The sequence below is a fragment of the Jejuia pallidilutea genome, from assembly GCF_002973595.1.
Classification (GTDB): domain Bacteria; phylum Bacteroidota; class Bacteroidia; order Flavobacteriales; family Flavobacteriaceae; genus Jejuia; species Jejuia pallidilutea.
Window position 1 is genome coordinate 1 of the sequence record NZ_PVEO01000008.1, and the last position, 115,343, is coordinate 115,343.

The following is a 115,343-nucleotide window of genomic DNA, read 5'->3' on the forward strand; positions in this document are numbered from 1 at the left end:
AGGATGATTAGTAGGGACTAAATCATCATAACTTGGTGGCAATAGACTTAGCTGGTCTTGATGGTAGGTCTTAAAAACTACTTTTTTGCTCATCCCTAAAGTTAAAAACTAACTCTATCAATCGCAAAAAAAAAGCTGCCTTTTCAGACAGCCTCTTTTATTTTTTCTAAATGGCTTTGTTTGATGGCGTTACGTTTTGCAGTTTCGTTAACGTTTATGTGTAAGAATAGTTGCGGGATTGTATGCGAGGATTTTCCGAAGGAAAATCAGAAGCTAGCAAAGGAGCAACTAACTTTGGTTTAGCTAAAACTAGCAATTTTTTTATACGGTGTTGCCATTTCGTTGTTTTTTATTATTTAGAAATTAAGTCCGAATTCTGAGCTTTTTATTCTTCTAAATATTCCTTCAGTTCTTCTTTTAACTTATGATATGTTTTCAGTTTACGGGTTATAATGTCTTTTTCAGATAAAGCACTTCTCATTGAAATAGGACTGTCAAAATTATCAGATATTATTTCTATTGAGATTTTATCCTTTTCGTTTAATTTACTTTGAAACCAATTAGCCCTTTCTTTAGTATCAGAATTTAAACCTGCAATCGAGATATTCAATTCTTCTGATTCGTCATTTTCTCGTCTAATTGAATCTAAAATACAAGTCAATACTGAATTTTTATTTTCAAATCCCGCTCGACAGATTTTTTTGTCATTAATAGTAATTTGAAATCCAAATATTTTTTTCATTTTTTTTTTAGGTTGTGAGTGCGTTCCACCAATGAATGGCAACTTTCGCGGATATCTGTCGTTTTAATGACTTATATCCGACGTTAACGAAGATAGTTGAAAATTTCTACAAAGTCAAGTTGTTTTTTCTTTAAGAGCAGTCAATTCCGCAATTTTACAAATCACTTCAGTAGCTTTTATCATACTTTCTACAGGAACATATTCATAACGCCCATGAAAGTTATGGCCGCCAGCAAAAATATTAGGACATGGCAACCCCATATAACTTAATTGCGAGCCGTCTGTACCACCTCTAATAGCCTTAATTAGTGGCTCAATGTTTAGTTGTTTCATAGCTTCTTCTGCAATATCAACTATATGCATAACAGGCTCTATTTTTTCGCGCATGTTATAGTACTGATCTTTAATTTCAGTAGTAATTACTTCGCGTTCATATTGTGAATTCAGCTCGTTAGTTAGTTTTTGCATTACCTCTTTTCGGGCTTCAAAATGGCCTTTATCATGGTCTCTAATTATGTATTGTAGTTTGGTTTGTTCTACATCACCATTAATAGTATGTAAATGAAAAAAACCTTGATACTCTTCAGTATGCTCTGGAGTTTCAATTCTTGGTAAGGAATTAATAAATTCTGTAGCGATATACATAGAGTTTATCATTTTTCCTTTGGCATACCCAGGATGTACAATTTTGCCTTTTATTGTTACAACAGCACTAGCGGCATTAAAATTTTCATATTCTAATTCGCCTATTTGGCTTCCGTCCATAGTATAAGCCCAATCTGCTGCAAATTTCTCAACATCAAATTTATGAGCGCCCCTACCAATTTCTTCATCGGGCGTAAAGCCCACCCTTATTTTTCCGTGTTTAATTTCTGGGTGATTTATTAAATATTCCATAGCAGAAATAATCTCGCAAATACCAGCTTTATCATCGGCTCCAAGTAGCGTTGTACCATCTGTGGTAATTAAGGTTTGGCCTATATACTGTTTTAAATCCTCAAAATAGTCAGGTGATAAAATAATATTTTCTTCTTTATTTAAAACGATATCACCTCCATGATAATTTTCAATAATTTGAGGCTTTACGTTAGCTCCTGTAAAATCTGGTGAGGTATCAAAATGCGAAATAAAACCAATAGTTGGAACATTATACGATACATTGCTAGGTAGGGTTGCCATAATATAAGCATTATCATCTATTGTAACATCCTGCATGCCAATTGCCTTTAACTCTTCTGCTAGTTTATTGGCTAAATCCCATTGCTTTTTAGTACTTGGGGTGGTATCTGAATTTGGATCAGATTGAGTATCAATAGTAACGTAGCTAGTAAATCGTTTTATGATGTGTTCTTTTGAAATCATTTGGGAAATTTTTGTAATTCAGTAAGATAAATTAGTGCTATTTAGTGCCTCTAATTTACAATTATTAATCGAGAATATAGATGATAAGATGTTCCTCGATCTCAATTTTTTATTTACAACTTTTCCACCTATTTTTGCAAAAATAAAACTGATGTACAAAGCGCTCCTTCGCCCCCTTTTTTTTGCCTTCGACCCCGAAAAAATCCATCATTTTACTTTCGATTTAATAAAATTAACCTCTAAAATACCGGGTATCCCTGCACTTTACAGAAGTTTATATACAATTGAGGATAAACGCTTAGAGCGTGAAATTTTAGGACTTAAGTTTAAAAATCCTGTAGGTTTAGCAGCTGGTTTCGATAAAAATGCAGTATTGTATAATGAATTAGCAAATTTTGGCTTTGGCTTTATTGAAATAGGTACTGTTACTCCCAAAGGGCAGGAGGGAAATCCTAAAAAACGTTTATTTCGTTTAAAAGACGATAAAGGTATTATTAACCGAATGGGTTTTAATAATAAGGGATTAGAAGCTGCTATAGTTAAGCTTAAAAAGAATAAAGGCAGATTAATTATTGGTGGAAATATTGGTAAGAATACAACAACTAAGCCCGAAGATTACACTAAAGATTATTTAGAGTGTTTTAATGTATTACACCCGTTTGTAGATTATTTTGTATTGAACGTGAGTTGTCCAAATGTTGGAAGTCATGCTAAGTTAAATGATAAAGATTATTTAGAAGAATTAATTGGCGAAGTACAAACAGCAAATAAAACGTTTGATAAACAAAAGCCAATACTTTTAAAAATTGCACCAGATTTAAATAAAGGACAATTAGACGAAATTATAGCACTTGTAAAATCTACACATCTAGATGGCGTTATTGCTAGTAACACATCTATAGACAGAGCAGGTTTAAAGGCAACTCCAGAGCAATTAAAGGCTATAGGTAATGGAGGTTTAAGTGGGCAACCTATAAAAAATAAAAGTACTGAGGTTATAAAATACCTTTCTAGAAAAAGTAATAAAGCATTTCCAATAATTGGTGTGGGAGGCATACATTCTGCCGAAGATGCACTAGAAAAACTAAATGCGGGAGCAGATTTAATACAAATTTACACTGGATTTATCTATGAAGGGCCTAGTTTAATAAAACGTATTAATAAAGCGATTTTAAAAGCATAATCTTACTTTATAAACTGTTTTACTTTCACATTTTTACCATTTACTATGGTAACTAAATAAGAGCCGTGTGGTAATTTAGAAACATCAATTTGCTGGTTTTCTATCAAACTACCAGTTAAGAAAACTTGCCCTACAAGATTTGAGACCGTGAAATAATCGGTAGAATTTTTCTTTTTTGATGTTGCAACAATGTTTAAAATACCATTGGTAACCGGATTAGGGTATAATTTTAGTGTAGTAGCGTCTTCACTTTTTTGAGTAGCGGTATTTTCTTTTATACTAATGCCATCTATGGCAATATCGCCAGCCCAACCATCGCCACGAATGGCTCTAAAATGTATATTTATGGTTTGCCCATAAAACCGTGATAAGTTTACTAATTGCGGTATAAAATCATCAGTTTGTTCAGTTTGTTGTTCGCCAACTAATGCAGGAATAACATCGTAATAATAATTGTTGTCTGTCTCAATATCTACATGTAACTCTCCAATATTGTCACCAAACATATGGTAGTAAAATTCCAATTCGGCGTTTGTTGCATTGATATTGATACAAGGCGATACAAACTCAGCAATATCACCTGCTTTAGAACCAGAAGCTTCTGTATATATATATTTTCCAGAGCTTTTGTTACTAGTTTTGTCTAACATGGGACCGGTACTGTTAGAAACAGTTTCGCCAGAATTAACCAACCAATTAAACCCGTTGCCCGAAACATCTATAGCAGACCAACCGTTAGAACTAGCAAAATCAAATGTATCGAAATCTACGTTAAGGGATGCGTCTTCTTGTGTGCCTACTTTTATAATTTGCGAAAACGTTTTGCTTATGGTAGTAGCCAAACTTTCTTGGTGTTCTTCATTGTTTTTGTAACCGATACTTACCGTGGAAATAGTTAATGTTACATCGTAAATTCCTTCCGTGTAGGTATGTGTGGGATTTTGTTCGGTATAATCTATAATATTATCACCATCAACATCCCATTGCCATGATGTGGCGCCAACACTTAAATCCTTAAAGTTAACGGTTAATGTATTACCACACTCTTGAAAACTATCTGCAGTAAAATTAACATGTGCAGAAGGGCAGGATAAGTACTGTCTTGCAGATTTGTAAAACGCATAAATTCTTGCCAATTGCTGTTCGGAAAAATGAGATTTACAGCTAGAGCGAGAATAAGACATAATGTTTTTTGTGTCTGGCGCATAAAAATCGCCATTGGCATCTTTTAATTTGCCTGTATACTCACAGTCGTTATTTACGCAATTTGTGCTTAGGCCTGGGTCTGCAGGTGTATCACAAATCATATCGCCGTCTGTATCACAGTTAGAGCCATCAACCAATTCAGTAGTTAATTGGTGGTTGTCAGGACCATGGGTATGCATCAATGAGAAAAAATGACCAACTTCATGAGCCAGCGAACTCCCATTGGTGCCGCAGCTGTTATTCATAACAATAACATCAGAGCCTCCAAAAGTATTGGAGTAACCACATAAACTAACACCAGGTTTAACTTCAACATATTCAGTAAAATAAATATTTATAACACCAGGTATGTAGTTATGCTCTGTTAAATTGGGTTCATCAGATCTATTAAAACCATGATAATAATCGTCGTTGTTAATATAATTTACACCATCACAAAGAAAAAACTCTAGGAAAGCATCGGCATAAATTTCATTTAAATCATTAATGGCTTTATAAAGTTCGTTTAAGCTTAACCCTCCTTGTCCTGAGGAAGAACGAATAATATGTGCTTTTACAGGTATAGAATTTAAAGGCGTAGGTATAGTGTTTTTGTGAGTTCCCGTTTTTTTTGATTTTTCAGAAAGCGACATAAACTCGTTTTCATATAATTTGATGTCGTCTTGAAAACTTTGAAAATAAGATATTGATTCGTTAGTGATTTCAGTGCCGCAAAAATTGGAAGTATTTTGAGCATAAAAAGTAGTAGCCAACACAGTAAACAGCGCTGATACAAGCATTCTCAAATTTTGGCAAAACTTCATGGGGCATTTAGTTTAAATCAAATGTACCCCATGGTATTCGTTTTAGGTAATAAAAACGTTGTGTGTAAATTTTTTATCGATAATGTGTGGTTATCGCACTATTAGCTTTTGGGTTTTACTACTATCTTCTTCATTTTTAAGTTTTAAGAGGTAAATACCTGAAGTTAAATTTGATACATCAACCTCTAGATTGTTCGTAGTGTTGTTAACTATTATAGTTTTACTTAATTTGCCTAAAAGCGAGTAGATTTCTACACGTTTTAAATTGGTGTTTCTAATATTAGATATGGTAAATTTATCTGTTGTTGGATTTGGGAAAACTTCAATATTTTCAAATACATTCCTAACATCATTACTTAAAGTAGAAGAATTGTAAGTAAAGGTTACAGTGGCCATTCTGTTGCCATTTATTGGAGAACCGGTAACCATTGTAATTGGGGTTCTGGGGTTGGTTATCAAATTTCCAGATGTATAATCTGCACCAGAATCTGTACCAGCATCATATACAAAAACATCCATGGTAAATGTGTCTCTCCAACCATTATTTACAGCTGGATTTCCAGACCTTAAGTTTTCGCTATTAACAGCTATAAACCAATCGGGGCTAGGAGCTACCATAGATACTAAGGTAATTAGCGGGAAGTCTTCGTTAACAGAAACGCCGCTAATTGTTGCGGTACTGTTGTTGCCCGCAAACGGCGAAAAGCTTTGTTGTAAATATTTATCTGCATTTCCAGAAGTAATCATTGTGTTTACTTCGCTCATAAAATTAGAGGTGTTTCCAGTTTCAGCAATATTTTTTATACCGTTAGTTAAAGGAGCAGTAACGCCAAACTCCAAAATATCGTTTGGGTTTTTATGTGTAGCACCAGCTAAAGGAGACCAATGTGCATTTCCGGGAACTGAGGTGTGCTCGGTAGCATTCCAAATGGTTGTAATAGAAATATCGTAGTTAGCTTCACTTTGTGCAAAACCATAAGCACTAAAAAGCATAAGGGTAAGCATTGTAATTTTTTTCATGGTAGTGTTTTTTTTGATGGATTAATAGTTAATGTGTATGTCGATATTAAACAAGTGAACTTACAATCAGAAAAATAATAGTATTTTTAGCACTCTAAATTTTTTTAAAGTTATATGCTAAAACCTGTTAAAATAATTGAATGTCCGCGTGATGCAATGCAAGGCATAAAAACATTTATTCCTACTGAAAAAAAGGTGCAGTATATACAGTCGTTGTTAAGAGTAGGTTTCGATACTATAGATTTTGGAAGTTTTGTGTCGCCCAAGGCTATTCCTCAAATGGTAGATACATCAGCCGTTTTAGAGCAACTAGACTTAAGTAAGACAACGAGTAAGCTTTTGGCAATTATAGCAAACACAAGAGGCGCAAACGATGCAGCACAACATAAAACTATAAATTATTTGGGCTATCCGTTTTCAATTTCAGAAAATTTTCAGATGCGTAATACGCACAAAACCATAGCGCAATCTGTCGATATTCTTAAGGAAATATTAGAAATAGCAAATGGTGTAAACAAAGAAGTTGTGGTTTATATTTCCATGGGATTTGGTAATCCTTATGGAGATCCATGGAATGTAGATATAGTAGGCGAGTGGACCGAAAAATTGGCTAATATGGGCGTGAACATTTTATCGCTTAGCGATACCGTTGGAACCTCAGATCCAGAGAGTATAGATTATTTGTTTTCTAATTTAATCCCTAAGTATCCTAATATTGAATTTGGAGCCCATTTGCACACTACACCAACTACTTGGTTTGAAAAGGTTGATGCTGCATACAATGCAGGCTGCCATAGGTTTGATGGTGCCATACAAGGTTTTGGTGGTTGCCCAATGGCTAAAGATGAGTTAACAGGAAATATGCCAACCGAAAAATTACTATCCTATTTTACTTCAAAAGGAAATAATACCCTAAATGCATTAAGTTTTGAAAGTGCACATAACGAAGCCTCTAAGATTTTTAAATACTATCACTAACAAAAAAAGTACTGAGATTTCAGTACTTTTTCGTTAGGAAATTAAATTTGGAGGTTTTTTAAAATCTAAATTCTAAACCAGCATAAGCTCCAAATGGATGGCCAGGGCGTAAACCGGCTGGAACTCTAGAAACTGCGTAAGTTTCATCTAATAAGTTTATAACATTTCCAGTAAGGCTTACGTGTTTATTAAAGTGGTATTTTCCTGAAAAATCTAAGATAAAGTTTGAAACAACGCCGTTTTCATTAGTAATGTCTTCGGTACCTGCTAGAGTTCTAAATGCACCATTAAAACGTCCGTTTACAAATAATTCAAAAGATTTATGCTCTAACCCAATTGAGGTGTTAAATTGGTGTTTTGCAATGTATGGCAACTCATCGCCTTCGGTAACTTCTCCCCACAAGCCATCATCACTACCAAAACTATTTAAAAACTCTGTATCGGTGTAAGTGTACCCAAATGTAAGCGGTAAATTAAACCTGATATTTTTTTCTAATAAATTGTAATTTAAAAGTAACTCTATACCTTTTACAGCAACTTCACCAGCATTAAATTGGTCTAGCGAACCAGTACCGCCAGTAGCAGCTAAATCGCTTCCTAATAGGTTGCTGTAATCGTTGTAAAATGCAACTACATCACCTCTTATGCCCTTAAAGTTGAAACGAGAACCTAATTCGTAGTTAATACTTTCTTCAGATTCTTGGTCGGGTGAATTACCTGGGGGCGAGAAGCCTTTATGTACGCCACCATATAGAGAGGTGTAAGCGTTAAATTTATAGTTAAAACCTATTCCTGGAATAAAAATGTCTACTTTGTTCTCTCGCTCTGATATGTTTCTTCCTGTTCTATTTGGGTCGTCATTTCCGAAATCCTCTCTGTTTAAAACAATATTTTCATATCGAATACCAGGTGTTAGTGTTAATTTATTATATTTTAATTTATAAAGTATAGAACCAGCAAAAGCATTAGCGCTACTAATTCTATTGGCATCGCTTCCTGGGGCTCCATTTGAGGTAAGGTTCATTTCACCATTTACAATGTTATAACCATCTTTCCATTGATAGCGGTCTTCTTCATCATAATGGTAGCGCAAGCCAATTTCTAAATCATGAAATACATTAGTGCCAGACCAATGAAAATCTAGCTTTGTTTGAATGCCTTGCGCCTTGTACCTTCTATTATTAGCTTTTAAGATAAGTGCATCTGCATTAGAGTTTACACTGCCATTAACTACAGAAAAATGATTTGGATAAGTTTCAGGACTATCAACAACTGATGAAATACCAACTTTGTCACCATTAAAAACAACATCATTTAATTTATACCAATTTCTCGAAAATCCATTATAATACGCATCAGTGGTAATTCTAAAACGTTTTGAAAATTCAAGCTCATGGCTTACTGTAAATTGAATATGATCGTTGGTCATTTTATCATCTTGTGAAGAAGCATAACGACTAAATGGATTTGATGCAAAATCATCTTGTGACAATCCTAAATAGGTTTCGTTTGATACTTCATCGGAATATTGAAATTTAAAATTTACAGCTTGTTTTATTGTTGCATCTGGATTAGAATTCAATCTAAATTTAGCAACCACATCATTTTTATCAAAGCCAGTATTGCTGCCATCGGGTAAGTTTTTAAATCCGTCTGAATTGAAATTTAAAAACTCTATAGAATACCCTAAGTTTGTTCTGCTATCACCTATTTTAGCGTGTATCTGGCCAGTATTAAAACTTCCATAACTAGCTTTTAAAGCACCTTGAAATGTGTTTGGTATTTGGGTACTTACCAAATTTATTGCACCACCAGTAGTAAAAGGACCGTATTGTATTTGGCTACTACCTTTTAAAATTTCAACAGCTTGCATTCTCGCTACCGAAGGAAAGTAATAGGCCGCTGGAGCACTGTATGGTGCAGGTGCAATTAAGATACCATCTTCCATAATTGATATTTTTGCACTACGCTCTGGAGAGGTGCCTCTTAAACTTATATTTGGTCTTAAACCAAAACCATCTTCCTCGTATATATTTACCCCTGGCACTGATCTTAGTACACGATTAATATCTGTGTAATTAAATTTAGCTAGTTCTTCTGGAGAAATGTAGTAAGATGAACCTGTTCTGTTTTTTGCTTCGTATTTATTTCCAAAAATAACTTTGGTGCTAATAAGTACTTGGTCTAACTTTTGAATTGAATCTTTAGGTTTGTTTGCTTTTTCCTGAGCAAAGGTAATGCTGGCAAATAATAAAGCTAATAGTGTAGTTTTGATATTCATTTTATTTAGACTGATTAAAAATAATATTTCAATTTCGACTGCAAAAATAGAAATGAATTTTACTTTCACAAAGCTTATTTAGAATAAATAAAAATAAATTTCTTAATATGTTGAATCATAGTTTTTTACTAAAGTTAAATTTTACTGGTCTGGACATAATAATAGTGTATTTAGCGCCTCGTATATAAAAAAAGCGTAAATTTGCACGCAATTATAATCGTAATTGCAACATGACTGCACATCAAGACAAGATTTTAGGAGAAGGTTTAACATACGACGACGTTTTACTGGTTCCAGCCTTTTCAGAAGTTCTTCCAAGAGAAGTTAGTATACAATCTAAATTTACTCGTAATATAACCATTAATGTGCCTATTATTTCGGCAGCTATGGATACGGTTACTGAAAGTAAAATGGCCATAGCCATGGCGCAAGAAGGCGGTATTGGTGTACTACACAAAAACATGACGATTGAAGCACAGGCAATGAAAGTACGCCGTGTAAAACGTGCAGAAAGCGGAATGATTATAGATCCTGTAACCCTTCCGTTAACCGCTACTGTAGCCGATGCTAAACTCAATATGGCAGAGCATAGTATTGGCGGCATACCTATCGTTACAGAAGACGGCACTTTAAAAGGTATTGTAACTAATCGCGATTTACGTTTTGAACACGAAAACAAAAAGTCTATTGCAGAAGTAATGACTGGCGAAAAGCTAGTAACAGCACCAGTTGGTACTTCCTTAAAAGACGCCGAACTTATTCTTCAAGAACACAAAATTGAAAAATTATTAATTGTTGATGATAATTATAAGTTATCTGGATTAATAACATTTAGGGATATTACAAAGCTAAGTCAAAAACCAAATGCAAATAAAGATGAATACGGACGTTTACGTGTAGCTGCCGCCATAGGAGTAACTGGAGACGCTGTAGATAGAGCAGAGGCCTTAGTGAATGCTGGGGTAGATGCAGTGGTAATTGATACCGCACATGGGCATACCAAAGGCGTGGTTAGTGTTTTAAAAGATATAAAAAATAAATTTCCACAACTAGATGTTATTGTTGGTAATATAGCAACAGGTGCAGCAGCAAAATATTTGGTAGAAGCAGGTGCAGATGCTGTTAAGGTTGGTATTGGTCCTGGTTCAATTTGTACAACACGAGTTGTTGCAGGTGTAGGTTTTCCTCAATTTTCGGCAGTATTAGAAGTAGCAGCAGCTATTAAAGGTAGTGGTGTTCCTGTTATTGCAGATGGTGGTATTCGTTATACAGGCGACATACCTAAGGCCATAGCTGCAGGAGCAGATACGGTAATGTTGGGTTCGCTTTTGGCAGGAACCAAAGAATCTCCAGGTGAAACTATTATTTACGAAGGGCGTAAGTTTAAGTCTTACCGTGGTATGGGCTCGGTAGAAGCAATGAAACAAGGTAGTAAAGATCGTTACTTTCAAGATGTGGAAGACGATATTAAAAAACTAGTACCGGAAGGTATCGTTGGGCGTGTGCCTTACAAAGGGGAGTTGAACGAAAGCATTCACCAATTTATTGGAGGTTTACGAGCAGGAATGGGCTATTGTGGCGCTAAAGATATTGCTGCACTTCAACAAAGAGGTCAGTTTGTAAAAATAACATCAAGCGGTATTAACGAAAGTCATCCGCACGATGTTACCATTACAAAGGAATCTCCAAATTATTCAAGGTAATATGTTGTATTGGTAATTACAGTTCTAATGTTGTAATTATAGCGTATTATTTTTTAAGGTATATGCTATAAAATCTTCCTTAAACGCACGACCAATAGGCAATTTATGTTTGTTGGATAAGCTTACGGTGTTTCTCGTAAATTTTTCTATTTTTCTGGTATTTACAATATAAGATTTATGAATTCTTATAAATTGATTTTTAGGTAAAACTTCTAACCAGTGCCTTAAGGGTTCGCTAGATAGGTATTTCTTTTTTTCGGTTATTATCTCAGTATAATCTGCATCAGATTTTATAAATGAAATACTATTGATAATTATTTTAATATGTTCAAAGCCAGATTTTATAAACAACTCCTTGGGTGGTTTATTTAAAGTCTTGTTCGGTAAAACTTTATGTACTGCTTTTAAAAAGCGCTCATAAGAAAAGGGTTTTAATAAATAATCTGTAACATTTAATTCATAACTTTCAATGGCATATTCCGAAAATGCTGTTGTTAAAATAATATGAGGTGCATTGGGCAATGCTTTTAAAAAGTCTATACCAGATATTTTGGGTAAGTTTATATCTAGAAATATAAGATTTACAGGTTCAGATTTTAAAAAAATCATAGCTTCTAAAGCATCAGGAAAAATAGCTACCAAGCTTAAGGTATCTGTATTTTCTATATATTTTTTTAAAATACGCTGCGCAGGTGGTTGGTCCTCAATTACAATACAAACCATAATTAGGGGGTTTTGTGTAGGGTTAGCGTTAAACTCACTTCGTAATCTACGTCAGATTGTTTTATATCCAATCTGTAATTGTTTTTGTATAATAAATCCAGCCGTTTCTTTACGTTTTTCAATCCAATGCCATGTGTTAAATCGTCTTGTGTACTACCTGTAGGTTTGTAATTATTCTTGCAATTAAAAATTAAAATATTGTCCCGCATATTAATATTAACATCAATTTTAATGTTTTTAGATTGTGATGTTTGGCTATGTTTAAAAGCATTTTCTATAAAAACTACCAAAATAAGTGGGGCAATTTTATACTCTGGATTTATATGTTTTGATGAAAACTCAATAACCCCACGATTTTCAATCTGTAACTTGTTCAACTCAGTAAAGTTCTTTAGGTGTTCAATTTCTTTTGTAAGGGGAACATACTTTGCTTTACATTCATAAAGCATATATCGTAATACAGAACTCAACTCTAATATTATAGAGGGCGTTTTTGGAGATTGCTCTATGGCATAAGAGTATAGGTTATTTAAATTATTGAATAAAAAATGAGGGTTTATTTGAGATTTTAAAAACTGAAGCTCGCTTTCTTTAACAAGGGTAGACAGCTTTTCAACTTGTTTCTTGTTTTTTATAGCGTCCCACGTAAATTTAAAACCAGATAAAACAGCTACTGTAGGTAGAATTTCTACTAACGTAAAAAACACACCAGGAAAGGATTTAGAGCGCCTGCTATCTGCAAAAAATATTTGTTCCAGTACAAATTCTTCATTTATAATGGCTAAGGCCAAAACTAAAAATAGCATTAAGAAGAATATGGAATATTTCTCTTTGTAAAAAAACTTTGGAAACAAAAAATAATTAATAATACCAGCGGTTACGGCACTATTTAAAAAGAAAACAAAACGATTTAATTCTAGTGCATTATCGTTTCTATTATATGCATAAAATAAAAACACCAGAATATGTAGGACAATTTGAAACGCAATTTCCTGCCATGTAGTTAACAATGTTTTGTTACGTAGTGTCATTTTTTATAAATGTACAATATAAAGCATAATCACTAAAAAAGATTACCGTAAACAACATAAACAGCACTGTAAACGTACATTTTTAATTATAATTTGTCGATTAGTGGGCACCTTTTGTTGTTTACAGAATTTTGTTTAAGGTTAAACAAATAAACACTTACTTAGCAAAAAAAATATGTGCTAAAATGAAAGTGTTCAGAACTATTAATTTCAGTCTTTTATGTTTTTTGTGTTTCGTTAGTTTAAAGGGATTATCGCAGGAAGTTACAATAAGTGGTACAGTTGTAGAAGAGGTTTCTGGTCAGCCATTGGCCTACGCAACCGTGGTAATTGCAGATAAAGCAACAAAACAATCTATTACTGGAGCAATGACTTTAGAAGACGGTACTTTTAAGGTAACTACCGAAGCTTCAAATTTTTTCATAGAAGTTAGCTTTATTGGCTTTCAAACCAAGACAATTACAACGTATAGTATTAATAACGAAAATGTAGATTTAGGTATAATTACACTTACTGAAGATGCAGAACAGTTAGGAGAGGTTTTGGTAGAGGCCGAAGTGTCATCATCTCAATTTAAGCTAGATAAACGTGTATTTAATATAGGTAAAGACTTGAGTAGTACGGGTGCTAGTGCTTTAGAGGTTTTAAATAATGTGCCGTCTGTAAATGTAGATATTGAAGGTGCTATAAGTTTACGGGGAAGTACGGGGGTACAGGTTTTAATTAATGGCAAACCGTCTATTTTAACTGAAGACGGTGGTGCTTTGGGCAGTATTACTGCCGATATGATAGATAGAATTGAAGTAATTACAAACCCTTCTGCTAAATATGATGCTGAAGGTACATCTGGAATTATAAACATAGTGATAAAAAAAGACGAACGTAAAGGCATTAACGGTGCATTTAGCTTAAATACCGGTATACCAGACAATAATAGTTTTGGTTTAAGTTTAAATAAACGCTCTGAAAAGTTTAATTTATTTACCCAACTTGGTTTTGGAAGAAGGGTGTATCCCCGAGATTCTGAAAATATAAATGAAGACTTAGATACAGGTACATCTATTGTGAGCGTAGGTGAGGATTTAAGAGTTGAAAAATTCTATAATATTACCTTAGGTACAGACTATTATATAAATCCTACAAGCGTAATAACATTATCTGGAAATTTTGCTTACGAAATAGAAGATCAACCATCAGATATTAATTTTAAAGCTATTGATGCGAGTAATAATGTAACGTCTGAGTGGAACCGTTCTGAAACTACAGAAGCAACAAACCCAAAATGGCAATACGAATTAGTTTATAAGAAGGATTTTGCGGATCATGAAGACCATGATTTATTGTTAAGTGCTACAGGAAACTCTTTTGGGAAAGACTTAGAATCGTTATTTCAAGATACTACAATCTCTGGAACAGATAGAGATAATACCCAAAACACTAGAACAGATTACTCTGATAATACCTATACCTTTAAGCTAGATTATACTAAACCGTTTTCTGAGATTTGGACTATGGAAACAGGCGCGCAATACGTAATTAACGATATTGGTAATGATTTTGAAGTTCAAAATTTAGTAGATGGCGTTTTTGAAACAGATTTGGGATTAACCAATAATTTTGAGTTCGACCAAAAAGTATTGGGCGCTTATTTAATTGGAGGATACGAATATGAAAAATGGGGCGTAAAAGGTGGATTACGATTAGAACAAACCGATTTAACTACCACACTTGTAACCACAAACGAATCTAACAACCAAAACTATACTAATTTGTTTCCTAGTATTCATACGTCCTACAAGTTATCTAACGCTATATCGTTACAAGCAGGCTATTCAGCACGAATAAACAGGCCAGGGATGCGCGAGTTGAATCCGTTTTTTAATATTCGTAACAATTTTAATATTCGCCAAGGTAACCCAAACCTTAAGCCAGAGTTTACAGATTCTTATGAGCTTACCAGCATCTTTGATATTGGAAAAACCGATTTAAATTTTGGTATTTTTCACCGCTTTACTACAGATGTTATAGAACGTATTTCGGTATTTGAGGATAACGTTAATATTAGTATGCCAGAAAATATAGGAACTAATAGCACTATAGGTGTTGAGTTTAATACAAAGTATAGTCCTGCCAAATGGTTAACATTTAATGTTGATTTTAATTATAATCAATTTAATAGAAAGGGAACGTTTGAGGCTACTATTTTTGACTTTAATGGTGATGAATGGAGTTCTAAACTTATGGCAAAATTTAAGCTGCCAGCAGATATAGATTTAGAAGCGGTAGGAAATCACAGATCAAGAGTTAAAACCGTACAAGGTATAAGAAGTGCTAATACCTTTTTAGATATTGGTGTTCGTAAAAAAATCCTTAAAGATAAAGGCGTTATTAATTTGAGCATACGAGATGTATTTAAATCTAGGTTTTTTGAGAATTTTATTGCACAAGGCAACTCAGAAGCTTACAGTTGGAGCAGGCGTGGACGTTTTGTAGCTATTGGATTTAGTTATGGCTTTGGTAAGGGAGAAGCCATGGAGTATTCTGGAGGAAAACGCCGATAATGCTTTACATTTTATGAAAAGAAATAGAATCGTTTACCAAAAGGTGCCATGTATCTACCATTCCCGCATTAACTTCAAGTACGTATTTGGCAGGCCCACCAGAAGGTAGTGATGTTTCATCAAAAGGTTTTGCGTTTTTTTGAAAACTAATAACGGTTTTATTTGCATTTATATAAACAAGATCTAAAGGAATTCTTGTATTCTTCATAAAGAAAAAGCGTTCGCGTTCATCTTCAAAAATAAAGAGCATGCCTTGGGAGTTTTTCATGCCATTGCGATACATTAGTCCTGTTTCTATATCATAATCGGTATCTGCAATTTCAATATCTAATTTTACTTTAAGCGAATCGGTTTCAGCATTAAAAATTAATAATTCCCCTTCTTTTGTAAAGTTAACCTCGGTTTGTTTTACTTGCTGCTTTTCTTCTTTACAAGATATTAAAACGGTTTGCAATACAACAACTACTAAAAAAAGAAAATTTCTAAACCCTCTCATTTTTAACGCACAGGAGTTTTGGGTTTGTATTTAAACATAAAATACAGCCCTAATATTACAAAAGGAATGCTTAACCATTGGCCAGTGTTTAAGGCCCAGGTTGCTCTATCGTCTACTTGAGCTTCTTTAACAAATTCTACAAAGAACCTAACCGTCCATAGCAATGCTAAAAACAACCCAAAAATAAATCCTGTTTGGTCTCTTTTTGGGGTTTTAGAGTAGAAATACCACAATATTAAGAATACAAAAATATAGCAGAACGACTCGTATAACTGTGCTGGATGCCTGTATGGTACTGCTTCCAATAATCCTGTATTATTGGCAATGGCAGCATAGGCAGCTTGTACATCTTTAATTCCTGTTATTCTTACGGCTTCATATTTATTGTAATAGTCTTGAATAAAACGTACGCCTAAAGGAAAATCACCAGAGGCTTTTCCAATAATTTCAGAATTTATAAAATTACCTATACGTACAAAAACAGCACCAGAAGCTACTGGAATAACCAATCGGTCTAAAATCCAAAGTAAGGATTTATAGTTATATTTTTTTCGGTACAAATACATGCCGATAATAATACCTATGGCAGCGCCATGACTTGCCAATCCTTGAAATCCGGTAAATTCTATACCATCTTTAAAGCTAAAGGGAAGAAATATGCTGAAAAAATCTTGTTTTATTAGTTCTGATTGATAAAAAAGTACGTGTCCTAATCGCGCACCTAACATAGTTGATAATACTACGTAAATAAACATGGGGTCTAGATATTCTAGCTTAACTTTTTCTTTGGTATAAATACGTTTCATGATATACCAACCCAAAATAAAAGCAATAACCCACATAAGACTGTAAAAGTGGAGTTTAAAATTACCAACGATATCTATTCCTGTAATGGGGTTCCAATCAAATTTTAATGCGTACATAACTATTATTTTACAGCGTAAATATAAAGGTTTAACTACACTTATGTGTTAAAGTTTTGTTTAGCTATTTAGCCAAACTCAAGATTTCAACCTCAAAAATGAGATTGGTTTTAGGTGGTATGCCACGGTTACCTGCTTCTCCATACCCTAAGTGATAAGGAATAAATAGAGTAGCCTTATCGCCAACGTTTAGTTGTTGCAACCCTTCTTTAAATCCCGCAATCATAGCGGCATCAGGACTTAAGTCGGCTTTTATAGGTTTATAAGCATTAGCTGCTTTTTTTCTATCGTTAACAGCACCTAAAGTTTCGGCTAGTTTTAAGTTGCTAGTGTCTAGTAAGGTGCCATCTTCTAAAAATAAAGCATAATGCGTCATTGCTTTAGAGAATACTTTAAGTGGCTCGCCATTCCCTTTTTTTGATATAAAATATTTTAAACCAGATTCTAATTCTATAGCTTTTTCTTTTTGCTTAACGTGTTTGTTCTTGGTTTCTGTTTTAATTTTTTCTTTTTTCGCCTTTACGGCTTTTTCTCGCTTTTCTCTTTCAGCAAAATGATTTTCAAACACCTTGGGTGCATCAAATTTTTTAGCCTCACTACCTTTTCTAATAATATGTAATTGTTGAAGTACAATGCTATCTAATGGTTTGTCTTCTGCATTGGTTTTAACGTTCGAAATAGAATCTTGTACATCTAGACCTATTACCAATTCGCCAAAAACAGTATATCTGTTATCCAAGTCTGGTCGCGGTACTTCGGTAATGTAAAACTGACTTCCATTAGAGTTTGCTCCTGGATTTGCCATTGCTAAAATGCCAGGTTTATTGTGCTTTAAATCGGGATGAAATTCATCCATAAACCTATACCCAGGGTTGCCATTACCTGTTCCTAATGGATCTCCACCTTGAATCATAAACCCATTAATTACCCTATGGAAAATAGTGCCATCATAGAGTTTTTTGCCTTTGTAATTTTCGTCTACAAGCGTATTGGTGCCTTCTGCCAACGAAATAAAATTTGCTGAGGTTACTGGAGCTTTTTTGTAGTGTAATTTTGCAACCATTTTACCTTTTGTGGTATTAAATTCTGCATAAATACCATCCTCCAGTTCTGGGTACTGCGATTTACAACCAAACAGCAATAGCACGACAATCATAGGCAAGCTAAAAGATACAATTCTCAATCGCCACATGTTAGTTATCTTGTGTTTTGGTAATTGAGTTTACTGTAACTTCGGCAATTAAAGGTACATTGGTGCCAATTTTATTCTCATCGCCATAGTAGCCATAAGCTATTTGCGACGGAAACAAAAATGTTACGGTTTCACCGGGTCTCATTAATTTTAAACCTTCGCGTAACCCTGTAAAAAGTTCCTGTTTGTCCATGGCATAATCCAAATCTTTAAAGGCGTCTTCGGGGTAAATTAAATTGCCCTTTAAGTCTTTTAAATTATAAGAATAGTTTACAATGTCTCCATAATTTGGTGTAGTAGCAGTATCTTCTGTTGTTTTGGTATTGTAAAAGTACCAAAATCCATTTTCAGAGGCTATATATGCATTATTTTTATTTGCATCCATAATCTCTTGTATTAATGCTTGTTCTTTGGCATTAAGTTTTTTGTTACGAGCTACAGATTCATCTATAAAAGAACCTGTTTTTACCGAAATTGGTTTGCGAGCTTCTGGTGTTTTACAAGAAAAACAGAGCAGCAGCATAATAATTAAAAACAAAGGCTTATTCATAATTTAGGGCATCTTTATATTGAGGCAATATACTAAGAAATTTTTCAACAGTGGTGTTAAGCGAGGTTTCACTGCGCCCACCTGCCGCATTATTGTGACCACCACCGTTAAAATGCGCCCTAGAAAATTCGTTTACGGAAAACGCCCCTTTGGAACGTAATGAAATTTTTATAATACCTTCTTGTTTGTCTTCAATAAAAATAGCTGCAAAAATAATATTGTCTAAAGAAAGTGCGTAGTTTACAATCCCTTCGGTATCTCCTTTTTTATAATCGAATTTTCTAAGCTCGTTTTGAGATAGTGTTATGTAAGCTGTTCTTAACTCTGGTAATACTTTTAAATTTGTTAACGCGCAACCCAATAATTGTAAACGGTTATAGCTATTGGTGTCGTATACATTATTGTGCACATCGTCATTTTTAGCGCCTTTGTCAATTAAATTTGCAACAATACGGTGGGTGGTGCTGGTTGTAGACGAAAATCTAAACGAACCAGTATCTGTCATAATCCCCAAATACAAGCAGGTTGCAATATGGGCATCAATCTTATCGGTATCTTCTAGCATATCTATGAAATGATATATCATTTCGCAGGTAGAACTCATGCTAACATCGCTGTAACAATAGGTGGCATAATCATCGGGTTCTTGGTGGTGGTCTATTAAAATTTTTATGGCTTTAGAGTTTTCAAGAACAGATTCCATTTGCCCAGTACGATGAAAGGCATTAAAATCTAATGTAAAGATAATGTCGGCATTATCAATAGCTTTATTGCTGTCTTCGGTATTAGCATCGTATTTAATAATAGTATCTTCCCCAGGCACCCATTTTAAAAAATCTGGATAATCATTTGGGGTAATTACTTGTGCGTTATGGCTGTACTTTTTAAGATAATGGTACAGCCCTAAGGTAGAACCAATTGCATCGCCATCTGGATTTTTATGAGGAACGATAACTATGTTTTTGGGTGTGCTTAATAATTGCTTAATTGCAGAAATGTTGTCTTTATTCATAGGGCACGAAGATACAATTTTTTAAAATTGATTAAACTTGCTTTTTATTGAAAATGCGTTACTTTTGCGGCAAATAAAAAATGAAATGGCAACAAACAGAACATTTACAATGCTTAAACCAGATGCAGTTGAAAAAGGGCATATTGGTGCAATATTAGAAAAAATTACAGCTTCAGGGTTTAGAATTGTAGCTATGAAGTTAACGCAGATGACAAAGGCAGATGCCGAAACGTTTTATGCAATACACAACGAGCGTCCGTTTTTTCCAGAATTAGTAGCGTATATGACTCGCGGCCCAATAGTGGCAGCAATTTTGGAAAAAGACAATGCAGTTGAAGATTTTAGAACATTAATAGGCGCTACAAATCCTGCTGATGCAGCCGAAGGCACCATTAGAAAAATGTACGCTGCTTCTATAAGCGAAAACGCAGTACATGGAAGTGATAGTAATGATAATGCAGCTATTGAAGGTGCATTTCATTTCTCAGGAAGAGAGCAATTTTAATTAGTAAGTATAGTTCTTCTGAAAGTATATGTGTAGCCTTGTGGTTATGCTGTTAATAAACAAAAAACCCGAGACATCGTCTCGGGTTTTTACGTTTAAAAAAGTGAAATAATATATATTAAATTACTTTTACGTTTACTGCGTTTAAACCTTTTCTACCTTCCTGAAGATCAAACTCAACGTTATCGCCTTCGCGAATCTCATCAATTAATCCAGAAATGTGAACAAAATGTTCTTTGTTTGAACCTTCTTCGATAATGAATCCAAATCCTTTTGAATCGTTGAAGAACTTTACTGTTCCTGTACTCATGTTAAAAATATTAAAATTAATTATTATGTGTTGTGCAAACTTAGTGCCAAATAATTTTTAAAAATCGAGCATTAAGAAATTTGCACCCAAAAGATAAGAAATAAAAAAAGTCTGCCAAATAAATTAGCAGACTTTCCATTTTGTAATTGTTAAAGTATATATCTTTTAGATTACTTTTACGTTTACGGCGTTTAATCCTTTTCTACCTTCTTGTAGATCGAATTCAACTGCATCACCTTCACGAATTTCATCGATAAGTCCTGAAATGTGTACGAAATGTTCTTTGTTGTTGTCATCTTCAACGATAAATCCAAAACCTTTAGAGTCGTTGAAAAATTTTACGGTACCTTTACTCATTGTAATATGTATTAAATATAATTAAGCAGCAAAGGTAGGTTAAATAACAATAGGTTGTTGGTTTTAAACGATTTATTTATAATAAATTAATATTTGTAACTATCTCAAAACCAATTTTTTAATAATTTCTTTCCCTAATTCCTCATTTAGCATGTCTATTATTTTTTGTTTGCCGTAGCTTAATTCCTCCCTTAAAACGCTAGAATTAAGTTGTATATACAATGTCTCGCGTTCTAACTTAACAGAAGTAGTATAATTGTTAACACCATTACCCATAAGTTTTGCCCATGCTTCGGCTGCATTAACTTTGTTAAGGCCTTTTTCTAGTCTGTTGGTTTCCACAAACTCCTTTAGTGCGTCCTTAATACTTAAATGTTCGTTATTGCGTTTGGGCATGGTAGTAAAATTATTAAAGATGTAAAAGTATTAAAATATTTGGGCGTTACCACAAGGGTTGGGTTTTATTCATGCATTTCTATTTTAAATTATTGAATTCATGAACATAAATGTTTCGCTATATTTTTTTAATAAGTTATTGCGCTATTGTTATTGCGAACGCAGTGAAGCAATCTCCTTATTAGAAGTAGATTACTTCGTGGTACCTCCTTGTAATGACGCCGAATTTGTAAGAAACTATTAAAAAGAATGCCGCTACAATCCCTAACCTTTAGTTTGCATTTAATATAAAAGTTATCTTTCTTCAAAAGAAAACAGAGGTGAACTATATCCCTAGCTAAGTATAGGCTTAGTTACGTTTTTTAAACACTAATTATAGCAAATAAATCACAGATAGAAAGTCTGTGAGGATTTTCAGTAGTAGACGGGAACAAGCAACTACTTATATTCATTGTTGGCGGTAGTAATTATAATTTTTCAAATTCTAATCTCATAATTTTCATTGAAATAATCTTTCCGTTCTTATTTCGTATGAATTGAATTGGGTAGTTGGGAATACTAAATAAATTTTTAGATAATGCTTCCAATTCAACGTTATATGCTCCTTTTCCGTAATGAAAGTGCAATTTACCATCTTCAAATTTAATTTCTTTAGTTACTTGTAAGCTCTTATTTAAATAAATGCCTGCAAGTTCTTTTAATTCTAATTCTGTATGCTTGTAAGGTTCAAGTTCTTTGAACAACCAAGGTTTTTCATTTTCGTTTGCATAAAACTTGTATTGTTTGTTATTGGTTTTAACATCAAATTCCATAATTATTCCGTCCATCAAAAACTTTTGATTACCAATTGGCTCTAATTTCCCTATTTCTTCTCCATTTGCCGTTGTTAGTACTAATATTTTTTTCTTTAGTTTTATTATTCCAGTTTTTATATCTTCATATTCATTACCAAGAAAGATGTAATTCCCCTCATATTTTTTAAGGGCATCATTAGTCAGTTTAATAATTACATTTTCTTTCTTTTGATTATTGTTAACTTGCTTGTTATTTGGAATATATAAATCTACTAGTTGAAAAAAGCGTTCTTCGAAATCTTCTTCAAAAGTGTTTTGTGTAGTAAAAAAGGCCATATCTAAATCTGGAAAATATAAGTATTTTGAAACGAACCCGCCCATAATCATACCATCAAATCCCATGGCGTTATAACCGTTATGTGTTTCAAATTCAACGCCTAACCCAAAGTCGATTACAGTTCCATCATTTAGTTTTGCTTTGGTTTGCATTTTTTTCCACAATTTGGGTGTACCAATAGTGGCATTTCGAATGCCTTGATGCCATTTAAACATATCTCTCGCAGTAGTCATAATTTGACCATCACCATTGTAAATGGCAGAGTGCAAATGCATTTTGTAATAAGCCCCATCATCTTCAATATATCCTATAGCTCTATTTTTTATTATGTCATACGTTCTGTTTTTCTTAATCGTATTTTCCATTTTTAATGGCGAAAAAATATGGTCTTGCAGAAACGCTGTAAAAGATTTTTCTGATACTTTTTCAATAATATTAGCAAGCAAGATGTAGTTTGCGTTTGTATATTCAAAATATTCACCTGGTTTAAAGTTGAGTTCTTTTAAATTTACTATGATATTGCTAACTCTTGATTGCGTAAGTAAGTCATTAAAAGATAAATCTGCTAAATAAAAGTATGGGTCAACTTCAGGTATCCCGCTTGTTTGATTTAACAATTGTTCTATTGTTGGGTCACCCTTTTTATACCGGGGAAGATTATCGATGTATTTGTAAGCAGGCTCTTCAATGGATAATTTTCCTTCATTTTCTAATAACAAAATGGCTGCTGCCGTAAATTGCTTAGCAATTGAACCAATATCGAATACGGTTTCATTTGTTATTGGAACATTATAATCAAGATTTGCAATACCATATTGTTTTTCAAGTATAATTTCATCTCCTTTAAATACAGCTATTGAAAATCCGGGTTGATTACTGTTTACTTGATATAGACTATCTATCTTTGAATCAATATTTTGAGAAGTTGCTAATTTTGGAATTAGAAGTAAAAAGATTATGAGTATTTTAAACTGTTTTTTATTCATAAATTTTGTTTTTCTTTCTCTAAAGACTCATTTAAGTTCTCATTGTTACAGTTGAGTGAGTTTATTATGGCTAATATAGCAGATATGCGTCGTTTGAATGACTTATGCCCAACGTTAAACGAAATTAGCTGAAATTTTATACATAATTAAACAATAATGCGTAAAAAACACTACTTAAATCCCGATTTAAGTAGTGCGTCACAATTTAAAAATCTCATAAGATTGATGCACTTGTTTTACAGCTTGTTCGGTTCTGTCAGCATGTGTATCGCTTATAAATAATTGTCCAAAATTCTCATCATCTACAAGTTTAATAATTTGCGCTACACGTTGTTCGTCCAGCTTATCAAAAATATCATCCAATAATAAAATAGGGTTAACGCCACTTTGCGACTTTATAAAATCAAATTGCGCCAATTTCAAAGCAATTAAAAACGATTTTTGTTGGCCTTGGCTTCCAAATTTCTTTATTGGGTGCTCTTCAATATTAAACACTAAATCGTCTTTGTGTATGCCAACGTTGGTGTATTGTAGCGCCTTATCCTTGTTAATATTTGCTTTTAATAAGGTAAGTAAATTAGCTTCGTATAAGTGGCTTTCGTAAACCAAATCTACCTGTTCGTTACCATTGCTAATAGCTTCGTACCTGCTTTTAAAAATAGGAATAAAGGCCTTTAAAAATGCATCTCGTTTTTCGTAAATTACAGTGCCATAATCCGTAAGTTGTTCGTTGTAAACCTCTAAGGTATCTGCATTAAAGGTGTGGTTAAGCGCAAAATATTTTAATAGGGCATTGCGTTGCGCCAATACTTTATTGTAGTTAATTAATAGCGATAAGTAACTTTTATCGCTTTGCGAAATTACACTATCTATAAACTTACGCCGGGTACTGCTGCCCTCAATTATTAAATCTCTATCGGCAGGGGAAATTATCACCAAGGGTAAAAAACCTATGTGTTCACTAAACTTTTCGTAAGCTTTACCGTTACGTTTAATTACTTTTTTTTGGCCACGTTTTAAACTTATCACAATTTTTTCGGGCTTATCTTCCTTTTCATAGTCGCCATTCACTACAAAAAAATCTTCATTGTGCTTAATATTTTGAAGCGCTACGGGGTTAAAATAACTTTTGCCAAACGATAAATGGTAAATGGCATCTAAAATATTGGTTTTTCCCACACCATTATTACCAACAAAACAATTAATCTTTTCGTTGAAATTAAAGGACCTACTTTCAAAATTTTTATAATTAACTAACGAGAGCGATTTTAAAATCATGCAGTTTGTACTTAAAGCGTGTTAAAGATGAGTTTAATTCAAAAATATAGCAAAAAGAAGTGCAAATTATTGAAAAATAACAAATAAATAGCCTTTTAAATCAGAAGAAAAATTATATTTTTGCGCGATATTAATTTTGAAGATATGGCAACTTACAATAAAAGAGGATACAAACCAAAAACTAAAGCTGAGAAAGAGCAAAACATTGAGGAAGGCTCAACAACGGCAGAAGTTTTTAATACGCTAGATGAAACCGCTTCTAAAACCGAAGCGTTTGTAGCTAAAAACCAAAAATATATTTTTATAATAGTTGGTCTTGTAGCTGCCGCGGTATTAGGCTCTTTAGCGTATAAAGAATATGTAGCAAAACCTAAGCAACTTAATGCGATGAACGATATGTTTCAAGCGCAAAAGTACTTTAATGAGGCTGTAAACGGTGTTGCTAAAGATTCTTTGTTCAACTTGGCACTCAACGGAGGCGAAGGTAAGTTTGGAATGTTGGATATTATAGATGAATACAGCGGTACACCTGCAGCAAATTTGGCAAATTACTACGCTGGTACTGCCTATTTAAGATTAAAAGATTACAAGAATGCAATAGCCTATTTAAGTGAATTTGAAAGTGACGACGAAGTATTGGCGCCTTTGGCCAAAGGCAATATAGGTGACGCTTTTGTACAGTTAGACCAACCAAAAGATGCACTAGAATACTACGAAAAAGCTATTGCTTTACGCGATAACGGTTACACTACACCTATGTACCTATACAAAGCAGGTGCACTAGCCCTAGATTTAGGGCAGCCAGACAAGGCGTTAGGATATTTTAAAAGAATAAAAGAAGATTATCCTGATGCTACCGAAGCTGCAACTGTTGACGTATTTATAGGAAAAGCGCAGGTGTTGGCAAATAAATAAATTCTTATTTTATGGCAACCGAAAATAAAAACTTATCAGAATACGATAAAGCTACAATCCCAAACGCGAGTAAATTTCGGTTTGGGATTGTTGTTTCTGAGTGGAACGAGAAAATAACCGAAGGACTTTATAAAGGGGCTTACAATGCACTAATTGAAAATGGTGTTGCACCCTCAAATATTATTCGTTGGAATGTTCCTGGAAGTTTCGAGTTGGTTTATGGTTGCAAAAAAATGCAAGAACAAATGGTTAATGCTGTAATTGCCATTGGTAGTGTAGTACAAGGCGAAACCAAACATTTCGATTTTGTTTGCGAAGGGGTTACGCAAGGCATAAAAGATTTGAATGTAATGCGAGAAACGCCTGTAATTTTCTGCGTACTTACCGATAATACTATGCAACAGGCCATAGACCGTTCTGGTGGAAAACATGGTAATAAGGGCACTGAAGCTGGTATAGCTGCCATAAAAATGGCAGAACTACGAAAAAATAGCTAATTTAAAATTACAAAAAGTAAAAATCAAAAATTCTAAAGCAACTCTTAATTAAATAGGTTGTATTTTTGGATTTACTTTTTTTAGTATTGTGATTTTCTAGACATTTTGTTAACAATTTTTAGCAGTTCGCTTCAGTAATTCTAGCCTTTTTTAAGTATTTTTGAGGTATAAGCATAACAACTTGTTTAAGCAACGAAAACATAAAACTTTTAATTATAAACCTCGGTTTTCAGAAAACGATAGAGAACAAGAGTTAGAGGAAGATACCAAAGCATTTGCCTCCAAGTGGCGTAGGGAAAATGCGAAAAATGGCTCAAAAATTAAAGGCGGTATGTCTATGCGCTTTTTAATTTTGGCTTTGGTACTATTATTGATTTGCATGTACATATTAGAAAAAAAGTACATGTAATCTTTAAAAGTTAGAACTCATGGGAATATTAAAAACGAGAAAAAATAAAAAGTACAGTTATACACCACGTTACTACAAAGGTGATGCAAATCCTTATGAAATAAAGCATAAGTTTGATGAACACCGTGTTACCGTGGGCAATAATAATGGTATAAAATCTAAATTTGTTAATGCAATAAACGATTATAAAACCAACGAAAACAAAGAAGCTAATCGCCGTGTGTTAATTATTGTTGCAATTTTGGTTGCAGTATTTTTATTTATCATTGGTTTCGATTTATCTATTTTCTTTTCATAATATTTTATGGCAGACATCATACAACTCTTACCAGACCACGTAGCAAATCAAATAGCCGCTGGAGAAGTTGTACAACGTCCCGCATCGGTGGTAAAGGAATTACTTGAAAATGCCATAGATGCAGGTGCCGATGTTATAAAACTCATAGTTAAAGACGCTGGTAAAACTCTTATTCAGGTTATTGATGATGGTAAGGGTATGAGCGTTACCGATGCCCGTTTAAGTTTTGAGCGACATGCCACGTCTAAAATTAGAAATGCCGACGATTTATTTAAACTCAATACCAAAGGATTTCGCGGAGAGGCACTGGCTAGTATAGCTGCCATTGCCCATGTGGAATTAAAAACCAAACAAGACACCGATGATGTTGGCACTTGTATAGTTATAGAGGGTAGCGAAGTAACCTCTCAAGATGTGGTAGTTACCCCAAAAGGTACGTCAATATCAGTTAAAAATTTATTTTTTAATATCCCTGCAAGACGTAATTTTTTAAAATCTAATACCGTAGAATTACGTCATATTATTGACGAATTTCATCGTGTGGCTTTAGCGCACCCCAGTATAAGTTTTTCACTTTACAATAATGGTAGCGAAACCTTTAATTTGCCAGTTAGCAATTACAGACAACGTATTGTAAATATCTTTGGAAACAAAACCAACGAAAAACTGGTGCCTGTTGAAGAAGATACCGAAGTACTAAAAATTTCGGGGTTTGTAGGCAAGCCCGAATTTGCAAAAAAAACTAGGGGAGAGCAATATTTTTTTGTAAACAATCGCTTTATAAAAAGTGCCTATTTGAATCATGCTATTTTATCAGCTTTTGAAGGATTGTTAAAAAATGGCACACACCCAAGTTACTTTTTAAATCTAGAAGTAAATCCGCAGACTATAGATATAAATATTCATCCTACAAAAACAGAAATTAAGTTTGATGATGAACATACGCTGTATGCTATTTTGCGTTCGGCAGTAAAACACAGTTTAGGCCAGTTTAATATTGCTCCAGTTTTAGATTTTGAACGCGATGCTACATTAGATACGCCATACAATTTAAAAGGCTCTAGAACCGAAGCGCCTAAAATAGAGGTAGATAGTAATTTTAATCCATTTCAGGAATCAAAACCACCACGAGAACAGCAAAATTCTAGTTTTAAAAAAGCACCAAGTGAGCATTGGGAAAGTTTATATGTAGGGTTAGAATCTAAAAGTAATGGTTCTGCATCTAATTTTAGCGAATTAACTTTTGAAAGTGAAGAGTCTACCAGTTCGTTATTCGAAACAAAAGTCACACCCGATAAGGCTAATGCAACTTACCAGTTTCACAATAAATACATAATAAGTGCTATAAAATCTGGGATGTTGGTAATAGACCAAAGTAGGGCGCACCAACGTATTTTGTATGAGGATTTTTTAAAAGACATAACAGTTAAAGAAGGTGTAAGTCAGCAATTATTATTTCCATTACAGCTACATTTCTCTTCTCAAGAATTAGAAATTGTAAAACAATTACAAGGCGATTTAGAACATACAGGTTTTGTGTTTTCAAACGTTACTGAAGAATCTATAGAAATTAAAGGTGTACCTGTAATGGTGCCAGAAAGTGAGATTTCTATTATTTTAGAACAGCTAATTAGCGATGTACAAAACGAAGTGCCAGATGCTAATTTTAGTGCCACAGATTTATTGGCAAAATCTATGGCAAAAAGTTTAGCAATTAAAACAGGTCAGTCTTTGCAAAAAGATGAACAAGAACACATAGTAAACAAATTATTTGCCTGTAAAGAACCCAATGTGTCTCCTACTAATAGGGTAACGTTTATTACTGTTGGAGTAGACGAGTTGGATAAAAAGTTTATATAGATTATGATGAGGATTTCAAATACGGTAAAGCACCTAATAATTATAAACGTTATTATGTTTGTGGGTACACTAGCTATTGGCAACGGGGTGTTTTACGATTGGTTTGCTATGCATTTTCCAAGACACGAAGCGTTTAAGCCTTGGCAAATTTTTACGCACATGTTTATGCATGGTGGAGCAGATATGAATAATTTAAGTATCACACATTTACTGTTCAACATGTTTGCTTTATGGATGTTTGGCTCGCCTGTAGAACATGTATTAGGTGCTAAACGTTTTATATTTATTTACTTTTCAGCTGGTTTAGGCGCAGTAGCTCTACAGGTCGCTTATCATTATTACGATTTTTATTCTATTTACCAAGGTATTGCAGATTTGAATATGGACGGGGAGTTGCTAAACAAAATCATTTCAATTGATGCAAGTGAAGGTCTATATATAAAAGGCGAAATACTTAGTGAACAAATGTTACCGCTTTTGGAGCAATATAACTTTAATGCAGATTTAATTAACCAATCATCATTCAAATCGTTATTTGATTTAAATGTGCTTGCTAGAAGCTCTATGGTAGGAGCATCAGGATGTATTATGGGAGTTATGGCTGCTTTTGGTATGATGAACCCTAATGCAGAATTAATGTTGATTTTTTTACCAATTCCTATAAAAGCAAAATATTTTATACCTGGAATTATATTGATTGATTTAATTTCTGGTATTTCAGGGCATTCCATATTTAGTCCTAGTAACACTGCACATTTTGCCCACGTTGGTGGTGCTTTAACGGGCTTTTTTGTAATGTGGTATTGGAAAAAAAATCAGTTTAACAGAAATCGTTGGAATTAAAAATGACGTCCTTAAACCAAGATATAAAATATAAATTATCGCGACTTAACGTGCTAGAAAAACTCATTGTAGTTAATGTGGTAGTTTTTGTTGTGGGCCTTATATTCTCTCCACTTTTATCATGGTTGGAGTTACCTAGTGAGTTTAGCAAATTTATTTTTAAACCTTGGACACTTGTTACATACGCATTTACCCATTACGGGTTTTGGCATTTAGCCTTCAATATGTTATGGCTATATTTTGTGGCGCGTATGTTTCTTAATTTGTTTTCTCCTAAAATGGCGTTAAACCTTTACTTTTTAGGTGCCATTTCTGGTGGAATTTTGTATTTATTATTTTTTGAGTTTTTGCCAAAAGGCAGGTTAGGGGTTCCTTTGGTAGGTGCTTCGGCATCTGTAATGGCTATACTTATTTTTTTATGTGCCTATATGCCAAACCAAGAAGTACGTATTTTTACATTCAATATTAAGTTGTGGTATATTGGTGCAGCTTTTGTTGGTTTAGATGTATTACGCCTTTTTGGAGAAAACGGTGGTGGTTATTTAGCACATTTGGGTGGTGCACTGTTGGGGTATATTTATGCTAAACAACTTATTAAAGGCAAAGATATTGGCAAAGGTTTTGAAAAATTTATGGATGGTTTTTTAAGCATTTTTAAATTTAAAAAGAAGAGTCCTTTAAAAACCGTACATAAAAATAAAAGTAAGGTAGGCGGCTATACAAAAGCCGATTTTAATGCCTTTAGCAATCAAAAAAAGATTGATGTTATTTTAGATAAAATAAGTAAAAGTGGTTACGATAGTTTAACTGCCGAAGAAAAGGATTTTTTGTTTAGAGCAGGAAAGTAACATGAATATAGCATTAGCTTTTAAAAATAACCCAAACAACCGTCCTCTGTCAACTCTCATTACTCAATTATCAGTATGAAAAAGCTAAAATTCTTTGATAAAATCCTTTGGTTGATCAATAGAATATTAGCTGTTCTTTTATTGCTCTCTTTTATACTGCCTTTTTTACCCCCAAAAACATTTTCAGTATTATCTGTATTAAGCTTGGGTGTTGCATTGTTAATTTTGGCTAACGTTTTGTTTTTTTTGTATTGGTTAATAAAACTTAAAAAACAATTTATACTATCACTGGTGGTTTTGGCTATAGGTTATTTTTCGTTTGGCTCGTTATATAAGTTTTCTTCATCTAAAAATATAGCGGCTAGTGGAAATTTTAAAGTAATGAATTACAACGTACGTTTGTTTAATCTTTATAAATGGATACCAGAAGATAGTATAGAAACTAAAATTGAAGATTTAATAAAAACCGAAGCTCCTGATATTTTAAGTTTGCAAGAATATCATCCCCATAAAAATGTAGATTTATCTTTTTTTAAATATAAATTTGAAAAGCTATCGGGAAAAAAAACAAAATACGGGCAAGCTATTTTTTCAAATTTCCCCATTATAAACTCAGGATCTGTTGAGTTTCCAAACACATCAAACAATGCTATTTTTGTGGATGTAGTAATGCCTACTGATACTGTGCGCGTATATAATGTACATTTAGAGTCTATGCGCATCAATACAAAAGTAGAGAGTTTAAAAAAGGAAAACTCCGAACGGCTTTTTAAGCGCATTGGCACCACCTTTAAAATGCAACAGTTTCAATCTGAATTGTTTTTGATGCACAAAAACCAATGCAAATACAAAATGATTGTTTGTGGCGATTTTAACAATACGGCCTTTTCTTATGTATATAGAAAAATTAAAGGTGATTTAAATGATACATTTAAAAAAGCGGGTAATGGTTTTGGGCGCACTTACGATTTTAAATTTTTTCCTGTTAGAATCGACTTTATTTTTGCAGATGATGCTTTTGCCGTAAACGGTTTTAAAGCGTATAATGAGCATTATTCTGATCATTACCCGATTATGTCTACGCTTAATTTAACGCCGTAAATTTTACATTAAAGCACAATCTACCGCATCGGAAACAATATGTATGACCAGCCCTAAACCAACCAATCTTGATTTTTTTGGAATACATAAAAAGAAGTAAAACAAAATGGCAAATGAGGAGTGTAAGGGATGAAACCCAATGCTGCACCTGTTAGGATTAAAAATTGGTGTAGCTAATAAATGATCTACGTCAATTAAGAGTCCTGCAAGCATAATAAAGTACGCTATTTTCCAATTCGACTTAAAAAATAACAATGCTACAACTAGCGGCAATAAAAAATGACAACCATAGTGAGCAAAAGTTTGTAGCATTATCTAGGAGTTATAGTTTGAGATTCTAAATAATTTAGTGCATTAGGGCCTTCGTTAAATAGTAAATCTAAAATACTTAAATTAGGGATGAATCCATGTTTATCATCAAAAACCTGAGTGTAGCTATCAAAGTTTTTGGGTGTTTCATTCTTGGCGTTTACCAGATATCTTAAGTCTGTTTTATCTACTACTGCTTTTTTAAAAGATGTAGTTTTCGATGTTTCAATATCTAGCTGCAAACATTCACAAATTACATCAAAACATTTCAAATTAAAATCTAAAAGTAACTCTGTATCTTCAAAAAAAAGTGGTTTTAATTCATCTTCATAGAACTCAAAAAAGGGAGATGTTCTATAAGCAGATTCCAAAGATTTCCAATGTTGCAATTGCCATTTTTCAGTATTAAAAATTTTTACATCTTTATATTTTTTTCGGTTTTTTTGAGAGAACACCACGGGTATATTTAGCAGCAACTTTCCGTTTGCACCATAAATATAGGTGCGGTTTCTATATGTTTGTTTTACGTAGTTATCACCTAACTCCAAGGTTACGTTCTTCGCCTGTGCCAATGCCACAAAATGAGCTATATTTGGGAAGTATGTTGGGTGTATAAGAATATTCATTGTTAATTATTGTTATTCCTATTGTAACCGGAATGCTCTATAAAATGTAATGGCTTTAAATTGCGGCCTTTATACAGTACGGGTCATTTAGCTTTACAACTACTACATAACATAGAAATAATAAAACTAGGCTTTTTGCTTTTTTCTTTTTCGCCATTGGTTAAATCCAATCCATCCAAATAATACCACTAAAAACGGAATAAAGAAAGATGTAGCTTTACCGGTACCATGTACCGTTGTGAAAAAGCGTTCCCATCTTGGGTTTTTAATGCCATCCCAACTCATCCAAATAAATACTGCTTTTCCAAAAACGTGATTAAAAGGCACAAAACCCCAACGTCTGGCATCAATAGAGTTATGGCGGTTATCGCCCATCATCCAATAATAATCTTGCTTAAAGGTATAGGTATCGGTAACTTCTCCATTAATTAAAATTTGATTCCCTTGAACTTTTAAGGTGTTGCCTTCGTACTCGGTAATAACACGTTTGTAGAGCGGTAAAACATCTAAATTAATAGCTATAGTCGCATCTTTTTTAGGGATGTAAAGCGGACCAAAAAAGTCGATATTCCAAGGATAATCAGGGTGATGTGGAAACACATCAGGGTCTGGTTGTCCTTTTTCTTGTATATTAATTTTAATATCGGCAACATTTGGATGGTTTTTAAACTTAGCTAAAGCTTCATCAGAAATTGCAGGGATATAGTAATTAGTATATTGCCTATTTGTTGGATAAACACCATCGGTTATATCGTATCTAGAGGCTAGATAATTAGGATTAAATTGATGGGTTTTGGGTGTTACGTTATAGCTAAATTGCAGTTGAGCTCTATCGGGCAGCTCATTTTTTTCGCCATTTATGTATACATAGCCGTTCCTAACCTCTAAAGAATCGCCCGGTAAACCTACGCAGCGTTTTACTAAATTGGTTTTCTTGTCTATAGGTTTATAGTAATTTCTGTCGGGCTTAAAAATATTCATATCTCTCAGTGTGTCGGCTGGTTGATTGAATACAACAATATCATTTCTTTTTATATTTTGAAATCCTGGTAAACGCATGTAGGGCAATTGCAATTTATTTACCCAAGAGCTTTTGCGTTTCTCGAAATTATCATTAAACGCATACGATTTAACATTTAATAAAGGAATGGTATCGTGAACCATAGGTGCAGCTACGGTCGTCATAGGTACTCTTGCACCATAATGGAATTTGCTTACAAATAGAAAATCGCCGACTAATAGGGATTTTTCTAGAGACGACGAAGGAATGGTAAATGGTTGCATAAAATAGGTATGCACAATAGTTGCTGCAACTATTGCAAATAGTATAGAGCTTGTCCACTCACCAGAGCCAGATTTTGGCATTAAACTTCTGTTTTCAACGTAGGTTACATTTGCAACATAATTTAAATAATAATTATAAAAGCCTAGGGTAATTACAGCTAAAAATGTATCTAGATAAGTATTTTTACCAAAACTTCTAGCAGTTTCTACCCAAACTACCATTAACATTATAAGGTTTACTATGGGTAAGAACAATAAAATAATCCACCACCAAGGGCGATTAATAATTTTCATTAAAATAACCCCATTATAAACAGGTACAAAGGCTTCCCAAGGTTGTCTGCCAGCTTTTTGGTAGAGTTTCCATGTGCCCAATCCATGAATAACTTGTATAATTAGTAAAAAAATAAGCCACTGTGTAATAGTCATCTTTCTATGTTTTATTTAAAGCTCGTTAGAGCCTAAAATTTAGGTTTTGTTACAAATAATACGAGATGTTAACCAATATTTAACACATCGTTCATAGAGAAAATACCATGTTTTCCAACAAGCCATTCTGCTGCTACAACTGCGCCTAGTGCAAAACCTTGTCGGTTATGCGCTATATGTTCTATGGTAATTGTGTCTACGTCGCTTTTGTAGTTAACCGTATGTGTTCCAGGAACATCTTCTATACGTTTGGCCACTACAGGAATTGTTTTTTCTGCACCTTCATCTAGTTTCCAGGCATTGTAGTTTTTATTATTTTCAATAATGCCTTCGGCCAGTGTAATAGCAGTACCACTTGGCGCATCTAGTTTTTTAGTATGATGAATTTCTTCCATAGAAACATTATACTGCTCTAAGTTGCCCATCATTTTTGCCAGCACTTTATTTAATTCAAAAAAAATATTTACACCTAGGCTAAAGTTTGAGGCATAAATAAAAGCACCATTTTTTTCTTTACAAAGCGCTATGGCTTTATCGTAATCTGCCAACCATCCTGTTGTTCCGGATACTACTGGTACATTATTGTTTAAGCAGTTAGAAATATTTTTAAAAGCAACGGAAGGAATGCTAAAATCTATGGCAACATCGGCTTTTGTAATGTCGTAACCTTCATCGTCCTTATCTATTCTTAAAACAATATTATGACCTCTATTTAAGGCAATTTTTTCGATAGTTTGCCCCATTCTACCATATCCAAGTAAAGCTATATTCATACTAAAATTTAAAATTTAAAGTTAAGCCAACGGTACTGTTATTGTCTATATCATTGAGCTCGTAATGCGGTGCTAAGGTAAGATTTTCATCTACATTATACTGCAATAAATGTGCATCTACATTAGCATCAATAATATTTAGTGCATATAAGCCAATAGTTACCAAAAGCGAAATCTCCTTATTTCTTCTAAATAGTTCTTGAGCACGCCTTAAACCATCATCGGTTACACGGGGTGAATCTAATAATTCTCCGGTTGATGGGTTAATATAAAATTCATCATCTTTAAAACCAGCCAGCCTTCTTCTGTAGGCATCCCTGTATCTTATATACTCTTTGTCGTTTGTTAAATAAAAATACATACCAGTGCCCAATGCCCCATAAACTATAGGTATTTTCCAGTATTTTTTGTTGTAAGCTTGCCCTAACCCGGGTAATACAGCCGATAAAAATGCTGCTTTAGCAGGCCTTAGCGGATCTATGGGTTTAGATTTTATAATAGTGTCTTGTACAACCAATGTAGCAGGTATACTGTCTTTAGGTGTTTTATCCTTTTTTTGTGCAAAGGTTGTGAAGCAACAAAATGTAGTTAAAACAAGTGCTATTAGAAGTTTATTTGGCACGTTGCACTAATTTTTTTATTCGGTTAAAATCTTCTTCAGAATGAAAAGGGATAATAATTTTTCCTTTTCCATTTTTAGAGACTTTAACGTCAATTTTATGTCCAAAGTATTCTGAAAACTCTTTTATGCCTTTTTTAACATGCTTAGGCATTTCTTCTAAATCGTTATTTTTTGATTTAGAATTTGAAGTTTCGGCATTAGGATTATTGTATAGCCTTACTAGTTCTTCGGTTTCCCTAACCGATAATTTTTTAGATAAAATACTTTCGTAGATATCTAATTGCGCATTTTGGTCTTCAATAGTAATTAGAGCACGCCCGTGTCCCATAGAAATAAAACCATCCCGCATCCCTGTTTGTATGATAGGGTCTAGTTTTAACAAGCGTAAATAATTGGCAATGGTAGACCGTTTTTTGCCTACACGCTCGCTCATTTGCTCTTGGGTAAGGTTTATTTCGTCTATTAAACGCTGATAGGATAAGGCTATCTCTATAGGGTCTAAATCTTGACGTTGAATATTCTCAACCAGTGCCATTTCTAACGATTCTTGGTCGTTGGCAATTCTTATATATGCTGGTATAGTTTGTAAATCTATTAGTTTAGAAGCGCGATAACGACGCTCTCCCGAAACTAATTGGTATTTGTTAAACTCTAATTTTCTAACAGTAATAGGCTGAATAATACCTAACTCTTTAATAGAAGATGCTAGTTCTTGTAAAGATTCTTCGCTAAAATTTGTACGGGGCTGAAATGGATTAACTTCTATAGCGTCTATATCTAACTCTACTATGTTGCCAATTACTTTATCGGCACCTTTGTCTTTAACAGATGTAATATCGTTGGTGGGATCTTTTAAAAGCGCAGATAAGCCTCTACCTAAAGCCTGTTTCTTGGTTGCCTTCGCCATAATTTTAGGAGTTTTTTGTAATTATTTCTTCTGCTAAACTTAAGTAATTACTAGCACCTTTACTGCCTGCATCGTAATTAATTATGCTTTCGCCATAGCTAGGTGCTTCGCTTAAACGTACATTTCTTTGAATTATGGTATTAAATACCATATCGTTAAAATGTTTTTGTACTTCTTCTACAACTTGGTTTGATAATCGTAAACGCGAATCGTACATGGTAAGCAAAAGCCCTTCGTAAGCTAAAGTAGGATTATGTATTTTTTGTACGCTTTTAATTGTGTTTAACAATTTGCCCAAACCTTCTAAAGCAAAATATTCGCATTGTATAGGTATTAACACAGAGTCTGCTGCTGTTAAGGCATTTAATGTTAATAAGCCTAGGGACGGGGCGCAATCAATCAAAATAAAATCGTAAGTGTCTTTAATGTCTGTTAACGCATTTTTAAGCATATACTCACGCTGGTCTTTATCAACCAATTCAATTTCTATAGCTACCAAGTCTATATGGGCAGGTATAATATCTAGATTTGGTGTTTCGGTTGAAATTATAGCTTCTTTGGCAGAGTTTGTGTGCTCTAAAAGTTGGTATGTACCAATTTCTACATGCTCTACATCAATACCTAACCCAGAAGTAGCATTTGCTTGAGGATCAGCATCTATTAACAATACTTTTTTCTCTAGAACACCTAGGGAAGCAGCTAAATTTACTGAAGTTGTTGTTTTACCAACACCTCCTTTTTGGTTAGCAATTGCAATGATTTTGCCCATTGATCGATTTGGTTTTTTAATGCGTAAAAATACAATTATTTGTGAGTAATAAAAACCTAACTTGTTAACATAGCCCGAATAACTTAAAGAGATTATAAAATTAGCAGTAATGTTAAAAATTTAACACTTTATTGTGAGAAATTATACTAATGAAATCAGAAATTTGAGAAAATATAAAAACTTAATCATGAAAAGCTATTATTCTTCTATTAGAAAAGTAATGATAATTCTATTCATTACCACAATTACATTTCAGCTTAATGCCCAATTAAAAAAAACGGCACAAGTTGAAGGCATTACAGAATATGTTATGGACAACGGGCTAAAAGTGCTACTGTTTCCAGATAATTCTGCACAAACCATAACCGTAAATATTACCTATTTGGTAGGTTCTAGGCACGAAGGTTATGGCGAAAAGGGAATGGCGCACCTGTTAGAGCACATGGTCTTTAAAGGTACACCAAACCACCCCGATATTCCTAAAGAGCTAACCGAACGCGGTGCAAGACCAAATGGAACAACTTGGTACGATAGGACCAATTATTTTGAAACGTTTAATGCTACAGATGACAATTTAGATTGGGCACTAGATTTAGAGGCCGATAGAATGGTAAATTCATATATCGCCAAGGAAGATTTAGAGTCTGAATTTTCTGTGGTGCGCAACGAGTTTGAAAGTGGTGAGAATTCTCCAACTAGAATTTTAATGCAAAAAGTAATTAGTGCTTCATTTTTATGGCACAATTATGGAAATTCTACAATTGGTAACCGATCGGACATAGAACGTGTACCTATAGAGAACTTGCAGGCATTTTATAAAAAATATTACCGTCCTGATAATGCGGTGTTAATGGTTACGGGTAAATTTGATACCGATAAAACACTAACATTAATTAAAGAAAAATTTGGAGATATTAAAAACCCAGATACTCCAATACGCGATATACCTACAATAGAACCTGCCCAAGACGGTGAGAAACGCGTTACATTAAGTCGTGTTGGAGACTTACAATTGGTATCTGCGCTATACCATACGCCAGCAGGTTCGCATGAAGATTTTGCAGCATTGGCTATTGCTGAGGAAGTACTTACAGACCAACCTTCTGGTAGGCTTTACAAGGCCTTGGTAGATGGTAAAAAAGCTGCTTCACTTTGGTCGTTTTCGCCATTTACAAAAGAGCCATCTTTTTTATACATAAACGTAGACGTGCCTTCAGATAAATCTTTAGAAGAAGCAGAAAGCACTATGCTAACACTTCTAGATGGTTTAAAAGACAACCCAATAACAGAAGAAGAAGTAAAAAGAGCTAAAGCAAATATTTTAAAACAATACGACCAAATAAGCAGAAATTCTGCATACTTAGGCACATTTATGAGTGAATTTATAGGTGCTGGAGATTGGCGATTATCATTTATACAAAGAGATAGAGTAGAGGCTATGAGTGCCGAAAAAGTAAATGCTGCCATTCAGCGTTATTTAATTCCTACTAATAGAACCATAGGAAATTTTGTGCCTACAGAAAAACCAATGCGTGTAGAAATTGAGCATACCGAAGGCTTAGAAGCATTAGTTGCAAACTACAAAGGAAAAGAGGGACTTGATGCAGGAGAGGCTTTTGATGTGTCTTATGAAAATATACAAGATAGACTAGATGCTGGTGAGCTTGAAAAATTACCGATTGAATATGGTTTTATAAAGAAAAATAATCGTGGTAAAACCGTTAATTTATCATTTATAATTAGAAATGGTAGTGTTGATGATTTTATGAACAAAGGAAGAACCGCTAGTTATACCGCAAGTATGTTGAACAAAGGAACAACTAATAATTCCAGACAGGATATTGAGGATAAATTAAGCGCTTTAAAATCTTCCATTCGTTTTTCTGGTTCAAACGGAAGAATTAGTGTAAATATTAGCACCACAGAAGAGTACTTAATGGAAACATTAGCTTTGATGACAGATATGTTAAAAAACCCCAAGTTTGACGAAGCCGAATTAGAAAAGTTAAAAACACAGGATTTAGCCAATTTAGAGCGCAACAAAACCGAACCGCAATTTTTGGCAAGTAAAAACTTAAGTTTGTTAAATCAGCGTTATGAAAAAGGCCATCCACTTTATAGCAATACTATTGAAGAAGATATAGAAGAAATTAAGGCAGCCAACATCGCTGATATAAAAGCCTATTACGATGAGTTTTACGGTATATCAGACAGTGCAACTTTAGTGGCCATAGGTAATATAGACGAAGCAGAATTAAAGAATTATTTTGAAAATGAATTTGCCGATTTTAAAGTTAATAAGCCTTACAAGCCAATTTTAGATCCGCATAAATTAAACAACCCTGCAAACAAGCAAATAAAAACTCCAGACAAGAAAAATGCAATGACACTTGGTTTAATGTCTTTTGAAGCCAGTCAAGACGATGAGGATTATGCAGCACTACAAGTTGCCAGTTCAATTTTTGGAGGTGGGTTTTTAAATTCTAGAATCGCAGGCAGATTGCGTCAAAAAGATGGAGTAAGCTATGGCGCTGGAGGGCAAGTGAGTGTTGACAGTAATCCTAAAGAAAAAAATTCAGTAATATATGTTTACGCCATTTATGCGCCACAAAATGCCGATAAAGTTCAAAAAGGATTCAAAGAAGAAATAGAGCGTTATATTGACGAGGGTATTACTGAAGATGAGCTTAAAGTAGCAGTAACCAGTTGGGTGCAAGGACAGAGTGTTTCTAGAGCAAAAGATAACGAGTTATCTAGAACCATAAGCAACAACTTGTACTTTGATAGGGATATGATGTTTTATAAAGATATTGAAGACAAAGTAACTTCTCTAACTGTTGAAGACGTAAATAAAGCCATTAAAAAATACTTTAAGAAGTTTGATGAGTGGACGGTAGTAAATGCAGGAGATTTTGAGGCATTACCAGAAATTAAAAATGAAAAGAAGGTAGATTAACATAACTGTTTTTAAACCTGCTATAAAAAAAGCCAAATCATATGTTTGTGATTTGGCTTTTTTGTTTAAATAGCTTGTTATTTTTTTAAATTTCTAATTCGCTCTAAAAGCGTAGGATGCGAATAATGTACAAATACGTATGCTGGATGTGGTGTTAAATTGCTTAAGCTATTTTTAGAAAGTTTTTTAAGTGATGTAATTAAAGGTTCTGCCTTGTAAGTGTTTTTGGCATAATCGTCTGCTTGGTATTCAAACTTTCTGGAAAATAAATTCATAATTAAACCCGTAATTTCTGAAATAGGCGAGTACAATAACCCAAAAGCTACAAGCCCAATATGAAAACTAGGAATTTCTACACCTAACGCTTTAGATAATAAAGGGTTAGCGATAAACAGAGATAAAATAAAAAGTGTTACCCCTGTTAGTACAATAGAAGCAAACAGATTAAAAATAATGTGTTTTTTCTTGTAATGCCCAACTTCGTGCGCTAAAACCGCAACAATTTCTTCGTCTTCTAAATCATTAATTAACGTATCGTAAAGTGTTACACGTTTCTCGCTACCAAAACCAGAAAAATAGGCATTAGCTTTAGTGCTGCGTTTAGAGCCATCAATTACAAAAATTTTATCTAATTTAAAACCTACTGTTTTGGCATAAGCCGAAATTTTATTTCTTAAAGTGCCTTCTTTTAAAGGTGTTTGATTATTAAAAAGCGGCACTATAAGTTTAGAGTAAAACATATTCATAAACAAGGTAAATAAAGCAACCAGCCCCCAAGCATATAGCCAAAAATGTTGTTCTGTTACTTGGTAAAACCAAATAATTAATGCTAAAATACCACCGCCAACAATCGCCATCATTAACCAACCTTTTATTTTGTCTAGAAAAAAGGTTTTAACCGTGGTTTTATTAAAACCAAATTTTTCTTCGATAACAAATGTGTTATAATAAGAAAAAGGCGTTGTTAAAATATCGCTACCAATTAGTATAATCCCAAAGAAAATTAAGGCAATACCAATTGGGTTGTTGCTAAAGCTTCGGGCTATATTATCAACATATTCAAATCCATCGAGAAATAAAAATCCTAAGGTTAAGAGTAAAGAAAATAAAGATGTAATAATTCCAAATTTGTATTTGGCGGCTTTGTATTGCTGCGACTTTTTATATTCAGCATCATCGTACACATCATTAAGTACTTTGGGTAATGCATCGTTAAAATGTTTTGCATTTAAAGCATCTAAAACTTTATCAACTATAAAGTTGATAATTATTATGGCGATAATGATATAGAATAGTGAAGTTGTTGTCATAAAAAAGTTGTTTTTATTTTAGAATACTTAGACTAACCAAAGCAATATGGTTTTAATACATTAAATGTTTAGAATTTAAAATTTATGACTTTATTTTAAAAAATTCCGCTGTCTTTTGGCTTCAAAAATAAGGATTCCTGCTGCAACAGATACATTCATAGAGTCTATTTCACCCTGCATAGGTATAATTATATTTTTAGTAGCATTTTCTAACCATTGTTCGCTTAAGCCAGTGGCCTCGGTACCAACAACAATAGCCGTTGGTTTTTTAAAATCTTGCGTATAATAATCTACAGAGGCTTGCAGTGCAGCACAATAAATAGTAATATGTTTTTGTTTTAAAAATGTAATAATTTCTGTAGTTGAACCAGTAGCAATGGCATTGGTAAATACACAGCCTACGCTAGATCGTATAATGTTGGGGTTGTACAAATCGGTTTTTGGATTGGCAATAATTACGGCATCTACACTAGCTGCATCGGCAGTTCTTAAAATTGCACCAATATTTCCAGGTTTTTCGGGAGCTTCGATTACTAAAATTAATGGTGTGTCTGTTTCCAGTTTTAAATCATCTAAACTGTTAGATTTAGATTTTGCAACAGCCAAAAGTCCTTCAGTAGTATCTCTGTAGGCTAATTTTTGGTACACATCTTTAGAGATTTCAATACTATTAGTGCTATCGGTTTTAAAATCCTTCAACTTTTCTTCTGGAAATAAATCAGGATAAAACAAAATCGTTTCCAGTTTATATCCACCTTTTAGCGCAAGAGAAATTTCGCGTTGTCCTTCAATTAAAAAAGTATTAGTTTTTTTTCTTTCACGCGATTTATCTTTAAGCTGAACAAGGTGCTTTACAAATGCGTTTTGCGTGCTATTTATTGACTTTGTGAGCATAAAAACAAAAGTAAAAGATTTTATGTTATTATCGTTGTTTATATTCGTCTAACCTATAACAAAATCAAATACAATTTACTATGAAGCATCTACTAATTTTAGTTACTATAATTTCACTTTTTAATTGTAAAAATAAGTCTACACCAACTGTGGACTATACAGATGAACAGCTAGATGTTACAACATCAGTATACCCAGAAAGCATTACCAAAGTATTTGATGCCCATGGAGGCGTCGATACGTGGAATGCAATGCAGTCTTTGGTATTCACCATGAAAAAGCCTAGTGGAGATGAAGTTACAACTACAGATTTAAAAAACAGAACATCTTTAATTGAAATGCCAAAACATACCATTGGATTTAATGGAAAGGATGTTTGGTTAACATCTAAAGATACTACGGCTTACAAAGGTAATCCTAAATTCTATTATAATTTGATGTTCTATTTTTATGCAATGCCATTTGTGCTAGCCGATGATGGTATTATGTATGAAGAAACAACACCATTAGTGTTTGAAGGACAAACCTATCCAGGTATAAAAATAGGGTATGAAGCTGGAATAGGTGAATCACCAGAAGATGAATACATTTTATATTATAATCCCGAAACTTATAAAATGGAATGGTTAGGCTACACTGTTACATTCTTTTCAAAAGAAAAGAGTAAAGAATTCCACTTTATAAAGTATAGTAATTGGCAAACTGTAAATGGATTACTGTTACCCGAAACTTTAACGTGGTACAAGTATGAAAATAATTTACCTACCGAAAAGCGTAATGATTTAAAGTTTACGGATGTTAAACTATCAAAAGAAAAATTAGACGCTTTTATTTTTGAAATTAAAGAAGGTGCAACAGTTGTAGAATAAGAAAAGGGCTGTTTTAAAAGCATCATTCTGAATGCTAACGCTTTTAAAACAGCCTACTTTATTACTCGTTTGTATATTTTCCTGAATAACGCTTCCACAGTTCTGTTTGATGGGTTTCTAAACTTATCATCCTACCATCTATAAACGCATGTGTTAGTTTGTTTGTTCTCATGTCTAGCGCATCACCTTCACTAATAAATAAAGTGGCACTTTTGCCGTTTTCTAACGAACCATATGCATCATCAATTCCTAAAATTTCTGCTGCATTTAGGGTAATTAATTGTAAGGCCACTTCTTTATCTAATCCGTGTGCTGCAACTGTACCTGCATAAAATGGTAGATTTCTAGTATTCATACGTTCCATTTGTCCGTTGGCTTGTAGCGCTACCTTTATACCTTTTTCTACTAATAATTTTGCTGATTTATACGGTAAATCGTAGTCGTCATCGTCTTTATTAGGCGTACTATGTACACGATTTAGTACAACGGGAATATTGTTAGTTTTTAAGACATCTGCTACCATATGGGCGTCTCTAGCACTAACTAGAACAACGTTTTTTAAATTATGAGAATGTATAAATGTAATGGCATCTAAAATACCTTTTTCATCATCTACATTTATATATAATGTTTTAGAACCATTAAATATACCGGCTAAAGCCTCAAAAGGTAAGTGCTTAGGTTGTTTGTTGCTGTTTAAATAAGCTTTGGCCTCATCAAAATAATCAGCTAATGTTTTTGTGTGTTTACTATAATCTTTGTTAGGTTTTAAACCAGGGTCTTCACCCATCCACCATCTGCCTTGGGTAAAGTTATTTGGCCAACTCATATGTATGCCATCATCTACCTTAACTGCAGCATCTTCCCAATTCCAAGCATCGAACTGCACTATGGATGAGGTGCCAGAAATACGGCTTCCTCTTGGTGTAATTTGTCCTAGTAATACACCATTTGGTCTCATAGATTCTACAACTTTAGATTCTGCGTTGTATGCAATTAAACTTCTAATATGCGGATTCCAAGTACCGATTTCAGCATCATCATCTGTGGCCCTAACAGCATCGATTTCAACCAAACCTAAAGTAGAATTAGGAATAATAAAACCAGGATAAACATGTTTGCCCTTAGCATCAATAATTTTTCCTTTGCGAGCTATTTTAGTGTTTGCACTTCCTATAAAGGTAATTTTGCCTGCTTCAAACATAATTAAGGCGTTATTGATAACTTTTCCATTTCCTAAATGGGCAGTGGCGCCTTCTATGGTTATGGGTTCGCTTTGGGGTTTCGCTGGTGTTTGTTGTGCGTTTAAGCCATTTAATAATAAAAGACATGTAAGCACTATATATAGATTAAATAGTTTCATAATTTTTTGTTTTAATTAATTTGATATTCAACATAATCACAGTGCATATGTACTTTCTTTTTCTGCTTAATGGCTTGTGTTTTTTCACCTTTGTTCTTAGCCTTTAGCATTTCGTTTATAAGTATACGTTTTTCCTTGGCTATAGCTTTACGCATAGCTTTATCGCGTTCAATATCAAAATAAGTAACACCTTCAATAATAGTTTTTTCTGCTTTTGTGTAGACCGACATGGGGTGGTCGCTCCATAATACTAAATCGGCATCTTTACCAATTTTTATACTGCCAACGCGGTCGTCTATATGTAATAGTTTTGCAGGGTTTAGCGTAATAAATTTCCAAGCGTCTTCTTCACTCATACCGCCATATTTTACGGTTTTTGCAGTTTCTTGGTTTAGGCGTCTAGACATTTCGGCATCATCGCTATTTATAGCTACAGTTACCCCTTGGTTGTGCATAATAGCTGCATTGTAAGGTATTGCATCGTTTACTTCGTATTTATAAGCCCACCAATCACTAAAAGTAGAGCCGCCAGCACCGTGTTCTGCCATTTTATCGGCAACTTTGTAACCTTCTAGAATATGGGTAAACGTGTTAACAGTAAAGTTGAATTGTTCAGCAACCTTCATTAGCATATTAATTTCGCTTTGCACGTAGGAATGACATGAGATAAAACGCTCTTTGTTTAAAATTTCTGCAAGAGTTTCTAGTTCTATATCTTTTCTATAAGGTTTACCGCTTTGTTTCAATGCATCATAAGCTTTGGCGCGCGTAAAATAATCTATATAAACTTGTTCTACACCCATTCTGGTTTGAGGGAACCTACTTTTGCTATTGTCTCCCCAATTGGATTGTTTTACGTTTTCACCTAGGGCAAATTTTATGAATTTTGGGGCATTGTTATAAATATAATTATCGGCAGAAGCTCCCCATTTTAATTTAATAATCGCCGAACGTCCACCAATAGGATTTGCGGAACCATGCAATACTTGAATGGAAGTTACACCACCCGCCAAATTTCTATATATATTTATATCTTCATCATCAATAACGTCTTCTATACTTACTTCGGCTGTTGAATTGTGTCCAGACTCATTAACAGAGCTTGTTGCAATATGCGAGTGTTCGTCTATAATGCCAGAGGTTAAATGTTTGCCGGTAGCGTCAATAACTTTGGCACTGGAGTTTGAAAGGTTTTTTCCGATTTTAGCAATTTTTCCGTTTTTAATTAATACATCGGTATTTTGTAAAATTCCCTCAGCTTCGTTAGTCCATACTGTAGCATTTTTAAATAATAATGTTTCTTGCACTGGAAGTGTTTCAAAACCATAAGCCATATTTGGATAGGTGATTTTAGAAATATAATTGACTTTAACGTCTTTATTTTTATCTGTTTTAGAATTGCTTTTATCTATTTCTGCTGTTTCCTTTTTAGCAAGGAAAGTGGTTTCTGTGCCATTTGGTAAAATAGCTTTACCTTGTAAAGTTATATTTTCTTTAACTAAGGCTGCTACTCTAATAAAATCTTGTGTTGTAGTGTCTTTTGTTGTCATTGAAAGATGAACCCAATCATCAGCATATTTTATTTGAGACCCCAAGGTTACATTGCCGGTTGCAACTTTAGATTTTAGCTTAGGCGCATCACCCAAGATCGTCATTTTATAAGTGTCGCCATTTAAACTAAATTCATAATCTCCAGAAATATCTTTTTGGTTCATATCTAAAATAACGTGCTGTTCTCCTTGCACCCAATTTTCATAGAGTTTGGTTTTTTTATCAAAAATGTCACCCGATGTTATTAAAAAATTAGCATAGGTACCAGCGTTTAAAGAACCTATCTTAGAGGCTTGTCCCAATAATTTTGCAGGCATACTTGTTAACGCTTCCAAAGCTTTTTCTTTAGAAAGCCCGTATTCAATAGCCTTTAATAGCATTGATTTGAATTTTTCTGGCGATTTTAATTTGTGTGTTGTAAGTGCAAAATTAATACCGTTTTCCTCTAAAATTTTAGGGTTATTGGGCTCTTGGCTCCAAGCTTTCATATCGCTTAGTTGTAAGGCATCGGTTAAAAACGGATTTTCAACATCATAGGCTTCCCTAAAATTTACAGGAATAATAAAAGCAGCATTGGTAGCCTTAATTTCAGGAATACGTTCATACTCATCGCCACCACCTAAAATAATATATTGAATATTAAACAAATCGCCAATTTTATCTGCTCTTAATGCATTGGTTTTACTGCCAGCTTCAAAAATGCTTACCAAATTTTTATTGGCGTTGTAGGCTTCAATAGATAAGTCTTTGGTTTTACTCATGCCTTTAGCATACCAATCGGCATCATAATAAAACTGTCTCAATAACGCTATACTCCCCATAATAGAAGTAGGATAAGCCTGTTTAGATAGGGCACTTTTGGTGAACGATAAATGTTGAGCAGATTTAGCGTTAATAATGCGTTGATCGTTACCATCATTAATGTTTAATGCAACAAGAACTCCTGTACCTCTATGAATACCATCGTGTATATGTGTGTTAACCACGCCAAAACCAGCTTTTAAAAGTTCGTTTGCAGATTTTGCATCAAACTTAAACTGTTCCATAGCGTGTTGTTCTGGCATTATATGGTCGTTCCAATAGTAGCCTGTTCTACTAGCGTCGTATTGAGGTTTATCGCCGCGGTTTCTTGGTTGTCGCTTTGGCTTATCTATACCAAAACTAGAGTATAGGTCTATAAATGAAGGGTAAATATGTTTACCTTTTACATCAATTATTTTTGCATCTTTTGGCACTGTTACATTGGTGCCAGAAGCTACAACTTTACCATCTTTAATGAGCAGCGTGCCACTTTTAATGGATTGATTGTGTGATACATGAATAGTTGCATTTATAAATGCTGTAGGAGCGGAGCTAGTCGTTTTTACGCCGTCGTTTTTTGGAAAATACTCTTGTGCATTAATAAGCAGTGCACTAAAGAGCATCAAAACGGCTAAAGTAGTTTTAGTCATTCTGTGTTTTTAAATTTTTCCCCTAAATATAAGCGATAATAAAAAACAAGGCGCAACCATGTTAAAATTTAACATTTACAAATCATGGTTTTCTAAATAATTCACCAAAAGTGCTACCACATAACTGTAGCTTTCCATACCTTTAGATTGGTTGTTGGCTTTTAAAAAATTGCTATAAAATAATTTAAAAAATGGCTCTAACGGATTTTGGTGTGCTTCCCAAAACAGTCGGGATTCTTCGTAATTTTTTCTAATTCCAATATTAACATCGGCTATTACATCATCAAACAAGCACACGTCGCGTCTATATATTTCACCTAAGCAAAACCGTAACCCAAAAGTTAATCCGCAGTATTTAATGTATGCGTCGTTGTTGTTTGTAGCTGCCATAAACCCAATAAAATTGGCTTCATTTTCTGCAGCATACCCTAACTGGTGCGCAATTTCATGAGAAGTTGTTGTAGGGAATTTGTACATAGGAATCCTACCATTTATATGCGCTTCATTCGTTAACGGGTTTAAATAACCACTAAACCCCATATATGTTAACGGATAACTAAAAAGCGATTGTTTAGCGCTTTCTGGGTGGTATTCTAAATTTGGGAAAATACGTTTTAAATTATCATATCCATTTGGTATCATTTTAAAAACAGTAGCTTTATTGTAAGGCACATCTACCTTAACGGTATCATTTTGGGTAATGTTTAGGTGTAGTGCATTAGAGGCTACAATTAGTTTTTCGGTTACCCGTAGCAATTGTTCTGTAGTATAATCGGCTTCTAAATCTAAATTTTTATGCAATGGTAGGCGGTAGTAATTTATCCCCCAAAATAAATGAAACGCAAAATAAATTAGCGAAATAGCTGCAACTACATCAATCAGCCAATTTTTAAAATCGGTTTTTAAGCGTTTTATGTTTTTAAAACACCACCATATTATATAGCCGCCACCAAGGCCATATACCAAATCGCCAAACGAGAAGGGCAACCACCCTAAAACAAACCTAAATATTTTAGAAAGCGTTTGGTAAAGTCCTTCGCTGTAATATTGCTCTACAAATTCTGGATAGTACGACAGTAATTTTACCAATAACACCTGCGGAATAAAACACAGCGCAAGCACTAATTTTTTGTGTTTTAGCATGTATCAAAAATACTAAAAATTTGTACCCAATTGCAGTTGTATGTGTGCTAAAGTTTCTTCCTGCTTTCCACTATATCTTTTGTTTTTGGCATTACTGCTTAGGTAGGCGTTTATACCAATATATCATCCAACCTCATTATTTGGTCTCATTAATGCAAATAAACAAAAGGATGCCGTTGCAATCAGGAGTAGCTGCCAAATTCTGTGTCTTCTTACAATTATTATATTTAGACCTGTCAGGTTTTTAAAACCTATCAGGTCTTTCTATCTTTGTGAAAACAATTCCTAAATTATGAGCCAAGAAATAAGACAACTAGAACCCAAAGCACTTTGGAATAAATTCGCCGATTTAAATGCCGTACCACGACCTTCAAAAAAAGAGGAACGCGTAATTGCATTCATGAAAGATTTTGGAAAAACCCTTGGTTTAGAAACCATTGAAGATGAGGTAGGAAATGTTATTATTAAAAAGCCAGCAACTGCAGGAATGGAAAACAGAACCACCTTGGTGATGCAGTCGCATTTAGACATGGTGCACCAAAAAAATAACGATACAGTTTTCGATTTCGATACCCAAGGCATAGAAATGTATGTAGAAGGCGATTGGGTAAAGGCCAAAGGGACTACGCTTGGTGCAGATAACGGATTAGGCGTGGCAACAATTATGGTAATTTTAGAAAGTACCGATATACCACACCCAGCAATTGAAGCCTTATTTACAATTGATGAAGAAACTGGCATGACCGGAGCTCAGGGTTTAAAAGAAGGCCTGCTTTCAGGCGGTATTTTATTAAACTTAGATACCGAAGAAGATGACGAGATTGGTGTAGGATGCGCAGGAGGTATAGACGTAACAGCCACTAGAACTTACAATGAAGAAAACACCCCAGAGCATAAAATAGGTTTTGAAATAACTATAAAAGGTTTGCAAGGTGGCCATTCAGGAATGCAAATTCATGAAGGCTTGGGTAACGCCAATAAAATTTTAAACCGTTTGCTATTTGATGGTTTTGAGAATTTTGGACTCAGAATTTCAGAAATTGATGGTGGTAGTTTGCGCAATGCCATTCCTCGCGAGAGTAAAGCCATTGTTGCTATTGATGCTATGCACGAAAACGCCTTTTTATTAGAGACCAATTTAATGTGTAATGCCATAAAAAAGGAATTAAGAACCATGGAGCCAGATTTAATCATCGAGGTCTCTAAATGCGATACACCAGAAAAAATTATGGATTTGGGCGTACAAGAAGGGTTTACCAGAGCCATGTATGCAGCCTTCAATGGCGTTTATAGAATGAGTGCCGATATTCCCAATTTGGTAGAAACCTCAAACAATATTGCTAGGGTGGTAGTTAAAAACGGCAATATTAAAGTGGGCTGTTTAACTCGCTCTTCTGTAGAAAGTTCTAAAATAGATTTAGCCAATACGCTAAGGGCTACCTTTGAATTAACAGGATGCGAAGTGGAATTCTCGGGAGATTATCCAGGGTGGACACCCAATATGGATTCTGCCATTTTAAAAGTTATGACAAAAATTTATGAAGACTTAAATGGAGAAAAACCACATGTAGCAGCATGTCATGCAGGGTTGGAATGTGGTATTCTAGGGCAAAATTATCCAGATATGGATATGATTAGCTTTGGGCCAAATATTAAAGGAGCACATTCCCCAGATGAACGTGCTCAAATTTCATCGGTACAAAAATATTGGAAATTTGTTTTGGAGATTCTAAAGGCGATACCTAAGAAGTAAAGTAGAAAAAAAGCGATTTGTTTAGTGCTTACGGATATTACTCACTTTAATGTTTAATATTAAATATTAATCATGGCATACTGATTTTTTTAAAAACTGATAATTTTAAAGTTACATCAGTCTGTTTTTTAGGGTTAAGGCACAGGATCGTACCCAGAACCACCCCAAGGGTGGCAACTAAAAATACGTTTTAAAGCTAACCAGCCTCCTTTAACTAAGCCGTGTTTCTGTAAAGCTTCTTTACTGTAGTTAGAACAGGTAGGTTGGTATCTACAAGTTGCAGGGGTTAATGGCGATATAAGTGTTTGGTACACTTTTATCAAAAATAAAAAAGGTGCAATTAGTAGTTTTTTTAACATGTTATTTGTAATTCCTTCGAAAGAGGGAATCTTATGCTTTATAGTTGGAATTTATAATAATAGATTCCTGTATTTACTTCGACTGTGCGCTTAGTGTAGCAATTGCAGGAGAGACAGTTAGTTTACAGAGAACGTCGTCCCGTCTTTACCATCTTTCAATTGAATGCCAACTTCTGCTAACTCATCTCTAATTTTATCAGACATGGCAAAGTCTTTATTTGCTCTGGCTTCTTGTCTTAGTTTTATTAATACATCTACGGCTCCAGTTAGTTTATCTGTGCCAGAGCTTGTTTCAGCTTCATTACGTAATCCTAAAACATCAAATACAAAAGCGTTCATTGTATCTTTTAAAAGCCCTAAATCTTCAGCAGTTAGCGTTTCCTTGCCCTCCTTAATCTGATTGATGTATTTAGTGGCTTCAAATAATTGAGCGATTAAAATAGGGGAATTAAAATCGTCGTTCATGGCATCGTAGCACTTCTGTTTCCAGTCTTTTATTTTAATGCTTGATGTTTTTGAAGTATTGAGTTTTGGTAATAGGTTTATTGCTTCCATTAGGCGGTTATAGCCTTTTTCGCTTGCTTTTAAACCATCATCGGTTAAATCTAAAACACTTCGGTAAGACGATTGCGCCATAAAGAAACGAATAACGCTAGGTGAGTAGGCTTTACTCATTTTGTCGTTATTCCCAGATAGTAATTCGTTGGGATTTATGGTGTTTCCTGTAGTTTTAGACATGCGTTGTCCGTTTAGCTCCAGCATATTGGCGTGCATCCAATAATTAACTGGCGATTTCCCTATGGCTGCTTCATTCTGTGCAATTTCACATTCATGATGCGGAAATTTTAAATCCATACCGCCACCATGAATATCAAATGTTTCGCCTAAGTATTTCGTGCTCATTGCGGTACATTCTAAATGCCAACCAGGAAAGCCATCGCCCCAAGGCGAAGGCCAACGCATAATATGTTGTGGTTCTGCTTTTTTCCAAAGCGCAAAGTCTTGCGGATTTTTTTTGTCGCTTTGTCCGTCTAAAGCACGGGTATTATGTATTAAATCTTCAAGCTTGCGCTTGCTTAGTTTGCCATAATCGTTAGTTTCATTAAACTTATGTACATCAAAATATACCGAACCATTAATTTCATAAGCAAAACCGTTATCTATAATTTTGTTAATCAACTCTATTTGTTCAATAATATGGCCGGTTGCGGTTGGCTCTATACTGGGAGGTAAAAAGTTTAAGGTGTTTAGAATGTTATGAAAATCTACAGTGTAGCGTTGCACCACTTCCATAGGTTCTATTTGTTCTAAACGTGCTTTTTTAGTGATTTTATCTTCGCCAACATCTGCATCATTTTCCAAATGGCCAGCATCGGTAATATTCCTTACGTAACGTACTTTATAGCCTAGGTGCTTTAAATAGCGAAATATCATATCGAAAGACATAAATGTTCTTACATTGCCCAAATGTACATTGCTGTAAACCGTGGGGCCACAAACATACATGCCAACATGCCCTTCGTTTATAGGTTTAAAAACTTCCTTTTTTCCTGTAAGGGAATTGTGTATTTTAATTTGGTTTGATTGATATAATTGCATATTGATTGATTTTGGCTAATGCCTAAAGACTAAACAACGAACATTAAAACTGAGTATCTAATTGAATGTAATCTAAAAATTCACGACGCGTAGCCATATCTTTAAACTTACCACCAAACTCTGAAGTTACAGTACTGCTTTCAATATCTCTAATGCCTCTAGAGTTAACACACAAGTGTTTTGCATCAATAACACAAGCTACATCTTTAGTGTTTAAAACGTTTTGAAGTTCTTTTACTATTTGAATGGTAAGGCGTTCTTGTACCTGAGGGCGTTTAGCAAAATAATCTACAATACGGTTCATTTTAGATAATCCCACAACCGTTCCGTTAGAAATGTAAGCAACATGGGCTCTACCAACAATAGGTAATAAATGGTGCTCGCAGGTTGAATATACTGTAATGTTTTTTTCAACGAGCATCTCACCATATTTATATTTATTTTCGAAAGTTGATGCGCTAGGTTTTCTTTTAGGGTCTAAACCGCCAAAAATTTCTTTTACAAACATTTTTGCTACTCGGTTTGGTGTGCCATTTAAGCTATCATCAGTTAAATCTAGACCGAGTGTTTCCATAATATGGCGCACATCGTCTTTAATGATGTCTATTTTTTCTTCATTTGTAAGCTTAAAGGCATCACTGCGCATTGGTGTGTTCTCTGAGGAACCAATATGTTCATCGCCTAAGGCATCAAAATCTTCTAAATTGTCAAACTTCATGATTAATAAGTGAAAATTGAGTTTGCAAAGATAAGCATTTCTTGATTTTAGCTTACACACGCAGTGTTAATAAAAAGCGAAAGAAAAAGATCCAATGGATTTTAGATTCGTTACGTTCTATTTTTAATGTTGTGTTGGCTTTCACTATGTTCTTAATTATCACCAAAATTTAGTTATAAATACTTGATAATTATAATTTTATAGGTTATTAACCCTGTTTTTAATTCTAGTTTAATTACATTTTTAATAATTAAAAAAGCTTGAACTTTTGGGGTTCAAGCTTTAATTATATGTTGTTAATAATAGGTTTAAATATTAAACCCTAGTGTTAATGTAATATTAGAATTTTGTCTATCTATTGTTGCAGCATCAATTAAACCAATATTGTATAATGGTGTTTGGTCTGTGCGTTTCCATTGGTCGTAAGTAATATCCAATCTTGTATTTCCAAAGTTGTACCCAAAACCTAGTGAAAAGCCGTTCAAATCTCCAACAGTTGCGCCATCTACATAGGGACTTTCTTCAAATCTATAACCACCTCTAAAACTAAATTGTTTGTGTTTGTATTCACCACCCAATCTATAAGTGGCAGCAGTAGTTAAGATATCACTAATATCTGCATTTAAGCCTGTAAAATCTCTGTCTGGCCTAAATTTAGTGGCACCGTAATTTTTTGTAGAATAGTCGAAACTAATTAAGCCCTTTGTTCCAAATACATAGGCTGCACTTCCAGTAAATCTAGAAGGTGTTTGAAGCCTATACGACGGATAGATATTTATAACTTGCGGATTGATGTTTACGTTAAAAGGTGCACCATCGTCTCCTGCCGTACCTAAAAACTGAGACGTTTCTTCTTCAATGGTGTACCATGTTGGAGAATCGTAAGTTAAGCCAACGCGAAATTCGTTAGTTAATTTTAAAATACCACCTAGTTGAAACGAAAATCCTGATCCTCTTGTTGATAAGTTGTTTTCAAATTCCACATCACTTACTATAGAGCCAACATTGTTATTACTTTCAAATAAAAGCGTAGAACGATCATAATCTATAAAATGTGAATTAAGGTTAACACCTAAATATAAATTATCACCATATTGTGCAGCTAGGTTTACAGCTATTTTTCCGTTATATCCAGTAGAACGGTAGGTGTAATCGTGATTGAAATTACCTTCAGCTACATTTAATAAATAACTTGTATTGTCGTCTGCATCAACTTCAGGCTCTAGGATAAAAGATTCATAACCCAAAAATGCCTGTTGGTGAACAAAACCTAAATCGGTACCTATATTTTGGTACGCTTGGTCTAATGTTTCGTTTGGAAACGCAGAGATTTCATCTAATCGTAGTCCATTTGCATAATCAAAGAAATAACTACCAATTGTATTGTTAAAATTGTTGCTGTTTGTGTTAGTGCCTACAGCAAACCAACTATCATCAAAATTATTAGTTCTATCGTAAGCCACACCAACAGTAAACTTTCTCCAAGGGGAGTTGCTGGTATTTTTAAAAACGAACGATGCGCCACCTTGTGTTAAATCGAAATTAGAATCGTTAGTGCTTCCTGTACCGTTAAAATATCGTGTATCGTTATTTAGCTCAGCATTTCCTACTGAGAAAGATGCGTGGCTTTGACTAAATACAGCAGAACCCGCAGGATTAATGCTAACGGCACTCATATCGCCCCCAAGGGCACCAAATGCACCACTTAATGCTCTAAAACGAGCAGTACCTTGAATGTTATCTTGAGAATACCGTAACGCGTCGCTAATATCTTGACCATAAATTGTAGACACAGATAGTAAGCCTATACATAATAATTGGAGCTTTTTCATATGTTTAATTTTTTCGTTGTTCAATTGGCAAAGGTAACCCGAGGAAGTTTAAAATAATCATAACCAAATAGCTTCATGATTATTTTAAACAACATCTAAGGTTTTTAAAATTTATTTGTTAACGTCTTCTTCCTCCTGATGAAGAACTTCTAGAGCTTCCTGAACTTCTAGAGCTTCCTGATGATCTTGATACAGATCCAGAACTTCTGGAAGATGAGGACGATCTTGAATAAGATCCGCTTCTGCTACTTGAAGAGCTACTTCTACTATAATTAGAATTACCGCTTCTAGAATATGTTGAAGGCGAACTTCTTCTAATAGGTGACGAATATCTGCTGCTAGACGACGATCTATTTGGTGAATAAGATGGCTGTCTTGAACTGCTTCTTCTCACCGTTGAGTTTCTGTTTATTGTAGTTGGCGAACTAGAGCGTCTTACATTAGAGGTGCCATTTGTTCTAGAAACATTACTGCGTCTTGTTGTGCTATATCTAGACGATGTATTGTTAGTTGCGGCAACACTACTTCTGCGCGACGTACTATTATATCTTCTTGTAGAATTAGAGGTTCTAGCTGTAGTAGAAGAACGTCTTGTATTGGCAATACTACTTCTTCTTAAAGCATTGTTACTAGAACTCCTACCATAAAAGGCAGCACTTCCTCTTCTGGTGTTGCTAAACGCTAACCTGCTACCAAATCTGTTCCCTACAAAAAAGTTATTTCCATAGAAACCAGGACCCCAGGCATTCCAGCCTCCCCAGCCCCAATTATTCCAACCCCAACCGAAGCCACCGCCCCAGCCCCAGCCAGCGTTAAACCATGGGTCGTTCCAACCCCAGCCACCGCCCCAGCGGTTCCATCTATTCCAACCCCAGTTGTTCCAACCCCAGCCAAAGCCACCGCCCCAGCCAAAACCAGCATTAAACCAAGGGTCCCAAGCCCAGTTGTTCCAACCGTTGTCATGGTAGTTTATTACAACATTGCTGTTGGTTTGTCCCCATCCAACATTACCTTGATAATCGTTGTATATAGTATCGTTTACAGCTAAGTTGTTTTCACTACTATAGCTATCTATATCGGTAAATATGGCGCCGTTATCTGTAGCAATCTCATACTCTTGTGCTTTATTTTTAAAGTAATTTTCATAATAATCATTACCTTCAGCATTGGCGTTTGCGTCAACAACTCTTACTTGATTTTGCGTATTATCGTTGGTTCCGCCATAAATACCATCATTGTCAACACCTACATATTGGTAGGAACCGCAAGATGCTAATCCGAAGAACAATCCAAGGATTGCTGCGAACTGCATTTTCGATTTTAAGTAGTTATTAATTTGCATATCTCTATAATTTAATTGTTGAACATCACAAAAATAGTTAGTTTTGCGCAACTATTTTTTTATTTAACATAAACACAATATTTGTGCCAAAGAACCGATATGAGCAAAAAACTTACCAGTAGGGCAGAAGATTATTCAAAATGGTACAACGAATTAGTTGTTAAGGCTGATTTAGCGGAGAATTCCGCAGTAAGAGGTTGTATGGTTATTAAACCTTATGGTTATGCTATTTGGGAAAAAATGCAAGCAGAACTAGACCGAATGTTTAAGGAAACAGGGCACCAAAATGCTTATTTTCCTTTATTTGTGCCTAAAAGTTTGTTTGAGGCCGAAGAGAAAAATGCAGAAGGTTTTGCCAAAGAGTGTGCTGTAGTTACTCACTACAGGCTACAGTCTGATCCTGATAACGAAGGTAAATTAAGAGTAGACCCAGAGGCAAAACTTGAAGAGGAATTGGTGGTACGCCCAACCAGTGAGGCTATTATTTGGAATACCTATAGAAATTGGATTCAGTCTTACAGAGATTTACCTTTGTTAATAAACCAATGGGCCAATGTTGTACGTTGGGAAATGCGAACGCGTTTATTTTTGCGTACTGCAGAATTTTTATGGCAAGAAGGGCACACCGCACACGAAACAAAAGCCGAGGCTATCGAGGAAACCAAGTTAATGAACAGCGTTTATGCAAAATTTGCAGAGAACTTTATGGCTATTCCTGTAATACAAGGCGTAAAAACAGAAAGCGAGCGTTTTGCAGGAGCAGAAGACACGTATTGTATAGAGGCCTTAATGCAAGATGGAAAGGCTTTACAGGCAGGTACATCTCACTTTTTAGGACAGAATTTCGCAAAAGCATTCGATGTGAAGTTTGCTAACAAGGAAGGAAAGCAAGATTACGTTTGGGCTACCTCTTGGGGAGTGTCTACTCGTTTAATGGGAGCGTTGATTATGACTCATAGTGATGACAATGGGTTGGTGCTACCTCCAAATTTAGCGCCTTATCAGGTAGTAATTGTGCCTATTTATAAAAATGAAGAACAGCTTGATGCTATTAGTAAAGTAGCCGAAGATATTATTGGCGATTTAAGGGATAGGAACATCTCTGTAAAATTCGATAAACGTGATACGTTAAGACCAGGAGCAAAATTTGCGCAACACGAATTACAAGGTGTGCCAGTGCGCATTGTAATTGGACCAAAAGATTTAGAAAATGAAACTGTTGAGGTTGCCAGAAGGGATACGTTAACTAAGGAAACTGTAATTTTAGATAGGGTTAGTGTTGTTGTTGAAGATTTGCTAGAAGATATACAAAAAGCACTATTTAACAAAGCATTAATTTTTAGAAACGAGCATATTACTGTAGTAGATAATTTTGATGCATTCAAAGAAACCATAGAAACTAAAGGCGGCTTTGTTTCTGCACATTGGGACGGTACTACCGAAACGGAAGACAAAATAAAAGAAATTACTAAAGCTACCATACGTTGCATTCCTTTAGATGCCAAGGAAGAAGAAGGTGTTTGCGTGTATTCTGGTAAACCATCACAAAAGCGTGTTTTATTTGCAAAGGCGTACTAATACCAATGGAATAAAAAATGTGATTAGGTGATTTCTGTTTTTGTGTTTTTCCAAAAATTAGAGTCTCAGCTGAGCTTGTGTTTATATTTTAAGCCTTATTTAGAGCAGGATTAATTCCGTTTTTTTAGCGTTCAAATGGTGCAAATTAAATTTTTTTAAAAAAAAATTAATCAAGTGTTGCAACATTTAAAAATAGTTGTATTTTTGCATCCGCAATGGAAACGTTGCAGGTTCATTTAAAAATGTAATAACCAAATGGCCCGTTCGTCTATCGGCTAGGACGCCAGGTTTTCATCCTGGTAAGAGGGGTTCGATTCCCCTACGGGCTACAACATTTAACAAGAAAAAAATAAAATGGCAAATCATAAGTCAGCTTTAAAAAGAATTAGAAGTAACGAAGCAAAACGCGTAGTAAATAAATACCAGCATAAATCCACTCGTAGTGCTATAAAAAAGTTACGTGAATTAACTGATAAGAAAGAAGCAGAAGCTATGTTTCCTTCAGTAGTTTCCATGTTAGATAGACTAGCAAAGAAAAACATTATTCACGCTAACAAAGCTGCTAATTTAAAATCTGGTTTAGCAAAACACATTGCTGCACTTTAATAGATAGTACATAGTTATATAATATTTGAAAAAACCACTCAATTTTGAGTGGTTTTTTTGTGCGCTTTACTATTCAGATTTATGGACTTCCAGTTCAATTTCAATCATAAACTCTGGTATTGCTAGCTCCTTAACCCCAAGCCATGAACCTGTTGGGAAATGTTTTGTATATATTTTATTTCTGTAAGCTGCATTTTCAAGAAACAATGGCATATTAGTGGTAAAAATATTTTCTACAACAACATCATCAAAAGAGCAATTAAAATGCTTTAAAATTTTTTCTAAGTCAGCATAACAATTTTTCATTTGTTGTCCCAAATCACCAATGGCAGTAGGATTTCCTTGGTCGTCCATACTTACAGCTCCAGAAATTTTTATACTGCTACCTATTTTTACAGCATGTGAATACCCGTATGCTTTTTCTATATCTGGCCTAAGAAGAAAATACTCAGGACGCTCAATTTTAACAATGGTTTCTTTTTCGTGTTTCACTTTTTCCTTTTGTTGGCAATTTTGAAATGTAAAGGCTAGGGCAAGGAGAAAAAAAGGCAAGATGAATTGCTTGATAGGAATAGTTGGTTTTTTCATAATTGTATAATAATATTTTGCCTACTGTATTAGGTTTTCGGCTTTCCCTTGATACTTAAAATTATATTTTAAAGAACTTTAATCAAAAAGTTTTTGCTTAAATTAATAAAAGCTCTGTAATAAAAGGGTTTTCTTATCGCTAAATTTATTTCCATAATTGGTTATTTAATTTAGTGTTAAGCACTTTATACCGCGATTAGACTTTTTTTTCATTAACACTAAAAAAGTTAGGACAGAGACTTTTTCAATCTATAAATAATAAAGACTGATGTTAGTAATCGTGTATAATGGTATTTTTTTATTTAGAATGAAGTGAAAAATCTATTGATAATTGATGAGATTCTACGTTGCCTTGTAATGACGTAATCAATATATTTTTTGTTTTGTTATATAATTAAGAACATTCATGAAAAAAGCCTTGATAAAAATATATCAAGGCTTAGTTAATTTGAGTTAGTCACTTTTTAATTATCCATTCATGGAAATTAAAAATTCTTCGTTATTTCTAGTTTGCTTAAAGCGGTCGTTAATAAATTCCATTGCTTCTACTGGGTTCATATCTGCTAAATATTTACGCATTACCCACATACGCTGTACAGTGTTTTCGTCTAGCAGTATATCGTCGCGACGTGTACTTGAAGAAGTAAGATCGATAGCTGGGAAAATTCTACGGTTAGATATTTTTCTATCTAACTGAAGTTCCATGTTACCAGTTCCTTTAAATTCTTCAAAAATAACTTCATCCATTTTAGAGCCTGTTTCAGTAAGTGCAGTTGCTATAATGGTAAGTGAACCACCATTTTCTATGTTACGCGCAGCACCAAAGAAGCGTTTTGGTTTGTGTAGTGCATTAGCGTCTACACCACCACTTAATATTTTACCAGACGCAGGTTGTACCGTATTGTAAGCACGTGCTAAACGTGTAATAGAATCTAGTAGAATAACCACATCGTGACCACATTCTACCAAACGTTTTGCTTTTTCAAGAACAATATCGGCAATTTTTACATGTTCGTGAGCTTCTTTATCGAAGGTAGAAGCAATAACCTCTCCACGTACATTACGTTGCATATCGGTAACTTCTTCTGGTCGTTCATCAATTAATAAAATCATTTGATAAACCTCAGGATGATTTGCAGCTATAGCATTTGCCACATCCTTAAGTAACATAGTTTTACCTGTTTTGGGTTGCGAAACAATCATACCACGTTGCCCTTTACCAATAGGAGCAAACAAATCCATAATTCTAGTAGAAATGGTACTTTGGCGTTCGGCGATATTAAATTTTTCTTGAGGAAATAAAGGGGTTAAATGCTCAAAGGCTACACGGTCTCTAACCACATTGGGATCTTGACCGTTAATTTTGCTTACCTTAATTAAAGGGAAGTATTTCTCACCTTCTTTAGGCGGTCTTACATGCCCTAAAACTGTATCGCCTTTTTTAAGGCCAAACAATCTTATTTGCGATTGCGATACATAAATATCATCTGGAGATGATAAATAGTTGTAATCTGAAGATCTTAAAAACCCATAGCCGTCTTGCATAATATCTAGAACACCTTCACTTTCAATAATGGCATCAAACTCATAATCTGGTTCGCGGTAACGGTTTCTGTTGTCTTTATTACCATTGTTGCCTTGGTTTTTATGGCTCTGATTTTTGTGCTGGTTGCTATTGTCGCGACGCGTGTTTTGGTTACGTTGCTTATTATCACGTTGCCCTCTGTTTTGGTTGTTGTTAGAGGGCTTTTGGTTTTTCTCGTTAGAAGATTTGTTATCCTTACTATCAGTAGCTGGTTTTTCTTGAGTGCTTTTAGAAGGCGCATTGTCTTCTTTTTTAGCCTCTTTTTTAGGTGCTTTTTGCACACGCTGTCTTGTTTTTTTAGCAGGTTGTTCTGTATTTTGTTCTGCTGTAGGAGCTACTTCTTTAGCAGCTTTTGGGTTGGCAGCCTGATAATCTAGGATTTGATATACCAAATCTAATTTCTTCATAGATCGGTACTTAGGTATACTTAATTGTTTTGCAATCTCTTGTAAATCAATAAGTTTCTTTTCTTTTAGTTGTGAAATTTCAAACATAAATGTTTCGTTGAATGCTATTATATTGGATATAAAATTTTGAGTTTTCCGAAAAAAAATAGATTTTTTATTCTGAAGAGTTAACAATCTGTATTAGCGATTGTTGAGAATTATTATTGCAATAATACAACTTTATTTTAATTTATACTGTCAATTTTATAAAGAAACTACTATTTTTGCAATCCAGATTACAAAATTTATATGTTACAGCGCATACAAAGTGTTTATTTACTATTAGCGGCAGCCAATGCTTTGGTGCTAATATTTGTATTTCATTTATGGGTTACAGACAATGGTACTGCGGTTTTTGCGAAAGACGAGTTGCCATACTTTGCAGCATTTTTAGTATCTGGCGCATTATCGTTAGTTACTATTTTTTTATACAAAAACAGGAAGCTTCAATTTGTATTGGGGCGTCTTAACATCATATTAAACTTTTTTTTACTAGGATTTTTCGTGTATTTATCTCTAAATTTATCTGGAGAAACTATTGTTTCTGAGAAAGGTATTGGGATGCTTCTTCCTATTATTTCTATCGTGTTTTTGGCCTTGGCCAATAAAGCCATTAAAAAGGATGAAGATCTTGTAAAATCTGTAGATAGATTACGTTAAACCTAACATCTTAGTAGTATTAGTGCGTAAGCCCAAGGTGAAGATCTTGGGCTTTTTTAATGAAATGTTGTTTTGGAAAGCGAACAGTATTCAAAACAGAAAATAGAACAAACCCTTACAAAAGCTAGATAAAAACTTTAATTGAGGCCAAAAAAAAGCCTGAACATAAGTTTCAGGCTTGTATAAATTGTTAATGTCTCTTATTTTATTTCAACCAGTTCTAAGTCAAAAATTAATTCTTGTCCAGCCAAAGGGTGGTTTGCGTCAACAACAATATGGTCTTCTTTTACCTCTGCAACTCTAAATTGTATCTCTCTTCCGTTTTCATCCTTAGAAGCAAGCCCCATGCCAACCTCGGGTGTCATGTCTGGTGGTAGTTGTTCCTTTTTTACGTCATAGAACAATTCTTTATTAACCTCACCATAAGCTTCTTCAACAGGTATATTAATAGTTTTTTTCTCGTTTACCTCCATAGCAATGATACCTTTTTCAAAACCAGGAATAAGCATGCCTTTGCCAAGTGTAATTTCTAGAGGTTCTCTTTCTAAAGAACTATCAAAAACTTGCCCATTGCTTAATTTTCCTGTGTAATGTACTTTTACCGTATCATTTTCTTTTACTTTACTCATAAATAATAATGTTTACTTTTTATATTTAGGCAAAAGTACGATTTGTAAAATAGAATGTAGCCTTTTTTGGTGTCTTTCCAGTATTGCCATTACTATAATTTAAACATGTCTTTTCAATTTAGCCCTTTTTTAGTGCGTGTTTTCTATATACTTAAAGGTTTTTTTTAGCATATAAAAAACTATCGCAATTGCGAATTTGATGCCTTATGGAAGAAATTTATTTAACTGGCACTCGATGTAATGTTTTGCAGCGCTACAAACGGTTATCTTTTTGAAAACTCAATAACCTCTAGGTTGTCAATTTTTTTGTTATTAATGGTAAAGCGCAACATGGTCCTAGTTTTATGAAATCCATGTTTGCCTACCGCGCCAGGGTTCATGTGAAGAAGGTTTAATTGTTTATCTGGCATAACTTTAAGAATGTGAGAGTGCCCACATATGAATAGCCGTGGTGGATTTTGTTTTATGGCTTCACGAATTCGCATGTTATACGCCCCAGGATACCCCCCAATATGTGTAATCCAAACATCTACACCTTCGCACATAAAACGATTGTGTTCTGGGAATTCGGTTCGTATTTCGGTACTATCAATATTACCATAAACACTACGAAGTGGTTTTAGGGCTTTAATGGCATCTGTAACTTTTAAATCGCCAATATCACCGGCATGCCATACTTCATCAGCTTGTTTTACGTATTTTAAAATAGTGTTGTCTATGTAGCTGTGGGTGTCTGATAGGAGTAATATTTTTGTCACTTGTATTTAATTTACTTCAGTATTTCGAAAACATACTTATGTTGGTAAAGTTATGGAATCTTTAGGTAAAAGGTTTTTAAACTTTTTATGGGTTTCTATTGGCTTTGTTAGACAAATACTGAAATTCGTTTAATACTGCGTATTAAGTCATTAAAAATAAATGTAATATTAGAGGGTGAGAGTATTTAACGCAACGTTTTGTAAAAAGAAGCATCTATTAAAAAAATAAAATTATGAAATTTCTAAACGAACCGCTAAACTAACCTTCATAAAAAAACAAAAGTTTAGTTTTAAAGCAAATCTTAGGAACACACTGTGTTAAGAATATAATCCTGATAATAATAGCTAAAGTAATTAAAGCCAGAACCTGACTTTAGAAGTGTTGCTTGTTCGCTCAGCACTGGCAGGTAGGTGCCCAAAATCTTTTAATATTTAATTAAGATATGGTGCTTTTTAAGAAGCACAAATCTGTCTATCTTTGCACCCTTACTAAAGCATTACATGAGTTGCGATATTTTATAGAACTTTCTTATAATGGTAGCGCCTACCACGGTTGGCAAAAACAACCTACAGCTGTAACGGTTCAAGAGGTTTTAGAAAATGCTTTGTCTACCTTGTTAAATGAAACCATAGCTGTAATGGGTGCAGGACGTACAGATACTGGTGTGCACGCTAAACAAATGTTTGCGCATTTTGATACAGCTAGGGAATTTAAGGCGGAAGATTTGGTGTACAAACTCAACTCTTTTTTGCCTTACGATATAGCCATTATATCCATTTTTAAAGTGAACCCCGATGCGCATGCACGTTTTGATGCTACTAAGAGAAGCTACATATACCGTGTAGGTTTACATAAAAATGTATTTACACATAAATTGGCCTATGCGTTAAAGCAACCTTTAGATATAGATAAGATGAATGCTGCCGCAAAAATTTTATTTGATTATAAAGATTTTCAATGCTTTTCTAAGTCGAATACCGATGTAAAAACGTATCATTGCGATATAATGGAAGCCCAATGGATTGCAAAACATAACGAGTTGCATTTTGAGATTACTGCAGACCGTTTTTTAAGAAACATGGTGCGTGCCATAGTAGGCACCATGATTAATATTGGTTTGGGTAAAATAGAAGTTAACAATTTACACACCATTATACAATCTAAAAATCGAAGTGAAGCTGGATACTCGGTACCAGCACACGGTTTGTACTTAACCAAAGTGGAATACCCAGAAACCATTAAACCTTAAATGACAAAGCCAAAAGAACAAATATTTGATGTATCGTTGTTTAAACGACTGTTTCAGTTTATTAAACCGTACAAACTGGTGTTTACAATTTTGTTTGTTTCTGTAATTATTATTGCGGGCCTTGGTATTGCTACACCTATTTTACTACAACATGCTATTGATGAGAACCTAACAAACAAAATAGCCGAAGGCTTTTTATGGTTTGTATTGGTAATGGTAGGTTTGTTATGTTTAGAATTTATATTCCAGTTAGTATTTATTTATTACTCTGGTTGGTTAGGGCAACATGTTGTTAAGGATGTTCGCGTTAAATTATTTAATCACTTGCTTCGTTTTAAAATGAAGTATTACGATAATTCTTCGGTTGGGGTGCTAATTACACGTTCCGTAACCGATATGGAGCGTATTGCCGATATTTTTGGTCAAGGCTTATTTCAGATATTTAAAGATTTACTTACCATGATTGTGGTTTCTGGTGCCATGTTTTACATGAACTGGAAATTAAGCCTTATTGTATTTGCTATGTTGCCAATTGTGTTATATGCCACACGGTTATTTCAAAAGTACATGAAAAAAGCGTTTGAGGAAGTGCGTACCGAAGTTTCTAACTTAAATTCCTTTGTGCAAGAGCGTTTAACGGGCATGAAAATTTTACAATTGTTTGCAAGAGAAGCTATTGAAAATGAAAAGTTTAGAAAGATAAACGAACGCCATAAAAAAGCTTGGTTAAAAACAATTTGGTATAACTCTATTTTCTTTCCTATTGCAGAATTATCGTCGTCTATCACTATTGGTTTGGTGGTTTGGTACGGTGGAATGTCATACGCGTTAAGCGACACAGCATCTCAAGGCGTGCTTTTTGCATTTATTATGTTTATTCCAAAGTTGTTTAGACCATTACGACAAATTGCTGATAAGTTCAACACGTTGCAAATGGGTATGGTAGCAGCAACTAGGGTTTTTAGGGTTATAGATACCACATCGCAAATAGACGATAATGGTACCTACGAAGCGGCACATTTTAAAGGCGATATTACTTTTAAAAACGTATGGTTTAATTATGTGGATGACGAACCGGTATTAAAAGGTGTTTCTTTTGATGTAAAAGCGGGACAAACTATAGCTATTGTTGGGGCAACTGGAGCTGGGAAATCTACGATTATAAATCTATTAAATCGTTTTTATGAAATTAAAAGTGGAGTAATTGCCGTAGATGCTATAGATATTAAGGATGTTACACTGGCCTCTTTGCGCACACAAATTGCTGTAGTTTTACAAGATGTGTTTCTATTTGCAGATACAATTTTAAATAATATTACACTTAACAATCCTAACATTACAGAACATCAAGTTATTGAAGCTGCTAAATCTATTGGTGTGCACGAATTTATTAGTAGCTTGCCTAGTGGTTATCAATATAATGTTAAAGAACGTGGTGTTATGTTGTCTTCTGGCCAGCGTCAACTCATTTCATTTTTAAGGGCTTATGTTACCAATCCCAGTATTTTGGTGCTAGATGAAGCAACGTCTTCTGTAGATTCTTATTCAGAACAGTTAATTCAAAATGCTACAGATAAAATTACAAAGGGAAGAACCTCAATAGTTATTGCACACCGATTGGCTACTGTAAAGAAAGCTGATAAAATTTTAGTGATGGACAATGGCGAAATTGTAGAACAGGGTACACATAAAGAGCTGCTAAAAAAGAAAAACGGTTACTACAAGAATCTATACGAGGTTCAGTTTCTAAAAGAAAAAGAATTAGTTTAACCACCTTTTGCCGCTTTTTGTGCCTCAATTATAGGTTCTAAATCGCCATTTAAGTGCATAATTATAGCCCAAATTATTCCAGCAATAATAGATATGCCTCCAAACACAAAAAGGAGTATTACTAAAAATAAAAATGTTTTTAGAATAAGTTCGCCAGCAGATAGCTTAAATAATCTGTTTAATAAAAAACAATGGTATAGCAGAACCACCAAGTAAAGCCACATACCAAATTTAAGGTAGTAGCTAGGTGCAATTACAAGTACGATAAGTCCTAGAGTTACTGAAGTGATAGAGTATAGCGACATGCTGTACATGTAACTCACTAAATGTTCTGTAAAATTATAGCGTTTGTTCAAGAATAATATCCACGAGATAAGTGCGAATAAGGGAATCATAGACGCATATATAAGTGAGGAATATTCTAGAGAAAAATCGGCCGAAGATGCCATTATATCTTCTGATACTTTATTAGAATACATTGTAGAAGTGTCAAAAAGTTGAGATGCATCTAAAGCATTTTTATAAAATTTCTTTATAATGAAAATACTAAACCCTGTTAAGGTTAATGAGATTCCAAAAAAGCTTATGGGGTTTATATATCGCTTTCTAACACCTTTTACATAACTATCGATAACCTCTTCTGGTGCTTTACAAAGGCAAACAATAGTTTTTAGTAATTTATTATCATAATTAAAAAAAGTTTCACCTAGGTGTTGAATCAAATTTTTAAGCGTGAGTCTTTTTTCTATGCTTTTAGCTCCGCATTTATGGCAAAATGCACTATCTGAGACCAGTTTCGTGTTGCAGTTTTTACAGTTCATCAATTTAAATATTTATAAAAAATTGCTCCTATAGAAAGGAATATTATTATAACTATAAATATTATTGCATATATAAAAGCAATTAATAAAAACCGTGCAATGCTTTCTAAAAGACTTGTTTTAAAAACACGGTGTAAAACAAATAACAGATATATAAATGTTAGAACACTTACAAATAAAGAAACTGTTAAATAATCACCACCACAAACTAAAAATAGAATGCTAAGTACGCTACTAATAATAATTATTTGTGCCGAATAATAGAGGTTAATTACAATATGTTCTGTAAAATTGTAGCGTCGGTCTCCAACTATATAGTAAGCCACCCAAGTAGAAAATGCCGAAATTGGTACGCTTAGTACATAAATTAAACTTTGGTAGTTGTTAACAAAACTATAATCCATATACTCTGGCGAGAAAGGATTATCTTCTTGATTGCCCATGTTTTTAAAGGTATCTCCATAAAAATTATCTAACTCTAGAGCTTCTTTAAAAAACGTGTTCATTAAAAACACTTGAATACCAACTAATGTTAAAGAAATAGCGAAATACTGAATAACATCAACATATTTTTTTCTTGTACCATTTATATAGCTTACAATAACCTTTTCTGGCGCCTTAAAAAGCGTGATTAAAGTTTTTAATAATTTATTGTCGAGGTTAAAAAAATAGGTGTTAATTTCAGAACAAATATTTTTAAACGTTAGCCTGTTTCTAATAACTTTAGCACCACATTCAAAACAAAAGTTTTGATTAGTTTTTAGTGAAGTGCTACAGTTTTTACAAACCATTAGGAGAGGTCTTTTTTAATTATTTTGGCAAGTTCGGTTGTATCTTCGAACACTACAAATTCACCGTCTTTAAAATACGAAATGTGTCCGGTTTCCTCACTTACAGCCAAAGCTAAAGCATCGGTTTTTTCGGTTACGCCAATGGCGGCACGATGACGTAAGCCAAAACGTTGAGGTATGTTTTTATCGTTGTTAACAGGAAGAATAACACGTGTAGCTTTCACAATATTATTACTAACAATAATGGCACCGTCGTGCAGTGGGCTGTTCTTAAAAAATATACTTTCTATAATGGGTTGAGTTACTTTAATATTCATTTCATCGCCAGATTCGGAGAGGAAATCGAGGTTGTTATTGCGTTCAAACACTATTAAGGCGCCTGTTTTAGACATGCTCATTTTATTGCAAGCCGAAATAATAGCATCAACATTAGTAGCAATTGTGCCTTCGGTTTTTAAAAATTTGAACTGTTTTAAAAATTTACGACGCCTGCTAAAATTGGTAGAGCCTACCATAAGTAAAAACTTGCGTATTTCTGGTTGAAACACCACAATTAATGCTATAATACCCACTTTCATAAACCCGCCAAAAATGCCGTTTAGCAATTCCATGTTTAAGAATTCGGTTAATTTCCAAGCACCGTAGATGATAATGATACCGAGAAAAATATTTATGGCTACAGTACCTTTAACAAGTTTATACAAATAGTAGAGTAGAAGCGCTACTAAAAATACATCAAGGTAATCTATAAAACGAAGGTTTAAAATGTCATCAAAGATGTTCAAGGGTAAAGGGTTTTGGTAAATTTAATAAATTACATGGAATCTATAATGAATTCGTGATTTGATATTTTAATTCCATCCACCTCTAATTTTCTTATGATATTCTGAAATGTAATATAATCTTGAAATTTAAGATTGGATAGGAAAGAGGAGTATAAAACAATGTTAGTTTTATCTTTTATTTTTGTTAAATCGTTTAAAAGATCGTTTTTGTTTGAGCTTATTTCATCGGTAAAATTAGGATTGGCAAATTCAGGAAAATGTATTCTTATGGAATCTAAATTTATAACTTGAATCAATGTTTCGTGGTTTGGTGTTGAAAGCTCTATATCTTTTCGCTCATACAAATCTTGAAAACTGTAATGATAGTTGATTTCTGTAAACTCCAAAAACCCTAAATTGTTTTTACTCAAGTCATAACAAGTAAAATAGTTTTTTGCCTTTTCATTTTTATGACTTGAAGATTTCTTTTTGGATTGTAAAAATTTAATGTGTGGAATGGCTTGTTTTAAAGTGAGGCGTTTATCTACATTAACTAGCCAATTTGTAGTGCTTATTAAATTTTTTCGGTTAAGGTCTGTACTGTCAGTTTTAGTTTCATCATAAAATAAGTATGCTGCAGATACGTCTGTTATTTCATTAATTTTAGCATTATCAATTTGTGGTAGTTGTAGTTCTCTTTCGTTTACACAGGAAATAAAAAGAACTGCTACTACTATTAGAAATGTATTTTTCATTATTTAAAAAAATCTTTATTTGTTTTATATCATCCTTTACCCTCTTCACATTAGAGGGGAAACTGTTGCTATGAAATTGTTATGCTTTATTTAGTGCTTCAACCAATTTTACGGTCTCCATAGCTTCCTTTACATCATGCACACGTAAAATTGAAGCGCCTTTTTGTAATGCAATAGTATTTAAAACGGTAGTGCCATTTAGGGCTTCCTTTGCTGTAGTTTCTAAGGTTTTATAAATCATAGATTTTCTAGAAACACCAACCAATAGAGGTTTTTCAATCATTTTAAATACTTCAAGTTTACGCAATAATTCAAAATTTTGTTCTAATGTTTTAGCAAATCCAAATCCAGGATCAATAATTACATCAATAATTCCTAAATCTCTTGCAGCTGTAATACGTTCAGAAAAATAGAATATAATATCCTTAACTAAATCTTCATAATTTGTTAGGCTTTGCATATTTTGTGGCGTTCCTCTCATGTGCATCATTATATACGGTACTTGTATTTCTGCGACGGTTGTTAGCATATTATCGTCTAGCTTTCCTGCCGAAATATCATTTATAATTGCTGCTCCGGCTGCAATACAGGCTTTGGCTATGCTACTTCTAAATGTGTCTATAGAAAGTAAGGTTTCTGGAAAGTTATTTAAAATTAATTTAACTATCGGGAGTATTCGCTGTAACTCTTCCTCTTCGCTAACATGGTCGGCATTTGGCCTCGAACTGTAAGCGCCAACATCAATAAAGGTGGCGCCGTTGTTAAGCATGTATTCTACCTGTTTTAAAATAGAAGCTTCGTCCTTATACATTCCGCCATCGTAAAACGAATCTGGCGTAATATTTAAAACACCCATTACTCTTGGGGTAGATAAATCGATAATTTTGCCTTTGCAGTTTATAGTCATAAAACAGATTAAGATTTTAAATTCAAGATTCAAAGTTATCAACATTACGTTAAACTTATGCACGCTTTGTAAAACATTGAATGTTGAACTTTGAACTTTGAAGTATTTATGCGAAATTTACGCAAAATACATATTGAACTCATCTTAATTTTTTGTTTTTAACCGAAAATGAGTTAAAATTTATTTAGATGAGACACTTTTTTGAAAACGCATAGCAATGTAGCTAAGGCTAAAAAAAGTAATGGTATATAAATTAATTTTAAACATTCTTTAGAAAATAGAAAAAATCAAAAAATGAGTTCACTACAAATGCAAGATACCTCCAAACAATATGATGCGGTAATAGATAACTGTAAAAGTTTATTTCTGAAGAAAATGAGCGATTATGGTAGTGCGTGGCGAATTTTAAGATTACCATCGTTAACAGATCAAATTTTTATTAAAGCACAACGCATTAGGGGCTTGCAGCAAAATGATGTACAGAAGGTTGATGAAGGACAAGAAAGTGAGTTTATTGGCATTATTAACTACTGTATCATGGCATTAATTCAGCTGGAAAAAGGTGTGGTGGAACAACCAGATATGACCACAGAAGAAGCCACCACATTGTATGAAAAGCATGTTGCCATCACTAAAAAATTAATGGAAGACAAAAACCATGATTACGGCGAAGCATGGCGTGATATGAGAGTGAGTAGTTTAACAGATTTAATATTGCAGAAGTTATTGAGGGTTAAGCAAATAGAAGATAACAAGGGTGTTACATTGGTAAGTGAAGGCATTGATGCTAATTATCAGGATATGATAAACTATGCGGTTTTTGCTTTAATCTTACTTAGTGAAAATTAAAGTAAAAACAAATATCAAAACCTAAATACCAATGGCTTCTGAAATACAGAATGTATATAATCTAGAAACTAGAACTTTTGAATTCGCCAGAGATTGTAGGTTTTAGTCAAAGAATTAAAGCGAACAATTTCAAATATTGAAGTTGAGATGGTAAGCAATTAGTGAAATCATCGGGTTCAGTTGGAGCCAATTACATTGAAGGCTACGAAGTTAAGTGATAAAGATTTCAAGAAAAGAAGCAAAAGAAAGTGCGTATTGGTAAAAATTACTCAAAGAAATGAATAAAAATGAGGAAGATAAAATTGAAACCTTAACAAAAGAAGCAAACGAAATACGAAGAATTCTTTCTTAAATCATTGATAAATTGAAGTAATTTTTAATGTGTTTGAGCAAGTTTTAGGAATTTAGTTTTTTCTCTTTTGGAATTTAAATAAGTTATGAAAGCATTAGTAGCAATAAGTAGAATAGTAGTTGGCGTATTATTTATCTTCTCAGGATTTATAAAGTTGAACGATCCCTTAGGGTTTTCGTATAAACTACAGGAGTATTTTAGTCCAGATGTTTTAAACATTCCGTTTTTAGAACCTTATGCACTACTAATATCGGTATTCGTCGTTGTTTTCGAAGTCGTTTTAGGCGTGTTTTTACTTATTGGTTATAAACCCAAATTTACTGTTTGGAGCTTATTGTTAATGATAGTGTTTTTTACCTTTTTAACATTTTACGCAGCCTATTTTGAAAAGGTAAAAGACTGTGGCTGTTTTGGGGATTTTATAAAGTTAAAGCCTTGGGAAACGTTCTGGAAGGATGTAGTATTATTGGTATTTATTTTAGTTTTGTTCTTTGGTGTAAAACATATAAAACCGGTATTTTCTAAATTACCAACAACCATACTAGCTTTACTAGGCTTTATATTAAGTTTATGGTTTGGTTACCATGTATTAATGCACTTACCTGCTATAGATTTTAGAGCTTACGCTATAGGGAAGAATATTAAGGCAGGTATGAGTATTCCCGAAGACGCACCAAAACCAATACAAGAATACAGTTGGAAATTTAATATAAATGGTGAAGAAAAAATCATTACAACAAATGGCTCTTATCCATCGGTAGAAGGAGAGTTTATTGGTGTAGAAACTAAAGTAATACAAGAAGGGTACACACCACCAGTAGTTGATTTTTCTATAGAAAGCGAAGATGATAACCTAACCGATTATTTCTTAGAACAAGACAACTTAATACTGGTAGTGTCTTACAGTCTAGAAAAAATTGAGCGAGATGGAGCCTTAAAATTAAAAGCGCTACAAGACCAAGCAAGACAAAATAACTATAAAATTATTGGGTTGACAGCATCAGGAGAAGAAGCAAAAAACCGTATAAACGAAGCTTATAATATAGATTTTGAATGGTATTTGTGTGATGAAAAAGCGTTAAAAACTGTAGTGCGCTCCAATCCAGGAATTTTAGAATTAGATAGTGGTACCGTAAAACAAAAAGTACATTGGAATGATTTGGAGGATTTGGAACTGCCTAAAGTTGAACCTAAAATTAGCTCTCCAAAAAAGTTTCAACAAGAAAATATTGCTTACTTTATTAATGGAGAAGCCTCAACAAAGGAAGCGGTAGAAGCTTTAGATTCAAATAGTATTGAAAGTGTAAATGTTAATAAAAACGAAATTACTTTAAAAGAATATAACGTTGAAAATAACACATCTTATACAAGCATTATTCAAGTAAAACTAAAAGAAAACTAAAAGCGTTTTTTAGCTATTTTTAAAACCAACAACCAATAACCATTAACCAATAACAAACAACTGATAAATTACCTACTAAATAAAATCTTTTATGCCATACTCACATTATTTGGAGTGGTAACTGTTATTTTCTTCCTATTTAACGTACTTCCTGGAGATCCTGCGCAAATGATGATGGGACAAAACGAAGACAGCGAACAACTCGCCAAAGTAAAGGCAAAATATGGCTTCGATAAACCTGTTTTAACACAATACGCATATTATATTAACGATTTGTCGCCATTATCCTTTCATTCTAAAAACCAAGAAGACTACACGTTTTTGGCAGAAAACAAGTATCATGGCGTTCAGCTCTTTTCAGTTGCAAATACCACAATTGTTTTAAAGTTTCCTTATTTAAGGGAGTCGTTTACAAAACAAGGTAAAAAAGTAACTGAAGTTTTAGGCGAAACCCTACCAAATACTTTTGTGTTAGCTGTTTCTGCAATTGTTATTGCTATGATTTTGGGGGTGTTACTGGGAATTGTTTCAGCTTTATATAAAGACCAATGGCTAGATAAAACCATTCAAATTTTTAGTACCTTAGGTATGAGCGTGCCATCGTTTTTTAGCGCCATCTTATTCGCTTGGTTTTTCGGTTACATATTGCACGAGTACACTAATTTAGAAATGACAGGTAGCCTGTTCGAGCTAGACGATTTTGGCGAAGCTATGCACATTAAATGGAAAAACCTTTTGCTGCCAGCCATTGTTTTAGGTATTCGTCCGTTAGCCGTAGTTATTCAGCTTATGCGAAATTCATTATTAGAAGTATTTAACCAAGATTACATAAGAACGGCAAGGGCAAAAGGCCTAAGCGAATTTAAAATTATAAAAAGGCATGCTGTAAAAAATGCATTAAACCCTGTGGTAACTGCAATATCGGGGTGGTTTGCTTCCATGTTGGCAGGCGCAGTTTTTGTAGAGTATATTTTTGGCTGGAACGGGTTGGGTAAAGAAATAGTAAATTCTCTTAATACGCTAGATTTACCAGTAATTATGGGTGCCGTTTTAGTAATTGCAACCTTATTTGTAATTATTAATATTATTGTCGACTTAATTTATGTTTGGTTAGATCCAAAAGTTAAATTACAGTAATAAATATCTGCGAAGGTAGGAATCTAAAAAAAGTAATATGAAAAAGGTGATGTATTTATTAGTCATTCTCATAAGCTCTTTAAGTTGCAATATTGAAAAACCAACACAATTTTCGGAAGCAGCACTTAATGATACGCTATTAAATTTAGAAGGTAATGAAGTCTCATTACAGTACATTTTAGAAAAACACAAAGGCAAAACCATCGTTATCGATATTTGGGCCTCTTGGTGTGGCGATTGTATAAAGGGTATGCCTAAGGTTAGGGCACTTCAAAAGCAATATCCAGAAACAGTATTTTTGTTTTTTTCGTTAGACAGGGGAGCAGATGCATGGAAACGTGGTATAGAAAAATATGAGGTGGTAGGTGAACATTACTTCCTGCCTAAGGGCAAAAAATCGGCCTTTGGAGACTTTGTAGATATAAGCTGGATTCCACGATATATGCTTATAAATAAAGCTGGCGAAATCGTTGTATTTAATGTTATTAAAGCTGATGATGATAAGTTAACAAAAGCTCTAAAAAATTAAGTATTTTTGTTAAAATAAATCAATACTAAAAATACCTTCTTTTAAAGAAGTTTAAACCAATTTTATGAGAAAACATATCGTAGCCGGAAACTGGAAAATGAATAACGATTTGGCGCAAACCGAAACGTTAATTTCAGAATTAAAACATCAAATAAAAACATCAAACGCTGAAGTAATGATAGCGCCAACAGCCACCAACTTATGGCAAGCCTATCAAACACTTAAAGACAACACGGTTATAGAAGTTATTGCCCAAAATATGCATTTTGCCGAAAATGGTGCCTATACAGGAGAGATTAGCGCAAGCATGCTAAAGAGCATAGGTGTTAACACCGTAATTTTAGGCCATAGCGAACGTAGGGAATACTTTAACGAAACCGATGACATTCTTGCTAAAAAAGTAGACGCTGCATTAGCTAACAATATGCGCGTTATTTTCTGTTTTGGAGAGCTTTTAGAAGACAGAAAAGCAGGCAACGAAGAAACCGTAGTTGGTAATCAAATAAAAAATGCACTATTTCATTTAAAAGCATGGGATTTTAAAAATATTGTTTTGGCATACGAGCCAGTTTGGGCTATAGGTACAGGCGAAACGGCATCACCAGAGCAAGCGCAAGATATGCATGCATTTATTAGAAAAACAATCGCAGATCAATACGGTTACGAAATTGCCAACGATGTATCCATACTTTATGGCGGTAGCGTAAAACCAGGCAACGCAAAAGAGATTTTCTCTAAACCAGATGTAGATGGTGGCTTAATTGGTGGCGCTTCTTTAAACGCCGAAGATTTCTTCGCTATCGTAAACGCATTTTAATTATAAAATATAAGCATTTCGAAACACTTCAATTTTTCTATTGAAAATAATTTCGAGAAGTTGGGCGTTCCCCTGCGGGTCGCGCTTTTCACTACAAGTCCTCGCTTCCCCGGTTTTTACCGGGGAAGCTGTGGGCTTTTCATTACAATCGCTAACGCGGGTGCATCCGCCAAATTATAGTCAACACCATGTCTAATACCATCTACATAGGCTATTACTTTAAAGTACAACCACTACAACCAGCTACAGAAATTCTAATAGCAGAACTAGGTTACGCAGGTTTTGAAAGTTTTGTAGAAACCGACGATGGTGTAACGGCCTACATACAAAAAACAGAATGGCACAACACAATACTAAGCGACATTCAAATTCTAAACTCCAACGAATTCGATATATCGTACACTTTTGAAGATATAGCCCAAACCAATTGGAATGCAGAATGGGAAAAGAATTTTACCCCTATTGTGGTAGATAATAGCTGTGCAGTTCGTGCACCATTTCACGAGCCATTACATACCAAATACGATATTGTAATTGAACCAAAAATGAGTTTTGGTACCGGTCATCATGAAACTACACACATGATGATTCAACACATTTTAAAAAACGATTTTAAAGACAAATCGGTTTTAGATATGGGCTGCGGTACAGGCGTTTTAGCAATTCTTGCAGAACAAAAAGGAGCAAAACCTATAGATGCGGTAGATTATGATAATTGGTGTTATTTAAATAGTTTAGAAAATGTAGAACGAAATAACTGTAAACACATCACCGTTATAGAAGGAGATGCAAAAGCTTTAGGAAAAAACACATACGATATTATTATTGCCAACATAAACCGTAACATTTTAATGCAAGATATGGCAACCTACGTATCATGTTTAAATAAAAATGGAATGTTATTTTTAAGTGGGTTCTACGATGATGATATCCCCCTAATAAAAGCCGAATGTGAAAAATATCTGTTAAAATTTCAAGAAAAACTGGAAAGGAACAATTGGGTTTCGCTAAAATTTTTAAATTAGTATAAAAATTGTACTCCAAAAAAGTTTTAATATGAGTTCAAAAGAAAAATTATCAGAAGAGTTACTACTAGAAGAAGAGGTGCTAAAACAAAACGAAATTGTTTTATATAACGATGATGTAAATACGTTCGATCATGTTATAGATACCCTAATTCATGCATGCGACCATACCTCAGAACAAGCAGAACAATGTTCCTTAATTGTACATTACAAAGGAAAATGTACTGTTAAAACTGGTGAGTATGACGATTTAAAACCTCGCTGCTCTAAACTGTTAGAAGCTGGCTTAAGTGCAGAAATAGTGTAAAACACAATCTTATTTAGATTATTAAAGACCTGTTTGGATAAAAAACCAAACAGGTCTTTTTTTTTTGCGATATATTTTAAAGCTTAAAAGACGAAAGCTTTAAAAAACGACTTCTTCTTAATAAAACTCCCCTAGGTTATTAAAAACAAGCTGTAAAAACCCCTATATATGTTATAATTTTAAATTAAAAAGCTTATTTGGTATTTTGGTTTAGTACCTCTATTAAGGTAGTCACATAAATATCGAAACTATTTTAATTTTTTTACTTATAAATTACTATTCAAATTCATCGATTTTTAAAAAAACACTTGTGGCGCATATTGGTAAATATATATATTCAATAAACATTGATAATATTAACCTTTAAAACCAAAACAAATGATGACTCTTGCCAAATTTTTAGTTGATGTAATTTTATTTATTATATCAAGTATCTAAACCAAAAAAAAGTAAAACTTAGTCTAGAATAAGTTTTACTATTTTTGTTGTAATTACAAAAAATGTGAAAAAGCAAGTTTTTAAATTTTTAGCAAAGGTTAATAAGGCCATTTTACCAAGTTATTCTAAACAAAAATTAGATTTAGCCAAAGCCAGTAAACTACAATTAGCTATAATTGGTTGGCGGTGGTATGTTACAAAAAACGCATTAGATTAGTTATATATAATACACAGTATTGAATATTGCTTGTAGTAAAGCATGAATATTTTGCTTTTCAATAAGCTACTTATCATAATTTTAAGACACCTCACGCACTTATAACGGCAGGCCACGGTAGGCTTGTATTTGTAGATTTACGTACGCTATAAAAATTCAATATGCTCACTAAGTTTTATTTAGAAAAAACAAAAAATCCAACTAACTTTATTTAAGTCAATTGGATTTTTATTTTGTGACCACGCCAGGATTCAAACCTGGAACCTCTTGAGCCGTAATCAAGTGCGCTATTCAGTTGCGCCACGTGGCCTTTTTTAGTGGGTGCAAATATACATTATTTATTAAAACTCTACCAAACTTTTATTTCAATTTAAAATAAAATTATAGTCCTCACAATTTTTTAGAGAACCATTAAGTACTGCGTAACTATTGTTACAGTACTATAGGCCATATATGTTATTTTTAGGTTTTACTATACAAACATACTATTAATGAAAAGTTTTATTTTAACAACGTTGGTTTTTGTTTTAATGTTTAGTTGCAATAACTCTAAAAACAAAACATATTCTGCTTTCGATAAGCAAAAAGAAGGAAGCGAGCATCCTGGAAAAAAATTAATGGAAACCAACTGTTATGTTTGCCATAGCCCAACAGCGAGCGAAGAAGATAGAATTGGGCCACCAATGATTGCAATTAAAAAGCACTATATAACAGATAATACATCAAAAAGAGACTTTGTAGCAGCAATACAAACTTGGATTAAAAACCCTAATGAAGAAGATGCTAAAATGTATGGTGCCGTAAAACGTTTTGGTGTTATGCCCAAAACGCCTTACCCCGAGGAAACTATCGCGCAAATTGCAGATTATATGTTTGAAAATGATATAGCGCAACCCGAATGGTTTGAAGATCATTACAATAAAGAAAGAGGCATGCACAAAGGAAAAGGTATGGGAAATGGTATGGGTAAAAGGCAAGTACAAACAAATTTTCAAGATTTACCTTATGCAGAGCGAGGATTAAAATATGCATTAACAACAAAAGCGGTATTGGGTAAAAATTTAATGGGTACTATTCAAAAAAAAGGAACCTTAGAGGCTTTAGCATTTTGTAATGCACAAGCATACCCTTTAACCGATAGTATGGCTGTTGTTCACAATGCTAAAATTAAGCGCGTGTCAGATAAACCAAGAAATATTAATAATCAGGCAAATACCGAAGAGTTACAGCATATTAAAACATTTAAACAGGTTATTGCTAATAAAGAAGAGCCTAAGCCTATAGTAAAAGAGACAAACAATAAAGTAAAGGTATATTATCCTATAACTACTAACGCTATGTGCTTGCAATGTCACGGAACGCCAAATAAAACTATTAATAAAGCTACATTAGAAAAGCTAACGTCTTTGTATCCAAAAGATAAGGCAATAGGTTACAATATTAATGAAGTAAGAGGTATTTGGAGTATTACTTTTGATAAATAAAAATGTCAGGTATGGGCAAATTTCAAAATTAATTACTCAAGTATTAATGGTAATGTTATAGGGCTTATATAACACCTATTAACTAGATTAAAACACAGATATTAAGGCTTTTATTTAGTAAAAAATTACCAAAGTATAAGTTGTACTGACAAATGTCATATTTAATACAACTTACGATTAATATTTTTGATATTATATAGAACCGAAAAAACAAGTATTTATGATAACTCAAAATATTGCATTATTTAATTGGAGTAATGGCGTGATAATGATATCTGTTTTTGGGCTGGTTTGCTTATTTCTTATTGGTTATTTAATAAAATTTATGGCTGGTGGTAGTAAGAAAAAAGACGAGTCTAAATAACGATATATTATAGTTTTTTTTTTGATTAAAAAAAGGAGCACATTAAAAAGGTGCTCCTTTGGTATTTAAATAACTAGGAGTTAAAACTTATATTGCAAGAAGGCAGAGAGGTTTCGTCCTGGTTCTGTAATGGGGGTTCTTCCAAAATCTGCTTGGTTTGTAAAAGAAAAGTTTAAGTGGTTGTTGTAAGCTTCATCAAAAGCATTAATTAACGCCACTCCTAAAGTGATGCTTTTAATAGGCTTTATACCCAAACGTACATCTAAAGTTTGATAGCCATCAGTTGTAGTTTCTCCAAAACTTCTAGAAATATTATCTTGTTTTGAAACTAAGTTATACTGAATATTTCCCCAGAATTTATCCTTTTCAATACCTAAAAATAATCGTGTTGTAAGCGGAGGTGTTAAGGGAAGAGATTCGGCTAAATCTTTGTTTTTCGCATATACGTAAGCACATTCGGTTTTAAAATAAAAATAATCTAAAAAGTCAACTTGCGCCATAGCTTCAAAACCAGTTTTATAGGCTTCATCAAGATTTCTAAAAACCTTTGGGTGTCTTGGTTCTGCCATAGGGTTAAACTTTCTGTTTAAAGTTTCATCAACTATACCAACTATATAGTTTTCAAAAAACGAATAGTAAAATGAGGCTTCATATTTAAAACTGTTAAATCCGTTTATAAGTGGTTCTCTTCCTTTAAGGCCAATTTCAAACTGATTGTTAACTTCGGCTTTTAAGTTGGGGTTGCCAATATATTCAAAAGGATCTTGACCAACGTTAAAATGATTGATAAAACGCTCTATCATATTGGCGGAACGTACGCCGCGGCCATAAGCAGCTTCTAAAGTAAATTTATCTGAAACTATTTTTTTAATAGACAGAGTACCACTAACATTATGTTCTGTACGCTTTTTTAAATCGTACAAGGCGGCAAAGTCATCTTCAGGATCTTGTATGTCTGAAACAACATTGTCGTAACGTATTCCTGCAGTAAAAATAGTTTTAGGATTTAGATTGTATTTTGCTTCAGTAAATACGCCTATATCGTTAATATAAGAGTCTTGCCAAACCTTGTCGTTAAAAGTCATAGGCATTGGTAAAGGGTTGCCGTTCATTACTTTTACCAACCGTGTTCTGCCTCCGTCTCTAGCAATATGCATTGCATCTACACCAGTAAATAGGTTTAATTTTTCTAGTGATCTCCAGTTTAATTCCAGTTTGCCTCCAAGCGTTGTTGCATCAACTGCTGATGCTGCTTCCATCATTCTAAAAGAGGGCCTATTGTTGTTGGTCATTAAATGGTCTACATAGCTATAATATGCTTTTGCGGTTAAAGACTTTAAGGTTTTGCCAATATTGTCTAATGTATAATCTAAAGCCAATATACTGCTATTGTCATATTCTGTATCCATAGGTAAAGCGGCATGAAGTACATCGCGACCAAAAGATTGTCGCCAATGCGCTTGTAGGCGTTGGTCGCTAGAAAAATTATAGCCTATTTTAATACCGTAGTCTGTACTTCTAAATGATGAAGGTATTTCTATACCATCGCCATCTTTATAATTTCCAAAATCCCTATAACCTGCATTTGCTACAATATCATATTTTTCTTCAATATATTGTATTTGCGCCAAGTTTACTAAAGCGTTGCCGTTACTTTCGTAGCCAGCGGAAACTTTTCCATGCAAACCATAATCTTCATAATCGGGTTTTTGGGTAACTAAATTAACAATACCTCCAAAAGTGGCACCATACCTTACGGTGTAAGGACCTTTAATAATTTCTATTTTCGAGATTTCTTCAGGAATAATATGCGTGGTAATGGGGTCCATTCTGTTAGGGCATGCATGCATTGCTTTAGTGCCACCATCGTACTGAATATTTAATTGTTCGTATTGTGCTGCTCTAAACGAAGGGTCTATAGCATAATTTCCTCTTTTTATAACCGAGAATCCATTAATGTTATTAAATAAATCGGCAACATTTTTAGGTTGCACAATTTTTTCGTCGTATTTATTTGCAACAACAGTAAGTACTGGGTCTGTTTTTGTGTTTCCTTTTACAATAACTTCATTAAGCGCTATTGTTTTTTGTGTTGTGGTATCTTTTTGGGTTTCTTTACTTTTTTGGCCGTAAGATACAGCGGTAATTAGCGTGCATAGAAGCACACTATAAAATGTTTTCATTTACAGTAATTTAATTTTTTAACTTATGAAATTTGGGTAGTATATACTACTTCTAAGATAAAGTGTACTGTATTCTTGGGGGATGAAAAAAACTGTAAGTGTTTATAAATGAATATAAATTTTTGTAGCTTATGGAAGCTGGTTTTTTATTGTAAATTATTTTAGGAAATACAAACTCTGAATTATGGCTAGGGTAAAGCGTAATTTCCTTAAAATCGATAATGCTTTCGGGAGTGTTTTGTTTATTGTCTTGCGATTTAGCCACCTTTTTTAAATGACATTTCCCGTTACATTGTAATTCGGGCTGGTCTTTGTTTTCACATAGTTTTTCTATAAAACCTATAGGGTCTAATTCATAGTAACCATAAGTTAAAGATACTTTAATGCTATTAATTAGTATTAAAGCACTTAAAAAAACAAAAACTATTGGTGCGCCTACTTTCATTATGCTGCAAATATATAATAGGTTGTTGCTTTTTATATAACTTTTTATCGCTTTTTTTAAGCTAATCGAATTCTATAACTTGTGTTGCTTGCCTACCTATATTTTTATTTTGAATTTCTTAATATAAAATGATTTTTTGAGCAACTTTGGTTACATAGTTAAATACTATACAATATTATATTTGCTATAAATAATACAAATAGTATAAATTATGAATACAATAGAAACAGTACAAGAACAAGAATTTTATTCAATGCCAAGAATTGGCGACCAAGCGCCAGATTTTGAAGCGGTAACTACCAAGGGGAAAATTAAGTTATCAGACTTTGCAAAAGATAAATGGATTGTTATGTTTTCGCATCCAGCAGATTTTACGCCAGTTTGTACCACAGAAATGAGTGGATTTGCCACTAGAAAAAATGAATTTGATGCACTAAACACAGAGTTGCTAGGCTTAAGTATAGACAGCATTCATGCACATTTAGGTTGGGTACAAAATGTGAGGGAAAATACAGGGGTATATTTTGATTTTCCTATTATAGCAGATTTAGATATGAAAGTATCTAAGCGCTATGGCATGTTACAGCCAAATGAAAGTGAAACTGCGGCTGTACGAGCAGTGTTTTTTATAGATCCTAAGAAAAAAATTAGACTAATAATGTACTATCCTTTAAATGTGGGTAGAAACATGAACGAAATTTTAAGAGCTCTAGAAGCTTTACAAACCTCTGATAAACACAAGGTAGCAATGCCTCTAGATTGGAAAAAAGGGGATAAAGTAATAGTAGGCCCACCAAAAACTTTAGATGAGTTAAATGAAAGAATTGCAGACGATTCACTTGAAAAAGTAGACTGGTATTTAGCTAAGAAAAACTTATAAAATACTCTTAAAAAATCGGTCTTCTCTTAAAGTTTAGACCGATTTTTTTTATCTTATTTTCAACAAAATCAAAACTAAAAAAAATGAATATTACTCAATTTGAAGATAAACCATTAGCGCATTACTCTTATACAATAATTAGTGATAATAAAATGGCAATTGTCGATCCTTCCAGAGATCCAAAACCTTACTATAAACTAGCAGAAAAAGAAAATGCAAAAATAGTTGCAGTTTTTGAAACTCACCCACATGCAGATTTTGTGAGCAGTCATTTGCAAATCCATAAAGAAACAGGTGCAACAATTTTTGTAAGCAAATTAGTTGGTGCTAATTATCCACATAAAACCTTTGATGATGGTGATGTTTTTAAATTAGGAAGCATTCAGTTTTCAGCAATAAATACACCAGGTCACTCACCAGATAGTATTACAATTATTGCAAAAAATAACGCAGATTACGCCATGTTTTCTGGAGACACGTTGTTTATTGGTGATGTTGGTCGTCCAGATTTACGCGAAAAAGCTGGAAACATGAAAGCCAAACGCGAAGAATTAGCCAAAAGTATGTACCAAACCATGCAAACAAAATTTAACGATTTACCAGACAATACAATAGTTTATCCAGCACATGGGGCAGGTTCGCTTTGTGGTAAAAACTTGAGTAAAGATGCCTCTAGCACTTTGGGTAGAGAGCGTAAGGAGAACTGGGCTTTTAAAAACCTAACAGAAGACGATTTTGTTAATCACATTTTAAAAGATCAACCTTTTATTCCTTCATATTTTGGATACAATGTAGATATAAATAAAGTTGGAGCAAAAGCCTATGAACAGTCAATTTCAGAAGCAAAATTTCAATTTAAAGCGGGTAGTTTTGAAGATAACGCTATAATTATTGATGTTAGAAATGAAGCCGATTTCAAAAAAAATCATTTAAAAGGTAGCATCAACATTATGGCTAAAACCGAAAATGATAAGTTCGAAACTTGGCTAGGATCTATCGTAAAGCCAGAAGAAGCATTTTGTGTGGTTTTAAATTCAGTTGAAGATAAAGATGAAATATTACATCGTATTGCAAAAATTGGTTATGAAAATCAATTAAAAGGGACATTAACTTTAGATGATTCTTCTTTTGAAAGTACAGAAACATTGGATTTAGCAGATTTTAAAAACAATACAGATGAATATACTATCGTAGATATTAGAAACAAAAGTGAAGTAGAAGAAGGTAAGTTTTTTGATAATGCCATTTCAATTCCATTAAATGAATTAAGAGACTCTGAAGAAGATATTCCTACAGACAAACCCATAGTGGTTCATTGTGCTGGTGGTTATAGAAGTGCCGCAGGAAGTAGTATTGTTGCCACTTTAAAAACAAAAACTAAGGTTTACGATTTAGGTGAAACCGTAAAGGAGTTTAAAGGCTAAACTTAGAGTTCCTATTATGTTTATGGTGTTTCAAATCTAGTTTTTTAACACCGTTAATTTTATTTTTATGTAATAAACATTGCATAAACAAATTATACAGAATTGTATTTTTGTGTAAAATTTATAGTTATGGATGTAGAGATTTTAGCCAGAATTCAATTTGCCTTTACCATTGCCTTTCATTACATCTATCCGCCACTTAGTATAGGTTTGGGGCTAATTATGGTTATTATGGAAGGTTTGTATTTAAAAACCGGAAAGAAAGCATATGAAGTTTTAACACGTTTTTGGCTTAAGATATTTGCTGTAACTTTTGGTATTGGTGTTGCAACGGGTATTATAATGGAGTTTGAGTTTGGTACTAATTGGGCAGTTTACTCAAGGTATGTTGGCGATATTTTTGGAAGTGCTTTGGCTGCAGAAGGCTTATTTGCATTTGGTCTAGAAAGTGCTTTTTTGGGGGTTTTAATTTTTGGTTGGAATCGTGTATCTCCAAAAGTTCACTTTATCTCAACAATAGGTGTGTTTTTAGGCTCTATGTTCTCAGCAGTTTGGATTGTTGTTGCTAATAGTTGGCAACAAACACCTGCAGGTTACCATATAGTTGGGGAAGGATTTAATGCGCGTGCAGAAGTTACCGATTTTTGGGCCATGGTGTTTAATCCATCAAGTGTAGATAGAATTATTCATGTATGGCAAGGTGCGTTTTTAGCTGGTGCATTTTTGGTGCTAAGCGTTCATGCTTATTATTTGTTAAAAGGCAGGTATGTTGAAATTTCAAAAAAAGCTTTTAAAATTGCTTTAGGTGTTGCAACAATAGTTTCATTTTCTCAATTAATATCTGGTCATAGTTCTGCCGATGGTGTTGCTGTTAACCAGCCTGCTAAATTAGCAGCAATGGAAGGGCATTACCAAGCCTCTGCTCCCGCCGATTTGTATTTGTTTGGTTGGGTAAATAACGATACTCAAGAAGTTTCAGGTGTTAGTATTCCCGGAGGATTATCTTTTTTAGTAGATCAAGATTTTGAAGCTCCAATAACTGGCTTAAATGCTTTTCCAGAAGAAGATAGGCCAGGGCAGGTTAATGCTGTTTTTCAGTTTTACCACATTATGGTGTCTATAGGGTTGTTTTTAATAGCATTAACCCTATACGCTAGCTTTTTATGGTGGAAGGGAAAACTATTCGATAAGAAATGGCTCTTAAAGATTTTTGCATTCTCTGTGCTCTTGCCTCAAATAGCTAATCAAGTAGGTTGGTTTGCAGCAGAAATGGGTAGACAACCTTGGATTGTTTATGGTCATTTAAGAACAGATGAAGGCTTCTCGCAAGAGGTGTCTTCTAATCAAATTCTATTTTCACTAATATTATTTTTGGTGGTTTACACAATATTGTTTTTGTTATTTATATACACTGTAAATAAGAAAATAAAGCATGGGCCTTACGATGAAGCTAAAAACCCGAATGAATTTTTAAAATACGTTTAATAAAATAACTATGGAAACTATCTTAGGATTAGATTACCCAACACTTTGGTATTTAGTAGTAGGCTTATTATTTTCAGGTTATGCTATTTTAGAAGGATTTGATTATGGTGCGGGCGCATGGCATTTATTTTTAAGAAAAGATTTAAGTCGTCGCATAGCTATTAATGCTATAGGTCCGCTATGGGATGCCAACCAAGTATGGTTAATTATAGGTGGTGGTGCTTTATTTGCAGGGTTTCCAGTAATGTATGCAACTATGTTATCTTCAATGTACGTGCCTTTTATGTTGTTTTTAATGTTGCTAGTGTTGCGTTCTTCAGCAATAAAATTTAGAAGCGCCGAAAAAATGTTATGGTGGCGAAAAACTTGGGATATTATTTATTTTATATCAAATACATTAATAGCTTTTTTATTAGGTGTTGTTTTAGCTAATATTTTACAGGGTTTTGAGCTGCATGAGAATTTTTCTTATAAGGGTGGAATTTTCTTTTCATTTCTTAGTCCTTATTCTGTTATGGTTGGTTTTACAACTTTGTCTGTATTCATGACACAGGGTGCTATTTTTTTATTATTGAAAACCGAGGGGCGTTTACATACCAGATTAACCTTTTTGTTAAAAAGAGGTATGGTTTTATTTCTCATTAGTTTTGCGGTAACCTCTACATATACGTTAACTTTTTTACCAGGAGTAATTAATAAATTTAAAGAAACCCCTATATTTTTTATTCTCCCAGTTTTGGCTTTTTTAGCTGTAGCAAATGTACCAAGGCTAGTCTCAAAGAAAAAGTATGCCCATGCACTTGTCTTCTCATCGTTAACAATGGCATTTTTATTAATGCTGGTAGCATTTCAATTGTATCCCGTATTAATTCCCTCTACTGTAGACCCTAAATATAGCGTAACTATTTATAATGCCGCATCGTCTCAAAAATCATTAGGCATTATGCTAACTATAGTTTTAATAGGCGCACCACTTTTGGCGGGATATTTCTTGTTCTTATATAAAACATTTCATGGCAAAGTAAAGTTGGATGATACTAGTTATTAAATAAATTTAAGCTAAAAAATAATCAAACACGTTTAAGTTTGATTATTTTTTGTAAATTTGTTAACCAAATGGTTAAACCATATAGTTAATATGAAAAAGACAAAAGACGAAAATACTGAAGAGCAAATATTAAATGCTGCTAAAAACGTGTTTCAGGCCAAAGGAATGGATGGTGCGCGTATGCAGGAAATTGCAGATAAAGCAGGGATTAACAAAGCCATGTTACACTACTATTACAGAAATAAGCAATTACTGTTTGAAGCTGTTTTTAATAATGCTTTTTCATTGTTGGCACCACAATTAAATACTGTTTTAAATGACAATTCTTCTATTGATGAAAAAATAAAAAACTTTACATCAAACTATATTTCATTTATAATTAAGCATCCTTATTTGCCAAATTTTATCATTCAGGAATTAAATAGAAATGAAGATTTTATAATGAAGTTAAAAGAGAATAAAAGTTTTCCAAACATTGAGAAGTTCAAAAAACAGGTAGATAAAGAGGTTAGGAATGGTTTAATAAAATCCATTAGTGCAGAACAATTATTTATCAATATTATGGCTTTAAATATCTTTCCATTTGTTGCAAAACCACTAATCATGGCATTCACAAATACAGATAATGAGCACTACAAACAACTTATGGAAGATCGAAAAACCGAAGTTGCTAATTTCATTATTAATTCCATAAAGGTTCTCTAAAAATGAAACAACTAATCCTTATTTTTACTATGTTAATGGCGTTACCCAGTATTGCACAACAAAACATTACGCTAGAGAAGTGTTACCAATTAGTGAAGGATAATTATCCTTTGGCAAAACAAACTCAATTATTAGATGCCCAAAATAAATTAGAAAAAGAGGTTGTTTTAACATCTAAATTGCCACAATTTAGTTTAGATGCGCAAGCTACCTATCAATCTGATGTGATTGAAATACCTATTCCTAATACAAATATAGAGCCGCTAAACAAAGACCAATATCGAGCTACTGTTTCGGTTAATCAATTGATTTATAATGGAGGCGTAATTAACGCTTCTTTAGATTTAAAATCGGCACAGCTTAAAACCAAACAAAAACAGGTGGAGGTTAGCTTGTACCAGCTAAAACAGCATATTAATCAACTCTATTTTTCTATTTTATTAGCTCAAGAATCCCAAGAGTTGTTAAGTGCCAAAAAAGTTCAACTACAAGCCAAATTAAAAGAAGTACAATCGGGTATAACATATGGTACTATTATATCATCTTCTGATAAAGTTTTGGAAGCTGAATTGTTAAAAATAAATCAACAATCCCAAGAATTACTTAGCAATAAAGAGGTACTTATTGAAACGCTTTCTAGCCTAATCCATCAGCCATTAAATATTTCTACACAATTTCAAAAACCATTGTTAGAAATCAATATACAAACCGATTTGGTACGTCCGGAACTGGATTTGTTTCAACTTAAAAAAGAGGAAATTACAACTTCAGAAAGTTTACTGTCTAAACAAAACGCACCAAAATTATTAGGTTTTGCCATAGGCGGTTATGGTAATCCTGGGTTAAATATGCTAGATAATTCATTTCAAACATTTTACACGGTAGGTGTTAAGTTAAATTGGAATATTTTTAACTGGAACTCGATTAAAAAACAACGACAATCTTTAGCCATAAATAAAGATGTTTTAGAGACCCAAGCTGAAACATTTAAGCTAAATACAAACATTGAGCTAAACCAACAACAAAAGGAAATTAACAAAATAGAGGGATTTATCATTTCCGATTTAGAAATAATAAACCTTAGAAAAGCAGTGTTGCAAACTGCAGACTCCCAACTTAAAAATGGTGTTATTACTTCTTCAGCCTACATTACCGAACTTACCAATTTATATGAAGATGAAAACACTTTACTAAAACATAAAATTCAGCTACAACTAGCAAAAGCAAACTATAATATTATAAAAGGACAATAACGATTTAAAAAATGAAAAACTTCACATACATTGTAATAATAAGCATTATGGCTTACAGCTTAATTTCTTGTGGCAATAACGGCGAAAAAGCCAATGGTTATGGAAATTTTGAAGCGACCGAAATTACCATTTCAGCCGAAAATAACGGTAAGTTAATGCAGTTTAGCCTAGATGAAGGGCAAGTGCTAAAAACAAACCAATTTATTGGCTATATCGATACTATTCCGTTGTTTTTAAAACGAGAGCAATTAAAAGTATCTAAAGCAGTTATTAGTTCAAAATCCAAAGGTGTGTTGTCACAAATTGCAGTGTTAAATTCTAAATTAAAAATGGCAAAAACCAACAAGGAAAGAGTTGTAAACTTAATTAAGGACAATGCTGCAACCCAAAAACAACTAGATGATATTACAGGCGAAATAGATGTTATAAAAAACCAAATTAGAAGTGTTGAAATACAAAATGCACCTGTTGTTAATGAGTTAAAATCTATAGATGTACAACTAAAACAAATAGACGACCAAATTCAGAAAAGTAAAATTATAAATCCAGAAAACGGAACGGTTTTAACCAAATATGCAGAACCAAACGAGATTACTGCATTTGGAAAACCATTGTACAAAATAGCCAATTTAAATACCATGCAATTGCGGGTTTATATTAGTGAAACTCAATTGGCCAACATAAAGATAGGGCAAGAGGTTACTGTTAAAATTGACGATGCTGAAACGATGAAATCTTACCAAGGCACTGTATCTTGGATAGCTTCGGAAGCAGAGTTTACACCCAAAATAATACAGACCAAAGAAGAACGTGTGGCATTGGTATATGCTGTAAAAATAGATGTAAAAAATGATGGAAGCTTAAAAATAGGCATGCCTGCAGAAATGTGGCTAACACGTAAATAATGAGCATTAATATTTCTAACATATCAAAATCATACAAAAAAGTAAAAGCCTTACAAAATATTTCCTTTAAGGTAGAAACAGGCGAGCTTTTTGGACTTATAGGACCTGATGGTGCGGGAAAAACAACGTTGTTCAGAATTTTAACCACACTTTTAATTGCCAATAAGGGTACAGCCAAAGTTGCTGGTTTTGATGTGGTTTCAGATTATAAAAACATTAGAAATAGTGTTGGCTATATGCCTGGGAAATTTTCGCTGTACCAAGATTTAACCATAGAAGAAAACCTTGAGTTTTTTGCTACAATATTTGGAACAACCGTTGAAGAAAACTACGATTTAATCAAGGACATCTACATGCAAATAGAACCTTTTAAAACTAGAAGAGCTGGTAAATTATCAGGAGGAATGAAACAAAAATTAGCGTTGTGCTGTGCCCTAATCCATAAACCTAAAGTATTGTTTTTAGACGAGCCAACAACTGGCGTAGATCCCGTTTCTAGAAAAGAATTTTGGGAAATGCTAAAACGACTGCAACAAAAAAATATTACCATTTTAGTATCTACACCTTATATGGACGAAGCCGCTTTATGCGATAGAATTGCCCTTATTCAAAACGGAAAAATACTAGAAATTGATACACCAGAAGCTATTGTAAAACATAATCCAAATCAAATTTATAATGTAAGTGCAGATAATATGTATAAGCTCATCAATAGTTTAAAAACTTATAAGCACAACCATAGCGTGTACCCTTTTGGCGAGTTTGTACATTATACAGACCGTAGAACAGATTTTAACCCTAAAGCGTTAAAAGTGTATTTAGAATCTCAAAATTTATCAAACATACACATTAATAAAACTGTAGCAACTATTGAGGATACCTTTATGGAATTGGCGAAATAAAAACCAGACCTAACAGGTTTTATAAACCTTGTAGCTGTAAACATCAAAGATGAATAAAAACAAAGTTATACAAGTAGAAGAATTAACCAAAATGTTTGGTGATTTTGCAGCTGTAAATGCTATTACATTTAACGTTGAAAAAGGCGAAATATTTGGATTTCTTGGTGCAAACGGAGCAGGAAAAACCACTGCTATGAAAATGTTGATAGGCATTTCTAAACCAACCTCTGGAAAAGCAGCGGTTGCTGGATATGATGTTTTTACTAATGCCGAAGACATTAAAAAAAGTATTGGCTATATGAGCCAGAAATTTGCCTTGTACGACGATTTAACGGTAAAAGAAAACATTACCTTTTTTGGAGGGATATATGGGCTATCTAGAAAACAGATTAAAGAAAAGTCAAAAGTTTTAATAGAAGAATTAGGTTTAGAAAACGTAGCTAACAAACTCGTTGGCGCATTACCACTAGGTTGGAAACAAAAACTATCCTTTTCGGTAGCCTTACTTCACGATCCAAAAATTGTGTTTTTAGATGAGCCAACAGGAGGTGTAGACCCTATTACTAGGCGTCAGTTTTGGGAAATGATTTATAAAGCTGCCCACAATGGTACAACGGTATTTGTTACTACGCACTATATGGATGAAGCAGAATATTGCGATCGTGTTTCCATAATGGTTAACGGTAAAATAGAAGCATTGAACACACCAAAAAAACTTAAAGAATATTTTAAAGTAGATAATATGAATGATGTGTTTTTAAAATTGGCAAGAGAATGAAAAAGAGTTTTCAGTTACAGTCACAGTTTACAATTTTAAAAAACTTTGAGCATCTCTGTGTAACAGAAAAAACTTATTAAAATAAAAAAGATTACTAATTTAAAAGATTCCTGCCTTCGCAGGAACATGAGATGAAAAGATTCATAGGTTTTATAAAAAAAGAATTTTACCATATTTTTAGGGATAGACGCTCCTTGTTTATTCTTTTCGGTATGCCTATTGCGCAAATTATGCTCTTTGGTTTTGCTATTACCAACGAGATCAATAATGTAGATATCGCAATCTTAGACCATTCAAAAGATGCTACAACAGAAGCGATTATCAATAAAATTTCAGCATCAACATATTTCAGCATCAATGAGGTTATAACAAAAGAATCTGATATCGAAACCATCTTTAAAAAAGGGAAAATTAAAGCTGTTTTAAATTTTGAGAAAGATTTTAGTAAAAATCTCATTAAAGAGCATAATGCAACACTACAGATTATTACCGATGCAACAGATCCAAATACTGCAAATACCATAAGTAATTACATAAATGCCATACTTCAGCAATATCAAAAAGAATTAAACAAAGACGTTAAATTGGCTTATCAAATTATACCACAAACGCGTATGGTCTATAATCGCGAGTTAAAGAGTGTATATATGTTTGTACCTGGTGTAATGACCATAATTTTAATGTTAGTCTCTGCTATGATGACGTCTATTTCCATTACACGCGAAAAGGAATTAGGAACTATGGAAATCCTTTTGGTTTCGCCGTTAAAACCCTTTCAGGTAATTGTTGGTAAAGTGTTTCCGTATATTTTCCTTTCCATTATCAATGCAGTGGTTATTGTAATGCTTAGCATTTTCATTTTTAAAATGCCAGTTCAGGGAAGCCTTTTTTTATTGGCTTTAGAAAGTATATTGTTTATTGTAAGTGCGTTGGCTTTGGGTATTTTAATTTCAACCATTTCGGCTACTCAACAAACCGCTATGATGATTTCCTTAATGGGCTTAATGCTTCCAGTTATTTTGCTTTCGGGTTTTATTTTTCCTATTTCTAGTATGCCTTTACCATTACAGATTATTAGCAATATTATTCCTGCTAAATGGTTTGTAATCATTATTAAAGGAATTATGCTAAAAGGTGTTGGTCTTCAATTTATATGGAAGGAAACTTTGATTTTAGTAGGTATGACGGTCTTTTTTATTGCCTTGAGTGTCAAGAAGTATAAAATAAGACTGGAGTAAAAAATAATTATCCTGCAAGGTTTTAAAAAACCTTGTAGGGATCAATAAAAAATAAAGAGATTCCCACTAAAGTTTATCTTGAGTGGAGTCCAAAGGTGGGAAATGATATGAAAACAATATTATATATCGTACAAAAGGAATTCAAGCAAATCTTTAGAAATAAAGGCATGCTACCTATCATTTTTGTATTGCCGTTATTACAACTTGTAATATTATCTAATGCAGCTACTTTTGAAGTAAAAAATATAAAATTTGGCTATGTGGATAATGACCGTACAACTACTTCTAGAGCTTTAACTGAAAAATTTACTGCCTCAACCTATTTTAATGTACTCACCAATTTTACTTCATTAAACAAAGCAAGTGCAGCAATGTTAAAAGGGGAAATAGATGTGGTTTTAGAAATTCCTAACCATTTTGAGCGTGATTTACAAAAAGAAAAATATAACAATTTAGGCGTTACTATAAATGCTATAGATGGAGCTGCTGCAGGTGTAGAAAACGTCTATATAACACAGATTATTCAACGTTTTAATCAAAACTTAAAAGTAAATTTAGTACAGATTCCAGATCAACAAATTCAACCAATAAACATAAAAACCATTCCCTTGTTCTGGTATAACGAAACCTTAAATTACAAAACTTTTATGGTACCAGGTATATTGGTGTTATTGGTTACTATGATTACATTGTTTTTATCTGGAATGAATATTGTTCGCGAAAAGGAAATTGGCACTTTAGAGCAAATAAATGTTACACCAATTAAAAAGAGCCAATTCATTGTGGGTAAGCTGTTTCCGTTTTGGGTTATTGGTATAGGCCTGTTAACCATAGGCTTAATACTTGCAAAAGTTATTTTTAACATCCCAATGATAGGCAGTTTACTACTCATGTATTTATACACGTCCATCTATATTTTTGTGGTCTTAGGCATAGGGTTATTTATTTCTAATTTTACGGAAACACAACAACAAGCTATGTTTATTTCGTGGTTTTTTGTTGTTGTTTTTATTTTAATGAGTGGACTATTTACACCAATTGAAAGCATGCCAAAATGGGCGCAACTGATTACGGAATTTAATCCAATAAAATATTTTGTAGAAGTAATGCGTATGGTAATGCTTAAAGGGTCTGGATTTTTAGACATACTTCCACAACTTTTAAAAACAGCGCTTTATGCTTTTGTAATAAATGGATTAGCAGTGTGGAGTTACAAGAAAACAAATTGAATGGGTTGTGTAACATTGGTTACTGTTTAACTACTTAAAAAGTATAATCTTTATGTTGTGGATAAGGTGTACTTATAAAAAGTTTGTCAAATTGATGAATATCATTTTTCAATACTGTTTATTCATATAAATTCACAAAACCAAATCATAACAAATGGCTAAAATTGTAGTTTTAGGCGCCGGAATTTCTGGGCATGTAGCAGCGTCTCATTTAAGACGAAAGCTATCAAAAGCACACGAAGTGGTAGTAGTGTCGCCAAACAGCAACTACCAATGGATTCCTTCAAACATCTGGGTTGGTATTGGTAGAATGAAATCTAATAGCATTTTATTTCCTCTAGCGCCATTATACAAAAAGAAAAATATTGGTTATAAACAAGCCAAAGCGGTTTCGTTTTATCCTGAAGGCGATAAAAGCGAAAAAAAACCTTATGTATTGGCAGAATATGTTACAGGCGATAAACAAGGGAAACGAGAAAAAGTAACCTATGATTATTTGATAAATGCAACTGGACCAAAATTAAACTTTGAAGCTACTGAAGGTTTAATTCCTGGGAAAAACAAAATATATTCAGTATGTACCTACACACACGCAGATCATGCTTGGGAAGGTTTAAATGAGGTGATTCAGCAAATGAAAGCTGGTAAAAAAGCTAAAATTTTAATAGGAACTGGGCACGCTAAATCCACATGTCAAGGTGCAGCTTTTGAGTATATCTTAAATGTTGAACAAGAACTACGGAAACATAAAGTGCGTGACATGGCTGAAATTACTTGGATTTCTAATGAGTATCAACTAGGCGATTTCGGAATGGATGGTATGTTGTTAAGCTATGGCAGCATGACCATGAAATCGCATGAAATGGTTGAAATGATTTTTGAAGACCGAGATATTAAATGGATAACAGGTGCAGGTGTTTATAAAATTGAAGATGGCGTAGCGTATTATGAAACTTTAAGTGGCGATTATAAAATTGAAACCTTTGATTTTGCAATGCTTATTCCTGCATTTTCTGGCCATGGTTTTAAAGCTTATGATAAAAATGAAAACGACATCACAGATAAATTATTTAAAGGTTTTATGATTGTAGATGCCGATTATTCCTCTAAACCATACGAAGAGTGGTCTGTTCAAGATTGGCCAGAAACCTATCAAAATCCTAGCTATAAAAACATATTTGCACCAGGTATAGCATTTGCACCGCCACATGCCATTTCTAAACCAAGGCAAAGTAAAAACGGAACAGTAATTTCGCCCTCGCCACCGCGAACAGGTATGCCTTCTGGGATTACAGCCAAATTAGTGGCAGATAATATAATAGATAGTATAAAATTTAAAACAGAATCGTTACAACATAAAGGTAGTTTGGGTAATATGGGAGCAGCTTGCATAGCATCGGCTGGTTTTGGAATGACCTCAGGAAGTGGAGTGAGCATAACCACATTTCCAATTGTGCCAGATTACCAAAAATACCCTAATACCCAAGGCCGACAATTAGGTAAAACCTTTGGAGCAATTGGTCTAGCAGGCCATTGGTTAAAATTGGCCTTACACCACGCATTTATTTATAAGGCAAAAATGCATCCATTTTGGTGGTTAATTCCAGAATAAAAAAATAAAATCATGACACAGAGAATTTCAAAATATCAAAGATTTAAAATGATGAATCCTATCCTTCAGTTTTTCAAATTTATTTATCTGAGCATAAAAATTATGATAATTGTGGCTGGAGGACATGGAGGCACTCGAAAAGTAAACTGATGTGATTGTCGGTTTTTGGTTGGTTAATAAAGACGCTAGTTAAATTTAGTGTCTTAAAAAGAGAGTTTTTTTAAGCTCTCTTTTTTTTGTTTTATGTGTAACATAAGTTACTGGATATCTATTTCTTATTGCCTAATTTTAAAAGTGATTTTTAAATTAAATAACATGAAAAATTCAGTTTTAAGGCATTTTGCTATCGTTTTAATGCTAGTTACATTTTTTTACGCTTGTAGCAATAACAATGACGATATTGAAAATACCGATGTTAACAATAATGATATTACTGATGAAGTGTTAACAGACGCAGACGAAGTTGCCTTACTGTTTATGTTAGAAGAAGAAAAGTTGGCAAGAGATACCTATGCTTATCTATACAATTTATGGTCTATAAAACAATTTGCAAATATTAAAAAAAGCGAACAAACCCATATGAACGCAATTGAGGATTTATTGGTTAAATACAATGTGGCGTATGCAATTTTACCAGATGGAGTATTTAATAATAAAGATTTGCAAGACCTCTACAATCAGTTTGTGATTAACGGGGCTATAGATAAAGTTAATGCATTTAAAATTGGTGCCACAATAGAGGATTTGGATATTGTAGATTTACAAACCCTAATTAACAATACTGAAACCACTAGTATTATTTCTGTGTTTAAAAATCTGCAATGTGGTTCTCGCAACCATTTAAGGAGTTTTATTACAGGCTTAAAAAATGCAGGAGGCACTTATATACCACAATTTTTAACTCAAGCAGAGTATGATGCTATTCTATTGGAAGATAACGAAAAATGCAATCAATAGTTTACTTTATTTTTTCTTTAGTAACATAGGTTACTAACCATCATTTTTTATCGCTCTATTTTTGTTTCAGAATTAATCGAGACATGAAAAAAACGATATACACATTAATAGCATTAGCACTTTTGAGTAACATGAAGTTGCAAGCTCAAGAGCTTATTTCTATTACAAAAACAGAAGTGTTAGGGCGAGTTTCAGAAAACAATACAAGCATTAAAATTTCTGAAGAAGAATTTAAACAAGCAAGGGCAGATTATCGCCAAACAAACGCAGTGTTTCTGCCAAACATTACGGCAAGCCATACAGGTATTGCCACTACAAATCCGTTAATGGCCTTTGGCTCTAAATTAAACCAAGAAATTTTAACGCAGAACGATTTTAATCCAGCGTTATTAAACGATCCTTCGCAAATTGAAAATTATGCTACAAGGTTAGAGATACAACAACCATTAATCAATCTAGATGGTTTGTATCAGCGAAAAGCGGCCAAATCTAAAATGGAAGCTATGGCCTTAAAAACCGAGCGTACCGAAGACTTTTTAGCGTTTGAAGTAGAAAAGGCGTACATGCAACTACAACTGGCTTATAAAGCGGTGGACGTTTTAGAAAAAGCCCTAGAAGCCGCAAATGCCAACAAAAAAATAGCCGATAATAGTTTTAAACAAGGCTATTTGCAACGTGCCGATGTGCTAAATGTAGAGGTGCGAGTTACCGAGGTGCAAAACCAGTTACAAATGGCAAAAAGTAATGTACAAAATGCTTCTAACTATTTGTCGTTTTTAATGAATGATGACATCAACGTTGTTTACAAACCTTCCGATGATTTATCTGTAACCACAATAAACTTAGAAGACCAAACCATTTCAGAGAACCGATCGGATATTAAAGCAATGCAATTGGCTTCAAACGCTTATGAAGCCATGAACAAAGCCGATAAAATGGCCTTTTTACCAAGATTGAATGCTTTTGGAAGTTACGAATTGTACGACGACCAGATTTTTCAAGCCGATGCTAACGGCTATTTATTTGGAGCGCAATTAAGCTGGGATATTTTTCAGGGCTCTAAACGTTTTGGAAAAGCCCAAAAAAGTAAAGCTGAATTTGAAAAATCTAAATTAGAATACGAGCAATACGTATCACAAAGTAACCTAGAGTTAAATAAGGCCAAACGCACTTTTTTAGATGCCGAAAACAAACTAAAGCTAACCACCAAAGCACTAGAACAGTCCGAAGAATCCTTAAGAATACGTACCAATAGGTTTAAGGAAGGTTTAGAAAAAACATCCGATATATTATTGGCCGAAACACAATATGCACAAAAACAACTAGAATATTATCAAACCATTTTTGAGTATAATTACGCGCAAGCTTACCTTCAATTTTTGACTAAAGAGTAAAAGGAGAACACATAATTAACAACAAGAACAACAATAAATTCTCTTAGAATTTAATACGTATAAAAATGAAAAATAAATTAAATACCATCATAGCATTTTCAATAGCTTTTGTAATTACTAGCTGCGGAAACGAAGATAAAAAAGTTGTTGCAGATAATACACCAGCAATTGCTGTAAAAACGAGTAAAGTAGAAACTAACGGCAGCAGTCCGTTCTTATCTGTAAGCGGAAAAATACAAGCTACAAACAGTGCAGAGTTGAGTACAAGACTAATGGGTTACGTAAATAAAGTACATGTTAATGTTGGCGATAAAGTACGCAAAGGGCAGTTGTTGGTTTCTATAAACAATACCGATTTACAAGCAAAACGCGCACAAGTTAACGCAGGCATTACCGAAGCTACGGCAGCATTTAATAACGCTGAAAAAGATTACAAGCGTTTCCAAAACCTGTTTGCAGACAGCAGCGCCTCACAAAAAGAAATGGATGATATAACGGCCAATTATAAAATGGCAAAAGCGCGATTAGAAGCGGCTAACCAAATGAAAAACGAAGTGAACGCGCAATTGGCTTACAGCAATATTACAGCGCCTTTTAATGGCGTTATTACGGGCAAAAATGTAAAAGAAGGCGATATGGCAAACCCAGGAATGCCTTTAATAAGTATAGAAACACCGGGAAGTTTTGAGGTTGTGGCCATGGTGCCTGAAACCGAAATATCAGATATTAAAACAGGAACAACTGTTGATGTTGTGGTAAATTCTGTAAACGCAACCCTAAAAGGAAAAGTTACAGAAGTGAGTACCTCTGCTAAAAACACAGGTGGCCAGTATTTGGTAAAAATAAACTTAGATAAAACAGATACAACTATTTTGTCTGGCATGTTTACAACTGTACAATTTCCGGTAGAAAGAAAATCAAAATCGTCAATGGTTTTAATTCCAACGGAAGCCATTGTAACCAACGGTCAATTATCTGGAGTGTATACGGTAAGCCAAAGCAATACAGCCATTTTGCGCTGGTTGCGCTTGGGCAGAACGTTTGGTGACCAAGTAGAGGTATTATCGGGTTTAAACGGTGATGAAGCTTATATAGTTTCTGCTGAAGGCAAACTTTATAATGGTGCAAAGATTAATGTGCAGTAGGCAGTAGGCAGTCGCAGTTGCAGTTGTCAGCATCCTGCAAGGTTTCAAAAAACTTGTAGGTATTACATAGAAGCGTAAATCACATAAGAGTAAGTGCGTTAAGGATAGAAACGGCATCCTTTTTACGTCAGGTCGAGTGAATTTGCAAGAGCAAATTTGTATCGAGAACAAGTAAAAAGATATAGTGGATAGCCTGTTAAAACGCCCAAAACAAAAAATAAATATTAATTAAACAATTTCCCGTTCAGTTTTCCCCTTTTGGGGAATTAAAAGGGGCTTATTATGAAAGAAGGAATCGCAGGAAAAATCGCTAAAGTCTTTATGCAGTCCAAGTTAACAGTTTTGTTAATGATTGTGTTTATGGTGGTTGGTGTTTACAGTTCGTTTTTAATACCACGAGAGGAAGAACCACAAATTGATGTGCCAATGGCAGATATTTTTGTGGGTTATCCTGGTGCTAGTCCTACCGAAGTAGAATCGCGTGTTATTAAACCTTTAGAGCAATTAATTTCGAATATCAAGGGTGTGGAATATGTGTATTCTACATCCATGAAAGAGCAAGGTATGGTCATCGTTCAGTTTTATGTAGGCGAAGATATTGAGCGTAGTTTTGTAAAACTATACAACGAAATTAACAAGCACATGGATGAAATGCCGGCAGGAGTAACGTTTCCGCTGGTAAAAACCCGAGCTATTGACGATGTGCCAATGTTAGGACTCACTTTATGGAGCGAGAATTACGACGATTACCAATTGGGCCAAATGGCACAAGAGTTAGAATCTGAAATAAAAAAGGTAAACGACGTTGCCATAACACATAAAATTGGTGGTAGAAACAGGCAGTTGCGCGTAGTTTTAGATAAAGATAAACTAGCGGCAAGCGGTTTAGATTTTTTATCGGTTTCTGAAATGATAAAGGCTAATAACAGCCAATTAAATTCAGGCCGTTTTGATAAAAACGATACCGAGTTTATTGTTAATACAGGTAAGTTTTTAGAATCGGTAACAGACGTAGAAAATTTAGTGGTTGGCGTGCAGCAAAATCAGCCTATTTATTTAAAGCAGGTCGCAAAAATTATAGATGGACCAGAAGTACCACAAAACTATGTGAGTTTGGGCTTTGGAAAAGGTAGCGAAAAGGCCAAAGAGTATCAGTCTGAATATCCGGCAGTTACCATTTCTGTAGCCAAACGAAAAGGTGCCGATGCCATGAAAATTGCAGAAGTTATTATTAACAAAGTAGAGCATTTACGTACCACGTTAATTCCAGACGATGTTCATGTAGAAATTACCAGAAATTATGGAGAAACAGCGTCACATAAAGTTTCAGAATTGCTCTTACATCTCATAGGTTCAATCATTGCAGTTACTATTGTAGTAATGCTGGCTATGGGTTGGCGCGGTGGTTTGGTGGTGTTTTTATCGGTGCCTATTACGTTTGCTCTAACCTTACTTAGCTATTACATGTTAGACTATACGCTTAACAGAATTACCTTATTTGCTTTGGTTTTTGTAACAGGAATTGTGGTGGACGACTCAATTATTATAGCCGAAAATATGCACAGGCATTTTAAAATGAAACGCTTACCTTTTAAACAAGCAGCTTTGTATGCCATAAATGAGGTTGGTAACCCAACTATTTTGGCAACATTTACAGTAATAGCTTCGGTTTTGCCAATGGCTTTTGTATCTGGTTTAATGGGACCATACATGGCACCAATGCCAATTGGTGCATCTATAGCTATGATTTTATCGCTTTTTGTAGCGCTAACCATTACGCCATATTTGGGTTATATCTTTTTAAGGGAAAAAGATAAATCTGCGCGTTTGAAAGACGATAAAAGTGCCGAGGAAAAAAAGGAAAAGGCTGTTGAAGATACACTTATTTATAAGGTTTATAACAAGTTTGAACGCCCTTTATTAGAAAGTAAATCTAAGCGTTGGTTGTTTTTGGGAGGTACATTTGCATTGTTGCTAGGTACAATGGCTTTGTTTTTAACCAATTCGGTAGCCGTAAAAATGTTGCCTTTTGATAATAAGAATGAATTTCAGGTGGTTATCGATATGCCTGAGGGAACAACACTTGAGCGTACAGGTGTTGTAGCACAAGAGATTGCCCAATATTTAGCTACGAGGCCAGAAGTTGTTAATTATCAGAACTATGTGGGCACATCAGCACCAATAACCTTTAATGGCTTGGTACGTCATTACGATTTACGTGGTGGCAGCAATATGGCAGATATTCAAGTTAATTTATTGGATAAAAGTGAACGAAGCATCCAAAGCCATGGTATTGCAAAACTATTACGACCAGATATTCAAAAAATTGCTTCAAAATATAATGCCAATGTAAAGTTGGTAGAAGTGCCACCAGGACCACCAGTATTATCTACCATAGTTGCTGAGGTTTACGGGCCAGATTATAATAAACAAATTGAAATTGCTAATAGTGTTCAAAATATATTAAAAAACACGGATGATGTTGTGGATATCGACTGGATGGTAGAAGCAGACCAAACCGAATATCAATTCACTATAAATAAAGAAAAAGCCATGTTGTATGGCGTAGCACCGCAACAAATTGTTTATACCATGAATTTGGCACTCTCTAATAGGGCTATTACAAATTTGTATGATGAAGATGCTGTAAACCAAATTGAGTTATTATTAGCTTTAGATGAAAAAGCCAAATCTACTGTTACGGATATTTCACAATTAAAAGTAAAATCTAAACAGGGAACTATGGTGCCTATTGCAGATTTGGTAGCTATTAAACAAACGACGTCTGCAAAAAGTATTTATCGTAAAAACCAAAAACGTGTGGTATATGTTTTGGCAGATATGGCTGGGGAATTGGAAAGTCCTGCGTATGCTATTTTGGGTATGGAAGAAAAACTAAAAGACATCCAGTTACCAGAAGGCTACACTATAAATGAAATGTATCTGGGGCAGCCAGAATTTGAAGATGACTATACCGTTAAATGGGACGGAGAATGGCAAATTACGCTCGAAGTGTTTAGAGACTTGGGCATCGCTTTTTTAGGCGCTATTATCCTTATTTATATTCTCATTGTTGGTTGGTTTCAAAACTTTAAAGCACCAATTGTAATGATGGTAGCCATACCGTTGTCCTTAATAGGCATTATTTTAGGTCATTGGATTATGGGTGCATTCTTTACAGCAACCTCTTTTATAGGTATGATTGCTTTGGCAGGAATTATGGTAAGAAATTCGGTATTACTTATAGATTTTATCAATCTAAGAACAGCGGAAGGTGTACCATTAAAACAAGCCGCTATTGAAGCAGGTGCAGTACGTACAACACCAATTTTATTAACAGCCGGAACCGTTGTAATAGGTGCATTTGTAATACTGTTCGACCCAATTTTTCAAGGGTTGGCCATATCGCTAATGGGCGGCACCATAGTGTCAACCGTATTTACTTTATTGGTTGTGCCTTTGGTGTATTATATGATAGAGAAGAAGAATTATAAGTAATAACTTGTCTAGTCGCGCATTATTGAGAACAAAATCTGTTTTGTTTGAATATAGCTCGCAAAGTATGTGGAGATTTTTATGAAGCGACGTTGTTGAAAAAAGTTCTCGACTGCGCTTGGATGGACAGCAAAGTTATCCTGCAAGGTTTCAAAAACTGTGTAGGTATAAATAAAATCACAATCAAAACCTTGCAGGTTGCAAAAAATTAAAAAAAATGAAATTAGTCATAGTTACAGCAGTAGAAGAATTTCAAAAAGACCTTTTAAAACTTTTCAAAAAGGCAAATATTGAAAACTTTAGCAGTTCAGATATTGATGGTTACAAAAACGGATCGTCCGTATTAATGGCATCAAGTTGGTTTCCAGGCGAAAAATTTGGTAACGAATCGCGTTTGTTTTTCTCGTTTACAGAAGATAAAAACATTGATGCCTTATTCAATTTAATTAAAGAATTCAATTCAAATTTAGAAACAAACAACCCTGTAAAAGCGGTTGTAGTTCCAATAGAAAAATTTATATAATCTTAAAAATAAAACAACATGTTAAATACATATTTTAGAGTTATTGTAGGTTTTATGGTGCTTTTAAGCGTTGTGTTAACCGTTTATGTAAACCCAAATTGGATGTGGTTTACGGTATTTATTGGTGTAAATTTAATTCAGTCTGCATTTACAAAATGGTGCCTATTAGAAACTATTTTAGTAAAACTTGGCGTAAAAAAAGGTGGTGAAAGCTGTACAAGTTGTTAAGTAGTAATTAATACTCTACCAATGCCTTCAAACTACGTTAATAGCGCAAAAAATATATGCTATGGCTTATTTTTAGCGTTCTTTGTTGTTAGTTAGGAGGCTTTTTAATTATATATATTATAAGTTGCTATGTGCAATCTTAAAAAAATAGTGTGCTTCAAAATTCTTTAAATGTGAGGTACACTAAGTATTTTCTGTATTTAACTCAAATTATTTTATAATTTTTTATTTTCTTTGTGCTGAAATTTAGTGTTTAAAGTGTACTGTTGTATTAATATAACTTACATTTTATAGAGTACTAAAAATAACAAGAAACCGCAAATCAATAAAGCTGCTTTTATGGTTCTAACCCTTTTAGTAGGATTTTTTATCATAGTAATTAATGTTGTGGTTCAAGCCTATGGCAATGTTGTTTGGTTAAAGCAAATAGTGCCTTCGTTTAAAAACGGAATGTTACTAAACACTTCAAAACCAGCTTTAAAGCTATTAATATTCTCATTTTTATTTTTTACATTGTTACATGCGTTGCAAACCTTACTTTGGGCTTCAATGTACATGACCATCACTGAAACAAGCCAATTATTCTCAAGTTTTTCAGAGGCTTGGTATTTTTCATTAGTTACTTTTACCTCTTTAGGTTATGGAGATGTAACTTTAACTGGACATTGGCGCTTGTTGTCGGGCGTAGAGGCTATTAATGGCATTATGTTAATTGGTTGGTCTACAGCTATGATGTATTCTCTAATACAACAAATTTATAAAAGTTTAAATTCAAATTAATGGAATCAAAAAAAGGTTCAGCAAAAAAGGTAAGTATTATTATTGTTGTAATAGCACTGTTAATATTAATATTTAGTGTGTTGTCTAGTAGGTTTACACCATCTACAGACCAAGCGCGTGTACAAGGCTTAACCTTGTCTTTAGCACCAATGGTTAGCGGTTATGTAACAAAAGTTAATGTGAGTTTACATTCTGAAGTAAAAGCAGGAGATACACTGTTTATAATAGATAGAACACCGTATGAAATTGCTGTAAAACAAGCCGAAATTAATTTAGAAAACGTTACACAAAGTTTAACGGCAGGTATGTCTGGTTTAAAAGGGGCTACGGCCCAATTAAACAGTGCTAGGGTAAGTCTAGAGCGTGCTAAGAAAAATTGGGAACGTACACAACGTGTTATGGCACAAAATGAAGGTGCGTTTTCTCAAGTAGACAGAGATCGATCAGAATCTTCATACTTAACAGCTGTAGAGCGTGTTAAAACGGCACAGGCGAATTTAGACGGACAGAAGGCTGCTTTAGGGCCAACCGATGCTAACAATCCATCGGTAAAAGCCGTTTTAAATCAATTAGAAAAAGCCAATTGGGATTTGGCACATACGGTAATTACAGCGCCTTCTGATGGTATTATTGAAAGTTTTAATGTGGAAACAGGCTATTTTGCTTCAGCAGGACGCCCCATAGCTACGCTAATTTCTAATAAAACCATATGGATTCAAGCCAATTTTACCGAAAATAATTTAACACATTTAAAGGTAAACGATAAAGCCTCTATTACTTTTGATATTGACGCGGGTGAGGTTTACGATGCCAAAGTAGTAAGTATTGCCTATGGAGTAAAAACACAAACCACAAGTGCGGGTAATTTGCCCACAGTGAGAAATTCTAAAGGGTGGTTGTTAGAACAGCAGCGTTTTCCCGTAATTATTGCTTTAGAAGATGAAGAGGTTTACAAAAAATTACGTCAAGGAAGTCAAGCCGATGTTGTTGTTTTTACTGGCAATAGCAGTATTTTAAACACTTTAGCAAAAATTAAGATATGGTTTATATCAAAAATATCTTATGTTAGATAGGTTAGCGTTACATACAAAATTATCATACCGCACCAACGGCATTATTCGTTGTTTATTTGGTGTAATGTTTGCCTTGTTATTTGCTACAGTTAATAATGTAATGTCTCCTCAAATAGCGGCAATTTTTACAATTTTGTTTTTAGATAAAGGTAAAAATGCACTTGGGCTAAAAAAATCTATAGGTATTATTATTGGTATTTACGGTCTTGGGTTGGCAGGCTTGGTTTTAGGAAGTTTTGTTCAAGATTTTATGGTTATTACATTACTTTTAGTTGGTCTTGTTATTTTTTGGAGTTTTAAGTTGGTAATAATACCTGTTCCTGTACGTATGTTATTTTTATCGCTTACGCTTTTATTTCCTTTTTTGAGTTTAACAGCAGAGCCTTTAGGAGGCCTTGTTTTAATGGATATGACATTAAATTTAGCCATAGCACTAGTAGCTACCCAATTGGCTTTTTTTATATTTCCAGAGACTGTTACTATTACGCCACCTGTTGTGGCCAATAATGAGTTGACCGAAAAATTTAATTTAGATAAAATAGCGATAAATGGTGTTTTGGTGATAATGCCTGCGGTATTATATTTTTATTTCTTTAGACCTAATACCATGGTAATAACCTTTGCCTATATTATGATGTTAGCTTTAGATCCATTAATTTATAAATCCAAAAAAAGTCTGGTTTATATTGTAGCTAATTTTTTTGGTGGTTTGGCAGCTGTTTTTGCCTACAACTTATTAACCATTACCCCAACGTTTTTATTTTACATATTTTTACTTTTAGCTTTTGGTGTTTATTTTGTGTACCAAATGTTTTCTGATAAAAAAACAGTTGCTATTTATGCTATGGCATATCGTACGTTTTTTGTAGTTATGGGTGTTATTGTTACATCTAGCGATACGGCAGGAGACAAGGTTTTAGATAGGCTTATAGGTATTCTTATCGCCATAGTTTACGTTGTTTTAGCTTATAAAATTATATCCTATTTTAATGATCCAGAAATACATGAAACGGAAAAGATATAGTTTGCTCTATCTTTTTATATTAGTCTTAATTTTCTCTTTTTCAAGTTGTAAGATTAAAAAAGCATATGTAGCACCAGAAATTGAAACCCCAACCACGTTTTCATCTAAAGATATAGATAGTCTTAGTTTAGCAGATACGGAGTGGTGGGCATTTTTTAATGATTCTACACTAACCAGTTTAATTGCTGAAGGTCTTAATAGTAACTTGCCCTTACAAAATATTGTTATAGGTATTAAACAGTCGCAACTGCAATTGCAAATTGCAAAAGCGCAGCTATTACCAGCGGTTAATTATGGTTTAAGCGCAGAAACTTCCAATACATCGTTGCTTCCCGATTACCAAAATTCGGTAACAGCGGTTGGTCAGGTTTCTTACACTTTAGATGTTTGGGGGCGTATTGCTAACCAAAACGAAGCTGCTTTACAGGCTTACTTAGCAACAGAAATGGCTGCATTTGAAGTAAAAGCCACCTTAGTGGCGCAAATTGCCGAATTATATTTTACGCTTAGGGATATAGATAACAAAATTTTTATTTCTGAAGAAATGGAGTCGTCCATGTTAAAATATAAAAATATTATTGATGCAAGATTCGACGGGGGTTTTATTTCAAAAGTAGATGTAAATCAAATTCATATTAGTTTAAAAGACATACAAGTAACAATGCAAGCCTTGTACAGGGCTAGAAAGCAGATTGAAAATGGTATAAGTACCGTTTTAGGGTGTTTGCCTAAATCAATTCCAAGAGGAAAACCCCTGCAAGACCAAGTATTTTCATCTCAATTGCCCACAGGTGTTCCTGCAGGTTTACTAAGACGAAGACCATCAATTTTAAGGTCGGAATTGGCACTTAAGGCTCAATTAGCAAAACTAGGTGCCACCGAAGCTTTTAGGTATCCAAATTTTGAATTCAATTTTAATATTGGCGCACAACTGTTGAATCCTTCTGCAACATTTGGAAACTTATTAGGCAATATGTTTGGGCCTTTGTTAAACAATAATAGAATTAATAATACCATAACTGTAGAAGAGGAGCAGTTTAAGCGTTTGGTACTAGATTATAAACAGGCCTACTTATCAGCTTTTCAGGAGGTTGAAGATGCTTTAATTAGTATTGAAACCTATAAGAAAGAAGTGGAAATACGTAAATCTCAGTTAGAACTGGCCAACGAAGCGTACAATTTAGCTTGGGTACGTTACAACGAAGGTACTACCTCATTTTTAGAATTTTTAAATGTACAAACGGCGTTATTTGGGGCACAGTTATCTGCTTCCGAAAGTTATAAATCGCAATTACAATCTGTTGTAAAACTTTATCTGGCTTTAGGTGGTGGGTGGAACCAACAAAACTAATTATCAAAATTATATACTTATGAAATCATTTAATATTACAGAGTTTATAAGGCTTGTAGTTATTTCATTATTATTGCTTTGGGGCTTTTTTCTTGTAAAACCATTTATAGGTATATTGGCTTGGGCAGTTATTTTAGCAGTAGCTTTATTTCCGTTATATAAAAAAGTACGTTTTGTTTTTGGAGAAAAACATCAAAAGAAAGCTAGTACACTATTTTCAATTATTTTGGTTACGTTATTAATAGTACCAACATATTCTGCTGTATCTTCTTTATTTAGTAGTGTGAATGCTACACTAACTGCTATTGACAATAACGAATTAAAAATTACACCACCTACCGAAAAAGTTAAAGAATGGCCAGTATTAGGAACGCAAATTTACGATAACTGGAAATCGTTTTCTGAAAACTCTAAACAATATACCATAGATCATAAAGAGATGTTAATGGAGAAAGGAAGTGCAGCTGTAAAAAGTTTTACAGGTATTTTAGGCACTGTATTTTCGTTTTTACTGTCTTTAATTATTGCTCTTATTTTTATGTCTAACGCTACTGGTGCATTTAAAACGGCTAGCGAATTTACCAATAAATTGGTAGGAGGTAAAAAGGGTGTGAGTTTATTGTTAATGGCTAGGGACACCATACGTAATGTTGTAAAAGGTATTCTTTTTGTAGCTTTGGTTCAGGCCTTTTTTGCCTACCTTGGCTTTAAGTTTATAGGTCTGCCTGCACCATCTATTTTTGCTTTTATAGTTATGCTTAGTGCTATTATTCAAGTACCGGTAACCCTAGTAGTGCTACCAACAGTTTTTATGGCCTTTTCTATAGAAGAAAGTACCGTTACTGCCACTGTATTTTCAGTTTATATCATTATTATTTCTTTGTTGGATAATTTTCTAAAACCCATTTTATTGGCAAAAGGATTAAAAACACCTATGGTTTTAATTATAATTGGTGCTTTAGGAGGTATGATGTTGCATGGTATTATAGGTATTTTTATTGGTACAGTTTTATTGGCCGTATTACATCAATTATACATGACTTGGCTTAGTAGTAAAGCGGACGTTGTTATAAAAGAATAGCTTTTAATTCTCATAAATTTTATAAAGCTGCTTTTATTTTCTTTATGAAATAATAAATTTATAGGTAAATAGTAAAATACGAACTGTTTATGCTAATTAATACCTTTAACAGTTGTTAAAATTAACAGGTATTAATAAACCAAACTATAACAAATTCTTTTAAAATTGTTATTTTTGGGTATGGATAAAAACCTATTACTGCAAAAATTTGCGCAGACCTTGGATAGCGCGCTAATTACCGAGATTTCTGAGAAAGGAATATTCAAAAGTTTTAAAAAAGATGATATTATAATTGATATTCATCAAACCCTAAAGTTTATCCCACTTTTATTAACTGGCGACATCAAAATTATAAGAGAGGATAGCGACGGTAACGAGTTATTAATTTATTTCCTAGAAGCTGGCGACACCTGTACCATGTCGCTAACCTGTTGTTTGGGTACCACTAAAAGTAAAATTCGAGCAGTAGCCGAAAAGGATTCCACTTTGGTGATGATACCTGTGGAAAATATGCAAAAATGGTTTCACAATAACGAAAGTTGGAGAAATTTTATATTACAAAGTTACCAAATACGTTTTGATGAAATGCTAGAAGCCATAGACAGTTTGGCATTTATGAAAATGGACGAACGCCTCTACAAATATTTAAAAAATATGGCTATGGTAGATGGTACAAAAACCATATCTATTAAACATCAAGACATAGCCGAAGATTTAAACACCTCGCGAGTGGTAGTATCCAGACTCTTAAAAAAGTTGGAAAACGAAAATAAAATAGAATTAGGAAGAAATAAAATTGTAATGATTTAAAAGTAAACTATCACCGTGGTAGTCTTACATTTATAAATTCAGATTTTCCTATACAATCGCTAATGTACAAGTTAGCAAACATAGCTATCGCCTCCTAAGTTTGTTTAGAACTTTTAAAACTAGTATTTTCCTGTACTCGTAAACTATTTTTAAGTAACGTTTATCACTTAAAAAAATTAACTTCAATGTAAATTTGTATTAAATTATTAGGTATGCACTATATTTTGAATCCTTGGCCTTGGTATGTTTCAGGGCCGCTTATTGCCTTAGTTATGGCTTTTCTACTTTATTTTGGCAAAACATTTGGCATGTCATCAAACCTAAAAACCTTGTGCACTATAGCTGGTGCAGGTAAATTTGCCGATTTTTTTAATTTTAAATGGAAAGATCAAGTTTGGAACCTAACCGTGGTTCTAGGTGCCATTATTGGCGGTTTTGTTGCAGTACAATTTCTGTCAAATAATTCTGGTACAGATTTAAATCCAGCTACCATTACCGAACTTCGAAATATGGGTTTTAAAAATCCTGGGGCAACCTTAGTACCAAACGAAATGTACGATATAGATGTCTTAGCATCACCAAAAGCATTAATAATTCTTGTAATTGGCGGATTACTAGTTGGTTTTGGCACCCGTTATGCAGCCGGTTGTACTTCGGGACATGCTATTTTAGGCTTAAGCAGTTTGCAAAAACCATCTTTAATAGCCGTAATTGGTTTTTTTATTGGTGGTCTTATCATGGCTAATTTTATTTTACCCTTAATTTTTTAATTATGAAGTTTATAAAATTCTTATTAGTTGGTATATTTTTTGGCATAGTATTGGTGAAATCCGAAGCTGTGTCTTGGTATCGTATCTACGAGATGTTTCGCTTTCAATCGTTTCACATGTATGGTATTATTGGTGCTGCAATACTCTCTGGAATTCTGTTTCTTCAACTTTCAAAAAAGGGAATTATAAAAAACATTAGAGGTGCACATATTCATGTTCCACAGAAAGAAAGCGGATTTGTTAGATTTATTATTGGCGGTATTATTTTTGGTTTAGGTTGGGCGCTTATAGGTGCGTGTCCCGGACCTATGTATATTCTTTTAGGAACTGGTGTTTGGAGCATGATAATTGTAATAGTGGCCGCTATATTTGGTACCTTTTTATATGGATTGTTTAAAGATAAGTTACCACACTAAATGGATACCATACAAATATTAGGCTACGTAGGAGCATTAGTTGTTGGGCTGGTATTAGGCTTAATTGGTGGTGGAGGTTCTATATTAACTGTGCCGTTATTAGTTTATCTTTTAGGTTATAATCCAGTAATTGCTACTGCATATTCATTATTTGTTGTTGGCACCTCATCGTTGTTTGGCACCTATCAAAAACATAAAAAAGGTTTGGTAGATTTTAAAACAGGGCTAGCATTTTCTTTCCCCTCTTTTGTGGCGGTGTACTTAACAAGACGTTATTTAGTTCCTGGTATTCCTGAGGTGTTTTTAAGTAATGGAGGTTTTACGCTTACCAAGGATATGGCCATTATGGTTTTTTTCGCAGTTATCATGATAATTGCATCATATTCTATGATTAAAAACAGAAAGGAAAAGCTTAAAACTACAGAAAGTCAGCCTTATTATAAAACATTTGTTCAAGGGGTTGTTATTGGTGTTATAACCGGTGTTATTGGTGCTGGGGGTGGGTTTTTATATGTTCCGGCTCTTGTATTGTGGGCAAATATTCCAATGAAAAAAGCCGTTGGTACCTCATTAATTATTGTAACTATAAATTCGTTAATAGGGTTTATGGGCGATGTACAAACTTTAGATATAGAATGGACCTTTCTTTTAATATTTACAGGAATATCTATATTAGGTATTTTTTTAGGTGTATTCCTCTCAAAATTTATAAGCGGAAAAAAATTAAAGAAGAGCTTTGGTTATTTTATTTTGATAATGGCTACGTATATCATTTACAAGGAGTTAAAATAGTTTTAAAAGTAATATAAGTTACAAATCCAACAGAAAAGGTTTTGTAATTTTGCAAGCGTAATTAAACAGATTTCTTTTTTTTAGTGAATAATAAAAACACGTATTACAATGAAAATAGAGCAAATATATACAGGTTGTTTAGCACAAGGCGCATATTACATCGAATCAAATGGCGAGGTAGCTATAGTAGATCCTCTACGCGAAACTCAACCATATATTGATAAAGCTGAAAAGGAAAATGCTAAGATTAAATATATTTTTGAAACCCATTTTCATGCAGATTTTGTATCTGGTCATGTAGATTTAGCAAAAAAAACAGGAGCTACCATAGTTTTTGGTCCAGGGGCGAAAACAGAATACAATATTCATGAAGCTAAAGATAATGAAGTATTTAAACTTGGGGATATTACTATAAAGGTATTGCACACACCAGGACATACTTTAGAGTCTGCCACGTTTTTATTATTGGATGAAAAAGGAAAAGAATATGCAATTTTCTCTGGCGATACGCTGTTTTTAGGTGATGTTGGCAGGCCAGATTTGGCTATAAAATCCGATTTAACAAAAGAAGATTTAGCCGGAATGCTTTACGATTCATTACGACATAAAATAATGACGTTACCCGATGACGTAATTGTATACCCCGCACATGGTGCAGGTTCAGCTTGTGGTAAAAATTTAAGTAAAGAAACCGTTGGTGTTTTGGGAGAACAAAAGAAAAGCAACTACGCCTTGAGAGCTGATATGACGAAAGAAGAATTTGTTACAGAAGTGCTTGATGGTATTGCGCCACCACCTCAATATTTTGCTAAAAATGCAATGATGAACAAAGTAGGTTACGATACCTTCGAAACGGTATTAAAAAAAGGGGATACACCCCTTGATCCAGAAACTTTTGAAGCTGTTGCCAATAATGAAGATGCTTTGGTTTTAGATGTAAGAACCGAAAAAGAATTCGTAACAGGGCATATACCCAATTCAATCTTTATAGGTTTAAATGGAGGTTTTGCGCCATGGGTTGGTGCATTAATCACCGATTTAAAACAACCAATTCTTTTGGTTGCCCCAGAAGGACGAGAAGAGGAAACTGTAACTCGATTATCTCGTGTTGGTTACGATAATACTCTTGGTTATTTAAAAGGTGGTATTGAAGCTTGGAAGAAAGCAGGTAAAGATGTTGAGACTATTACATCTATCTCGGTTGATGAGTTTTCAAATCATTTTAAAAATAACAACATAAATGTTTTAGATGTTAGAAAAGATGGTGAGTACAAATCTGAACATTTGGAAGGTGAGAATGTAAAACACTTTGCCCTTGATTATATAAACGACAATATGAATACCATAAATAAAGATAACACCTATTATGTGCATTGTGCAGGTGGATATCGTTCTGTTATTGCTGCATCTATTTTAAAAGCAAGAGGCTTTAACAAGCTTATAGATGTTGCTGGTGGTTTTGGTGCCATAAAAAAAACAGATTTACCAACAACAAATTTTGTTTGTCCATCAACGCTATAAGCAATACTTTAAACTTTAAGATATGAAAAAAAACATGGGAACTTTAGATAAGAGCATTAGAATAATAATAGCAATTGCTATAGCACTTTTGTACTATTTTAATGTTATTTCTGGTACATTAGCTTATGTTTTAATGGCAGTAGCTATTATTTTTCTACTAACTAGTTTTATTAGCTTTTGTCCTTTGTACACACTTTTAGGAATTAATACCTGTAAATTAAAAAAATGAAAACTACACTAGAAATACAAAACTTAAAATGCGGTGGTTGCGCTAATACAATAATAAACAAACTGTCTGCAGTTAGCGGTATAGATACTGTATCTGTAAATACAGAACATAACACCGTGGAGCTATCATATGAAAGTGAAGCACATTTAGAAGATGCTAAAAAACTCTTAAAAACTATTGGGTACCCTATTGCTGGAGATAAAAATGCGTTAGGCACAAAGGCAAAATCGTTTGTGAGTTGTGCTATAGGTAGGGTTAATAGCTAAAAAAATAAAGAGGTCGTCTTACTTTTTATAAACGGCCTCTTTAATTTGAGTCTTTATTGGTTTCGTTTTATAAATTATTTGCTTTTAAATCTTTACTATTAGCTTTCTCTTCCTTTATAAAAAACGAAGTAATTTTTAATACTCGTTAAAATTACTATCGGGAACTTATAGGCGCTATTTTTTTATCTTCTAGTGGTGTCTTCAATTTCTAGATATTACAGATAGTTCGTTTTTAATGCTGGTTTTCCACTCATGTCTTCTAATATAGCTTTTGTTAACGCTTTATTAGTTTCTAAAATATCTGCATATTATTTTCTTCTTTGTTTTAAAGGCTGTTTATAAATCATAAATTAAAAATTGTAAATCGTTAATTCTTAATATTATCTTCGCAAAAAAAATAGTTTATGAGTATCCTTTGGGTAGTTCTTGGTTTTGTATTATTGGTAGTAGGAGGAGAGTTTTTAGTACGATCATCAGTCGCTTTATCATTTAAATTTAATATATCTAAAATGGTAATAGGTATGACGGTGGTATCCTTTGCCACTTCGGCACCAGAACTGTTAGTAAGTTTACAAGCCGCATTGTCTGGTTCTCCTGCCATTGCCATCAATAACGTAGTAGGCTCAAATATTGCAAATATTGGTTTGGTTTTGGGTGTAACAGCTTTGGTTGGGCCTATAGCTGTAGATAAATCTTTTTATAAATTGAATTGGCCGGTAATGATGGCTTATTCCCTGTTTCTATATTATTTCCTAAAAAATGATAATGTACTAAATGCTGTAGAAGGTGGGGGACTCTTTTTAGGGTTAATTATGTTTCTTGTTGTACTAATTAAAAATGCTAAAAAAGATGCCATTACCGAAGAGGTTGATGAAACCTTAGCTGTTGTATCAAACTTTAAAATAATAATTTGGTTGCTCATTGGTGCTTTGGCATTGTATTTTGGTAGCGAATGGTTGGTAGAAGGCTCTAAAGAAATCGCCCGTTCTGTAGGTGTAAGTGAAGCCGTTATAGGGGTTTCATTAATAGCTATAGGCACAAGTGTACCAGAATTGGCAGCCTCTGTTATTGCTGCGGCTAAACAAGAAAAAGCTATTTCACTAGGGAATTTAATAGGCTCGAATATTTTTAATATTGGTTCTGTTTTGGGGTTAACATCGCTAGTAAAGCCAATAGCAGTTACCGAACCCCAAATACTAACTAACGATATTTTCTGGATGTTAGGTTTTGCTGCTGTTCTTATACCTATGGTGCTCATACCCAAAAGAATGCAGATAAGTAGATTTAAAGGATTCTTTCTGGTAGTTGCCTACAGTGTGTTTATGCTGTTTGTTTTTACGAAAAGTTAAACATGTTTCTGCTTAATTATTTTACACTTATTACCGTGTTTGCTTTTTAACACTTTTTCTGAAAGGTTAAGCCTTTATACATGACCTATTTAAAAAATAAATATGATGAAAACCCTCTATGCCCTTATAATTGTAAGCTCACTTTTGTCTTGTAATTCTTCTGAAAAAAAACTCACAGCTCAAGATATTATAGACAAAGCAATTACCGTACATTGTAATGGAAATTGTGAAAAAAGTACCGTTACATTTAAGTTTAGGGACAAAATATACAAATCTATTAAAGCGGATGGTTTGTATCAATATGAGCGTAAATTCTCAGATAGTATTAATAAGATAAAAGATGTATTATCTAACACTGGTTTTAAGCGTTACATTAACGATAGTTTAGTTAAACTACCAGATACTTTGGCAACAACATATGCAAATAGTGTAAATAGTGTGCATTATTTTGCACAATTACCCTATGGCTTAAACGCACCGGCAGCAAAAAAAGAACTTTTAGGCGAAACTACTATAAAAGGGAAGACGTACTATGAAATAGGCGTTACTTTTCGTGAAGAAGGTGGCGGTAGTGATTATGAAGATACATTTGTATACTGGATAAATAAAGCAGACTTTTCGTTGGATTACTTAGCCTATAGTTTTGCCGAAAATGGTGGAGGCATCCGGTTTAGAGAGGCTTACAACAAACGTATAATAAATAATATTACTTTTTTAGATTACAATAATTATAAGCCAGAAACGAAGGATGTAGATTTGAAAGATTTAGATACACTTTTTGAAGCAGGTAAACTTCAATTTGTTTCCAAAATTGAAACCGAGGATGTTAAGGTATTACTTAATAAATAGGTTATTGCACTGTTT

The 115,343-nt window shown here is 33.7% G+C and carries 109 protein-coding genes and 2 tRNA genes (1 of these 111 running past the window's edge); 64 read left to right on the forward strand and 47 right to left on the reverse strand.

Annotated elements, in window-relative coordinates; translation table 11 throughout:
• Nucleotides 1–385 precede the first annotated feature (385 nt).
• A complete protein-coding gene (locus tag CLV33_RS13050) occupies nucleotides 386–742 on the reverse strand; it encodes a hypothetical protein (RefSeq protein ID WP_146109743.1) in 357 nt (118 codons plus the stop codon).
• Nucleotides 743–856: 114 nt separating this feature from the next.
• Entirely contained in the window at nucleotides 857–2,104 is a 1,248-nt protein-coding gene (gene pepT, locus CLV33_RS13055; RefSeq protein ID WP_105474299.1) for a peptidase T, read from the reverse strand.
• A 151-nt stretch (nucleotides 2,105–2,255) separates the two neighbouring features.
• Here pepT and CLV33_RS13060 point away from each other — a divergent pair, with 151 nt between their 5' ends.
• Nucleotides 2,256–3,287, forward strand: coding sequence for a quinone-dependent dihydroorotate dehydrogenase (locus CLV33_RS13060; RefSeq protein WP_105474390.1), 1,032 nt, complete (start codon nucleotides 2,256–2,258; stop codon nucleotides 3,285–3,287).
• A 2-nt stretch (nucleotides 3,288–3,289) separates the two neighbouring features.
• On the opposite strand, the gene CLV33_RS13065 is transcribed toward CLV33_RS13060, so the two are convergent.
• On the reverse strand, nucleotides 3,290–5,272 hold the full coding sequence (locus CLV33_RS13065) for a T9SS type A sorting domain-containing protein (RefSeq protein WP_170064021.1): 1,983 nt from the start codon (nucleotides 5,270–5,272) through the stop codon (nucleotides 3,290–3,292).
• A 114-nt stretch (nucleotides 5,273–5,386) separates the two neighbouring features.
• Nucleotides 5,387–6,316, reverse strand: a complete 930-nt coding sequence (locus CLV33_RS13070) for a T9SS type A sorting domain-containing protein (RefSeq protein WP_105474301.1) — start codon at nucleotides 6,314–6,316, stop codon at nucleotides 5,387–5,389.
• Between the two features lie 114 nt (nucleotides 6,317–6,430).
• Between CLV33_RS13070 and CLV33_RS13075 the strand changes: the two genes are divergently transcribed.
• The gene (locus CLV33_RS13075; protein WP_105474302.1) at nucleotides 6,431–7,294 is read left to right on the forward strand and encodes a hydroxymethylglutaryl-CoA lyase; all 864 of its coding nucleotides are present in this window, start codon (nucleotides 6,431–6,433) and stop codon (nucleotides 7,292–7,294) included.
• A gap of 58 nt (nucleotides 7,295–7,352) precedes the next feature.
• On the opposite strand, the gene CLV33_RS13080 is transcribed toward CLV33_RS13075, so the two are convergent.
• Nucleotides 7,353–9,575, reverse strand: a complete 2,223-nt coding sequence (locus tag CLV33_RS13080; protein WP_105474303.1) for a TonB-dependent receptor family protein — start codon at nucleotides 9,573–9,575, stop codon at nucleotides 7,353–7,355.
• 230 nt (nucleotides 9,576–9,805) lie between these two features.
• On the opposite strand from CLV33_RS13080, the gene guaB reads away from it, so the two are divergent.
• Nucleotides 9,806–11,278, forward strand: coding sequence for an IMP dehydrogenase (guaB, locus tag CLV33_RS13085; protein WP_105474304.1), 1,473 nt, complete (start codon nucleotides 9,806–9,808; stop codon nucleotides 11,276–11,278).
• A 36-nt stretch (nucleotides 11,279–11,314) separates the two neighbouring features.
• Here guaB and CLV33_RS13090 read toward each other — a convergent pair whose 3' ends face one another.
• Nucleotides 11,315–12,001 (reverse strand): LytR/AlgR family response regulator transcription factor, encoded by a 687-nt coding sequence (locus CLV33_RS13090; RefSeq protein WP_211297567.1) that lies wholly within the window; start codon nucleotides 11,999–12,001, stop codon nucleotides 11,315–11,317.
• A 2-nt stretch (nucleotides 12,002–12,003) separates the two neighbouring features.
• On the reverse strand, nucleotides 12,004–13,032 hold the full coding sequence (locus tag CLV33_RS13095; protein WP_042242675.1) for a sensor histidine kinase: 1,029 nt from the start codon (nucleotides 13,030–13,032) through the stop codon (nucleotides 12,004–12,006).
• 185 nt (nucleotides 13,033–13,217) lie between these two features.
• Here CLV33_RS13095 and CLV33_RS13100 point away from each other — a divergent pair, with 185 nt between their 5' ends.
• Nucleotides 13,218–15,593 (forward strand): outer membrane beta-barrel family protein, encoded by a 2,376-nt coding sequence (locus CLV33_RS13100; protein WP_105474391.1) that lies wholly within the window; start codon nucleotides 13,218–13,220, stop codon nucleotides 15,591–15,593.
• A 4-nt stretch (nucleotides 15,594–15,597) separates the two neighbouring features.
• Here CLV33_RS13100 and CLV33_RS13105 read toward each other — a convergent pair whose 3' ends face one another.
• From CLV33_RS13105 to CLV33_RS13125, 5 genes are all read right to left on the reverse strand, one after another.
• A complete protein-coding gene (locus CLV33_RS13105; protein WP_105474306.1) occupies nucleotides 15,598–16,089 on the reverse strand; it encodes a DUF192 domain-containing protein in 492 nt (163 codons plus the stop codon).
• 2 nt (nucleotides 16,090–16,091) lie between these two features.
• Nucleotides 16,092–17,012 carry a prolipoprotein diacylglyceryl transferase gene (gene lgt / locus CLV33_RS13110; RefSeq protein ID WP_105474307.1) on the reverse strand — a complete coding sequence of 307 codons (921 nt, stop codon included), beginning with the start codon at nucleotides 17,010–17,012 and terminating at the stop codon, nucleotides 16,092–16,094.
• A gap of 64 nt (nucleotides 17,013–17,076) precedes the next feature.
• The gene (locus CLV33_RS13115) at nucleotides 17,077–18,204 is read right to left on the reverse strand and encodes a peptidylprolyl isomerase (RefSeq protein WP_105474308.1); all 1,128 of its coding nucleotides are present in this window, start codon (nucleotides 18,202–18,204) and stop codon (nucleotides 17,077–17,079) included.
• A gap of 1 nt (nucleotide 18,205) precedes the next feature.
• Nucleotides 18,206–18,754: a gliding motility-associated peptidyl-prolyl isomerase GldI gene (gene gldI / locus CLV33_RS13120; protein WP_105474309.1), complete on the reverse strand. Its 549-nt coding sequence runs from the start codon at nucleotides 18,752–18,754 to the stop codon at nucleotides 18,206–18,208.
• Nucleotides 18,747–19,766 (reverse strand): DHH family phosphoesterase, encoded by a 1,020-nt coding sequence (locus tag CLV33_RS13125; RefSeq protein WP_105474310.1) that lies wholly within the window; start codon nucleotides 19,764–19,766, stop codon nucleotides 18,747–18,749. The genes gldI and CLV33_RS13125 overlap by 8 nt, the downstream gene beginning before the upstream one ends.
• A gap of 85 nt (nucleotides 19,767–19,851) precedes the next feature.
• On the opposite strand from CLV33_RS13125, the gene CLV33_RS13130 reads away from it, so the two are divergent.
• The gene (locus CLV33_RS13130; protein ID WP_105474311.1) at nucleotides 19,852–20,271 is read left to right on the forward strand and encodes a nucleoside-diphosphate kinase; all 420 of its coding nucleotides are present in this window, start codon (nucleotides 19,852–19,854) and stop codon (nucleotides 20,269–20,271) included.
• Between the two features lie 118 nt (nucleotides 20,272–20,389).
• Here the strand turns inward: CLV33_RS13130 and CLV33_RS13135 are convergent, their stop codons facing one another.
• The 5 genes from CLV33_RS13135 to recF all read right to left on the reverse strand — a co-directional run bounded on the left by CLV33_RS13135 (nucleotide 20,390) and on the right by recF (nucleotide 24,729).
• Nucleotides 20,390–20,581, reverse strand: coding sequence for a cold-shock protein (locus CLV33_RS13135; protein ID WP_042242685.1), 192 nt, complete (start codon nucleotides 20,579–20,581; stop codon nucleotides 20,390–20,392).
• A gap of 165 nt (nucleotides 20,582–20,746) precedes the next feature.
• Nucleotides 20,747–20,938 carry a cold-shock protein gene (locus CLV33_RS13140; RefSeq protein ID WP_042242688.1) on the reverse strand — a complete coding sequence of 64 codons (192 nt, stop codon included), beginning with the start codon at nucleotides 20,936–20,938 and terminating at the stop codon, nucleotides 20,747–20,749.
• Nucleotides 20,939–21,037: 99 nt separating this feature from the next.
• Nucleotides 21,038–21,334 carry a DUF721 domain-containing protein gene (locus tag CLV33_RS13145; protein WP_105474312.1) on the reverse strand — a complete coding sequence of 99 codons (297 nt, stop codon included), beginning with the start codon at nucleotides 21,332–21,334 and terminating at the stop codon, nucleotides 21,038–21,040.
• Between the two features lie 467 nt (nucleotides 21,335–21,801).
• Nucleotides 21,802–23,451: a serine hydrolase domain-containing protein gene (locus CLV33_RS13150; RefSeq protein ID WP_105474313.1), complete on the reverse strand. Its 1,650-nt coding sequence runs from the start codon at nucleotides 23,449–23,451 to the stop codon at nucleotides 21,802–21,804.
• 198 nt (nucleotides 23,452–23,649) lie between these two features.
• Nucleotides 23,650–24,729, reverse strand: coding sequence for a DNA replication/repair protein RecF (gene recF / locus CLV33_RS13155; RefSeq protein ID WP_042242693.1), 1,080 nt, complete (start codon nucleotides 24,727–24,729; stop codon nucleotides 23,650–23,652).
• Nucleotides 24,730–24,873: 144 nt separating this feature from the next.
• On the opposite strand from recF, the gene CLV33_RS13160 reads away from it, so the two are divergent.
• The 8 genes from CLV33_RS13160 (at nucleotide 24,874) to CLV33_RS13195 (ending at nucleotide 31,500) form a co-directional block, all read left to right on the forward strand.
• Nucleotides 24,874–25,644 (forward strand): tetratricopeptide repeat protein, encoded by a 771-nt coding sequence (locus tag CLV33_RS13160; RefSeq protein WP_042247913.1) that lies wholly within the window; start codon nucleotides 24,874–24,876, stop codon nucleotides 25,642–25,644.
• A gap of 11 nt (nucleotides 25,645–25,655) precedes the next feature.
• Entirely contained in the window at nucleotides 25,656–26,141 is a 486-nt protein-coding gene (ribH, locus tag CLV33_RS13165; protein WP_105474314.1) for a 6,7-dimethyl-8-ribityllumazine synthase, read from the forward strand.
• Between the two features lie 181 nt (nucleotides 26,142–26,322).
• Nucleotides 26,323–26,550: a hypothetical protein gene (locus CLV33_RS13170; protein ID WP_042242698.1), complete on the forward strand. Its 228-nt coding sequence runs from the start codon at nucleotides 26,323–26,325 to the stop codon at nucleotides 26,548–26,550.
• Between the two features lie 19 nt (nucleotides 26,551–26,569).
• Nucleotides 26,570–26,848: a hypothetical protein gene (locus tag CLV33_RS13175; RefSeq protein WP_042242701.1), complete on the forward strand. Its 279-nt coding sequence runs from the start codon at nucleotides 26,570–26,572 to the stop codon at nucleotides 26,846–26,848.
• Between the two features lie 6 nt (nucleotides 26,849–26,854).
• Nucleotides 26,855–28,708 (forward strand): DNA mismatch repair endonuclease MutL, encoded by a 1,854-nt coding sequence (gene mutL, locus CLV33_RS13180; protein WP_105474315.1) that lies wholly within the window; start codon nucleotides 26,855–26,857, stop codon nucleotides 28,706–28,708.
• Nucleotides 28,709–28,711: 3 nt separating this feature from the next.
• The gene (locus CLV33_RS13185) at nucleotides 28,712–29,551 is read left to right on the forward strand and encodes a rhomboid family intramembrane serine protease (protein WP_045372800.1); all 840 of its coding nucleotides are present in this window, start codon (nucleotides 28,712–28,714) and stop codon (nucleotides 29,549–29,551) included.
• Between the two features lie 2 nt (nucleotides 29,552–29,553).
• Nucleotides 29,554–30,399, forward strand: coding sequence for a rhomboid family protein (locus tag CLV33_RS13190; RefSeq protein ID WP_105474316.1), 846 nt, complete (start codon nucleotides 29,554–29,556; stop codon nucleotides 30,397–30,399).
• Between the two features lie 75 nt (nucleotides 30,400–30,474).
• Nucleotides 30,475–31,500, forward strand: a complete 1,026-nt coding sequence (locus CLV33_RS13195; protein WP_105474317.1) for an endonuclease/exonuclease/phosphatase family protein — start codon at nucleotides 30,475–30,477, stop codon at nucleotides 31,498–31,500.
• Between the two features lie 3 nt (nucleotides 31,501–31,503).
• On the opposite strand, the gene CLV33_RS13200 is transcribed toward CLV33_RS13195, so the two are convergent.
• The 7 genes from CLV33_RS13200 to CLV33_RS13230 all read right to left on the reverse strand — a co-directional run bounded on the left by CLV33_RS13200 (nucleotide 31,504) and on the right by CLV33_RS13230 (nucleotide 37,219).
• On the reverse strand, nucleotides 31,504–31,812 hold the full coding sequence (locus CLV33_RS13200; protein ID WP_042247891.1) for a DUF6122 family protein: 309 nt from the start codon (nucleotides 31,810–31,812) through the stop codon (nucleotides 31,504–31,506).
• Nucleotides 31,812–32,435 (reverse strand): WbqC family protein, encoded by a 624-nt coding sequence (locus CLV33_RS13205; protein ID WP_105474318.1) that lies wholly within the window; start codon nucleotides 32,433–32,435, stop codon nucleotides 31,812–31,814. The genes CLV33_RS13200 and CLV33_RS13205 overlap by 1 nt, the downstream gene beginning before the upstream one ends.
• A gap of 126 nt (nucleotides 32,436–32,561) precedes the next feature.
• Nucleotides 32,562–34,148 carry a signal peptidase I gene (gene lepB / locus CLV33_RS13210; RefSeq protein ID WP_105474319.1) on the reverse strand — a complete coding sequence of 529 codons (1,587 nt, stop codon included), beginning with the start codon at nucleotides 34,146–34,148 and terminating at the stop codon, nucleotides 32,562–32,564.
• 68 nt (nucleotides 34,149–34,216) lie between these two features.
• Nucleotides 34,217–34,921: a 4-hydroxy-tetrahydrodipicolinate reductase gene (gene dapB / locus CLV33_RS13215; RefSeq protein ID WP_105474320.1), complete on the reverse strand. Its 705-nt coding sequence runs from the start codon at nucleotides 34,919–34,921 to the stop codon at nucleotides 34,217–34,219.
• 1 nt (nucleotide 34,922) lies between these two features.
• On the reverse strand, nucleotides 34,923–35,543 hold the full coding sequence (locus tag CLV33_RS13220) for a DUF5683 domain-containing protein (protein ID WP_042242717.1): 621 nt from the start codon (nucleotides 35,541–35,543) through the stop codon (nucleotides 34,923–34,925).
• Nucleotides 35,533–36,450 (reverse strand): ParB/RepB/Spo0J family partition protein, encoded by a 918-nt coding sequence (locus CLV33_RS13225; RefSeq protein WP_042242720.1) that lies wholly within the window; start codon nucleotides 36,448–36,450, stop codon nucleotides 35,533–35,535. The genes CLV33_RS13220 and CLV33_RS13225 overlap by 11 nt, the downstream gene beginning before the upstream one ends.
• Before the next feature lie 4 nt (nucleotides 36,451–36,454).
• Entirely contained in the window at nucleotides 36,455–37,219 is a 765-nt protein-coding gene (locus CLV33_RS13230) for a ParA family protein (protein WP_105474321.1), read from the reverse strand.
• Between the two features lie 187 nt (nucleotides 37,220–37,406).
• Between CLV33_RS13230 and CLV33_RS13235 the strand changes: the two genes are divergently transcribed.
• A complete protein-coding gene (locus tag CLV33_RS13235; RefSeq protein WP_105474322.1) occupies nucleotides 37,407–40,175 on the forward strand; it encodes a M16 family metallopeptidase in 2,769 nt (922 codons plus the stop codon).
• A gap of 77 nt (nucleotides 40,176–40,252) precedes the next feature.
• On the opposite strand, the gene CLV33_RS13240 is transcribed toward CLV33_RS13235, so the two are convergent.
• Both CLV33_RS13240 and CLV33_RS13245 read right to left on the reverse strand, forming a co-directional pair.
• Nucleotides 40,253–41,485, reverse strand: a complete 1,233-nt coding sequence (locus CLV33_RS13240; protein ID WP_105474323.1) for a M48 family metallopeptidase — start codon at nucleotides 41,483–41,485, stop codon at nucleotides 40,253–40,255.
• 90 nt (nucleotides 41,486–41,575) lie between these two features.
• Complete coding sequence (locus tag CLV33_RS13245; protein WP_105474324.1) at nucleotides 41,576–42,379, reverse strand: TrmH family RNA methyltransferase; 804 nt, start codon at nucleotides 42,377–42,379, stop codon at nucleotides 41,576–41,578.
• 80 nt (nucleotides 42,380–42,459) lie between these two features.
• Between CLV33_RS13245 and CLV33_RS13250 the strand changes: the two genes are divergently transcribed.
• Entirely contained in the window at nucleotides 42,460–43,248 is a 789-nt protein-coding gene (locus CLV33_RS13250) for a DUF6503 family protein (RefSeq protein ID WP_105474325.1), read from the forward strand.
• A gap of 61 nt (nucleotides 43,249–43,309) precedes the next feature.
• On the opposite strand, the gene CLV33_RS13255 is transcribed toward CLV33_RS13250, so the two are convergent.
• The 3 genes from CLV33_RS13255 to CLV33_RS13265 all read right to left on the reverse strand — a co-directional run bounded on the left by CLV33_RS13255 (nucleotide 43,310) and on the right by CLV33_RS13265 (nucleotide 48,756).
• Nucleotides 43,310–44,611 (reverse strand): amidohydrolase family protein, encoded by a 1,302-nt coding sequence (locus CLV33_RS13255; protein ID WP_105474326.1) that lies wholly within the window; start codon nucleotides 44,609–44,611, stop codon nucleotides 43,310–43,312.
• 11 nt (nucleotides 44,612–44,622) lie between these two features.
• Nucleotides 44,623–47,613 carry an amidohydrolase family protein gene (locus tag CLV33_RS13260; RefSeq protein ID WP_244906436.1) on the reverse strand — a complete coding sequence of 997 codons (2,991 nt, stop codon included), beginning with the start codon at nucleotides 47,611–47,613 and terminating at the stop codon, nucleotides 44,623–44,625.
• Nucleotides 47,614–47,688: 75 nt separating this feature from the next.
• A complete protein-coding gene (locus CLV33_RS13265; protein WP_105474327.1) occupies nucleotides 47,689–48,756 on the reverse strand; it encodes a DUF3810 domain-containing protein in 1,068 nt (355 codons plus the stop codon).
• Between the two features lie 292 nt (nucleotides 48,757–49,048).
• Between CLV33_RS13265 and CLV33_RS13270 the strand changes: the two genes are divergently transcribed.
• Nucleotides 49,049–50,509 carry an aminoacyl-histidine dipeptidase gene (locus tag CLV33_RS13270; protein WP_105474328.1) on the forward strand — a complete coding sequence of 487 codons (1,461 nt, stop codon included), beginning with the start codon at nucleotides 49,049–49,051 and terminating at the stop codon, nucleotides 50,507–50,509.
• Between the two features lie 134 nt (nucleotides 50,510–50,643).
• On the opposite strand, the gene yidD is transcribed toward CLV33_RS13270, so the two are convergent.
• The 5 genes from yidD to CLV33_RS17565 form a co-directional block, all read right to left on the reverse strand.
• Nucleotides 50,644–50,868 (reverse strand): membrane protein insertion efficiency factor YidD, encoded by a 225-nt coding sequence (yidD, locus tag CLV33_RS13275; RefSeq protein WP_042242741.1) that lies wholly within the window; start codon nucleotides 50,866–50,868, stop codon nucleotides 50,644–50,646.
• A gap of 117 nt (nucleotides 50,869–50,985) precedes the next feature.
• Nucleotides 50,986–52,467 carry a cysteine--tRNA ligase gene (gene cysS, locus CLV33_RS13280; protein WP_105474329.1) on the reverse strand — a complete coding sequence of 494 codons (1,482 nt, stop codon included), beginning with the start codon at nucleotides 52,465–52,467 and terminating at the stop codon, nucleotides 50,986–50,988.
• Between the two features lie 43 nt (nucleotides 52,468–52,510).
• Complete coding sequence (gene folE / locus CLV33_RS13285) at nucleotides 52,511–53,185, reverse strand: GTP cyclohydrolase I FolE (RefSeq protein ID WP_042242745.1); 675 nt, start codon at nucleotides 53,183–53,185, stop codon at nucleotides 52,511–52,513.
• Nucleotides 53,186–53,493: 308 nt separating this feature from the next.
• On the reverse strand, nucleotides 53,494–55,017 hold the full coding sequence (locus CLV33_RS13290; RefSeq protein WP_105474330.1) for an OmpP1/FadL family transporter: 1,524 nt from the start codon (nucleotides 55,015–55,017) through the stop codon (nucleotides 53,494–53,496).
• Between the two features lie 118 nt (nucleotides 55,018–55,135).
• Nucleotides 55,136–56,329 carry a hypothetical protein gene (locus CLV33_RS17565; protein WP_170064022.1) on the reverse strand — a complete coding sequence of 398 codons (1,194 nt, stop codon included), beginning with the start codon at nucleotides 56,327–56,329 and terminating at the stop codon, nucleotides 55,136–55,138.
• A 129-nt stretch (nucleotides 56,330–56,458) separates the two neighbouring features.
• Here CLV33_RS17565 and proS point away from each other — a divergent pair, with 129 nt between their 5' ends.
• The 3 genes from proS to rpsT all read left to right on the forward strand — a co-directional run bounded on the left by proS (nucleotide 56,459) and on the right by rpsT (nucleotide 58,543).
• Nucleotides 56,459–57,937, forward strand: coding sequence for a proline--tRNA ligase (proS, locus tag CLV33_RS13300; protein WP_105474331.1), 1,479 nt, complete (start codon nucleotides 56,459–56,461; stop codon nucleotides 57,935–57,937).
• A gap of 257 nt (nucleotides 57,938–58,194) precedes the next feature.
• A tRNA-Glu gene (locus tag CLV33_RS13305) sits at nucleotides 58,195–58,266 on the forward strand.
• Nucleotides 58,267–58,291: 25 nt separating this feature from the next.
• Nucleotides 58,292–58,543, forward strand: a complete 252-nt coding sequence (rpsT, locus tag CLV33_RS13310; RefSeq protein WP_105474332.1) for a 30S ribosomal protein S20 — start codon at nucleotides 58,292–58,294, stop codon at nucleotides 58,541–58,543.
• Nucleotides 58,544–58,612: 69 nt separating this feature from the next.
• On the opposite strand, the gene CLV33_RS13315 is transcribed toward rpsT, so the two are convergent.
• Both CLV33_RS13315 and rho read right to left on the reverse strand, forming a co-directional pair.
• Entirely contained in the window at nucleotides 58,613–59,035 is a 423-nt protein-coding gene (locus CLV33_RS13315; protein ID WP_394340407.1) for a RidA family protein, read from the reverse strand.
• A 564-nt stretch (nucleotides 59,036–59,599) separates the two neighbouring features.
• Nucleotides 59,600–61,210: a transcription termination factor Rho gene (rho, locus tag CLV33_RS13320; RefSeq protein WP_105474334.1), complete on the reverse strand. Its 1,611-nt coding sequence runs from the start codon at nucleotides 61,208–61,210 to the stop codon at nucleotides 59,600–59,602.
• A 201-nt stretch (nucleotides 61,211–61,411) separates the two neighbouring features.
• Between rho and CLV33_RS13325 the strand changes: the two genes are divergently transcribed.
• The gene (locus CLV33_RS13325; RefSeq protein ID WP_105474335.1) at nucleotides 61,412–61,822 is read left to right on the forward strand and encodes a DUF4293 domain-containing protein; all 411 of its coding nucleotides are present in this window, start codon (nucleotides 61,412–61,414) and stop codon (nucleotides 61,820–61,822) included.
• 200 nt (nucleotides 61,823–62,022) lie between these two features.
• Here CLV33_RS13325 and CLV33_RS13330 read toward each other — a convergent pair whose 3' ends face one another.
• Both CLV33_RS13330 and CLV33_RS13335 read right to left on the reverse strand, forming a co-directional pair.
• A complete protein-coding gene (locus CLV33_RS13330) occupies nucleotides 62,023–62,451 on the reverse strand; it encodes an FKBP-type peptidyl-prolyl cis-trans isomerase (protein WP_105474336.1) in 429 nt (142 codons plus the stop codon).
• A gap of 263 nt (nucleotides 62,452–62,714) precedes the next feature.
• Nucleotides 62,715–63,209 (reverse strand): metallophosphoesterase family protein, encoded by a 495-nt coding sequence (locus tag CLV33_RS13335; RefSeq protein ID WP_042246563.1) that lies wholly within the window; start codon nucleotides 63,207–63,209, stop codon nucleotides 62,715–62,717.
• Between the two features lie 506 nt (nucleotides 63,210–63,715).
• Between CLV33_RS13335 and truA the strand changes: the two genes are divergently transcribed.
• Nucleotides 63,716–64,459 carry a tRNA pseudouridine(38-40) synthase TruA gene (gene truA, locus CLV33_RS13340; protein ID WP_105474337.1) on the forward strand — a complete coding sequence of 248 codons (744 nt, stop codon included), beginning with the start codon at nucleotides 63,716–63,718 and terminating at the stop codon, nucleotides 64,457–64,459.
• On the forward strand, nucleotides 64,460–66,229 hold the full coding sequence (locus tag CLV33_RS13345; RefSeq protein WP_105474338.1) for an ABC transporter ATP-binding protein: 1,770 nt from the start codon (nucleotides 64,460–64,462) through the stop codon (nucleotides 66,227–66,229).
• Here CLV33_RS13345 and CLV33_RS13350 read toward each other — a convergent pair.
• The 5 genes from CLV33_RS13350 to folP form a co-directional block, all read right to left on the reverse strand.
• Nucleotides 66,226–66,951 carry a DUF3667 domain-containing protein gene (locus CLV33_RS13350; protein ID WP_170064023.1) on the reverse strand — a complete coding sequence of 242 codons (726 nt, stop codon included), beginning with the start codon at nucleotides 66,949–66,951 and terminating at the stop codon, nucleotides 66,226–66,228. The genes CLV33_RS13345 and CLV33_RS13350 overlap by 4 nt on opposite strands.
• A 98-nt stretch (nucleotides 66,952–67,049) precedes the next feature.
• The gene (locus tag CLV33_RS13355) at nucleotides 67,050–67,841 is read right to left on the reverse strand and encodes a DUF3667 domain-containing protein (protein ID WP_105474340.1); all 792 of its coding nucleotides are present in this window, start codon (nucleotides 67,839–67,841) and stop codon (nucleotides 67,050–67,052) included.
• Complete coding sequence (locus CLV33_RS13360) at nucleotides 67,841–68,626, reverse strand: diadenylate cyclase (protein ID WP_042246549.1); 786 nt, start codon at nucleotides 68,624–68,626, stop codon at nucleotides 67,841–67,843. Before CLV33_RS13360 ends, CLV33_RS13355 begins: the two co-directional genes overlap by 1 nt.
• Nucleotides 68,627–68,655: 29 nt before the next feature.
• Nucleotides 68,656–69,360 carry a hypothetical protein gene (locus CLV33_RS13365; RefSeq protein WP_105474341.1) on the reverse strand — a complete coding sequence of 235 codons (705 nt, stop codon included), beginning with the start codon at nucleotides 69,358–69,360 and terminating at the stop codon, nucleotides 68,656–68,658.
• Between the two features lie 79 nt (nucleotides 69,361–69,439).
• Entirely contained in the window at nucleotides 69,440–70,267 is an 828-nt protein-coding gene (gene folP, locus CLV33_RS13370; RefSeq protein ID WP_105474342.1) for a dihydropteroate synthase, read from the reverse strand.
• 309 nt (nucleotides 70,268–70,576) lie between these two features.
• Between folP and CLV33_RS13375 the strand changes: the two genes are divergently transcribed.
• The 8 genes from CLV33_RS13375 to CLV33_RS13410 all read left to right on the forward strand — a co-directional run bounded on the left by CLV33_RS13375 (nucleotide 70,577) and on the right by CLV33_RS13410 (nucleotide 77,340).
• A complete protein-coding gene (locus tag CLV33_RS13375) occupies nucleotides 70,577–71,116 on the forward strand; it encodes a DUF1599 domain-containing protein (protein ID WP_105474393.1) in 540 nt (179 codons plus the stop codon).
• A 437-nt stretch (nucleotides 71,117–71,553) separates the two neighbouring features.
• On the forward strand, nucleotides 71,554–72,870 hold the full coding sequence (locus tag CLV33_RS13380) for a BT_3928 family protein (protein ID WP_105474343.1): 1,317 nt from the start codon (nucleotides 71,554–71,556) through the stop codon (nucleotides 72,868–72,870).
• 60 nt (nucleotides 72,871–72,930) lie between these two features.
• Complete coding sequence (locus CLV33_RS13385; RefSeq protein ID WP_105474344.1) at nucleotides 72,931–74,007, forward strand: ABC transporter permease; 1,077 nt, start codon at nucleotides 72,931–72,933, stop codon at nucleotides 74,005–74,007.
• A 37-nt stretch (nucleotides 74,008–74,044) separates the two neighbouring features.
• Nucleotides 74,045–74,536 carry a TlpA family protein disulfide reductase gene (locus CLV33_RS13390; RefSeq protein ID WP_105474345.1) on the forward strand — a complete coding sequence of 164 codons (492 nt, stop codon included), beginning with the start codon at nucleotides 74,045–74,047 and terminating at the stop codon, nucleotides 74,534–74,536.
• Nucleotides 74,537–74,600: 64 nt separating this feature from the next.
• The gene (gene tpiA / locus CLV33_RS13395; RefSeq protein ID WP_042246535.1) at nucleotides 74,601–75,353 is read left to right on the forward strand and encodes a triose-phosphate isomerase; all 753 of its coding nucleotides are present in this window, start codon (nucleotides 74,601–74,603) and stop codon (nucleotides 75,351–75,353) included.
• Nucleotides 75,354–75,541: 188 nt separating this feature from the next.
• The gene (gene prmA, locus CLV33_RS13400) at nucleotides 75,542–76,378 is read left to right on the forward strand and encodes a 50S ribosomal protein L11 methyltransferase (protein WP_105474346.1); all 837 of its coding nucleotides are present in this window, start codon (nucleotides 75,542–75,544) and stop codon (nucleotides 76,376–76,378) included.
• Between the two features lie 31 nt (nucleotides 76,379–76,409).
• The gene (locus CLV33_RS13405; protein ID WP_042246532.1) at nucleotides 76,410–76,685 is read left to right on the forward strand and encodes an ATP-dependent Clp protease adaptor ClpS; all 276 of its coding nucleotides are present in this window, start codon (nucleotides 76,410–76,412) and stop codon (nucleotides 76,683–76,685) included.
• Nucleotides 76,686–77,187: 502 nt separating this feature from the next.
• On the forward strand, nucleotides 77,188–77,340 hold the full coding sequence (locus CLV33_RS13410) for a hypothetical protein (RefSeq protein WP_042246530.1): 153 nt from the start codon (nucleotides 77,188–77,190) through the stop codon (nucleotides 77,338–77,340).
• Between the two features lie 236 nt (nucleotides 77,341–77,576).
• Here the strand turns inward: CLV33_RS13410 and CLV33_RS13415 are convergent.
• Nucleotides 77,577–77,650 (reverse strand) — tRNA-Arg (locus CLV33_RS13415).
• A 181-nt stretch (nucleotides 77,651–77,831) separates the two neighbouring features.
• On the opposite strand from CLV33_RS13415, the gene CLV33_RS13420 reads away from it, so the two are divergent.
• Nucleotides 77,832–78,824: a Tll0287-like domain-containing protein gene (locus tag CLV33_RS13420; protein WP_105474347.1), complete on the forward strand. Its 993-nt coding sequence runs from the start codon at nucleotides 77,832–77,834 to the stop codon at nucleotides 78,822–78,824.
• Nucleotides 78,825–79,044: 220 nt separating this feature from the next.
• Nucleotides 79,045–79,188: a hypothetical protein gene (locus CLV33_RS17570; RefSeq protein WP_162834944.1), complete on the forward strand. Its 144-nt coding sequence runs from the start codon at nucleotides 79,045–79,047 to the stop codon at nucleotides 79,186–79,188.
• An 80-nt stretch (nucleotides 79,189–79,268) separates the two neighbouring features.
• Here the strand turns inward: CLV33_RS17570 and CLV33_RS13425 are convergent, their stop codons facing one another.
• Together CLV33_RS13425 and CLV33_RS13430 are read right to left on the reverse strand one after the other, a co-directional pair.
• The gene (locus CLV33_RS13425; RefSeq protein ID WP_105474348.1) at nucleotides 79,269–81,371 is read right to left on the reverse strand and encodes a TonB-dependent receptor domain-containing protein; all 2,103 of its coding nucleotides are present in this window, start codon (nucleotides 81,369–81,371) and stop codon (nucleotides 79,269–79,271) included.
• 52 nt (nucleotides 81,372–81,423) lie between these two features.
• Complete coding sequence (locus CLV33_RS13430; RefSeq protein ID WP_105474349.1) at nucleotides 81,424–81,816, reverse strand: hypothetical protein; 393 nt, start codon at nucleotides 81,814–81,816, stop codon at nucleotides 81,424–81,426.
• A 211-nt stretch (nucleotides 81,817–82,027) separates the two neighbouring features.
• Here CLV33_RS13430 and CLV33_RS13435 point away from each other — a divergent pair, with 211 nt between their 5' ends.
• The 32 genes from CLV33_RS13435 (at nucleotide 82,028) to CLV33_RS13590 (ending at nucleotide 115,328) form a co-directional block, all read left to right on the forward strand.
• Nucleotides 82,028–82,696 carry a peroxiredoxin gene (locus CLV33_RS13435; protein WP_105474350.1) on the forward strand — a complete coding sequence of 223 codons (669 nt, stop codon included), beginning with the start codon at nucleotides 82,028–82,030 and terminating at the stop codon, nucleotides 82,694–82,696.
• Between the two features lie 83 nt (nucleotides 82,697–82,779).
• Nucleotides 82,780–84,120: an MBL fold metallo-hydrolase gene (locus tag CLV33_RS13440; protein ID WP_105474351.1), complete on the forward strand. Its 1,341-nt coding sequence runs from the start codon at nucleotides 82,780–82,782 to the stop codon at nucleotides 84,118–84,120.
• 129 nt (nucleotides 84,121–84,249) lie between these two features.
• Nucleotides 84,250–85,605 carry a cytochrome ubiquinol oxidase subunit I gene (locus CLV33_RS13445; RefSeq protein ID WP_042245621.1) on the forward strand — a complete coding sequence of 452 codons (1,356 nt, stop codon included), beginning with the start codon at nucleotides 84,250–84,252 and terminating at the stop codon, nucleotides 85,603–85,605.
• A 10-nt stretch (nucleotides 85,606–85,615) separates the two neighbouring features.
• The gene (gene cydB, locus CLV33_RS13450) at nucleotides 85,616–86,653 is read left to right on the forward strand and encodes a cytochrome d ubiquinol oxidase subunit II (RefSeq protein WP_105474352.1); all 1,038 of its coding nucleotides are present in this window, start codon (nucleotides 85,616–85,618) and stop codon (nucleotides 86,651–86,653) included.
• 90 nt (nucleotides 86,654–86,743) lie between these two features.
• Nucleotides 86,744–87,358, forward strand: coding sequence for a TetR/AcrR family transcriptional regulator (locus tag CLV33_RS13455; protein WP_105474394.1), 615 nt, complete (start codon nucleotides 86,744–86,746; stop codon nucleotides 87,356–87,358).
• A gap of 2 nt (nucleotides 87,359–87,360) precedes the next feature.
• Nucleotides 87,361–88,611, forward strand: a complete 1,251-nt coding sequence (locus CLV33_RS13460) for a TolC family protein (RefSeq protein WP_105474353.1) — start codon at nucleotides 87,361–87,363, stop codon at nucleotides 88,609–88,611.
• Nucleotides 88,612–88,622: 11 nt separating this feature from the next.
• Nucleotides 88,623–89,516 carry an HlyD family secretion protein gene (locus CLV33_RS13465; protein WP_105474354.1) on the forward strand — a complete coding sequence of 298 codons (894 nt, stop codon included), beginning with the start codon at nucleotides 88,623–88,625 and terminating at the stop codon, nucleotides 89,514–89,516.
• A complete protein-coding gene (locus CLV33_RS13470) occupies nucleotides 89,516–90,418 on the forward strand; it encodes an ABC transporter ATP-binding protein (protein WP_211297568.1) in 903 nt (300 codons plus the stop codon). Before CLV33_RS13465 ends, CLV33_RS13470 begins: the two co-directional genes overlap by 1 nt.
• A gap of 49 nt (nucleotides 90,419–90,467) precedes the next feature.
• Nucleotides 90,468–91,196: an ABC transporter ATP-binding protein gene (locus tag CLV33_RS13475; protein ID WP_105474356.1), complete on the forward strand. Its 729-nt coding sequence runs from the start codon at nucleotides 90,468–90,470 to the stop codon at nucleotides 91,194–91,196.
• Between the two features lie 131 nt (nucleotides 91,197–91,327).
• Complete coding sequence (locus tag CLV33_RS13480) at nucleotides 91,328–92,434, forward strand: ABC transporter permease (RefSeq protein WP_105474357.1); 1,107 nt, start codon at nucleotides 91,328–91,330, stop codon at nucleotides 92,432–92,434.
• Nucleotides 92,435–92,541: 107 nt separating this feature from the next.
• Nucleotides 92,542–93,663: an ABC transporter permease gene (locus tag CLV33_RS13485; protein ID WP_105474358.1), complete on the forward strand. Its 1,122-nt coding sequence runs from the start codon at nucleotides 92,542–92,544 to the stop codon at nucleotides 93,661–93,663.
• A 154-nt stretch (nucleotides 93,664–93,817) separates the two neighbouring features.
• On the forward strand, nucleotides 93,818–95,275 hold the full coding sequence (locus tag CLV33_RS13490) for an NAD(P)/FAD-dependent oxidoreductase (RefSeq protein WP_105474359.1): 1,458 nt from the start codon (nucleotides 93,818–93,820) through the stop codon (nucleotides 95,273–95,275).
• A gap of 315 nt (nucleotides 95,276–95,590) precedes the next feature.
• Nucleotides 95,591–96,232, forward strand: coding sequence for a DUF2202 domain-containing protein (locus CLV33_RS13495; RefSeq protein ID WP_105474360.1), 642 nt, complete (start codon nucleotides 95,591–95,593; stop codon nucleotides 96,230–96,232).
• A gap of 83 nt (nucleotides 96,233–96,315) precedes the next feature.
• Nucleotides 96,316–97,626 carry a TolC family protein gene (locus CLV33_RS13500; RefSeq protein WP_105474361.1) on the forward strand — a complete coding sequence of 437 codons (1,311 nt, stop codon included), beginning with the start codon at nucleotides 96,316–96,318 and terminating at the stop codon, nucleotides 97,624–97,626.
• A gap of 65 nt (nucleotides 97,627–97,691) precedes the next feature.
• The gene (locus tag CLV33_RS13505) at nucleotides 97,692–98,771 is read left to right on the forward strand and encodes an efflux RND transporter periplasmic adaptor subunit (RefSeq protein WP_105474362.1); all 1,080 of its coding nucleotides are present in this window, start codon (nucleotides 97,692–97,694) and stop codon (nucleotides 98,769–98,771) included.
• Nucleotides 98,772–99,053: 282 nt separating this feature from the next.
• On the forward strand, nucleotides 99,054–102,269 hold the full coding sequence (locus CLV33_RS13510) for an efflux RND transporter permease subunit (RefSeq protein WP_105474363.1): 3,216 nt from the start codon (nucleotides 99,054–99,056) through the stop codon (nucleotides 102,267–102,269).
• Between the two features lie 214 nt (nucleotides 102,270–102,483).
• Entirely contained in the window at nucleotides 102,484–102,789 is a 306-nt protein-coding gene (locus CLV33_RS13515; RefSeq protein WP_042245641.1) for a hypothetical protein, read from the forward strand.
• Between the two features lie 18 nt (nucleotides 102,790–102,807).
• A complete protein-coding gene (locus CLV33_RS13520) occupies nucleotides 102,808–103,017 on the forward strand; it encodes a YgaP family membrane protein (protein WP_045371923.1) in 210 nt (69 codons plus the stop codon).
• Between the two features lie 339 nt (nucleotides 103,018–103,356).
• Nucleotides 103,357–103,797, forward strand: a complete 441-nt coding sequence (locus CLV33_RS13525) for a potassium channel family protein (RefSeq protein ID WP_081956289.1) — start codon at nucleotides 103,357–103,359, stop codon at nucleotides 103,795–103,797.
• Nucleotides 103,797–104,870: an HlyD family secretion protein gene (locus CLV33_RS13530; protein ID WP_105474364.1), complete on the forward strand. Its 1,074-nt coding sequence runs from the start codon at nucleotides 103,797–103,799 to the stop codon at nucleotides 104,868–104,870. The genes CLV33_RS13525 and CLV33_RS13530 overlap by 1 nt, the downstream gene beginning before the upstream one ends.
• A complete protein-coding gene (locus CLV33_RS13535; protein ID WP_105474365.1) occupies nucleotides 104,860–105,894 on the forward strand; it encodes a hypothetical protein in 1,035 nt (344 codons plus the stop codon). Before CLV33_RS13530 ends, CLV33_RS13535 begins: the two co-directional genes overlap by 11 nt.
• Complete coding sequence (locus tag CLV33_RS13540) at nucleotides 105,875–107,245, forward strand: efflux transporter outer membrane subunit (RefSeq protein WP_170064024.1); 1,371 nt, start codon at nucleotides 105,875–105,877, stop codon at nucleotides 107,243–107,245. Before CLV33_RS13535 ends, CLV33_RS13540 begins: the two co-directional genes overlap by 20 nt.
• A 19-nt stretch (nucleotides 107,246–107,264) precedes the next feature.
• Nucleotides 107,265–108,326 carry an AI-2E family transporter gene (locus CLV33_RS13545; protein WP_146109744.1) on the forward strand — a complete coding sequence of 354 codons (1,062 nt, stop codon included), beginning with the start codon at nucleotides 107,265–107,267 and terminating at the stop codon, nucleotides 108,324–108,326.
• A 180-nt stretch (nucleotides 108,327–108,506) separates the two neighbouring features.
• Nucleotides 108,507–109,136: a Crp/Fnr family transcriptional regulator gene (locus CLV33_RS13550; RefSeq protein ID WP_042245663.1), complete on the forward strand. Its 630-nt coding sequence runs from the start codon at nucleotides 108,507–108,509 to the stop codon at nucleotides 109,134–109,136.
• Nucleotides 109,137–109,348: 212 nt separating this feature from the next.
• Entirely contained in the window at nucleotides 109,349–109,906 is a 558-nt protein-coding gene (locus CLV33_RS13555) for a YeeE/YedE family protein (RefSeq protein ID WP_105474368.1), read from the forward strand.
• Between the two features lie 2 nt (nucleotides 109,907–109,908).
• The gene (locus tag CLV33_RS13560) at nucleotides 109,909–110,322 is read left to right on the forward strand and encodes a DUF6691 family protein (RefSeq protein WP_105474369.1); all 414 of its coding nucleotides are present in this window, start codon (nucleotides 109,909–109,911) and stop codon (nucleotides 110,320–110,322) included.
• Nucleotides 110,323–111,114, forward strand: coding sequence for a sulfite exporter TauE/SafE family protein (locus tag CLV33_RS13565; RefSeq protein WP_042248883.1), 792 nt, complete (start codon nucleotides 110,323–110,325; stop codon nucleotides 111,112–111,114).
• A 108-nt stretch (nucleotides 111,115–111,222) separates the two neighbouring features.
• Nucleotides 111,223–112,635 (forward strand): MBL fold metallo-hydrolase, encoded by a 1,413-nt coding sequence (locus CLV33_RS13570; RefSeq protein ID WP_105474370.1) that lies wholly within the window; start codon nucleotides 111,223–111,225, stop codon nucleotides 112,633–112,635.
• A 22-nt stretch (nucleotides 112,636–112,657) separates the two neighbouring features.
• The gene (locus tag CLV33_RS13575; RefSeq protein WP_105474371.1) at nucleotides 112,658–112,864 is read left to right on the forward strand and encodes a YgaP family membrane protein; all 207 of its coding nucleotides are present in this window, start codon (nucleotides 112,658–112,660) and stop codon (nucleotides 112,862–112,864) included.
• Nucleotides 112,861–113,130, forward strand: a complete 270-nt coding sequence (locus CLV33_RS13580; RefSeq protein WP_105474372.1) for a heavy-metal-associated domain-containing protein — start codon at nucleotides 112,861–112,863, stop codon at nucleotides 113,128–113,130. The genes CLV33_RS13575 and CLV33_RS13580 overlap by 4 nt, the downstream gene beginning before the upstream one ends.
• Before the next feature lie 404 nt (nucleotides 113,131–113,534).
• On the forward strand, nucleotides 113,535–114,479 hold the full coding sequence (locus CLV33_RS13585; protein WP_042245675.1) for a calcium/sodium antiporter: 945 nt from the start codon (nucleotides 113,535–113,537) through the stop codon (nucleotides 114,477–114,479).
• Nucleotides 114,480–114,581: 102 nt separating this feature from the next.
• A complete protein-coding gene (locus CLV33_RS13590) occupies nucleotides 114,582–115,328 on the forward strand; it encodes a DUF6503 family protein (RefSeq protein WP_317045182.1) in 747 nt (248 codons plus the stop codon).
• Nucleotide 115,329: 1 nt separating this feature from the next.
• Here CLV33_RS13590 and CLV33_RS13595 read toward each other — a convergent pair whose 3' ends face one another.
• On the reverse strand, nucleotides 115,330–115,343 hold the end of the coding sequence (locus tag CLV33_RS13595) for a SixA phosphatase family protein (protein ID WP_105474374.1). The gene runs 508 nt beyond the window's last position; only the last 14 of its 522 coding nucleotides appear in the window; its start codon lies off the right edge, out of view; it ends in the stop codon at nucleotides 115,330–115,332.

Coding starts and splice junctions, on each gene's coding strand:
- CLV33_RS13050 (WP_146109743.1), bottom strand. CDS start 742: ATGAAAAAAATATTTGGATTTCAAATTACTATTAATGACAAAAAAATC.
- pepT (WP_105474299.1), bottom strand. CDS start 2,104: ATGATTTCAAAAGAACACATCATAAAACGATTTACTAGCTACGTTACT.
- CLV33_RS13060 (WP_105474390.1), top strand. CDS start 2,256: ATGTACAAAGCGCTCCTTCGCCCCCTTTTTTTTGCCTTCGACCCCGAA.
- CLV33_RS13065 (WP_170064021.1), bottom strand. CDS start 5,272: ATGCTTGTATCAGCGCTGTTTACTGTGTTGGCTACTACTTTTTATGCT.
- CLV33_RS13070 (WP_105474301.1), bottom strand. CDS start 6,316: ATGAAAAAAATTACAATGCTTACCCTTATGCTTTTTAGTGCTTATGGT.
- CLV33_RS13075 (WP_105474302.1), top strand. CDS start 6,431: ATGCTAAAACCTGTTAAAATAATTGAATGTCCGCGTGATGCAATGCAA.
- CLV33_RS13080 (WP_105474303.1), bottom strand. CDS start 9,575: ATGAATATCAAAACTACACTATTAGCTTTATTATTTGCCAGCATTACC.
- guaB (WP_105474304.1), top strand. CDS start 9,806: ATGACTGCACATCAAGACAAGATTTTAGGAGAAGGTTTAACATACGAC.
- CLV33_RS13090 (WP_211297567.1), bottom strand. CDS start 12,001: ATGGTTTGTATTGTAATTGAGGACCAACCACCTGCGCAGCGTATTTTA.
- CLV33_RS13095 (WP_042242675.1), bottom strand. CDS start 13,032: ATGACACTACGTAACAAAACATTGTTAACTACATGGCAGGAAATTGCG.
- CLV33_RS13100 (WP_105474391.1), top strand. CDS start 13,218: ATGAAAGTGTTCAGAACTATTAATTTCAGTCTTTTATGTTTTTTGTGT.
- CLV33_RS13105 (WP_105474306.1), bottom strand. CDS start 16,089: ATGAGAGGGTTTAGAAATTTTCTTTTTTTAGTAGTTGTTGTATTGCAA.
- lgt (WP_105474307.1), bottom strand. CDS start 17,012: ATGTACGCATTAAAATTTGATTGGAACCCCATTACAGGAATAGATATC.
- CLV33_RS13115 (WP_105474308.1), bottom strand. CDS start 18,204: ATGTGGCGATTGAGAATTGTATCTTTTAGCTTGCCTATGATTGTCGTG.
- gldI (WP_105474309.1), bottom strand. CDS start 18,754: ATGAATAAGCCTTTGTTTTTAATTATTATGCTGCTGCTCTGTTTTTCT.
- CLV33_RS13125 (WP_105474310.1), bottom strand. CDS start 19,766: ATGAATAAAGACAACATTTCTGCAATTAAGCAATTATTAAGCACACCC.
- CLV33_RS13130 (WP_105474311.1), top strand. CDS start 19,852: ATGGCAACAAACAGAACATTTACAATGCTTAAACCAGATGCAGTTGAA.
- CLV33_RS13135 (WP_042242685.1), bottom strand. CDS start 20,581: ATGAGTACAGGAACAGTAAAGTTCTTCAACGATTCAAAAGGATTTGGA.
- CLV33_RS13140 (WP_042242688.1), bottom strand. CDS start 20,938: ATGAGTAAAGGTACCGTAAAATTTTTCAACGACTCTAAAGGTTTTGGA.
- CLV33_RS13145 (WP_105474312.1), bottom strand. CDS start 21,334: ATGCCCAAACGCAATAACGAACATTTAAGTATTAAGGACGCACTAAAG.
- CLV33_RS13150 (WP_105474313.1), bottom strand. CDS start 23,451: ATGAATAAAAAACAGTTTAAAATACTCATAATCTTTTTACTTCTAATT.
- recF (WP_042242693.1), bottom strand. CDS start 24,729: ATGATTTTAAAATCGCTCTCGTTAGTTAATTATAAAAATTTTGAAAGT.
- CLV33_RS13160 (WP_042247913.1), top strand. CDS start 24,874: ATGGCAACTTACAATAAAAGAGGATACAAACCAAAAACTAAAGCTGAG.
- ribH (WP_105474314.1), top strand. CDS start 25,656: ATGGCAACCGAAAATAAAAACTTATCAGAATACGATAAAGCTACAATC.
- CLV33_RS13175 (WP_042242701.1), top strand. CDS start 26,570: ATGGGAATATTAAAAACGAGAAAAAATAAAAAGTACAGTTATACACCA.
- mutL (WP_105474315.1), top strand. CDS start 26,855: ATGGCAGACATCATACAACTCTTACCAGACCACGTAGCAAATCAAATA.
- CLV33_RS13185 (WP_045372800.1), top strand. CDS start 28,712: ATGATGAGGATTTCAAATACGGTAAAGCACCTAATAATTATAAACGTT.
- CLV33_RS13190 (WP_105474316.1), top strand. CDS start 29,554: ATGACGTCCTTAAACCAAGATATAAAATATAAATTATCGCGACTTAAC.
- CLV33_RS13195 (WP_105474317.1), top strand. CDS start 30,475: ATGAAAAAGCTAAAATTCTTTGATAAAATCCTTTGGTTGATCAATAGA.
- CLV33_RS13200 (WP_042247891.1), bottom strand. CDS start 31,812: ATGCTACAAACTTTTGCTCACTATGGTTGTCATTTTTTATTGCCGCTA.
- CLV33_RS13205 (WP_105474318.1), bottom strand. CDS start 32,435: ATGAATATTCTTATACACCCAACATACTTCCCAAATATAGCTCATTTT.
- lepB (WP_105474319.1), bottom strand. CDS start 34,148: ATGACTATTACACAGTGGCTTATTTTTTTACTAATTATACAAGTTATT.
- dapB (WP_105474320.1), bottom strand. CDS start 34,921: ATGAATATAGCTTTACTTGGATATGGTAGAATGGGGCAAACTATCGAA.
- CLV33_RS13225 (WP_042242720.1), bottom strand. CDS start 36,450: ATGGCGAAGGCAACCAAGAAACAGGCTTTAGGTAGAGGCTTATCTGCG.
- CLV33_RS13230 (WP_105474321.1), bottom strand. CDS start 37,219: ATGGGCAAAATCATTGCAATTGCTAACCAAAAAGGAGGTGTTGGTAAA.
- CLV33_RS13235 (WP_105474322.1), top strand. CDS start 37,407: ATGAAAAGCTATTATTCTTCTATTAGAAAAGTAATGATAATTCTATTC.
- CLV33_RS13240 (WP_105474323.1), bottom strand. CDS start 41,485: ATGACAACAACTTCACTATTCTATATCATTATCGCCATAATAATTATC.
- CLV33_RS13245 (WP_105474324.1), bottom strand. CDS start 42,379: ATGCTCACAAAGTCAATAAATAGCACGCAAAACGCATTTGTAAAGCAC.
- CLV33_RS13250 (WP_105474325.1), top strand. CDS start 42,460: ATGAAGCATCTACTAATTTTAGTTACTATAATTTCACTTTTTAATTGT.
- CLV33_RS13255 (WP_105474326.1), bottom strand. CDS start 44,611: ATGAAACTATTTAATCTATATATAGTGCTTACATGTCTTTTATTATTA.
- CLV33_RS13260 (WP_244906436.1), bottom strand. CDS start 47,613: ATGACTAAAACTACTTTAGCCGTTTTGATGCTCTTTAGTGCACTGCTT.
- CLV33_RS13265 (WP_105474327.1), bottom strand. CDS start 48,756: ATGCTAAAACACAAAAAATTAGTGCTTGCGCTGTGTTTTATTCCGCAG.
- CLV33_RS13270 (WP_105474328.1), top strand. CDS start 49,049: ATGAGCCAAGAAATAAGACAACTAGAACCCAAAGCACTTTGGAATAAA.
- yidD (WP_042242741.1), bottom strand. CDS start 50,868: ATGTTAAAAAAACTACTAATTGCACCTTTTTTATTTTTGATAAAAGTG.
- cysS (WP_105474329.1), bottom strand. CDS start 52,467: ATGCAATTATATCAATCAAACCAAATTAAAATACACAATTCCCTTACA.
- folE (WP_042242745.1), bottom strand. CDS start 53,185: ATGAAGTTTGACAATTTAGAAGATTTTGATGCCTTAGGCGATGAACAT.
- CLV33_RS13290 (WP_105474330.1), bottom strand. CDS start 55,017: ATGAAAAAGCTCCAATTATTATGTATAGGCTTACTATCTGTGTCTACA.
- CLV33_RS17565 (WP_170064022.1), bottom strand. CDS start 56,329: ATGCAGTTCGCAGCAATCCTTGGATTGTTCTTCGGATTAGCATCTTGC.
- proS (WP_105474331.1), top strand. CDS start 56,459: ATGAGCAAAAAACTTACCAGTAGGGCAGAAGATTATTCAAAATGGTAC.
- rpsT (WP_105474332.1), top strand. CDS start 58,292: ATGGCAAATCATAAGTCAGCTTTAAAAAGAATTAGAAGTAACGAAGCA.
- rho (WP_105474334.1), bottom strand. CDS start 61,210: ATGTTTGAAATTTCACAACTAAAAGAAAAGAAACTTATTGATTTACAA.
- CLV33_RS13325 (WP_105474335.1), top strand. CDS start 61,412: ATGTTACAGCGCATACAAAGTGTTTATTTACTATTAGCGGCAGCCAAT.
- CLV33_RS13330 (WP_105474336.1), bottom strand. CDS start 62,451: ATGAGTAAAGTAAAAGAAAATGATACGGTAAAAGTACATTACACAGGA.
- CLV33_RS13345 (WP_105474338.1), top strand. CDS start 64,460: ATGACAAAGCCAAAAGAACAAATATTTGATGTATCGTTGTTTAAACGA.
- CLV33_RS13355 (WP_105474340.1), bottom strand. CDS start 67,841: ATGGTTTGTAAAAACTGTAGCACTTCACTAAAAACTAATCAAAACTTT.
- CLV33_RS13365 (WP_105474341.1), bottom strand. CDS start 69,360: ATGAAAAATACATTTCTAATAGTAGTAGCAGTTCTTTTTATTTCCTGT.
- folP (WP_105474342.1), bottom strand. CDS start 70,267: ATGACTATAAACTGCAAAGGCAAAATTATCGATTTATCTACCCCAAGA.
- CLV33_RS13375 (WP_105474393.1), top strand. CDS start 70,577: ATGCAAGATACCTCCAAACAATATGATGCGGTAATAGATAACTGTAAA.
- CLV33_RS13380 (WP_105474343.1), top strand. CDS start 71,554: ATGAAAGCATTAGTAGCAATAAGTAGAATAGTAGTTGGCGTATTATTT.
- CLV33_RS13390 (WP_105474345.1), top strand. CDS start 74,045: ATGAAAAAGGTGATGTATTTATTAGTCATTCTCATAAGCTCTTTAAGT.
- tpiA (WP_042246535.1), top strand. CDS start 74,601: ATGAGAAAACATATCGTAGCCGGAAACTGGAAAATGAATAACGATTTG.
- prmA (WP_105474346.1), top strand. CDS start 75,542: ATGTCTAATACCATCTACATAGGCTATTACTTTAAAGTACAACCACTA.
- CLV33_RS13405 (WP_042246532.1), top strand. CDS start 76,410: ATGAGTTCAAAAGAAAAATTATCAGAAGAGTTACTACTAGAAGAAGAG.
- CLV33_RS13420 (WP_105474347.1), top strand. CDS start 77,832: ATGAAAAGTTTTATTTTAACAACGTTGGTTTTTGTTTTAATGTTTAGT.
- CLV33_RS17570 (WP_162834944.1), top strand. CDS start 79,045: ATGATAACTCAAAATATTGCATTATTTAATTGGAGTAATGGCGTGATA.
- CLV33_RS13425 (WP_105474348.1), bottom strand. CDS start 81,371: ATGAAAACATTTTATAGTGTGCTTCTATGCACGCTAATTACCGCTGTA.
- CLV33_RS13430 (WP_105474349.1), bottom strand. CDS start 81,816: ATGAAAGTAGGCGCACCAATAGTTTTTGTTTTTTTAAGTGCTTTAATA.
- CLV33_RS13435 (WP_105474350.1), top strand. CDS start 82,028: ATGAATACAATAGAAACAGTACAAGAACAAGAATTTTATTCAATGCCA.
- CLV33_RS13440 (WP_105474351.1), top strand. CDS start 82,780: ATGAATATTACTCAATTTGAAGATAAACCATTAGCGCATTACTCTTAT.
- CLV33_RS13445 (WP_042245621.1), top strand. CDS start 84,250: ATGGATGTAGAGATTTTAGCCAGAATTCAATTTGCCTTTACCATTGCC.
- cydB (WP_105474352.1), top strand. CDS start 85,616: ATGGAAACTATCTTAGGATTAGATTACCCAACACTTTGGTATTTAGTA.
- CLV33_RS13455 (WP_105474394.1), top strand. CDS start 86,744: ATGAAAAAGACAAAAGACGAAAATACTGAAGAGCAAATATTAAATGCT.
- CLV33_RS13460 (WP_105474353.1), top strand. CDS start 87,361: ATGAAACAACTAATCCTTATTTTTACTATGTTAATGGCGTTACCCAGT.
- CLV33_RS13465 (WP_105474354.1), top strand. CDS start 88,623: ATGAAAAACTTCACATACATTGTAATAATAAGCATTATGGCTTACAGC.
- CLV33_RS13470 (WP_211297568.1), top strand. CDS start 89,516: ATGAGCATTAATATTTCTAACATATCAAAATCATACAAAAAAGTAAAA.
- CLV33_RS13475 (WP_105474356.1), top strand. CDS start 90,468: ATGAATAAAAACAAAGTTATACAAGTAGAAGAATTAACCAAAATGTTT.
- CLV33_RS13480 (WP_105474357.1), top strand. CDS start 91,328: ATGAAAAGATTCATAGGTTTTATAAAAAAAGAATTTTACCATATTTTT.
- CLV33_RS13485 (WP_105474358.1), top strand. CDS start 92,542: ATGAAAACAATATTATATATCGTACAAAAGGAATTCAAGCAAATCTTT.
- CLV33_RS13490 (WP_105474359.1), top strand. CDS start 93,818: ATGGCTAAAATTGTAGTTTTAGGCGCCGGAATTTCTGGGCATGTAGCA.
- CLV33_RS13495 (WP_105474360.1), top strand. CDS start 95,591: ATGAAAAATTCAGTTTTAAGGCATTTTGCTATCGTTTTAATGCTAGTT.
- CLV33_RS13500 (WP_105474361.1), top strand. CDS start 96,316: ATGAAAAAAACGATATACACATTAATAGCATTAGCACTTTTGAGTAAC.
- CLV33_RS13505 (WP_105474362.1), top strand. CDS start 97,692: ATGAAAAATAAATTAAATACCATCATAGCATTTTCAATAGCTTTTGTA.
- CLV33_RS13510 (WP_105474363.1), top strand. CDS start 99,054: ATGAAAGAAGGAATCGCAGGAAAAATCGCTAAAGTCTTTATGCAGTCC.
- CLV33_RS13515 (WP_042245641.1), top strand. CDS start 102,484: ATGAAATTAGTCATAGTTACAGCAGTAGAAGAATTTCAAAAAGACCTT.
- CLV33_RS13520 (WP_045371923.1), top strand. CDS start 102,808: ATGTTAAATACATATTTTAGAGTTATTGTAGGTTTTATGGTGCTTTTA.
- CLV33_RS13525 (WP_081956289.1), top strand. CDS start 103,357: ATGGTTCTAACCCTTTTAGTAGGATTTTTTATCATAGTAATTAATGTT.
- CLV33_RS13530 (WP_105474364.1), top strand. CDS start 103,797: ATGGAATCAAAAAAAGGTTCAGCAAAAAAGGTAAGTATTATTATTGTT.
- CLV33_RS13535 (WP_105474365.1), top strand. CDS start 104,860: ATGTTAGATAGGTTAGCGTTACATACAAAATTATCATACCGCACCAAC.
- CLV33_RS13540 (WP_170064024.1), top strand. CDS start 105,875: ATGAAACGGAAAAGATATAGTTTGCTCTATCTTTTTATATTAGTCTTA.
- CLV33_RS13545 (WP_146109744.1), top strand. CDS start 107,265: ATGAAATCATTTAATATTACAGAGTTTATAAGGCTTGTAGTTATTTCA.
- CLV33_RS13550 (WP_042245663.1), top strand. CDS start 108,507: ATGGATAAAAACCTATTACTGCAAAAATTTGCGCAGACCTTGGATAGC.
- CLV33_RS13555 (WP_105474368.1), top strand. CDS start 109,349: ATGCACTATATTTTGAATCCTTGGCCTTGGTATGTTTCAGGGCCGCTT.
- CLV33_RS13560 (WP_105474369.1), top strand. CDS start 109,909: ATGAAGTTTATAAAATTCTTATTAGTTGGTATATTTTTTGGCATAGTA.
- CLV33_RS13565 (WP_042248883.1), top strand. CDS start 110,323: ATGGATACCATACAAATATTAGGCTACGTAGGAGCATTAGTTGTTGGG.
- CLV33_RS13570 (WP_105474370.1), top strand. CDS start 111,223: ATGAAAATAGAGCAAATATATACAGGTTGTTTAGCACAAGGCGCATAT.
- CLV33_RS13575 (WP_105474371.1), top strand. CDS start 112,658: ATGAAAAAAAACATGGGAACTTTAGATAAGAGCATTAGAATAATAATA.
- CLV33_RS13580 (WP_105474372.1), top strand. CDS start 112,861: ATGAAAACTACACTAGAAATACAAAACTTAAAATGCGGTGGTTGCGCT.
- CLV33_RS13585 (WP_042245675.1), top strand. CDS start 113,535: ATGAGTATCCTTTGGGTAGTTCTTGGTTTTGTATTATTGGTAGTAGGA.
- CLV33_RS13590 (WP_317045182.1), top strand. CDS start 114,582: ATGATGAAAACCCTCTATGCCCTTATAATTGTAAGCTCACTTTTGTCT.